Below are 115,343 nucleotides of genomic sequence, written 5' to 3'. Positions count from 1 at the left end.
ATTGACGTACCGCCAGTCGAAGTACACAGCGCGGTGGTTTTGCAGTGAGAGACACGCGTCGTCGCCATATACGCCAGTACTAGCGTGCCTTGAGCGGCGATCACTCCGATTGGTCCGGCAATCATCCACAGCGCAAGCGAAACGATCGCTTGACGATCCAGCGTGTTGTAGGGCACGATCAGCAGCATCGCGACGAACGTGACCGCCAGGGCTCCGGCTAGTGATGACAGGGACCAGCGATCGCGCCAGGCCCACTGGGCAGCTAAGAGACTGAGCAACAGTCCGCCCGAGATGGCTGGTGCTAATTGACAAGCCAGGTAAAAGAAACCCTCGACGCGCGGTGTGACCCAACACAGCAGAGCGACACCGGTAGTGATCACCGCCAGATCCCACAGGCTCACTTGGGGCCAGCGCGTCACTTCAGCCGCTACGCGATCATCGGCGGCGGTACTGAAGGTCGTCAACTTGCCAATCAACCAGCCAGCGGCTACCAGTGAGCACACTACCAGCCATGCTTGATGATGGGCCACGGCCAGCGTGACCATCAGGCCGTGCTGTGCCAAGAACATGGCCAGGCCAGCATATGCGACCCAGCCCAGGCGATGGCTGGCCCAAGTGGCGATCATCCCAGTCAGCACCAAAGCGCCCCAAGCGCAGCCAACCCAAGTAGGCATGCACCACGGCGGCACCACGGCGATGCTTGGCCAGGCCAGCATCACGAGCAGACAAACTTGAAAAGCGCGACGCAAAGACATGGGGGAAGTTTGAAGTTTGAAGTTTGAAACTTGTAGAGGCCGCAGCTTTTAGCCTAGTCACTGGTGTGACTGGCCGGCGCCAGCTGGTCAGTGAAAAGTGCGATACAAAGCGTGAATCCAGCGTCGTATTCGCTACAGCCCCTCGAATATGCGGCCCGAGGTTGTTAACTTGTTGGTATGGAAAATCGAATTCAACCTATTCTTTGTTGTGTCGGAGCCGAGGTGGCGGGCGAGCCGACTCAGTTTTTGATGGAGCGGGCCGCGGCGGCCGCCCATTGGGACTGGCATGTCATCACGGTTGAAGTGGCGCCCGAAGCACTGGCGAAAGCTTGGGAAGGCATGGTGGTCATGCGTTTTACGGCGGTCCGATTTTTTCCGCCTCACCAGGCGGCTGCCATGCACCTGGTCGCCGTCCCTAACGCTGAAGAGTTGTTTGTGGGCGGTATCACCTCGGCGCTGCGAACCGGCGACAGTTGGAGCATGTGGCACAACGGTGGACCGGCCCTGTATGAGTTATTGCAGTCGCGAGTGCCCTGGAAAGAAACAATTTGTTGGTTGCACGGCAACACCGAGCGCACGCGAAGTTTGCTAGTAGCCTGTGCCGAGAATCCACCCCGTCAAATCTTATGGACCGGCAGTCGCATGACGGACTCGGCCTTGCCCGCAGCAGCAGGCGAAGTTCTTCCCGCAGACATCGCCGCCAAACTCCCGCTGGAGATTGTGTCAACCGAGCGCGAAGCGGAAATCAGCGCTTGGTTCACGGCGCAGTTCGACAAACAGTCCCAGCCTCAAGCAATTGTACATGCCGGCGATGTCGAAGCCCGACATTTTGATACCCTGGCCAATTGTCAGCCAGAGAGTAATTGTTCACTGCTGGTCATTTCCGGTACGCCCGGCACGCGCCGCAAGTTGAGCGATCTATGGCACGCCGGTGAAGTCACCATTGTGACACCTGCCGATTTGATCGTGGCGGAAGAAGCGTACGATCAAGCCCGTTGGACGGCGCAGAGCGTCAATATCGAAGTGCTGAAAGAAGCGTACGACGAGTATGCGGACTTCTAAGGCATCCGGACTAGACCGAATTTTTCACGCAAAGGCGCGAAGACGCAAAGATTACTTGCGTCAACTGCTTTGCGCCTTGGCGCCTTTGCGTGAGGTAGTCTTTTGAAAGTCCATAGCATCGGTTGAGCAACCAGCATGCGTTGCTGCTTAGGTCGGAAGAAGCGTACGAGACTGCGGACTTCTAAGGCATCCGGACTTGACCGAATTTTTCACGCAAGGGCGCAAAGACGCAAAGATTACTTGCGTCAACTGCTTTGCGCCTTGGCGCCTTTGCGTGAGGTAGTCTTTTGAAAGTCTATGGCATCGGTTGAGCAACCAGCATGCGTTGCTGCTTAGGTCGGAAGAAGCGTACGAGACTGCGGACTTCTAAGGCATCCGGACTTGACCGAATTTTTCACGCAAAGGCGCGAAGACGCAAAGATTCTCGCGTCAAACTCGTTGGGTTTTTGCGACTTTGCGTGAGGCAGTCTTTTGGAAGTCTATGGCATCGGTTCGGCAACCGGCATGCGTTGCTGCAGAACTACAGCTCTTGAATGGCAATTTCCAGCCTGCGGACTTGCACGCGCACTGGTTCCAAATCGGGATAGGTGTCCAGAGCGCAGCGGAACCAGAACAACGATTCCAGCAGATCGCCCAATTCCAAATTGCAGTGTCCCAGTCCGATCATGGCTGCATAGTGAAACTGGTTCAGTTGCAGCACGCGCCGACAATCTTCGATCGAATCAGCAATTTCATCCAGATGAAATAGTGCTAACGAGCGTTGATGGTAAGCTTCGGCAAACTGGTGGTGGCTGTCGATTAGTTCGCTGGCCAGCTTGACCGCTTGCGAATGTTCGCCGCATTCATTCAGGCGCATGACGCGGTCGAGCAGATGGCGTTGTTCTTGAGATCCATCGCGTGCCCAGATGGAGCGCAGCGAGTCATCGACAACCAGGCGCAGCTTGCGATCGCCATCGCACAGCAGCGGTCCCATTGTATCGTTGCAGCTGATATCGCCGATAAAACCCAGGGCGAGCGCGGCAGCTCGCCGTCGATAGGTATCGCCTTCGCAGATCACACGCAAGAGTGTGGGCACTGCGTAGCGCGAAGCGACCGATTGAATGAAACGAGCTGTATCACTGTCTTGTAAGTATTGTTGATACGACTTCAACAAGACCGCTCGATGTGTTGCGCGTTCTTCCACTGTCTGTTACCCTGGAATGCAGTCTCAAAGGTGTGCCGGCCACACAGTCAGTTCTTTCCCCCGCGCACATCATTGCTCGCGCTGTCGACGACTCGACCGGTCCAGTATAATCAGACAAGAATCGTCGACAATGTTTTCACGCGCCGCTAGTATTGCCCCCAGCGGCTTTCGCGTAGCGGCTGCAGGTACCAACACGAAATCACTAATCTGCAAACTCGGTCTATCTTGCGCATGCTCAAGCGCGCAGATCCCCGATTTTCTCCGGATTAAGCTCGAATGAGGATCCAGTTCGCTATGCGAGCCCTCCGACAAGTTCTCGGGACGCTAATAATTTTTTGGCTTTTTTCTGCGGACATTTGCGCCGCCGAGCCCGAAATCAAGTTCAACCTGCTGATACTCCCCGGTGCGCGGGCTGCAGATGTGCGACTTGCAATGCCAGCTCAACTGAATTATGAGCACGCCCCGCTGCGCCAGTGTGTGGCTCAATTGTCAGAACGCTTTCAATTTGCCTATTGGATCGACCGTCGAGTTGATGCGGATCAACCCATCAACGTCGCCTGCGATGGCAGTCTGCGTGATTGTCTAGCCAAATTGGCTGCCGCCTGCCAAGCCGAAGTCGGGCTGGTCGAAAACGTAGTGACGATTGCTAAAGCAGATCATTTGGCCAATATGCAGTACACCGCCGTGCGCTTGCATGACCAGTTGATGCAGAGTGCGGCCACATCCAAAAATAACAGCCCCCAAACACGGAGCGCCGATGCGTCGCTGAAACCACTAGCCTGGACCATGCTGACCACGCCCAATCAATTGATCGAGTTACTCAATCAGCAATGGAAGACAGCCTTGCCGACCGAGTTGCCACACGACTTGATGAACGCGGGTCAGTTGCAGGCTTGCACGCTATCGACGCAGGCGACCTTGCTCTTTGGTGGCTTTGACAAATGTGTCGCTGGCAAGCGCCCAACGGAACTGCGCATGCTCCAACTGCCTACCGCAACTGCCTGGCAAGCCAGCTACGGCAACAACCTGGTAAACCCCAAGCAAGCCGAGACGCTGGCCCAACTCTTTCCCGAGGCACGGCTGAAGAAAGTGGATCGTCAATGGCAACTGACCGGCTCGACTGCCGCTCATCTCCATTTACTCCAGCGAGCTGCGGCGAGCGCTCCCCAGCCTAAAGAGCCCCGCGATGCGCTGGGTAGCGGTCGCTATACGATTGCCAAACAAGCCAACGTGCCCTTAGGTGCGGTTCTGAACAATCTGGGGCAGCAACTGGGTTTAAAGATTACTTGGGATGCCAAGCTGCCACCATCGGCCACACAGACGCCGGTGACGATCGAAGCGAACAATGCCAAGCTGGATGAAATCTTGCGCGGCTTAGGTGCGCAGGCCAAGTTGGCAATCGTCCGGCAGGAACAAAACGTGACTGTGTCGGCCAAGTGATCATTGCTGCCGATTCAGTACTGCAATCGTTTATTGCAAATTACAAATTGCGCAAGAACTGCACTGCATAGGTGAGTGATTGCACGATATCTTCCGAGTAGTCGCGTTCGATTACGTACCAACCGCGATAGCGTCGTTCTTCGAGACTGGCAATGATTTGCGGAAACTCTGCCATGCCTCGTCCGAGAGGCACTTCCACGCCGCGGCCTCTGGCCAAATCTCGCACGGCGTCTTTGGCATGTACCAGCATCGTGTGCGTGGCACATCGAGCCAAGGCGTCTTCTACTGAAAAGTTGTTGACGATCAAGTTGCCCGGATTGAACGTAATCCCCAACGCGGTCTCGCTGATGTTATCCAGCAGCATGCCCAACCGCTCGCCGGGCTCGGACCCGGTCTCCGCGGCCAGCATGGCGCCGACGTGCTGACCATAGCGGGCCAGGTCGGTCAAACATTGCACCAGCATGTTGTAGGTATCGCCGGTGGGTTCTTCTGGAACTTGACCGATTTGGTTGACCACGATGGAAGCACCTAGCGAGTAGGCAAACCGCATGGCCTGCTTGGTTCCATCGACTCGTCGCTCGAGATTCTCGGCTACGTCGAAACCGCGCGCGGTATGAAAGCGGACTGCTGCAACCCGCAAATTCAGATCATCCAGCAATTTCCTTAGCTGTCGCCGACCGGTATCGGAAAGTTCGTCTGGGCGAAGATCGTTTCTGGCGTCGATTTCTATACCCGTAGCGCCCAAACGAGCTGCCGTCAGCAAAGCTTTCTTAAGCGGCATCCGCAGACTTTGCAGTTGGATTCCTATATTCACTTCAGCCACAATGCATCTCCCATCACTTTTGTCGACTCTCGCACCAGCGAAACGCTCACCCGTAGTTCGCGCCGTTGGGCTCTGGGCACTGGTTTGGGGCTGTCTGAGCGCCTGCCTGGGCGGCGAGCCCCGGGCCACTGCCGACGATCTACACGCGGAGAAAGTCTTCGCTTGGGAATTCCAGCGTAACGAAGATCGCAATCTCGACCAGTGGCCAGACGGCTGGCGCAGGCGCTCGGGGCGCGATTTCCCCGCCTATATCCCCATTCGGATCATTCCCCGCGATCCACAAGCCGCCAGCATCGCCCGCGAAGCCGAACCGGCCCTCAGTCGACTGTGGATGAAATACCAGAGCGGTCGCTATTGGAAGGACTTTATTCCCGAGAGCACGCCTGAACCAATCGCCAACTTCATCGACAAGTTCATGGTCAACAATTGTCTGTCGATCGATATGGACGGCGCCGCGGTGCAGCTAGAGAGCGCTGCTTTCAAGCTCGATCCACGCTTTACTTATACGCTCGATGCGTCGATTGCTACGCGCGGACTGGATGGCCACCAGGTTTGGGTGGAACTGCTGTTACTAGATGAAAAGAGTCGCGAGATCGACGCGGCCAAGACCGCCATGTCCAGCGGCACCACCGATTGGCATCACATAACCACCGGTACCTTGAGCAGTGAAGCGATGGCCATGGGACAGGTGGTCATCCACATCCAACCACTGCGTGCCAAGCGCTTGACCGGTAACGTGCGCTTGGACGAAATTCGTCTGTATCGTTTGCCGAAACTGGAATTGAGCGTTGATGTGCCATTTCATGTGGCCGCGCCCAATCAACCTGTCAATGTTAAGTGTTTGGTGCTGGGCATCAGCGATGCGTGTTCCTCGGTGAACTTTAAACTGATCGACCACTTGGGACAATTGTGCGATCAAACAGTTGCGACGTTGGTGCCGTCGGCTCCGGCGGCTGAATCTCCGCTGGCCTCAGATACACCAGTCGATGATGCGAAGTCACCGGCAAACAAACTACCACCGCGCGGCAAACAACTACCGGCCGGCAAATTGGTTCGCATGAAGAGCAGCGATGCATCTGCTCCTGCGCCAACATCGCCAGCACCGGAGGCATCTTCGCAGCGTCGCGATGGTTTGGCACAGTGGCCCTTGAAAGTTCCTCAACCAGGTTATTACCGCATCGTGGTTGACTTGGGACGCACGATGCAAAACGGTCAGCTGCGTACCATCCAGCGCGAGACTTCATTGGCGATCAGCGATGGGTCGCGGGCGGGAGTGGGTGGTCCGTTCGGTTGGTCTTTGCCAGACTTTGATAAAACGATCACGCCTGAGATCGTGCCGGAATTGGTCAAGCTGGGTGGAGTTGGCTGGCTAAAATTGCCAGTCTGGTTTGATTCGCGCGACGTGCAGACCGCAGATCGATTGTCAGTGCTCTTGGAACGCTTGGACCTGCGCAAAGTGAACTGCGTGGGACTGTTAGAACGGCCTATCGACAAGAGTGCGGCGCGGCCAGTACGACAGCCAGCTGCAGCGACCTTTAGTACGGCCACCGATTGGGAACCGGAACTGGAACCCGCTTTGACACGCATGTCGATGAAGCTGAACTGGTTCCAATTGGGCCGCGATCACGATCGCAGCTTTATCGGCAATCCCAACTTGATTCCGCTGGTTACCGATATTCGCAATCGGATGCAGAACTACAGCCAAGAGCTGCAGCTGGCGCTGGCTTGGGATTTTCAAGATCCCATACCTCAAGACAAGAACTTGCCGTGGCGCGCCAGCCAGATGTCTTGCGAACCACAGCTAACAGCCGCGGAACTGCGCAGTCACCTTAGCACGACTATCTCGCCCGAGCACAAGCGATGGATATCGATCAATCCACTACCTGCCAATCGCTATCGCACGCTTGATCGCGTGCGTGACCTGACCGAACGCATGATCGCTGTGAAGGAGTACAAGACCGAGGCGGCATTCTTGACCACTCCCATGGATCGGGAGACCGGCATCTTTAACCCAGATGGTTCGGTCAGCGAGTTATTCTTGCCATGGCGCGTGCTTAATCAAAACCTGGCCGGTGCAACCTACCTGGGCTCCTTCACCATGCCGGGCGGCAGTACCAACTTTGTCTTCGGTGAAGGGCAAACCGGTTTCATGATTGTGTGGAACGACAAGCCGACGGTAGAGCAGTTGTATCTGGGCGAAGAGGTTGTCGCCACCGACCTGTGGGGCCGACCGCTACCTATTGAACAAGCGGTCTCTGACAACCAGAGCGCCGAACAGAAAGTCACGGTGACCAGTTGGCCTATACTTCTGAAAGGCATTGACGCAGCCGTTGCCCAATGGCGTATGCGTTTTGAATTGGAAAGCCATCGGCTACCCAGCACCTTAGCCCTGCGGACTGAGTTGCCCATTGGCATGGAGAATACTTTAGGCAATAGCGTCCACGGCACGATTGGTTTGCATTCACCGACGTTGCTGCAGTCCCTGGCAGCCAAGACCAGTTTTCAAATCTCTGAAGGCAGCCATCAACGCATTACGATGTCCATTCCCGTACGCACCGATGCTTCGGCCGGCAAGCATCTGTTGCGTTTTGACATTCAAGCCACAGCGGATCGCGAGTTAAACTTCAGCGTATATGATTCGCTGACCTTGGGCACTAGCGATGTTGAATTGGAATGGGAGACGCTCGACATCAATCCGCAGCGAGCTGTGCTGCGCGTGGAAATTACCAATACCAATAACTTGCCCGTTAGTTTTGAATGCCGATTGGTTTTGCCTGAGCGTCCCTATCGACTCTTCCCGATCATGAACGCGCCCACAGGCACCACGCAGCGAGATTTGGTACTGCCGCTGGACGGTGTGAAAGAAGGTTCCAGCTTGCTGATTCGCTGCGAAGAAATCGGCACCAACCGTATCTTGAACTACCGCATACCACTGAAGGTCGGTAGCTAGGGTGCGTCGACATGCAATTCGCGCGGGAGTTGAGATCTGTTTGGGTCGCCACTGGATGCGTATTGTTCGACCAACTTGGTTGGCCTTGGAAAATCCGTAAATGCTGGGAGGAACGCCAAGCTCTCTTCAAACGATTCGTTGCCAATCGTCTCGCACACTATAACTTCAACGGTCGAGTCTACTTCAAAGAAAGACAACGGGCACCAAAGCCACCGTCCGCATTGAACCGCGGCGATGGTCCAGTATCCGCTCGTTGTCGGCTAAGACACTAGCGACGCGATCAGCGTCGGGTTCCATATCAACTCGCACACCAGGGCGACCAGTTTGCGATACTCGGACCAATGGTTAAGATAGCCTCCGATGACTTATCATAGGGCAGGAGATCTTTGGCAACAATTGAAGGTTTTACAAATGACCAATTTCGCTCCAGGAATGCGAAGGGTAAGCGCCTGATGGGCACCTTCAGCATTGATCTAACCGAAGAATTTGCTTCTCTGGCTAACGCACCAATTGTCGAGGCCGTGCTGCAGTTCAATGCGCCTCCCTCAATTGCGTTTCAGCAAGCGGAACTCAAGGATCTGCTAGCAAAGGAATTCGCGGGCTACAAGATTCACGAGCAAATGCAACATGAGACTGGTTTTCAAAGTTCAGTTGACGGTAATGTCGCAATGCACCACCGATCCCAGTGGGACGGCTTTCGTCTGCATTCCGCGGATGGAAAGTACATCTGTCAATGGAAACGCCACTGCCTCGTCTTTAGTCGATTGCAGCCTTACGATACTTGGCCGAAGCTCTTAGACGCTGCCAGGCCCTTCTGGTCGGCGTACCTAAAGGTCGGCAAACCAGCTATAACTGAAGGAATTAGCGTTCGCTTCATCTCGCAAATTCCGCTCAAAGAGAACGAAAGGCCTTCGAAATACGTACAGAAAGTACCTCCGCCGCTCAAGGGGCTGGGCTTGCGTTCCGATGCCTTTTTTCATCAAGACACGATTCCATTGAAAGGGTATCCTTATGAGGTCCGCCTAATTCGAGCGATGCAGCCTGCTGCGGAAAAAACGGGAAGCAAACGGGTGTTGATAGTGGACATTGACGTTTCGACTACAGAAGCGGTGACTTTCGAGAACTTGGATCGAACTTTGAATGAGCTAAGGTTTATCAAGAACAAGGTGTTTTTCACGTACATGAAAGACGCGGATAAGAACTTCCAATAGAAGTCATTTGAGATATGGCAACAGTACATTCCGGCGAATGCGATGCGGCACTTATGATTGAGCAAGTGCAGAGCCAGATTTTAGATCGATTCAATTCATCGGTCACGTTATCTCGGCGAGGTGCTATGGAATCGATCTTTGAGGCATGGCAATCGACGGACGACAGCTGGAAGCTCATTGGTGGCGATGTTGCAATATCGGAAGAAGTCAAGGACGCAGCGATTCGCTTTGTCCAGAATTTGCCGCTTGGTTTCCCGCAGCCTGCGGTATGTGGTGAACCTGATGGGCATATCAACTTTGAATGGTATCGCTCACCACGACGTGTGCTATCGGTAAGTATCGGTCCCGACAATCGGCTTTACTGGGCCGCGCTCATCGGCACCGAGTCGCCTCGGGGTAGTGCAAGGTACATTGAACGAATACCGGAAATCATTCTTGATCAGATCGCACGGGTATTCGAAGGTGATTGATCCCGAGAACATTCCACCCATTGCTGATAACGAATTGCTCGCGCGATTCATCCTCAATAGCAATGAAAAGAGAGACGATGGAAACGTCAACCATAAACTCTTCATGCCCTACAAGTGGACCGAGTTGTCTGTAAATCGGCATCGTGAAGCATCGGTAGATGAAACATGGACCATTGGTTTCGACATTGCTTCCCAACGTAGCAAAGTGCTCTATGGGCTGGCAAACATTCGAGCCCGTCGTTGCTGTCACAATACCTTGAGAGTGGTTCCAGATCCGATTCTTCCTAACAATCCGAATCATGCCAACATAGTTGGCTATCCATCAAGTAAAGAGGACCAAATGGCGCTCGCCAAGGTGCTGGCAGCATCAATAGAAGGTAAGTGGCAACCTCCACCTATAACAACCTAAATGCCACGCGAGCCAGCGGGTGTGTGTCCCGCCGGGAAAACATCCATGACGCAAACGGTTTAAGTGATCCGCATTTACTTTCGATCGTTATAGCTTAAAGTGATCTACCGGTGACGGCAAGTCAGACGGTACTTAGCGCCTGCGGACGACTCATGCGAATAGTTAGCTTATTACCCGGTGCGACTGAGATGGTCTGCGCTCTAGGCCTGCAAGAGCATTTGGTAGGCGTGTCGCATGAATGTGACTATCCACTGGGAGTGCAGGAGTTGCCCAAGCTGACTGCCAGTCGTTTAGCGCTCAATCTCTCGAGCGATGCCATCGACGGGCAAGTGCGACAGTTGGCTGGTCAAGATCAAGCTCTGTTTGATTTGAACGAAGATCTGTTGGTCGAGCTGAAACCCGATTTGATCGTCAGTCAGTCGCTGTGCGATGTGTGCGCGGTTTCTGACCACCAAGTCACTAGGGCTACGCAGCGCATGGAGGTTCAACCGACGATGCTGCGTCTGGGACCCTTGAGCTTGGAGGATGTGCTGGGTGACATGCTGCAGATTGGCCGAGCAGCTGGCATTACTACGCACGCCGAATCCATCGTCGCTGAACTTCGGGCTCGCGTCGCGTTGGTGCATCAGCGAGCGGAAAGGAGCGTGGCGGCCACTGGCCACCGGTCGTCGGTGCTCTTGTTGGAATGGACTGATCCCTTGTTTAGCGCTGGCCACTGGAATCCAGAATTAATTCAAATCGCAGGCGCCCAGCCGCTTCTGGGAACTGCCGGAGAAAAGTCTCGTCAGGTAGACTGGGAGGAGGTTTTGGGCGAAGATCCGGAGTTCCTGGTGATTGCATGCTGCGGACTTTCGATCGATCGCACATTGGAAGACTTGCCGCGTTTGGTTAGCTATCGCAGCTTTGGCAAGTTAAAATGCATCGATCGAGGGCAAGTGTTCCTGGTCGATGGCTCGCAGTACTTTAACCGTCCGGGGCCACGCCTGGTCGACAGTCTGGAGATCTTGGCTCACGCCCTTGATAGCCAAATGCATCCACTGGCCGCCCATTTGGAACCGGCAGTGCGGATCAAGCGGGCTTAGTTTTCAGTTCTCGGTGTCGTAGACTTTTAGGCTCTCTAGAATTTTGGCTGCCGGGGAAAACCGGCGTGACAATCTTTTCTCCTTTCGGCCAATGGTGATACCAGCGAGGTCCAGCTTGAGCCCCGACAAGAGCCAAATGATTCAGCGAGTCCTGCAGCAGGCAAAAGGAGGTGATGCAGCATGTGTCGGCGAATTGTTGGCCGTGTACCGCGATTATTTGCTGGGAATTGCGGTGGCCAAGCTTGATCCACGCGTCCGCGCCCGTTGCAATCCGTCGGATGTGGTCCAGGAAACTATGCTCGAGGCTTACCGGGATTTTCATCAATTTCGCGGCGGCCTGGAACGCGAGTTTATGGCCTGGCTAAGGCAGATTCTGGCCAATAATCTGGCCCGCATCGTCGAACAACACCTGCTGACCGACAAACGCGACATGCGTCGCGAGCGGCGGATCGAGCAGGCGGTGGTGGGCGAATCGAAACTAGAACGCCGCGATTACTGGCTGACCGCCGATACGATCTCGCCCAGTAGCGCGCTGCACAAGAAAGAGCAATTGGCCACGATGTTGGAACGGATCAATAAACTGCCGGCCCACTATCGCGATGTTCTGTTGCTGAGGCATATCGAAGAATTACCGTTTGACGAAGTGGCCCGGCGACTAGGCAAGTCGGCCGGCGCAGTTCGCATGATTTGGCTTCGCGCCTTGGAGCAACTGCGCGAAGTCGCCTTGTAGGCCAGTGTCTCCTTTCGCTCCGCGAAAGGCTTGCACGCCCGTCGCACGTCCCCAAAGGTTGGATATGAGCACTTCTGCAGTTGAAGCACTCTCGGTAGACAATCAGTCGCGCATGGCTGCCATTCTCGAGTCGTGCCTCTTCGCGCTGGAACATGGTGAATCGTTCGAGCCCGATGCTCTGTTGGCGCAGAACCCTGACTTGGCCGAGCCATTGGGCAAGTGCCTGACGACCTTGATGAGTCTGCATGCGGCTGTGCATGGCGACGAAACTTTGCCCGGTAATGAACTGCCCGATGTCGGTGGCAAGCTGGGCGAGTTTATTATCGAAGAGTTGATCGGCCGCGGCGGCATGGGCTCGGTATATCGCGCCAGCCAACCGTCGTTGGGTCGCCAGGTTGCGCTTAAACTGCTTGCCAATAATCGCCTGTTGGCACCCACGCAGCTCAAGCGATTTCAGCTGGAAGCCCGAGCGGTCGCGCAGTTGCATCACCCTCACATCGTGCCAGTCTATTCGGTTGGACAAGAAGGGGATGTGCACTACTACGCGATGCAACTGATCAATGGTCAGTCGCTGGAGAAAGTGGGGCCTGAAGTATGGAACCAACCCGGGTACCGCCGTCTGCTGGACTGCGCTATCGACTTGTGTGATGCTCTGAACCATACGCATGCCGTGGGTATCATTCACCGCGACATCAAACCGAGTAATCTGCTGTTGGACAGTAGCGGTGATATCTGGATCACCGATTTTGGTTTAGCCCAGTCGCGTCACGATACTCGCCTGACCATAACAGGTGATTTAGTGGGCACCATGAATTACATGAGCCCCGAGCAAGCCCTGGGCAAACCGATCGACGAACGCACCGATGTTTATAGTTTGGGCGTAACGCTGTATGAAATGCTGACCGGCCAACAAGCGTTTCCAGGGCAGGTGCGCGCCGTCGTGCTTCGATCCATCGAAGAGCGTGAGCCAACCGCTCCACGCAAACTCAAGCCCGATATACCGTACGACTTGGAGACGGTCCTGCTAAAGGCCATGTCAAAGGATCGCGAACAGCGATACTCGAGCGCTCAGGATATGGGTGCCGACTTGATGCGCGTGCGCGAGGGCGTGCCCATTCTTGGAAAACGTCCGACGTTTATGGTCTCCAGCCTGCGATGGATCAAGCGTCATCGTTTGCCAGTGGCGATCGCGGCCGCCGGATTGGTCACGACCAGCCTGGCCGTTGTCGCCGGCGCAGCTACTGTTTTATTGACGCGGGAAGAGCTGGTTACCACACGTCAGCAATCGCAACAGCATCTGCGGGCCGCCGAATCGAACTATTGGCAAGGTCGCAATCTGGTCGAGCACTGGAACCGGGACATCATTTCGCAGCTGGCCGAGATCCCTGGCGCTGACCAACTCCGAGCTCAGATGTTGGCTGATACCGTGGAGTACTACCGCGCGTACATTCAGGACCACTTGGAAAGTTCGCCCAACGATCCGCGATTGACGGCTGATCTATTAGAAGCGCGGCGTGGCCTGGCTGTGGCACTCGACCAAACGGGACAATTGCCCGCAGCCATCGAGGCCTATCGACAAGTCCTGGATGGCTGGACCCATCAGGCCAGCACCGATAGCCAGCGCGAAAAGTTGGCGACCATCGAAAATGATTTGGCGGTGGCGCTCCTGCGCGACAATCAAGTGAGTGAATCATTGCGACATCTCAAGTCTGCTCTGCAGCGGATTGAGAGCTCCGATATTCAGCGTGACGATAGTTCGCTGGCGGGACTACAAGCTGCCGTGTTGGTTAACTTGGCGCGGGCGCATCAGTTGGCTGGCGATGCTGCCGAAGAAGCTCGTGCCCTGGACCAAGCCGAGGCGGTCTACCGTCAGCTATTGGCGAGCGATGAAAAAACGCGTAATACTTCGGCCAATTGGTGGCATTACCATTCGGAGTTAGCGACCGTCCTGGACGAGCAGGCTCTGTTGTTGGGTAGTACTGATGTAGCGGCAGCTCTGACGTTGAGCGAAGAAGCGGTCGGGCTGCATCGAGCCTGTTGCCAGTCGCCTGAGCCCGCGGCCAGTTGGCTGGTGCGTATGGCAGCCAGTCAGCACAATCAAGCCGTGCTGCTATTGCAGGCTGGTAACCGAGAGGCGGCTGAAGCGACACTTTTGCAAGCAATTGCCACCAAACAACAATTAGTTCAAAAGCAGGGGCCACGCGCCAGTCTAAATGTAGATTTAGCACGTTCGTACAACGCTTTAGGACAAATGGCCCGGCAAAAAACGGATTGGGATTTAGCTGCGGAGGCCTTCAGCCAGGCTCGAAAATCGCTTTTGGCGGCTTCCGGACTGGGCCAAAATAGCGAAAATCACATGATGCTCATAGAAACGCTGGTGAACCTTGGCGAGGTTCAGAATAATCTAGGAGTTAATTCCACTAGTGAAGTTCGAACGGAGTTAGCGCAGACACTCGCGCAACTGGCCAGTATCCCACTTCACTCCGACGCACAAGCGAACTTAACTAAGCTGCAGCGGCGCATTGCCAACCTGCAAGCGGGCCGAGAATCACGCACTGAATCTACCGATGCTACAGCCAGTGTCGATTCAGCGAGCACACCAACGGAGGCAGGACAATGACACGCCGAAAAACTCGAAACTCGCGCTGGAGTTGCCGACCTGCTTCGCGTCAAAAGATGGCAGCCAAAGTCTTTCGCCTCGAGGCCCTTGAGAACCGCACTTGCTACTCGGTCGATTTGGGAATGGGGATCGTCGATGAAAAGCCGGCCGTCTTTTCCAATAACGACGACGCGCCGATTACGTGGTACTTTGCACAAGGTGCCGATCTAGGATCGCTCTTCCACGGGAATGGCTCTATTGGCCTATCCCGGACTCTTAGTAGCGCTGCCCCACTTCCCATCAACGATACTGCAGATGTTGATTGTGATGTCGAGCCTCTGATTCAATCGCAAGGCATGGAGGTCTGTGACGATCAATCGGAAATCCAGACGCGACCATTGATCAATACGGTCTTAGGTAATTTTGTGGATGCCAATCAGGTAGCGTTCCGCATCGGCATCAAGAATTTGACTCCCGATAATTGGACGGCCAACGACAATTGGCTTCGCCTCGTAGAGTCTCCGGCGTTAGGGCAACCTGCTCAAGACGGCTTTGACACAAAAGATTTTTACGCGATTGGCAACAACGACCTTAGCGTGGCAGAAACAACTCAGCCATTTGGTCAGAGTCAGTCAACTCAGCTAGACCAGTCGTCAACTCGGTCATCAACTGCCGAATCGACCTCACAGGCGGAGCGGGCCACCATTGCGCCCTTGAGACAACTTTCAATTCCTGAAGGCGAGGCTTCGACAGCGGTGGAAGCCGCGGCGCGGCGTGGCAGTACATCAGCAGCCAGCCCATCGACGAAGCTTACTTCCCTCGACGAGCAAGCACAGGAACTCATGGTAGTGGATTATCTTCGCGACGTCGCAGTTGAATATTCCTCGGTCGCGTGGGTACTGCCTGGAGCGAATGCCACCGCTAATCAATTGCAGAATATGGTGCGAGCCGCGGCCAGAAGCAATCAGTTGCCACAATCGGGCGATCGCTTTGGCTGGACAGGTTTGCTAGGCTACCAGGTCCCGCCACAAGCTCGCGCTAGCCAAGTCGAACTGGACGCTCGGCCTCAGTTGGCACCGATACCTAAACTCGAATCACGCTCTGCGCATGAGACCACTGTTTTCAAACCACTGAACGCGGATCGATTAAGCGACGACTGGCAAGCTGCACCGCCACTGGTACGACTGCCTCAGAGGTTACCGTCGCTAACACTGGACGCCGCGATTTATCCTCTGCCAGACCTCGACCTGATGAAGATGCAACTGGCGAGCACTGCCGATGGCGATCAGCCAACCAGACACTTGGGTGCCGAAGAGTCTGTGGGCATGACGGTTCAGCAGTGGTTTCTGGCCGCCATCCCAGCTCTGCTGTTCATTCCCCGGCGTTTGCGAGATCGACTGTGGCACTTTACAAGCCCAGCTTTACCGCGACGCCGCAGATCAACACCACCAGTCCAGCCATGGCATGACTGAAGCGATGGCAATCGGGCCAGCGCACCAGGTGCAAACTGCAACGTCCCAGGACGACCACCGTTAACATAGTGAGAATGGTGGCCGCGGCAAACGCGATCACGATACCGGCGATCGCCCACCAGTGTGAATGAGCTGCCGGTACCATCATCAAAGGAATCAACGCTTCGCACGGACCAAAGGCGAAGATCAAGAACAGGCACCAAGGACTCCAACGTGGCAGGTCCTGTTTGTGGTTGGCATTAGCTAGTTGTGGGGCGCCATCACGCTCAAATGCAAGGCCGGATTGGTTGGCAGGCTGATGATCTGGCGCATGACAGTGATCGATGTCATGTGGATGAGTGTGTTGACGCTGGAAGAGACCATGAAACAGGCCCCACGTCGCGTAAGCCAATCCAAAGCCGATCAACAACCACGCGGCGGCCTCACCGCGGAGCGATTCGAAGGCTTCTAGTTGCATCAGCAGGGTACCCAGTCCTACACCCAAGATGCCAATGATGACCGAGCTACCAATGTGGGCCAAGCCGCATGCCGTGGTCACAGCTAGCATTCGACGGTAGCTCCATCGATTGGCGTGCGACATGGCAATAAACGGCACGTAATGATCGGGGCCCAGTAGCGTATGCAAGCAGCCGACCGTGGCGGCTGTCACCATTAAAATTTCGGGCAAGATATCGCCTTGATTCATCCCGCGGCTCCTGCGGTGCAGAATACGACATAGGCCACTGAACGCAGATTGTGAGCTGGCCATTAGCGATTTGAAATAGCATGTTCGCGCCATTGCTGGGCAAGAAGGCTTTTGGGAAGGTGAACCGATTGTCCAGTGGAGAATTTCAGTTGTGCATGCAGGTAGATCATGGCCGAAACTACGCTCTCTCATTCCAAAGATGCTGGCGACCACGCGGGCCTCAGCAACCAGTTGCAAGATCGACTGAACGACCCGGCGGTCGCCGATTCGCTCAATCGCTTGCTGGATCGTCTCGATTCGGTGGCCTTCTTTGTCGAATCGATGGATGGATTTGTGCGACGTGGTGAAACGATCATCGATTCGATTACAACCACGGTGGATGAACTGCGGCACGCGCAAACTGGCGACGCGCAAGAAATGCTCGGTCAGGCGCCGCAGATGCTGAAGACCGGTTCGCAGTTGGCACAAGCTGCCGGTCATATGGATTTGGCGCAATTGAACCAGTCACGCGTGCTTGAGCGCCTGACGGACAAGACCACGCTGGAGGCCATGAATCGATTGCTGGATCAATTGCCGCTGATCGCGTTCTTGATGGACGCGCTAAAGGACTTTCTCGAGCGTGGGGAGACGGTGGCCGATAACTTGGCCGGCGTCGTCCAGGAATTGCATCTCAAGGAAATGGACCCAGCCAAAGTTGTTCGCATGCTGGAGTCGTTGCCCAAACTGCAAGAAGCCGGTGAGAAGTTGCTGCAGTCTGATCTGCTGGGCGACAACTTGCACAAGCTGGTGGACGCTGGCAACGGAGTGTTGGCCTCGGGTATGCTGGACAAGCAAGTTGTCAGCCTGCTGGGGCAATTGGGTAAGCAAGCCACTCATGCTTACAGCGAGGCCATCGAGCAACCGATTCAACCGGTGGTCGGTTTCTTTGGTATGCTCAGGATGATGAAAGACCCCGACGTTCAGAAAATGCTGGGCTTTGCGCAGAATTTCTCACGAGCGTTTGCCAAAAACTTGAAGTGAAGCCTATGGCGCATCATGCATGAACTTTCCATCGCGCAGAGTATTGTTAGCACAGTTGAAGAGCAAGCTCAATCTCAAGGGGCGGCCAAGGTGGTCAGCATCACGCTCGAGATAGGTGCCCTGTCGAATGTGCATGAAGATTCGCTGCGATTTGGATTTGATTTAGTAACGGAAGGAACCATGCTTGGCGGAGCTACGTTACTAATCCAGCGAGTACCGGTTACGGTCTATTGTCACAATTGTCAGGACCTGGTCGAACTGCCAGGCATCCAACAGTTTCGCTGCCCGCAATGCCACCAACCCAGCGCGGATATCCGCCGCGGCCAAGAGCTGGATATTGTGGCTATTGCTATTGAGGATGAATGATCGATCATGGCAGAACCGCGAATTCTACAAGTGCGTACGCAGATTCTCAAAAAGAATGACGAACTGGCCAGAGCTATGCGCGCCCAGTTCTTAGAAGCTGGTGTCTTAGTCGTCAACATGGTTTCTAGCCCAGGGACCGGCAAGACACGCTTGTTGCAAGAGACACTGACACAACTCGTTGAGGCAGGTCACTCGGTAGCGGCCGTCGTCGGTGATTTGGAAACCGACAACGATGCTCAGCGCTTGGCGCGAAGCGGGGCACCGGTGCGCCAGATCATGACCCACGGCTGTTGCCACTTGGAAGCCGACATGGTCCAAAAGCATTTGGAAGGCTGGGCCCTGGAAAACCTCGAGTTCTTGTTCATCGAGAATATTGGCAATCTGGTTTGTCCGACCAGCTGGGATTTGGGAGAATCATTGCGCGTGGCCTTGCTGTCGGTCACCGAGGGCGAAGATAAACCGCTAAAATATCCGGGACTCTTCAATACCTCTGATGTAGCTCTCATTACCAAAATCGATCTGGCCGATGCTTGTGAGTTCGATCACCAGTTAGCTCTGGAGAATATTCACCAGGTGCGGCCCAATATGCCCGTCTTCGAGACATCAGCTAAGACAGGCTGGGGAATGGCGACATGGATCGACTACCTGAACCAGGCACGATCGAACTTGCTGATCACAGCCGTATAGCCCGTACGCACGAACTGCTGGAAAGCCAGGCTACGCAGTTGCAGTCTGGCAGCCTGAGTCACGGGCTGCTTGAAAGTCACTCGTTTCTTGATTGTCACGGTCGGGTTGAATCTCCAAGTTCAGCTGGTGGACTAAACCATTTGCAGCGTCGGCAGTTGGAACAGATCTCGTCGGCTGCCGGCCTATTTTCTCTGCAGCTCGATCACGATCAACTGACTGCGGAGATAGCGCGGCAAGCGGTTGAGATCTTGCGAGCCGATCATTGCACTTTCTACTTGCCCGGTGATCAAGGCATGACTCCGGGCGCAATCTATCCTGCCGATCAATCGCTCTGCAACGCAGATCCGATCGAAGATGTGCAGTGGGTTGCCCGTTACTTGCATCCCAAGCTCTGCACTAGCCACACATCCGAAGGTGGCTGGTGCAATTCTATTTGTGTGCCACTGATCGCTACACAGAATCGAGTGCTGGGTGTGTTGGCTATTGTCAACAAACGCAACGGAGGCTTGTTCCATGATGCCGATCTGCGGCTGGCGCAGTGTCTGTCGCGGGTGGCCACCACGGCTGTCGATCGATCATTGATGTTTGATCGCATTGAACAGTGGACGCGATCGATGGAGACCTTGTTATCGTTCAATGCCACGGTCAATCAACATTTGGAACCGCGCGACATGGTGCGGCAGTTGGTAGCCAATGTGACCGGATTTCTGGATGCCGATGGCGGTGCGGCTGGGATTGTATTTAATGTCGATGGTGCGCCCGTGGTGGAATGCGATAGCGTGTACTTCGACGGCCAATGGCATCCGTTTGAGCGCAAGTGGACGCGGAAAGAAGGTATTCCAGGCATGATCCTGGAAACAGAGTTTCCATTTTTAGTCAATGATTATGCGACGCATCCGCTTGCCGATGCGGAGCTTCTGCAAAAGTTTCATGTGCGTTCCTGTATCTGTGTGCCTATCAAGAATGCAGCCGAAAAAGTGCTGGGCTTTTTCAAGTTGCATCGCCTGGCTGGCAAGGCGCAATTCACTTGGCAAGATGCAGCCTTTCTGGAATCGCTGGGCAATACGGCGGCGGTGGCGATCGAGAACGCACGCTTGGTTCAATCGCTCGATCGTACCAATCGCCAGATCAAGACGCTTTCGGCCGCCCATGTGCGACGACTGGAAGAAGAACGCAAGCATATTGCCCGCGAGCTGCATGATGAAACTGGGCAAGTGCTCATCGGTTTGAAACTGCGCTTGCAAGTTTTGTCGGGCTTGCTGTCGCAAGATCAAGAACCGGTGCGGCGCGAACTGGATCAATTGCGCTGGCAAGTCAACGATGCGGCCGGTCGATTGAAGGACCTGGCCAAACGCTTGCGTCCACCGACCTTGGATGAACTGGGTTTCGAAGCCACCTTGGATCAACTCTTGGCCGAATATCGACGTCAGGTCGGTTCGCAGATGAGTTTCGAAGTCGATTTTCAATCCTCACCCCAGCTATCGTCTGAAGGTCTCACCGCCCTCTATCGGATTACGCAAGAGAGCCTGACCAATATCGTCAAACATTCGGCCGCTACGTGTGTAACTATTCGCCTGATCGATCGACCCGATGGCCAGTTGTATACGATTCGCGATAACGGTCGCGGCTTTTCTAGCGAGCGACTTTCCTCCAGCGGTGGACCGGCCAGTGATGCCGCTTGTGATTCAACCAGCGGTCTGGGGCTAATTGGAATCAGTGAACGCGTAAAAATGTTTGGTGGCCATTTGTCGATTCGCTCGCGGCCTGGCCACGGCACACTCATAGAAGTTGGGATCCCTCATCATGCTGGTAACAGCCAAGAATAAGATTCGCACCCTACTGGCCGACGATCACAAACTGGTGCGGAGTGGATTGGCTGCGCTGCTATCCCAAACCGGACGCTTTGAGATCGTGGCCGAAGCCGATAATGGGCTCCAAGCAGTTGAGCTATCCGAAGCGATCGAATGCGACTTGATCTTGATGGATCTAGCGATGGCCGCCTTGGGTGGCATCGAAGCCATTGGCCGCATTCGTGAAACGAACAAGAAAGTTCGCATCCTCGTACTTTCCATGTACGACGATGCCCAGTTTGTGGCCCGCGCCTTGAAGGCAGGGGCTAACGGATACTTGCTGAAGCATGCGATGGATGAAGATCTGTTCCATGCCGTCGATGCCGTCTTCGATGGTCAGATGTTTATTAGCGAAGCCATTGACCAAGATGCGCTGCGGGAGTTTTCATTCGATGATGGCGAATTAACATCGCGCGAAATCGAAGTGCTGCATTTGATCGCCGACGGCCTCACCAACTCGGAGATCGCAGATACACTGTTCATCAGTCCGCATACGGTCACGCGGCATCGGGCTAACGTCATGAAAAAGTTGGGAGCACACAATCGCGTCGAATTGATCAACGTCGCCAGTGGTCGCGGCTTGATTACGCTGCCGCGATAACGCGCATGGGCCGCGCCACAGCCACACTCGAGAAGGTTCCTTACATTAAGCCAGCATACTTTACGCACAAAGTAATCGGCCAACCGCAGGGGCCCCCCTTCTCCCTCAATGTACTCATTGGGGGAGAAGGGGATGGGGGATGAGGGGCCGCGTTTGAGCTTGTAGCACCCTACCGCTCGATGTCACCGCTATGTGCTGCGCGAGCGGCCAGGCCAGTTTGGACGAAGTCCCCGATTCGCGAGTGAGCGGTGCCATCGTCGCGAGTTACTTCATATCCAAGCAGTCCACGCAAATTCATTGGCGCCCTTGCGTTGATTTCTGGCAAACTCCGTCGCTTCTTTCGATCGTGCCTTTCGCCGAGTCATACCCGAATTCTTTTGCTTCCGACTAACGCGGTCGCATCGTGCCGGTACTGTTGCTGCACACCGCCGCGCGCCCCTCATCCCCCGACCCCTTCTCCCCCAATGAGTACATTGGGGGAGAAGGGGAGACCCTTCGATTAGATCCACCAATTATGCAGAATATAAGAAAGTCACCATATCACCATAAAACACTCTTCATCCCCGAATGGCTTGCAAATTGAATCGCATCCATGCAAGGTTCTATCAACCGCTTCGTTTTGAGCACTGGCTATGCTGCGCATTGCCAGTGCCACCCACCATAATGTACTCTTCGTCCATCAAAGCAAACGCCAAGAGCAGCGCCACGATCAATCGGCCTCAGAGCGTTACTCTGAATCGCGCGCTACGTCGAAGGGGCGCGAGACCATTTGGCATTATCTTCTGATGGTCTCCGACCGTCTGCTGGCGATATAAACTGCCAAGTTGGCGATCTGGTCTGGTGGCAGCGAGAGAGCCGGATGGGGTGTTCCAGGTATGCCGAGCAAGAGCCGTTTATAGATGGAAGCCGGTTGATCTCCGCCATGAAATGGATCGAGCTTCAGATTTGGAGCCGAGATGCGGCGACCCAGGCTATCGAACAGTTGAGGACGTAACATATTGTCATCGCGACCAAGAGCGTGGCAACCAGCGCAGCCGGCGCGCGTCCACAACTGTTCCCCACGTTCCTGACTGATTGGGTTCGCCAACACGCCTGGCAATTCAATGCTTGACTCGGGTTGGGTTCGCGCATCGATCCAAGATTGACGCTCGCTTAATTTACCTTCGATGACACTCAGGTGATCGTACTGTTGACTCACTCCATCATGGATGAACTGGCGAATCACCGCAGTCAGTTCCTTGAGTTGCGCTGCCGTGAACTGAGGGAAGGCAGGCATGGCGGTCCCTGGCTCTCCGTGGCGGATCGTATGTTGCAAGTCTTCATCGGTGGCCAAGCGATTGCGAGCGCTGACCAGCCGCAGGGGTTCGGAGCGAAAGACTCGGGCCGGCGGATGTAGATTGGCCGCAGCCCGACCGCGGCCGTCACCCTCGGCGCCATGGCAATGTTGGCAATGCAGCGCATACAAACGCCTGCCTGATGATAGGTCGTCGCTGGCACCTTTCACACTTTTGGTCGTCGGTAGCTCCAGGACTGGCAATTCGAGCCTGCGAACTTGTTCGAGTTCTTGGTCAATCGTGGTTGCGTGGGGTCGAAAGAGTGATTCGTTCGACAGGTCTTGCAGGCGGCGCAAACGAGCCACACGATTGGCTGCCAGGTCGAACGCGCCCAGATTTGAGTGGATTCCGCCTAAGATCTGTGTAGTGAGGGCGAGACTGACGCGTTGATTGAGTTGATCGGCTGCGTCGGCCTGGCCTTGCAGGGCCAACTGAAACGCGCGATCGATCTGGATCTGAAAGTCACTGCCATCCTGAACACCCCAGTCCGCCCACAACTGGGCCGCCCGCTGGTAGTTGCCTAAATCAAACTCGGTTGTAGCCATCTCAATCAACGCCGCTGGCGTTGACGCTTGGTTATTGGAACTGAGCTTGGCATCGGGGTGGCCCATGCGTCGGCGGATGCTGGCCAAGCGCAACGCCGCATCGCCGTTTTCCGGAAACGCCTCAGTTGCATGTTGCAAGATCAGTTGGCTCTGTTCAAAGCGCACCTGCGGAGGCCGCGCGTACAGTTCCGCTAGTGCCAGCCACGACAATTCATGGCGTGGATGTTTTATGGTGCAACTCAGTAGTGCTGCTTCGGCAGCCTCCAGTTCGCCACTGACATTCAGATAGACCGCTTGCAGATAATCTCGCTGCGCGGAATCTTGAACGCTGGCTGTTTGCCACAGTTGCAGCAGTCGCTGGGCCTGATCGAGCCGGTTCTGTGCCAACAGACCTTGGATGACAACGCTGTAGGCATCACTGGTAAGCGTTCCACCGCTTTCGAGCGTGGCCACCAGTTTTTCAGGTGCCTCATCGGGTATCGAACCTGCCCCAGCATGTTGAATGTTGTAAAGGGCCAGGGCTAACTGCAGAGCATCGTTTAAGTCTTGGTGGCCAGCTATGTTCTTCAATAAGTTTCGGAATTCATCGTTGCGTCCCAACTGCCTCAAACAGTTAGCTCGAATAATGAATGCTTCTACGCTTGAGGGGACCTCCTCGTTTGAGATGCTAGCCAAGGCACGCGAGAGTTGGCCGCTGGCATATAGCGCAGCCGGATCAGTGGCCTGGTTTGAACTAGAGTCCAACCAGGCTATGCCCAATACAGTCAGGCAGCCAGCAATAGCGATGACCCAGACGAATTGTTTCATAAGCGGCGTGGATGCACCCGATTTGGGCGTCAGCGAAGGTTGCAACTGCGAGACAAGCCAGATAGCATGAATCAACTCTTCATCCCATACCCACAGCCTACCACAGCCACCGGCAGTTGCCATGCAGACGAATTATTCTCTTGCGCAATTCTGGACTGCGGTGATCAGCCGGTCGTGTCGCCGGCATCTGAGATGGCTCGCGCTTCTGGCGCTTGCCTGGTTGTCGGGATGTACGGATCGATCGCCGATGGCCACTGACTTGCATCGCCAGTTGGAAGAACTGAATCGCGCGACAACCGACATGGCTGCGCCAGCGGAGTTCAAAGCGCCGCCCGAAATACAGGACTTTTGCGGCCATTGCCATCGCTTGCCTCAGCCGACGAGTTTCACGCGCGAAGCGTGGTACGACGAAATTCATAAAGGCTATGAATTTTACGCACGTTCGGGTCGCAACGATCTGGTGCCCCCGGCTTTCGAAAAGGTGCTCAAACTCTATCGCCCGGCTGCGCCCCCGGCCATGCAGTTTCAACGCCCACCGGAAATTGATGCGCCGTGGCTGAACCGTTTTGACATAGAACCCATTACCTGGCGTGATGGTGTTTCGGTCTCGCCAGCGATCTCATCTGTCCGCTGGATATCGGCTGCTGGTGACCAGCCAGCTTATCTGCTGGTCACTGATATGCGCGACGGCAGTATCAATCAGATTGTACCGGTGCGCATGCAGAGCACCCGTAAGTTGATTGGCCGCGCCAAACATCCAGCGCGGGCGACCATTAGTGACTTCGACGAAGACGGTCGCCATGAAATCGTGGTGGCCGAACTGGGCAGTTTCAGTCCCTATGATCACGCCCTGGGTAAGGTCTTGCTGTTTCAAGCCGGTGAAGATCCATCCGCGGAACCGCGTGTATTGATTGAAGGTCTGGGGCGCGTCGCCGATGTGGTCGTGGCCGACTTTACAGGCGATCGCCAGGCTGACATGTTGGTAGCCGAGTTTGGCCATCGTCTGACTGGCGGTATTCACCTGTATCGCCACCTGGGCACCGGTAGCTCGTTGAAGTTCAGCGGCGAGACATTGGATATGCGGCCAGGAACCGTGGAGTTACTGCCACACGACTGGAACAGAGACGGCATGCTCGACTTTGCAGGTCTGATTAGCCAGGAATTTGAAAGCTTGGAGATCTTCGTTCATCGCGACCGCAAGTTTGATCGCTATGTGGGTGCCAGTGGGACGGACCTGACCTTTGGATCAGTCGGGTTGGAAAGTGGCGATTTCGATCGCGATGGTGATTTAGATATTTTATATGTCAATGGCGATTGCTTTGATAATAACTTTGCCAATCCGGCACATGGCATTCAGTTGCTCGAGAACACGGGAGATTTAAAATTTCGTTCACATCGACTGCTGGAATTGCCTGGCGCTTACCGGGCCGTGACCGCAGATATCGATGGCGATGGTGACTTGGATATCGTCGCTGTGGCTAATCTGCCTACGATCGTCTATCCTGAAACGCTGGCGGAACTCAAGCCTGTGTCGGTTGTGATTTTAGAGCAGACCTCGACGTTGCACTTTATGCCCCATGTATTAGCCCGAGGCGATGCGCGTTATCCTGCATTGGCAGTGGCGGATTTTAATCAAGACGGCAAGCCAGACCTGGCGATCGGAACGCAGTTGTTTGATACCGACGCGCCAGGTAGTCCAGCGGCCAAGCTACCGCATCTGACAATCTGGTGGCAGAAATAGTTGAAAGCAAAGCGTTATGAATGGCGCATGGCGAAAATCGTTGTTTATTCTGGCCGTCACGTGCCTGGTAGGGACGCTGGCCTACCAAAGTCGGTTGCAAAAACCAACGCCTCTGCCACAGCCATCGGTCGATCGCAAGCAGCCAGACAAACTTAAACCCGAAGCCATTACGCAGGCCCAGGCGCTACCACGGGTCGCCGAGCGTGATGGGTTCGTGACCTCGGACCAATGTCGACGATGCCACGAAGGCGAATATGCCAGTTGGCATGACTCTTACCATCGCACGATGACTCAGGTTGCCTCACCCGCATCTGTCTTGGCACCGTTTGACAATGTGCGCTTGGCCTCGCGCGGACGTGAATACTACTTGACGCGTGACGAGGATAAGTTCTTTGTGACGATGGCCGATGCGGATTGGGAGGCCGGCGCTCAGGCCAATGGACTCGATTTGTCGAAGGTCGATCCACCGATTGTTAAACGCCAAGTGGTAATGACCACCGGTTCGCATCATACGCAAGGTTATTGGATTCCCAGCAGCGTGCCCAACATGCTGCGTGAAATTCCCTTTGCGTATCTGATCAATGATAAACGTTGGGTGCCTCGCGAAGATTTGTTTATTGCACCGCCCGACGCGCCGCGTCATTTGGCTGTATGGAACGACAACTGCCTCGTATGCCATGCGGTTGCCGGCAATCCCAATTTCGATTTACACAACATCAAGGTCGCTTCGGAAGTGGCTGAACTGGGGATCTCGTGCGAAGCCTGTCATGGGCCCGGCAAGTCTCACATTGCTTTTCACGATCAGAAGTTAGCCTCTGTGGGCCAGAAAGACCCAGTGATCAATCCCGCCACATGTGAGCCGCGCATATCGGCCGAGATTTGTGGTCAATGCCACAGTTATTTTGAACCGCATGATATGCAAGCTTTTGCCAAAACCGGGTATACCTATCGGGCTGGTGGCGATCTGAATGCATCGCATAAACTCGTTTCCTACGCAGACGCCAAAGCTCAAAATAACCTGACGGCTATGGCCAGTTACTGGAGCGATGGCACAGGCAGGATGGCCGGGCGCGAGTTCTCGGCGATGCGCGAATCAGCTTGTTACCAGCGCGGCCCGATGTCCTGTATCTCCTGTCACTCGTCGCATTCCAGTGATCCCGACGATCAATTGGCTAAGGACATGCTGTCCAACCAAGCCTGTCTGCAGTGCCATTCCAAATACGAAGCCGACCTGCCGGCTCACACGCATCATGCGGCTGATTCGGCAGGCAGTCAGTGCTACAACTGCCATATGCCGCACACATCGTTTGGATTGCGAAAAGCGATTCGCAGTCATCGTGTCTTATCACCACGCGTGGTGCATAAATCGGAAAGCGATCGACCGAATGCTTGTAACCTGTGCCACCTGGATCAATCGGTCGCTTGGGCGGCAGACAAACTGAATCAATGGTATGGACAACCGGTTGCTTCGCTGGACGAAGACGAGAAATCGATCGCGGCGGGCGTCTTGTGGATGACCAAGGGGGACGCGGTGCAGCGCGCCGTGGCCACCTGGCATGCGGGTTGGCAGCCAGCACGCGAGGCCGCCGGTGATCAGTGGCAGGAACCCATTTTGGCTCAACAGCTGGTCGATGATTATGCCGTCGTGCGCTATGTGGCTGGTAAGGTTCTGACCGAGCAAGCTGTGCTCGCCGAGAAGCAGTTCGACTATGTGGGACCGCTCGAAGATCGAGCCAAATTGCAATCGCAAGTGCAGCGGGCTTGGGCAGAAAAAGCCAAGAGTACAGTTGATAGCGATGACGCTCGCTCGCGCAGGTTGCGACTGCTGCAAGATCCACAGACCGGACAACTCGATCGTGGCAAGCTGGAACAACTTTTAAAGGCTCAAGATCGACGCCCTGTGTTTCTACCTGAGTGATGGAGCCATGCAAGACATTGAACTTAGTCTGTTTCTGCTGGTAGCCATGCTGACCACTGGTGTGTTGTGGTTGGTCACTGCCCAATTGGGCAAACTGCGCTGGTGGTTGCTGACGATTCCACTGTTGAGCTTGGGCGCGTCAGTGGTGTGGATGCCTCCGGATACCAGTTTGCAAGAGCTCAAGCAAGAGGTGCCGACGGTTGGTCGCGATCAGTTCACAGGTTCGGCCGAGTGTCGCAGTTGTCACATTCCACATTACGATTCCTGGCACCAGTCGTACCATCGTACGATGACGCAATTGGCCTCTGACCAATCCGTTCTGGCTCCCTTTGATGGGCGAGAGCTATCGTCGAAAGACGGCAGCTACAAAGTCGAGCGACAGGGCCAGTGGTTTGTGGCTGAGCTGCCTGATCCCGATTGGGAAGCCAGCCAATACAAAGATGGCATCGCCCAGGGCCAGTCTGCCGAAGCACCACGGGTACGCTTGCCTATTGTGATGACCACCGGTTCGCACCATTTGCAAGCGTACTGGGTTCCCAGCGAACATGGTAACAAGGTGCGTATTTTTCCCTGGGTCTACCACATTGATTCGCAGCGTTGGATACCCAATGGCGATTCGTTTATTCTGCCACCACACTCCAAACGTTATGGGCAAGTTTGGAATAACAGCTGCATTCTGTGTCACAGTGTGGCGGGCGACGTGGGCTATGATCCGGGCAACTGGCAAAGTCAGGTAGCTGAGTTGGGCATCTCATGCGAAGCGTGCCATGGTCCGGGCAAGCAGCATGTCGAGCGACATCGCAATCCGCTCACGCGTTACGCACAGCATCTCAGTCAACAGTCCGATCCGACGATCGTCAATCCCGCGCGGCTCAGTCATGCCAAGGCTTCGGAAATTTGCGGCCAGTGCCACTGCGGTTTTGATGATGAAGCCTCGACACCCTACAACCAATATCGCGCTGGCGGTGATTTTCAAAGCGTGTTTCACCTGGCAGATCCACACAACCAGTCAGATGTCCGCTTCTGGTCCGATGGCACGATTCGCGTAGGTGGTCGCGAATACAATGGCCTGATTGAATCCGCTTGTTTTCTCAAGGGCGAGATGAGTTGTTTATCTTGCCACTCGATGCATAACAGCTCGCCTGATAAACAGCTAGCTCCTAAGATGCAGGGCAATCAGGCGTGTTTGCAATGTCACCCATCGATGGCTGAGGACATTCCTGCTCACACGCACCATGCGGCTGATTCCAGTGGTAGCTTGTGCTACAACTGCCACATGCCACACACCAGTTACGCGCTTTTTAATGCGATTCGTAGTCATCGCATCGATTCGCCCAATCTGACTTCGAGCGTTGCCAGTGGTCGCCCCAATGCGTGTAACCAATGCCATCTGGACAAGAGCCTGGCATGGACCAATGAACACTTGCAGTCCTGGTACGGCCAGGCACCGGCGAAACTGGGTGAAGATGAACAAAAGTACGCAGCCAGTGTGCTGTGGTTGCTCAAAGGCAATGCGCTGCAGCGAGTTCTGGCGGCCTGGAGTTGCGGTTGGGATGCGGCTGGACAAGCTTCTGGACGCAAATGGCAGGCAAATTTCTTGACACTTCTGCTGGATGATCCGTACTCGATGGTGCGTTACAATGCGTGGCGTTCGCTGCAGAAAGTGGGAATCGATGTGGCAGATTTCGATTATTTGGTCTCGCCAGATGACCGGCCACCGCAGGCTCGTGAAGTGGTTGTTGGAACTCAAGACGAACTGCGCCAGCGCGATGCGCTAAAGGAGTTTTTGAACGACAACAATCAGTTGAAGGTCGAACTGGTCGAACACCTGCTCAAGCAACGTGACCATCAACCCATTACGTTGTATGAATAAGTCTCCTTTCGCTCCGCGAAAGGCAAGCCACTTATTCCTCCCATTTTTAGCCTCTACTTACCTGTTGCGCCTTTGACATGCGGTTCCTTTTGCGGAGCAAAAGGAACCGCTGGAAAACTAATCGAGATCAAGTCTTGTGAATGAGAAAAATGCTCGCCCGAAGTTGCTGGATGCTGACCAGTTGTGCATGAGGCACTTGCGGATCGGCTGGTGGTCGCTACTTGTGTTCTTGACGCTGGGGATTGTGCTGGAGAGCTTGCACGGGTTCAAGATTCAGTGGTACTTAAGCGTAAGCAACGATACGCGGCGCTTGATGTGGACTTTGGCCCATAGTCACGGAACGTTGCTCAGCCTGGTGCATTTGGCCTATGCGTTCACTCTCAGCAAACTCGATCTTCCCAGTAGTGCGAAACGCGCGTGGGGATCGGTATGTTTAATTGGTGCGGGTATCCTCATGCCCCTAGGATTTTTAATGGGGGGTGCGATCCATTATTCAGGCGATCCGGGACTGGGCATACTGCTCTTGCCGCCGGGAGCCTGCATGCTGCTAATCGCTGTGTTACTCATAGCCAGCGATGTGTCGAGTACTCAGCGTCTGAGATGATTGGGAGGGTTGCCTTGGTTGACATGTCAGCCTATCTGGCTGATTGATATCGGGCAGAAAGTTGTATAAGCGCGATTGAAAATTTGTTTACATGGCTGGGCAATTCTGTCAGAATGCGTCCGATTTGTGCCGTAGCTAGTTTTTGCGGCGCTTTCAAATCCCTCATATTTATTGAAGCTTAAAACCTCAGAGGAGATTGCCATGGCAACTGAAAACTCGCCGAATTCTACAGAGCCTCAATTGCCGGTTACTTCCCCAGGGTTAAGTGCGTGGATTCTAGCGGTAGGTGTGGCCTGTATTGTGGGTTGGTTGGGATACAACTATCCGCCCATTGTGTGGCGCATTCCCGACGACATGATTCACATTGGCGCACTCAGTCCGCCAGAGGATCAAGCCAAGTTGCACGCAGTTGAGGTAGCCAATAAGTGGAAGAATACGCTGTTGAAGTTTTCGTTGGCAGGTTTAGGCATTGGCCTCTCGGGCGCATTGCTCTATGCAGGCAGTCTCGGCAGGCATTTGTCAACAGCCGGGGTAACGTTGGGGGTTGGCGTGGTGGCCGGTGCCATTTCAGGTGTCATCAGTTTGGTGCTGCGTCAGTATCTTGACTTGGAATATCCTCTTCCGCTGATCAGCGATCAGATGCGACCACTATTTTGCGACGCCGTGGTCTTCGGCGTCGGTAGCGCCATTCTGCTGTTGCCTGTATCGGCCTTGTTGTGGATGCGCAAGCTGCCTGAAGATCGCCAGAAGGCGCTTGCTGTACCGCTGGCAGGCTTGTTGACAGGCGTCTTGGTGCCCACAGTGGCGGCCGTCATTTCCCCCAAGACCAACACAACCTACTTTCCTCCGATGGGTTTGGATTTAACCTTCATTTGGTTTGCAGTCTTGGCCGTGATTACTGTAGTGTTGCTGATGATGGTAGGCAAGAAACCAGTTGCGACCAACGAAGCGATCGCTTGATCCAGCGCGCACATACTAACTTGACTGATCATTTCCATGGGTATGCGTGCGCGTCTAGCGAATGCCAACCGCCCCTGCTGGTATGGGTACCGGCATGGGCAGCGGGCCATCTGGCTCATATCTTTTTGCATGGTCACTTTCTGTATGGTTACGTTGGGGTGCACCCAGAGGTCGGCACCTGATCCGAAGCCGAGCGCAAGTTTATCTCCGTCGACTAGTAATCAGCCTGGCCAACCGCCGCCTCCCGCTCTCTCAGTAGCAGAGCCGGCGGCAGGTTCACAAGCGTTTCGCGATGTAACTGCTCAAACGAGCATCGCCTTTCGATACAGCAATGGACGTGCAGCGGGCGAATACGCCATTCTCGAGTCGCTCGGGGGTGGCGTGGGCATGGTGGATTACGACGCGGATGGTCGCTTGGATCTGTTCTTTCCCGGTGGTGGCGATCTAAGAAATAAAACAGTTACCGCGCTGCCAAGTGGCTTGTTTCGCAATGTCAGTGATTGGCGCTTCGCTGCAGTGACCAATGCGGCTCATGCTTTGGCCGCACGGTTCTTTACGCATGGCGTCGCAGCCGGCGACTTCGATGCTGACGGTTTCAGCGACATGGCGGTCAGTGGCTATGGTGGAGTACAGTTGCTGAAGAACCAAGGAGATGGCACCTTTATCGAACAGGGGCCGTTGGTGGCCGACGTTCCGATCAATTGGAGTTCTAGCCTGGCTTGGGCCGACTTGGATGGCAACGGCTACCTCGATCTCTATGTAGCGCATTACGTTGATTGGAGCTGGCTGAATCATCCGCAGTGTGCGGGTCAAGGCGATGTAAAACGCGAAGTCTGCACACCTAAAGACTTCACCGGTATCCAAGATGTGATCTACTTCAACGATGGCCAAATGCCGCTGCGGGCCGACACCTCCGCCATCGGTATCGAGAAGAATGGCAAAGGACTGGGTGTCATCGTTTGTGACTTGAATGCTGACCACCACGTAGACATTTATGTGTCCAACGATACGACGGACAATTTTTTGTACCTCAATGATGGTCAGGGCAAGTTCAGTGATGCCGCGGTGCTGGCCGGTGTTTCGGGCGATGATAAAGGTATCAGTACCGGTAGCATGGGGCTGGTAGTTCTGGACGCCAATGCCGATCGCTTGCCTGATGTGCTCGTGACCAACTTTGAACGCGAACTGACGGCTTTGTATCGTAATGATGGTCAAGGACTGTTTACGTTTGCCAGTCGTCAGGTGGGGCTAGCAGCTTACGAGGCCACTTTCGTGGGCTTCGGAGCGGTGAGTCTGGATTACAACTTTGACGGCCGATTGGATTTAGCGATTGCCAATGGCCATGTTTCGTATGCTTCGCCCTTTGCGCCTTATCGGCAAGTGCCACTGTTATTGCAGAATGAACGCGGGGCCACCTTTCGGCGTCAGATCAACGTCGACTGCTTTACCAAAGCTAGGACTGGCCGCGGTTTGGCTGCGGGCGATTTAAATAACGATGGAGCTGCGGACCTGGTCTTCTCTAACTTGGAGGACCCAGTCGAAGTGATAGCTGCGCCCAGTCCTGCTGAGATGAACTGGGCTAGCGTGCAGTTGGTGGGTGTCCAGAGCAATCGAGACGGCATCGGAGCCAGCGTGCTTTTGCAGCAACACGAACCTGTGCAATGCAAATTCGTATGTGGTGGCGGCAGTTATCTATCGCAAAGCGATCTGCGGCCACTGTTTTATTGGCCCCGCGGCAGCGCAAATGCAGCAGCTGACGCCAGCGTCGAAGTCGTTTGGCCCACCGGTCAAAACGAACAGTTCGTGATCCAGCCCAATCAAGTCAACCTCTTGCGAGAGGGCAGTGGACAGAAAAGACAATCCCATGAATAGCCTTATAAATTGTGCATGCGCCTGGCGGAACCTCAGCGCGCTGGGTGTGCTACTGCTGGTTGGATGCCCTGCTCGGCAAACGCCCCCAGCCCAAGTGGACCAAAAGACCAAAGACCAGATCGCGGCAATTGCGGCGGGCAAAACTGCGACCGTTCCGCCGGACTCGTTACCTGGCGCTGGCCCAGACGCTTCACCTTTCACTCATGAAATCGATCGCTTACCGGAAGGCTTGAAATTTCGTGAAGCTACTCAAGCGCTGGATCGTGGCGACGCCAAGACGGTCGAAGTCATTCAAAAAGAGTTGGCAGCCAGTCCCAAGTACAGTGCTTTGGCACAAGCCATCCAAGGACTTGTCCTGATTCGCGAGGGCAAGTTCGATGAAGCCATTCGCATCGCTGAAGATATCTCCGCGATACCTGTCATGCAGGCCGAATCCTACGTTATCGCCGGTGAAGTCTTTCAGCGGCAGAATCGATTGAGCGAAGCGCTCGCTGCCTTTCAAAATGCAGTGGCGATCAATCCTCAACACGTGCGCGCTCAGCGCTGGTTAGGCGTCGTCTATTACGACACCGGATCGATGCGTTTGGCGACCAGGCATTTGCGCATTGTGGGCGAACTCGACCCGCGTGATGTGAACTCATTGCTGCTGTCAGCCAAGATCAATCAAGAGTATGAACAGTACGAAGAGGCCCTGCGCGATTATCGCGAGGTATCGAATCGCAAGCTTGATGAGAACTTGAAGATATTTGTGGCTGTTAAGCAAGCCGAATGTTTATGCGTGCTTCGCAAGCTCGATGAAGCGCGTCAAGTCTTGTCTGCTTGTCCAACTACTCCTGCCGTCGTGGCTACACAGGCTACGATTGCGGAAAGCGAAGGACAATTTGATCGCGCAGTGGAACTGGCCAAAGATGCGTTGGCCCATTCAACCAATCAGCGCACCGCTGTATTGGTTTTGGGTCGTGTGTATGTAACGGAGCGCCAATGGTTGCCTGCCGTGGAAGTGCTAGAACCGCTGGTCAAGTCGGCTCCTTTTGATCATGAGCCACGACTGTTGTATGGTCGTGCTCTGATGGGAAAAGGCGACAACGAACATGGGCAACAAGAGATCAAGCGGGCAACGGAATTGAAGGATGACGTGCTGAAATTTGCAAAATTGCACGAGAGTGCCATGGCTCAGCCTGAGGACGCCCAGCTGCGATTTGAGCTGGGGCAGATGGCTGAAAAACTCGGCAAGACGCAGTTAGCACGGAGCTGGTATACCGCCGCACTGGGATTGTCCCCAGACCTCGCTGGAGCGAAAACTGCCCTTAACAGGCTAAATTCGCAGCCATAGGGTAGGTTAATGAACAACGCGTTAATTTGAGCATTTATGGCTGTGACGTTTCACCATATTTACAAAATAAAGTTGTTTACTTCCCCATTGGCGAGTTGTACAATCGCATCCGCCTTCTTTTTTCTCTGACCTTTTGGTTTTCATTTGCCCCAGTCGAGGGCAGGAGGATGTGATGAAGCGAGGTTCTGATCGGAGATCAGCTTTTACGCTGGTCGAATTGCTGGTGGTCATTGCCATCATCGGCATTCTGGTGGGTTTACTCCTACCAGCAGTCCAAGCAGCCCGTGAAGCTGCGCGACGCATGCAGTGTTCCAACAACCTGAAGCAAATTGGTCTGGCGATTCACAACTACGAAAGCGCTTACAAGCGTTATCCAAACGGCACAGTTGACGACGACCCCAAAGAAGTCGCTCCACGTCGTTTGTGGGAGGCAGGTAACCACCGCAAAGGAACGACACTGGTCAAGTTGCTACCTTACATTGAGCAAAACGCACTCTTCAATTCGATCGATTTCAAGTACGACGTCGAAGCTCAGTTGAACGGTGGTGTTGGTCCTGGACAGCCTGTGCCCACGACACCTCGCGTTGACATGCGCAATGTTCCCATGTCGGTGTACCGCTGCCCCAGCGACGGTACCTCAGGCCGCGTGTTGTCGCAACAGAATCACCTGTACAACTACTCGCTGTCCATTGGAAACAACAACATGGATGCCAACGGTGGTTGGTGCGCTGTTCACCCCAGCAATACCTATCTCACGCGATCTGCGGGTATCATAGGTGGTAATCTGTTCAACAACGGTGCCAATGGTCACGGTTGGTCCGGACCTTATGCTCAGAGCGCCAACATCAGTGGTGTTATCAGTCGTTGCGATTGGTCGGCCAAGTTCAGCGATTTGGTTGACGGCACTTCCAACACGATCGCTGGTGGAGAAATTCTGCCCAGCTGTCATGATCACCATCGCGGTGGTGGCGGTTGGTACAACTCCAACGGTCAGTGGACTGCCACGACGCCTAAGATCAACTTCAATACCTGCCGCAAGCAAGGCATTGACGACAACTCGAACAATTGCAACTCGTTCAACGTTTGGATGACCTCGGGCGGGTACAAGTCCGATCATACTGGCGGTGCACAGTTCGTGTTGGGTGATGGATCGGTCACATTCCTATCGGAATCGATCGACTACACCACCTATCAACGTTTGGGATCGCGTAACGACGGTGAGCCTACGGGCGACTACCAGTAAGTTTTGTCGAGGGGATTGTTTATCAACCAATTTGCCGGCGACGCGTTTGGCGCGCGCCGGCGATCTTATAGAGGAGATGTTTACGTGCGGTTTTTGATGCTTTTGATTCCCGTGATCGCATTCTGTGTAACAGGTTGTGGTGGCGGTGCGAATCCACCGGTTCCTGCATCAGGTAAAGTGCTTCTGAGCGGGAAGCCAGTTGACGGGGCCGTGGTAACGTTTTTGAGTAAGAGCGGTGGTCGGTCAGCGAGTGCAAAAACCGAGGCGGACGGTACTTTTAAGCTCACCACGGTCAATACTGGAGATGGCGCCCCTCCTGGTGACTACGTGGTCACGATTGCCAAGCAACAAAGCAAGATTTCAACGTCTGAAATCGATGTCAGTAAAGGGCAATATGGCGAAGCGTACGGCCAAATGATGGGCGCTGCAGGCAAGAACCAAATGGCCAAAGTGATGAAGGACTTGCTGCCGGACAAATATGGCAAGCCGGGCGAAAGCGGACTCGTGCGCACGGTTGTCAAAGGTGAAGCCAACGATTTTACCTTTGAGTTGTAAACCAACATTTCAACTCAATTAATGGCGAGGCTCCTGATGAAGGGGCCTCGCTTTTTTTATATACTTAAGAAAGCGTAAGCTTCGATGGTTCCAGGCGCGGTAAGTTCGAGTCTCTCGTGAAATCGCTTGCATCTCAAAATGTAACTCGGCTGTCGCGTGGCCGACTGCTGTTGATTGCCTTGTGCCTGTTAGTTGCGGTCGCCTGGATCGTTGATACTCCCGCCCAAATCTGCTGTTCACTAGCGAACTCGGCGTTACACGATAATCAACCGCATGCCGCCTTGCGCTGGGTTTCTAGAGCTCGAGCCCTTTCCTCTCGACAGGGACCGGCGTTACTGTTGGCTGTGCGTGCACACCTGCAACTCAACAAAACGCAGGCCGCCGGCCAATTGCTGGACCTGGCTCGGCGCTATGCTCTACCACCAGATAGCCTGCAAGCGTTTGCGGACACAGTAGCGGCTCAAGCTGGCGATGGCGCCGCGGTTGAAAAGCTGATGGCTAACGAGTCGCAAGTGGAATTGCCCAGCGAGGCCTATGAAGCGATCGTGCGTGGCTCTTTTCAACAGAACAATTTCCAGCGCGCTCAATTGGTGCTCGATGAACTGCAACGGGTGGGCACTGCGCCGGCACTGGTTCACTACTTGAAGGGCCGCTTGTGCGAGATCCTGGACGATTATCCAGGCGCGGTGGAAAACTATCGCGCGGCACTGAAGGACAATCCGCACAGCGCTCGCGCCGCCTTTCGGGCTGGCAAATGCCTGCATCATCAACGCATTTTCGATCAGGCGGCTGAGAACTTCAGCCAGCTGCACAGCGGCACATACCAGGCGATTGGACAGATCGAATTGGCCGACTGCCTGGTAGAACTTGGCCAGCCGGAACAAGCGGCCGAGCTAATCGCCGCGCCGCTGGCTGTGCGCCCACGCCAACTGCAATCGCTCTATCTCGAACTGGACGAGTACATCGATAACGATCGGGCGGCAATCACGGCAGCGCGAGTTGAAGATGCTCGCGACCAAAGCGAGCGGACGGTACAGTTGCTGGAACGGGTCCTGGCGTTTAATCATCGCGATTTCGAAGCCCGAGCGTTGTTGATCAAACACTTGCAGCTCCTCAAACGTAATGCAGAAGCAGACAAAGTAGCGGCCATTCAAAATCAGATGGTGCTCAATCGCCAACGATGCCGCGAGATTCGCCAGCAACTTGACAATGACTCAACAAATATGGCCCTGCGATGTCAACTGGCAGAATTGTATTGGCAAACCGAATCGGAAGCCGAAGCACGGTTAATGATCAAGGAAACGCTGCAGTTGGATCCACAATATGTGCCAGCTCAACAGCTGCTCGCCAAGTTCGAAGCAGCGGCGAAGAAACCAACTCAATCAGAATCCCAGCCGTGAGATCGACTGTCCGCTTCCGCTTCATGTTGCTGCTGTCACTAACGCTCTGGGCTGCGCATGTGGGATGCAAGCCAACGGCACCAGTCACTAGTGATGGTCAAAGCCTTGGCAAAGCTGCATCCAACTCCGCCTCCGCCGCCCGAGTTGTGTCCCAGCCAGCCAGGTTCGCCATGCGGACCAGCCATGTATTGAAGGATTGCGATTTCAGCAATGGTCGTGAGGCCGGACTGAATACGATCCTCGAAATTGTGGGTGGAGGCGTCGGCTGTTTCGATTACGACTGCGATGGCATTTGCGATTTTTTGTTCGCGCGCGGTGGGCATATCGACTCTGCCGCGCGTCAAGTAACTGGCTTGAACGTGCATTTGGTGCGTGGGCTGGGCAACTGGCAATTCACCTCGGCCAGCCAGGCGGCCGGCTTCGATACCTCGCGGATTCATTCACACGGAGTATCGATGGCTGATTTCGATCAAGACGGTTTTGATGATGTCTTAGTTTATGGATACGGAGGTGTCGAACTGCTGCACAACTTGGGTGATGGCACGTTTGAGCAGGTGGCTGCCCAATCAGGCTTGACCCAGCGCGCGTGGACGACCGCCGTAGCCTGGCTGGATATCAACGGTGATCAGTCCCTTGATCTTTTTCTAGGTTCGTACGTCGACTGGAACTTTGATACACACACGGTCTGCCAGAGTAAGTCAGGCCAGAACGATGTTTGTTCGCCCAATGTTTTTGCAGGACAGAAGAACACAGTTTATTTAAATAACGGCGATGGCACATTTGCCTCAGCGCCCGAATACTTGCCGGCAACTCAAGCCGCGAAATCCTTAGGCGCCGTAGCAGCGGAATTCACCCCTGGCAACGGCGTCAGCCTGTACGTGGCCAACGATCTGATTGCCAATTTTCTGTTTACCCGCACCAACGGAAAGCTACAAGAACAAGCGTTCGCGTTGGGAGTGGCGGTAGACGACGCGGGCGTAGCCAACGGCAGTATGGGCATAGCTCTGCTGGACTTCAATCTCGACCAAAAAATGGACCTGTTTGTGACCAACTTCGAACACGAGAAGATGGCTTTGTATCTCAATCGGGGCAGCGATGGATTTCATCATTACTCGCGCCAGGCAGGGCTCAATCGCAGCGATTTACAGTTGGTGGGTTTTGGCGTCGTCGCCGCGGACTTTGATGGAGATGCTGACGAAGACATTATCTTCAATAGTGGGCATGTGCACTATCAACCAGATGTCGGAACCATGGCGCAATTGCCCGCCTATTTGTCGAACGAAGCCAGTCGCAAGTTTGCTAAGCTGGTTCCGGAGTGCGAATTTTTTACTACGCCTAGCGTCGGCCGCGGACTAGCCACTGCAGATATCGATAGCGATGGCGATCTCGATTTGGTGGCCACCTCCTTGTTTGGACCACCCAAACTGATCGAAAATGTAACTCCGACTACCCAGTGGTTGACCATTCAGCCCATCGGCCTGCAGAGCCCACGCAGTGCCCATGGAACCACCGTCGAGGTCAGCGTAGGCAAATACAAACTTACCCGGCAGGTGTATGGTGGTGGCAGCTACTTGTCGCAGAATCAATCGCTGGTCCACTTTTCGTGGCCTCGCGATGATCATGATGCCTCCGAAGTTCATGTGAGCATTCGCTGGCCCTCGGGAACGATCAGCCAGTTCGATGCTAAACCATGTCAACATAGAATTGTCTTAGAACGATGAGACCCGCGCAAATACGATCGAGCGTTTGGATCTTGACAGGCCTCGCACTGTGCGGTCTCGTGTTCAGCTTGTCTGCTTGCACACGCCAGCCACCGAGTAAGACATCTAGCCAGCCATCAAGTAAACCAACGCCCGCCAATCCTTCGCAACCTGCGTCTAGCCCTCGACCGGCTCAGCAAGTCAACTCGGCGCGTTATGAAGTAACGACCTTCGAGATGCCGCGCGTCAAGAATCCTGGTTACGTGGGCTATCAAAAGTGCGCTGCTTGTCATGACAAACGCGTCCAAGAGTGTGTTGATAGCAGTCACTTTCAAACTTGTCGACAACCCCAACTGGATCGTATGCCCGAGGTTTTCAGAAGCTCAGATCCCGAAAAACGCACGCTGCGCCTACCAGGCTCGGATATTTCTTTTTTAATGTCGGTTACCGATGATGGCAAGTTTTTGCAGTCTGCCCGGCGTGGGGCAACTGACACGCCCCATCACTCAACCATCGATTTGGTTTATGGAGCTAAGACTACTTCGGACGAAGTTTATCTTTCCTGGCATGCTGATGATTCGATGTGGGAGTTACCGGCAGCTTGGATCTATGCCGATGATTGCTGGGGGGCGGCTGGATTTGACCGTAGCCACGGGACTGATTTTGCCAGAGAGTTGACTCTGCGTTGTTTTGAGTGCCACAACACCTGGTTTGAACATGTGCCTGGAACGCTGAGCACTTATCGTCGCGAGGGGTTGTTGCTGGGCGTAACCTGCGAACGGTGCCACGGACCCGGCCAGGAACATGTGGCTTATCACGAAGCGCATCCGCATGAAACAGAGTCGCGCGCCATCGTGTACCCAGGTGGACTTGAGCGTGAACGACTGATTGATGTGTGCACACAGTGCCATGCCAATTCGATTCGGCATCGCGGACCGGCCCTCAGTTATCGACCAGGACAAGTGCTGGCCGATCACTATCGCAGCGTGGCTCCCAAGTACAGTGAAGACGACCACGTCGCTGATCAGATAACCGCTTTGCGCCAAAGCAAGTGTTTTCAGAAAAGCCAAATGACTTGCATTACTTGTCACGATCCACACCTGACGGCCTCGGCCGCCCATGGCGCGGACTTTCAGCAATCATGCCTGCAGTGCCATCAACCGCATGCGTGTACAGAACGCCCGCGTCTACCGGTTCAAGTGGCCGATAGCTGTGTGCAGTGTCATATGCGGAAGTACGCCAAGGTGAATGTCAATTTCGATACTGCCGATGACGCGTACCTGCCACCTGTGCGCCGCTCGCAGCATAACATCGCGGTGGATCGGGTGGCCACGCAAGAGGTTTTGTTGACCTGGTTTCAGTCCCAGGTCGATGACCAATCCCAGTCGCGGGCGGCGGAACTACAAAGCTCATTGATTGATCATTGGCAAAAGACAGCTGCAGGATTGGCTGCCGCTGGCCGCTTCACCGCGGCTTCGGCGGCAGTGCGTGAACTCTTGCGTATAGCGCCAGAGGTCGACGGCGGTAAGCAACTGCTTGTTCAATTCACACAAAAGCAGCGCGAGTTCGACGATCTTTTTAATCTTGCCGAACACAATCGACGCGAAGGCCACGATCGTGAATCGCTTGAACTGTTCGAAAAGGTATTGGCTATTCGTCCCGACAATGCCAAAGCCGTAGGACGCATGGGAGCCATCTATGCCAAACTGGGCAACCGCGTTTTAGCCGAGACGTATTTGAAACGCGTGGTTGAAATGGACCCAGACGACCAGTACGGACTGTCGATGTTGGCGTGGATCGCGTTGGGGGCTGGGCAATTCGAACAGGCGGCAGAGTATTATCGACAAGCCGATGCCATTGAACCGTTCAATAGCAAACTGAATGGATTGTGGGGATCGGCTTTGATTCGCGCGGGCAAAATGCCCGCAGGCATCGAACGTCTGCAAGTCGCTCTGCAGAGCGATCCCAAGAATTTGCAAGCACTACGCGAACTGGCTCAGACTTACATGGCCACTTCTGAATTCCCAGCAGCTGAGCCGTGGGCCAAGCGAGTTGCCCAGTTGACCGGTCATCAGAGTGTGGCAGACCTAATGAACCTGGCCGAGTGTTATCTAGGCATGGGTAACAAAGGTTTCGCAGCGGATGTGGCTGGACTGGCTATGGTACAGGCTCAGCAACATGGCCCAACCTATGTCGCCAAAATTCAAGAGTGGGCCACAGCCAATCAAGTACCGTTGCCTTGACGTGTTTATTCCCGGACTCACAGTGCTCCGGGAACGTGGATACTATAGACATTCAAAGGACTTCGGGGTGCACTGGCAATGCGCAGCATAGCCAGTGCATGGAACGAAGTGATGCCGTTGGCGAATGAGTGCCCTAATCCCGAAAGGGACGCGTCTACGTGCTTAGAAATAATAGCCGCGGATGCCGCCGTAATGGGCGTTCAAGAAGAAACCCAAGCCGGCGATAATGCCGCCCAAGATCAAGCCAAAGATACCCGATTTGTTATCGGCCCAGGTCGTGATGCCATAGTACATGTTGAACAGTGGAACCAGCAGCACTGCAAAACCTTTGCCCACACTCGACTTGAAGGCGAACACCGCGATGCTCAAATGAGCGAAGAAAGTGATCAAGCAGCCCACTGCCGCCAAAGTCACTCCGGCCACGACTCCAAAATGTTCGCGCTGTAATTTGCCCATGAACGTGCTTTCGGGTTCCGGTTCATTTAAGGTGGCATCGACCACGATGATACCGGCCATCCCCAGGCACAGACTGCCAAAGAGAAACGAGACGAGCATCCACCACGGAAACCCGGCCTTGGCATGACGTTCTTCCGACACGTTTTCCCGCAGCATGTTCGATGCAGCTTCTTTGAGAAACATGTTGTCGAACTCTTCTTCTTCGGCGTTGAATTTCACGCCGATCGCCTGTTCGCCCGTTTGCAAGTTGAATCCGCAACCGGTGCATAAGACAACACCACGCGCGATACCGGCGCCACACTTGGGGCAGGTTGGACCTTTCTTTTGTACCAGGCCAACTTCGTCGAACAGTTCATCCATTTTCGGTGTAGCTACTGCCACTGGCGCAGCGGTTCGGGCTGCAGGTGCGGTTGGTTTGGCAGGGCTGGTCGCCGGTTTGGATGCCGGTTTCGCAGTGCCCGGTTTCGCAGTGCCCGGTTTCGCCGCGGCCGGTTTGGCGGTATTAGGTTTGGCGTTGTCGGACTTGGCAGCACTAGGTTTGGCTGCAGCCGGCGAGCCTGACGCGGGTATGCGAACTAGCGCCTGGCATTTGGGGCACTTGCCTGTCTTACCTGCTAGCGAGTCAGGAACCGTCAGCGATTGTCCACAAGTACATTTCAGCTGGATAGGCATTGCCAATACGAACCCGTCAGAGGAACCAATTAGGGAAACCCGTATTATAGTCGCCGCAACTCCCGGGCGAAGCCGGCGCGGAGTCAAACATCGCAATCAATCGTCGACAGGACTCTGTAGCGGAATGCGTCAAGCATTTCGGGCTCCGCCATCATCCACGAGCCGATTCATTCAATTTCGAAAGCCTTGACGGCTTCCGCTACGACAGAGATCAAAACCGCTTCGCTATTCAGAGTGCAAAGCCATGCGCGCGGTGCATGATGTCGCGGACTGTTTCCGTAAGCGTGCGCAGGGCAAAGGGTTTTTCTAGCACGGGGCTATCAGCCAGTTCCAGGGCTTGCTTGACTATGGCTGCGTTCAATTCGGCCGTCATCAAGATACACGGCAAATTGGGCAGCTTCAGTCTGCGGATCTCTTCTAGAGTCTCCAACCCACTGAGCCGAGGCATATGCACGTCCAGAATCGCCAGGTGCAAGGTGATCCGCGACTGCACGACCTCCAATGCCTCTTGACCGTCCCCGGCCAGAGTCGTGCGATAGCCACGCCGCTGAAAGGCTTCAGCCAACGCACTGCGCAGGGCAGCGTCGTCGTCAGCGATCAGAATTTGTGGTTCGTTGAATTGCACAGCGCACTCCCGCGTGTGACCCATTGAGGCTTACTGCCGTTATTGCAGTCTCAGGCATCGTCAAATCGTTTGACTGCATTCAGTGTACCAACCCATTTATTATGCGTTGTAGATAGGCTCCAAGCCAACGGGAAACCGGGCAAACGTTCCTTTTTCCGCCTCAATTCTTGCTCATCCTCGTCGGGCAGGGCGAAGTTCCTGAGTCGGACAACGCGCCCCGGCTGGTTCCTTTTTAAAACGCAGAGGCCACAGAGTCCGCAGAGAAAACGCTGTCTTCTCTGCGATTCTCTGCGTCTCTGCGTTAAATAAATGAACCCTCTAATCAAAGTTTCTTCCGGCCACTTGACCACTCGTTACAGGTGAACGATTTGCCGGGTGCTGAGCGGCTGGGGACAGCCGCTCTACAGAAATTGCGGAGCTATTTTGCAGCATTTCTGGCAGTACGTGAGGTACGGACAGCTTGGCTGGGTTATCATTTTTCATAGTTCATTGGAGTCTGGTCTTCTAACGTCATCCCGCCGCACATGAAGTCTCGTATTGGTCCGTTGGCCTTAGAAGCACCTCTGGGAAAGCGTACAGGCTCCGGGCAAGTCTTTCGAGCCATTCATGTCGAACAGCGCAAGCTTTTGGCTGTCCGCGTTTTTCCCATCCCACTGGGACTGACCCCGGAAAGTCGACAGGAGTTTGCGGCCCAGTTAGAAGAGCTGAAGCAACTGCGACACGCCCATATCGTGCGCTGCTACGGAGGCGGATTCGATTCACGCACCGCCTACTTGGTTTACGAACTGGTCGATGGCCAGTCGCTGGATGTTGTCTTAGCTCGCCGTCATCGCCTGCCCTGGGATACCGCCTTGGATTATGGCAAGCAACTCGCAGATGCTCTGCAGTACGCCCATCTGATGGGTTGGATTCATGGTCGTATCCGTCCGGAAAAGTTGATCATCGCCAATCCAGATGCCAGCAACGCTAGCCCGCTGGAAGTTCCGCAGACAGCTCCTGTAAAGCTAACCGACTTCCGTCGCGACGCGATTGCGTCCGCCATAGGGGGCGGACCGCCCACGCTCGAGGAACTCATGTTTACCGCGCCCGAATTGCTCAACATGGGCGCAGTCGCCGATGAGAAGTGCGATCTGTATTCGTTGGGTGCAGTCCTGTACATGATGCTGACGGGCCATCCACCGCTAGTGGCTGCCAATAGTGCAGAATTGATGACAGCACTGCAGAAGACTACGCCTGCCAGTGTGCAGTCGGAAGTGCTGGATTGCCCTGTGTGGCTGAGCGCCATCATTGATCAACTGTTGGCCAAAGATCCGCGGCAACGTCCGTTCGGTGCGGCGGCTTTGCTGCTAGCTTTCAAAGAAGCCGAGCGCCGCCAAAGCGCCGGAGTCGGTGTACTCCAGCACGCCACAGCTGGCTTCAGTCCGTTGCAGTTGAAGCAAGCCGATCGACAAGAAGCGGAAAAGGTCCTGGGCATCAAACCGAAGAAAGAGCGCAAGCAAAGCGAACTTTCGCTCTGGGAAAGCGCTTGGGTACTGGGCGGCGCGCTGGTGTTGTGTATCGCATTGGCGGTGTGGCTGCTGCTGCCGCTGAGTCAAAAGACGTTGCGGTATCGCGCTGAACAGATGATGGCTAGCAAAGAAGAAGACGACTGGGATTACGCGCGCGAGATCTATCTGCATGATCTGGTCGAGCGATTCCCGGATACCGAAGATGCCAAGTGGGCCCAAGAACAAATTGACTTCGTCGATTCGGTCGACGCCCAAAATCGTTTGGAACGCATGGCGCGCTTGAATCGCACACCCGATCGAGAAATCGAACGACGCTACCTGGAAGCGTGGCGCTATGAAAAGTTCGGCGACCGCGTCACAGCTCTCGAGATGTATCGCAGCATGGTAACCTTGCTGAGCGATGACAAGAGCGATTACGCGGTGGTTACTTTGGCCAAACGTCGCATCGCGGAACTCGAAGCCTTGCCGCTGGATGCCGACGAACTGCGGCAACTGCTGGTCGCCAAACTGGAGCAGGCCGAAGCGCTGTTCCAGAAGGGCAGTACATCGATGGCCCGCGAGATCTGGGAGAGCATTCTCAAGTTATACGCAGACAATCAAGAACTGGCCGAACCCGTCACCCAAGCTCGAGAGAAGCTCGAGTCGCTCAAGAAGTAACCCTTCGAAGAGCTTTCACGCACTAGCCAAAAAACAAAATCGCAGCGAAGGTTGGGCCTCCACTGCGATGGTTGTGCTTTTAGGTTTGGCGTTTGGGCCAGTGCCAGCCCGGCGGCAGGTTAGTACAGACCGCTTGGTCCAGTGTCTGGGTTGCCGCACATATGGAAGTGGTTGTGGTCGATGTAGATCACTTCCATCGCTTCCTTGTCTTCCAGTGTATAAGGCACTGGCCAGCCATTGATCGTGCGTTCGCTGAAGTAGATCGTGCACTTGTAGTGTGCATGGTGCAGGCTTGCCATACCGATCAGCGGAATGAACCGCGGTGGGTCGACGTAGTCGGCAATCTTCTCTTTGACGATGCGGACGTTGTTGCGATGCTTTTCGTGCATCAGCGGCAGTCCACCTCGAGTGGGACGGGCTTTTTCCAACGCTTGGATCACTTCGTCATCGCTCGGCGGATCGATGGCGATGGCAGGTCCACCGGAGGTCAAAGGTCCCAAGATCGGTACGCGTGCATACCGCTCGTGGATGTGGAAATCTCGTTCCTCAGTGTCCTGAAAATAAGGACTCACTGGGATGGGGATCGAGAATGGCCCAAGGCTTGGACCGTGAACACCAATGCAGCCAGTCGAAAAAACCGCACATGCGGACATCAACAGACTAGCAGTCAAAGTTGCGAATTTTCGCGACATCGATCGATCCCTCGTATCGACTAACAAGTTGCGAGACCAGGCTAACCATTGCCTTACCGGCTTGCTTGGTCTGTGCCCCGAAGGTCGCTGACCAAACAAATGTCTCATGGTAGAACCAGTTATCGTTGTTAAAGTGCGCCGAACTTGCGGATTTTTCTTTCCATTACGGAAATTCCAGCAGTTTGATAGCATTACGGATTAAGCCGAGGGTGTTAGCCCCGCTCTTTGGAATGCTGTGGCCACAGCCACAGCTTTGATGTGATAACCAAACTTCGCCGCAGCGTGTATTACGCGACAGTAGGAACCGGGGCTAACGCCCACGGCTTAGGAACCGGGGCTAATGCCCTCGGTTTAGAAAGAGGAATTGTATTTATGCTGAATGCCTCACCACTGCTGAAGTGGACCTGGCAAACTACGGTGTTCGTCTTTGCACTGGTTATGCTGCTAATCTCCAGCGGCTTCTGGCTATGGGGGATGGGGCAACATGCTTTAGGACCTTTTTCAGCCCAACAGTGGCCGCTTGTGCTAGCAGTCATTGGTGGCGGCGGTCCATTGGTTTGGGAACTGGCCAGCGAACTGATTCACGGACGTTTTGGTTCCGACTTGCTGGCCGCGATTTCAATCGTAACGTCACTGGTTCTAGGCGAATATCTGGCCGGCACCATCGTGGTCATGATGCTTTCGGGTGGTCAAGCGCTGGAGAGTTACGCTGTCCACAATGCCTCATCTGTGCTGAACGCACTGGCGCAGCGGATGCCGCGCGTGGCTAACCGACTGGAGAACAACCAGGTTCGCGAGGTTTCGCTCGATCAAGTCCAACCGGGCGATACGCTGGTCGTGGGAGCCAAAGAAATTTGTCCGGTCGATGGCATGGTGATCGAAGGTCACGGTGCCATGGACGAATCGTATCTGTCTGGCGAACCATACCGCGTTCCCAAGTCGGTTGGTTCGGAGGTCATTTCTGGTGCGATCAACGATCAGGCCATACTCAAGATCCGCGTCGTGCGCGCGGCGGCCGATTCGCGTTACGCCAAGATCATGCAGGTCATGCAGGATTCGGCTCAGCGCAAGCCCAATCTGCGGCGTTTGGGTGATCTGCTGGGAGCCTGGTACACGCCGCTGGCTCTGATCATCGCTCTGGCTGCCTGGTGGGCTAGCGGAGATGTCATCAGGTTCTTGGCAGTGCTGGTTGTCGCCACGCCCTGTCCGCTGCTGCTCGGGATTCCCATCGCGGTTATCGGCACGATCTCTCTAGCGGCCAAACGCAACATCATCATCAAGGATCCCGCCGTCTTGGAACAGATAGCGCTAGTGAAGACCGCGCTGTTCGACAAGACAGGCACTTTGACCTACGGTCGCCCTACGGCCTCAGAATTGGTCGTAGGCGATGGATTTACCAATGATCAAGTTATCTCATTGGCCGCATCGCTCGAGCAGTACTCGCGCCATCCGCTCAGCGGTGCGGTTCAAGATGCGGCTCGTCGCCAAAACATCGCCGTGCGTGAAGCGAGCGAAGTTGAGGAGTTGCCCGGCAATGGTCTGGTAGGACGTATCGATGGTCATCGCATATGGATCACTAGTCGCAAGTTGCTTGCTCAATCCGAACCAGCCCTGGTGGCTCAATTGCCAGAACGCACCGGCGGTTTGGAATGCATTATCGTTGTCGATAATCGCTTGGCTGGCGTAATGCGTTTTCGCGATCAGATCCGTCAGGATAGCGGCAATTTCATTCGTCACTTGCGCCCTAGGCATGGAATCACACGCACGCTGTTGGTATCGGGCGATCGCCAAGAGGAGGTGCGTTACTTGGCCCAGCAACTGGGTGACGTCGAGATTCACGCTAGCCAAAGTCCAGAACAAAAAGTGGAGATCATACGTCGCGAATCGGCTCGGGGCCCGACCATGTTTGTCGGTGATGGCATCAACGATGCCCCTGCCCTGGCTGCGGCCACAATCGGAGTCGCCTTTGGAACCACCAACGAAATTACATCCGAAGCGGCCGATGTCGTCGTACTCGACGGATCGCTGCGCAAGATCGATGAACTGCTGCATATCGGTCGCCGCATGCGGCGCATCGCTTTGCAGAGTGCGATAGGTGGTATGGCGCTCAGCATAGCGGGTATGTTTCTGGCGGCAGCCGGTTACTTGCCACCGGTCGCCGGTGCCATCGCACAAGAGGTCATCGACGTCGCTGCCATTCTAAACGCCCTGCGAGCCGCCTGGCCTCCGAAAATACTCAGCGACCAATAGGCAGGCTTCCACGGAACTCGCCTCGGTGAAAGCACGAATGATTGGCAAGGGGCCGTCGCCGAACTCGCTCTAGCTAGTCAGTCGAGCTTCCACTGACACAAGTCGGGCGCTTCGCTTCATCGAGTTATTGAAATGGTTTGGCAAGTCGATGAACTACCGTGGCTGGCTAGAATCGCTTCCGGCGGCACTCGGATGGGACGATCGAGTACGAGTACCTCTTTTGCCCACGATTAAAGCGAAGCGCCCTCCGCGGTCAGTGGAGGCATGAGGCTATTGCAGATACAACTTGGCGTTATGCGTGGCGCGACCGACAGCGACGATATCGTTGCGACCATCGTTGTTGAAGTCGGCCACAATTAGATCTTCGACCGCGACGCCACCAGCATCGATCAGCGTTCGCGTCCATGTCTGTCCAGACGCATCGGGATCGTACACGCGTACACCACAGCGATGAGCGTCTGTTTGATTATCACGCACGCCAATGACCAGTTCGTCAGCCGGGTCATCATCCAAGTTGGCACAGGCGACCGCATGCCCCCAAGCCAATTGTTCGTCGATGACTAAACGGGGCCATGGTGTTTGCGATTTCCAGGCCTGCGGAGCAACATAGACGACGACCTTGTCGCCATGCCACGGTTCGATCGTGGCCACGTAATGCGTACCACCGGCCAGCTGGCCATGTCGAATTTCGCTGGCACCACGTGCCGGTGGCGACTGTTGCTGACCGATGCCTATTTGTGTCAGCTGGCTAACGTGACCTTGCCGGTCCAGTTGCAGCCACGAAGCACCTTCATAGCTGGCGCATAACAATTCAACCTGGTTGTCCGCATCCAGATCGCAGGCTTGGAAATTGTGCATGACGTGCAATTGATCATTCAATACACGTGATTGCCACTTGGAGGCATCCGTGACGGAGTCGGGTGCGGGTGGAGTGTAGGCCATAAGTTTCACTCCGGTCTGGTCAAAGCCCGGCGCTTTACTGGCGGCGCCTTTTAAAGGCGCGACGACCAAACTGGGTTGACCTTTACTGAGCTCAACCCAGTTCATGCGATGGGTGGTGGGTTGACTGTCCAGTTCATAATAAGTCCATGTGCCCGCTGGATATTGTCGCAGCCAACCAATCGAACCGCCCGAGTCGGTATTGTTGGGTTGCCAATCGGCGCCCAGCGCCAGGTCCAGCCAGCCATCGCCATCGACATCGTGGGGTGCAAAACAAACGTTATCCGCTTTGGCCTCGGGCGTTGCATGAATGACGTGCTCTTGCCAACTGGGGTTTTCCAACCACAACACACGTTTGGAGTCGACGATGGCGATATCCAGCTGTTTGTCGCCATTGATATCGATAGCCCGCACGGCATAGCCGACGCTCAGCTTCACAGGCAGTTCGATTGTCTGCCACGACTGCGCGCTCACAGGCGACAGACAACATAGGACCAATAGCAGTGGTCGAACAGAGAAGATCATCATGTGCCTCGAGCAAGGTTGGTGGATACCGGCCCAAAGACACGATTATAAGCAAAGTCGGCGCGCAGAAGTGCTTGATGTTTCCTACCCGCCAGGCTTGAAAGGCAATGCACGTGGACACGTCCACGTGCTTAGAGCAACGAGTTTATTTGGCGGGACCTTCGGCTGAGGCGGTGCGAACTTCGGCTGTCTGCAAATCGGGCGCTGGTCGTTCGGCCTTCGGTGTCGCTTGAACGTACTTGCCACCCTTGGCATAGACGGAAGAGCGAGCTTTCAATTCAGGTTGAGCACCAGCGGGTGCAATCGCTACCGCGCTGCGCATCAGTTCGACTGCTTCGGTTGGATTGCCAGTAGCCGCGGTGGCTGCGGCTAGCGTATCCAAGGCGCGATAGTCTTGTTCGCCCGAGAGTTCGATGGCTTTGCGAGCCGCTGTGAGTGCGAGATTGGGATTGCGAAAGCGTCGATCGGGACAAGTGGCCAAGAGCCATGCAATGTTGCGATATGCTCGCGCATACCCTTTGTCGACCTTGACAGCTTGACGATAACGTTCCGCTGCTTCAGCCCATTTGCCGGTCGATTGCAGCGCATCGGCCAGGTCTGTGATATAGCCGGCACTGGTGCTTTCCAAAGTAGCCGCATGCGTATAATCGGCGATCGCATCGTCGGTATCGTTCAGCATAAATCGCGCATGAGCTCGACCATTAAAGTATCGTGCATCGTTATCTACCAACTCGATCGCGCGGCTGTAGTCCTTGATCGCTTGCGGAAACTGTTCTTGTTCGAAGTACAACTCGGCGCGATTGTAATACGCATTGGGATAGTCGTCCTTGAGTTGAATGACGACGCTCAACTCTTCGACCGCTTCGTCATATTTGCCTTGCATGGCATAGGCGATGGCCAGGTTATGGTGTACGCGCCAATTGTCGGGCGCATATTTGACGGCTGTCGCAAAGTCTTTGCCGGCTAATTGGTCGAGGTTTTGCGCTTCGGGCAACTTGCCGGTCTTCACCAATTCGGCGGCCGACTCGCTGCGAACTTCTCCGCGGCGATTCAGCGCCCAAGCAAAGAGTTTCGACGCGTAGGCTTTGTCGGTGGCCGAACGCTGAGCATCAGGAATGATCGCCGAACATTCTTTGGCTATTGCCGTGAACTCAGCTTCTTGCGTGGCCGTTTGCGTGCGCGCATAGATGGCTTGGAGGTCTGCTGAAACACTATCGGGCTCCGCTGCCCCAGCAGTTATCGCCCCCCAGGCTATCAGCGCCAAACAGTAAACGCTCATTGGCAGTATCGTCGCAGCCCTGCTCATAGTTTGTGTTCCCAAAGGGTTCCGTCCCTTTTCTACGCTCAACAACATTCCGACACTCCTGAGGCAACGCCTAATATGGAGTCGTATAGCAGTTATCCAGAGTGGTGGAAAGTGCGATTTTCTCGCAGCCGATCTCCTGTAGCCGATCTCGCCAGAGATTGGATCTGTCCTGTAGCCGATCTCGCCAGAGATTGGATGCGTTATATGGTGACGCTTCCAAAGTCTGGCGACTTCGGCTACGAAAGAGTCCAAAGTCTGGCGACTTCGGCTACGAATGCGAACCGGTTACACGGACATGCGATAGTAGGTTAGGTCTGGTGTCACAATAGGCACAACGGGTAACTCGCTGAGCACCTGCTGGTCTTGATAGTGCAAGGCTAATGCTAGTCTTGCACAGCGTTCCTGAAACTGTGCGGGAGTATCGCTATGTCCTTGTTGGCAGACCACCGACAACAGGTCGAGGTTATCGGCCAAGATACGTGCGGCAATTTTTGCTCGGCCGGCTTCGCTTAGCTGGCCCAAGTGGACCACGCGGTCGATGCGGCCAGGCCGAGAACCGATGGCCCCGGGCTGCGCGATGGCGGGATCAACCCGTTCGATATGGTTGGTTGTCATCACCGTCAGCAGGCCATCGGTCCGCTGCACACCATCCAGGACGTTTAACAAACAATCAAAGGTTAGGGCTGGGCCAGACGAGACGGCCACATTGGTACGGCCATGAAAGACCGAATCAATGTCTTCCATCAAAGCCATGCACGGCGTTTCTTCCAGCATCTGATTCCAAGCTTTTTGCAGTTCATCATTGCGCAGGCTGGCCAAGTCGAACACATGGATCGGCAAGTCGAGATCTTCGGCGATCGCGCGGGCAAGCGCGGTCTTACCGGTGCCTGGAGGGCCATACAGCAAGAAACCTCGTCGCCAAGGTAACTGCCGCTGGTGATGCCACCCTTCAGTCTCGTACCAGCGTCGCACTTCTTCCACCAGCTGTTCCGACTGCGAATTCAAGGCCAGGCGATCGATGGCTTGATGTCGAGAATCCGGATCGTGCCCGATTTCGCTGAAGTCAAATCCAAGCGGTCGATGAATCAGGCAGCCACGCACATCGCTACCCGATGTGGGAGTGGCGGTGGATCGCGATCGCTGCGAATTGAACTGCGCGATGCTCATGCCAGCTGAACCATTGACGTACTTGATCGAATGTCGTCGACCACCGGTGGCATCAAAACGCAGCGTCTGCGCGTTGTAATAAGTCGTAGCTGCCAGGATCAACTGATCAGCATCCAACGATCCACGCGCATACGTAACGGTTATGCTGCTGGTCGGTTCGTCACTGCTGCCAGCGCCACCGCTTGTTTGTGCAGCCGCCACTTGATCGGCCACCCAAATTGGCCGCCAGCCTAACCAGTACAGCCTACCACTGGGCGCGTTGACCTCCATGGCCATCAACTGCACTCGACGCTGAGGTCGATAATACAACTTCCAACCCACGTAAGCTCGCGTTCCGAAACGCGACGGCTTGAAATGCTCGCGAGCGTACAACAACACGGCATCGGCTTGATGACCACTGATCGTTAGATTGACGACGATTCGGCTAATGAGTTGCTTGTACAGGTTGCGCAATTGCGTAAAACAACTTATTGCTAGCGTTATTGCGGCAATGCTGCCTAAACACATCCAACCACTGAAGAACGATGACATACAGGTCTCCAACCGCTCCGGCCTAAGCGTGATTTAAATAGGAGGGGCCTACGGACTAGAGGAAACATCCTGAAACAGCGTCGATCCACTCAATCAGAGCTTTTACAGTAGCCAGGAAATTTACAACAGCCGAGTAGCGGAATTAATCTCTGCAGCGGGGGGGCCGAGTAGTCCCCCAGAATCAGCGCCCTAAGCCGACGGCGTTAGTGTTTAGGATTTTGGGTGACACTGGCAATGCGCAGCATAGCCAGTGCTCAAAACGAAGCGGTTGATATTAGGGCTGCAGTTGACCTGAGCTAATGAAACCGAAGTTTCAAAGCACCCTGAGATGGATCATTGGCCAACGAACCAGGGTGTGTGGCATAGGCTTCCAACCTGTGTCATTTAGAATGCCACAGGCTGGAAGCCATGCCACATACACACAGGCTGGAAGCCTATGCCACAGGTTGCATTTCACCGGTGACGGGTTCGAACACGAAGTTGTCGTTCACAAAATCAATTCGAACTTTACCGCCTTCGACGATGTTGCCTTTGAGCAGTTCGGTAGCCAGTGGGTTTTGAATACGTCGTTGGATCACGCGCTTTAGCGGTCGAGCACCGTAGGCTGGATCGTAGCCTTCATGCGCTACGGCTCTGATCGCGCTGTCGGTGATTTCCATCTCGATATGGTTGGCTGCCAATTGCTGTTCCAAGCGTTTGAGTTGCAAGCCCACAATTTCATGGATCTGGTCGCGACCGAGGGGTTCGAACAGAATCATGTCGTCGATGCGATTGAGGAACTCGGGTAAGAATCGTGATTGCAACGATTCTTTGACGGCCTGCTGAACCTCTTCTTCATCGGCGCCCTCTTCGGTTAGCTTCTGAATGATTTGACTGCCAATGTTGCTGGTCATGACGATGACCGTGTTCGTAAAGTCTACAGTGCGCCCATGACCATCGGTTAGACGGCCGTCGTCCAGGACTTGTAGCAAGACGTTGAATACGTCTTGATGAGCCTTTTCGATCTCGTCTAAGAGGATCACGCTGTAAGGACGTCTGCGCACAGCTTCGGTCAGTTTGCCACCTTCTTCGTAGCCGACATAGCCCGGAGGGGCACCGATCATGCGGCTGACCGAATGGCGTTCCATGAATTCGCTCATGTCCAGTCGGACCATGGCATGTTCGTCATCGAACATGACTTCTGCCAAAGCTTTACAGAGTTCCGTTTTGCCGACGCCCGTGGGACCCAAAAACAGGAACGAACCGATGGGGCGATTGGAATCTTGCAATCCGCTACGACTGCGGCGGACGGCATTGGCTACTGCTTCGACGGCTTTGTCCTGGCCAACCACGCGTTGATGCAAACGTTCCTCCAGCACGATCAGTTTGGCGCGTTCGGTTTCCAGCATGCGGCTAACGGGAATGCCAGTCCAGTTGCTGACCACGGCTGCGATTTCGTCAGCGTTGACTTCTGTACGCAGCAGCTTGCGTTCGCTGGCCTGAGTCGGCGTTGCACGTTCTTCATTTTCAATTTGAGTTCGCAGTTGACTACGCAGCTTGTCCATTTCAAACAACTGCTGATAGTCGAGTTCTGGTACAGGCAGACCGCTCGATTGTTTTTCTTTGATAGCGTTATCGAGCTTCCGAAAATCTGCTTCGGTTTGATCCAGTCGATTGCGCACCGATTGAACATCGCTGAGTCCCAGCTTTTCCGCGTCCCATTGTTCGCGCAAGCTGGCCAGTTCGCGTTGCAACTTCTCCATTTCTTCTTCGATGTCGTCGAGCTGTGCGTCGGTGGCTTCATCGCCCTCCTCGGTCAATTGACGCTGAGCTAATTCGAGTTGACGCAGTCGGCGCTGTACCACGTCGATCTCGCCTGGTACGCTTTCGCGTTCCATGGCCAGGCGACTGGCAGCTTCGTCGACCAGGTCGATGGCTTTGTCTGGTAGAAAACGATCCGTGATGTAGCGGTTGGAGAGGTTGGCTGCGGCCACCAGCGCCGAGTCGCGAATCTTGACGCCATGATGAGCTTCGTAGCGGGACTTGAGTCCGCGCAAGATGGTGACGGTATCATCGACCGATGGTTCGCCAACGTACACGGGTTGGAAACGACGTTCCAGAGCCGCATCTTTTTCCACGTGTTTGCGATATTCATCAAGGGTCGTCGCGCCGATGCAACGCAATTGACCGCGTGCTAGTTCAGGCTTGAGCAAATTAGCGGCATCGCTGGCACCTTCGGCAGCGCCGGCACCCACGACCGTATGCAGCTCGTCGATGAATAGGATTACGTTACCGCCTGCATCTTTGACTTCGCGCAGGACTGCTTTCAAACGCTCTTCGAACTCGCCGCGAAACTTAGTGCCGGCGATCAATGCGCCCATGTCCAGCGCGATGACTTTCTTGTTCTTGAGACTCTGCGGCACATCGCCTTCTACAATCCGCAGCGCCAAGCCTTCGACGATCGCGGTTTTGCCGACGCCAGGTTCACCGATCAGTACCGGATTGTTCTTGGTGCGTCGCGACAGTACTTGAATGACGCGACGAATTTCGTTGTCGCGACCAATCACTGGATCCAGTTTGTTGGCTGTCGCTTGCTTGATCAAGTCGATGCCATACTTTTCGAGCGCATTGAATTTGCCTTCGGGCGTTTGATCGGTCACGCGTGCGGATCCTCGAATCGTTTGCAGAGTTTGGAGTATGTCTTTTTCGTTGAGGCCGTTGAGTTTCAATAGACTTGCGGCTTTGCAACCACTGGTGCGAACGATGCCCAGCAGCAGATGCTCGGTGCTGATGAATTCATCCTGCATACTTTCAGCGGCTTTGGCGGCCGCTTCCAGGACGGAATTGAGTAGCGGATTCACACCTGGAGTCCGACCCCCTGAGACTTTGGGTAGTCGTCCGAGTTCGCTTCCACACAACGAACGCAACTGCTCGAGATTTGCGCCCATCTTTTTCAGTAGCGGTACAACCACACCTTCTTCATCTTGCAGCAAAGCTGCCAAAAGGTGCAGTGAATCAATTTCAGCATGGCCCTCTGTTTGAGCGGCACTTTGTGCCGCAGCCACGGCTTCTTGCGATTTGACTGTCAGTTTTTCGAAGCGAAATGCCATAGTGACGCACTCCTGGTGATCGGCTACACGTTTCGACGCATCGCGCGACCCAGCCATGCATCGAGCTCAGCCAATGAGTGCCATTTTTGCACATCGCAGTTGAGCAGTGGTCCTATAAGAAAATCGAGTGCCAAAGTGTAGCCACCGCTGCCAAGCGGTGGACAATTGGAGGCGCGACCACCGTCTGGCGACGGTGGCTACGGGCACAAAAAAACACCAGCGTTTTGGGGAACGCTGGTGTTTGAGTGTGATCGAAGATTGGATATGGTTGCCTTTCGCGGAGCGAAAGGAGACATACTAGTTCTTGACTTCGAACTCGGCGTCGATGGCATCGTCGTCGGCGCCGCTGCCGGCTGGTTTGTTGGGACCAGCTTCACTGCCACCGGAGGCGGCGGTCTTTTCGTATAACACCTTACCGAAGGCTTGAGCTGCTTGCTCCAGTTCGGTAGTCGCACTGCGAATGGTCGCCGTGTCCGTTCCGCCGGAGGCAGTCTTCACTTTCTCGATGGCCTTGTTCAGAGGATCGCGATCGCTATCGGTGAGCTTCTCGGCATTTTCAGTCATCTGCTTTTCGAGCTGATAAATCAAATGCTGAGCTTTGTTGCGGGCTTCGGCCAGTTCGAATTGACGTTTGTCTTCTTCGGCATGCTCTTCGGCATCGCGACGCATGCGTTCGATTTCGTCTTTGGATAGACCAGAGCTCTGCTCGATCTTAACCGAGGCTTGCTTGCCAGTGCTGACATCGCGAGCCGACACATTCAAAATACCGTTTTGATCGATGTCGAATTTAACTTCGATTTGCGGTACTCCACGAGGAGCCGGTGCGATGCCTTCCAGGTTGAATTCACCCAGCAAGCGATTCTGCGTCGCCATCTTGCGTTCGCCTTGGAACACGCGCACCGTAACGGCAGTTTGACTATCTGCAGCGGTCGAGAACGTATTCTTGCGTTCGGCAGGGATCGTCGTGTTGCGTTCGATCAGCCCCGTCATCACACCGCCTTCGGTTTCAATACCCAGCGTCAGCGGCGTCACGTCCAGCAGCAGCACATCCTTGCGATCGCCAGCCAGCACGGCACCTTGAATAGCCGCACCAACAGCGACGACTTCGTCAGGGTTCACACCTTGGTGCGGTTCCTTGCCGAAGATGTCCTTGACCAGTTGGCGTACCTTGGGCACACGTGTCGATCCACCGACCAGCACAACTTCGTCGATTTCGCTGGGCTTCAGCTTGGCATCTTCGAGTGCTCGCAAGACTGGACCGCGACAGCGATCGATCAACGAGTCGACCAGTTCTTCGAACTTGGCACGCGTAATGTTGACCTGCAAGTGCTTCGGGCCCGACGCATCTTGCGTAATGAACGGCAGGTTAATGTCGGTTTGCGGCAGCGAGCTCAGTTCCTTCTTGGCCTTTTCGCAAGCTTCTTGTAAGCGTTGCAGGGACATCGGCTCTTTGCGGAGATCGATGCCATTGTCCTTCTGGAACTGCTCAGCCACGTAGTTGACGAGCGTATCATCGAAGTCGTCACCACCCAGGTGTGTATCACCATTGGTTGAGATCACTTCGAACACTTTGCTCGACTTGTCTCCGTCACCGCCGCCGGTGGAAGCGACTTCCAGAACTGAAACGTCGAACGTACCACCACCCAAGTCGAACACGACGATCTTATGATCGTGTTCCTTGTCGAGGCCATAAGCCAGGGCAGCGGCAGTGGGTTCGTTGATGATACGAGCTACTTCCAGGCCGGCGATTTGGCCCGCGTCTTTGGTGGCTTGACGCTGTGCATCATTGAAATACGCGGGCACGGTGATGACCGCTTTGCTGACGCGATGGCCCAAATAACTCTCAGCCGCTTCCTTCAATTTGCGTAGAACCTTGGCGGAGACTTCTTGAGGCGTGTACTGTTTGTCGCCGATTTGAATCTTGACGTATTCGTTGCTGCCGCCGACGACTTCGTAGGGCACAATTTTTTCTTCGGATTGAACTTCCGAATGGCGACGTCCCACGAAACGCTTGGCGGAGTAAATGGTGCGCTTGGGATTGGTAACCGCCTGGCGACGCGCAGGTTCGCCGACGATGACATCGTTTTTGTCTGTGAAAGCGACCACGCTAGGCGTCAGGCGATTACCTTCCGCGTTGGGGATGACCTTTACTTCCGAGCCTTCCATGATGGCTACGACCGAGTTCGTGGTCCCCAGGTCGATGCCAATGATCTTTTCGCCTTGAGCCATGATGAGTTTCCTTCGATTTTGTGCAAATTAAGGGTGACGTGTCGCCCACCTATGCAAGCTCTGTACCAATGTCAAAATTGCGGCCGTTTTTCCGACGCCATCCCGAATGAGCTAAGTTACTTTAGATAATGAAATCATTAGCTGTTTGAACGAGCCGCAAATTTCTGCAGATTTTTTGGCAGCCAGCTTGCGAAGTGCCAAATTGGCATAGCCGACTACGCTGCGTGGCTGGTCGGTTGTGGCAGTATGATAGGGCTGTCATCACACTCAGGAATTTTGCCTTTTCCTCGTCCGACTTTCCAATTGAATTTTCGCCAGCGGTTACATTGAGTAGCACCTGACTCATGCCAACTGGAGAATTGTGCTTTGAAACGTTCCGCGAAGTCTGTCAAGCCAACTAAAGGCTCTTCTAAGCCTGGATCGGGAGCCTCGAAAGTTCCGTCCAAGGCGTCGCCGATGCCTGCTGCCAAGGTGTCCACGACCGACCAGCTCGATCGCCAGTTGCTGGAACTGTTGAGCCAGCGTGTCGAAGCGACGCGACGCGAATTGCAGGCTATTCAGGCTGCGGGCCAGCCCGTCGAATTGTCGCAAATGCATCAAGCAGCTGTCGAACGGGCGACCGCGTTAGCTGCCAGGCTGAATCTGCCGCCTGAGCGAGCCGTCGAATGGATCAAGCATGTTGTTAGCTTGAGCTATGAAGCCTCACACGTTTCCGAGCCGGTTGCCTATCTGGGGCCTATCTACAGCTACAGTTATCTAGCAGCGGCCAAACACTTTGGACTAGCCAGTCAGCTGGTGCCGGTGGCTACAATCGCAGCCGTTTTTGATGAACTGATTCGAGGTCAGGCGACCTATGGCGTGGTACCCATCGAAAACAGTACGGACGGCCGCGTCGTCGATACGCTGGGCATGTTTGCGCGGTTGCCAGTGAAAATCTGCGGCGAAGTCATGTTGCCGATTCATCACTGTTTGTTAGGCCGAACACCGCGGGCAGAGATCGTCGAAATCTATAGTAAACCCCAAGCCATGTCGCAGTGCCGCGGATGGCTGAGCAAGCACGTGCCCGACGCGCGGCTGATAGAAATCGCGAGCACAGCTGCCGCAGCTCGACTGGCCGCAGAAAAACATGGTGCGGCCGCGGTTGCCAGTCGCGAAGCCGGCATTCATCACGGGCTGCAAATCATCGATGAGAATATCGAAGACAATCAGAATAACGTTACGCGATTCGCCATTATCGGAAACAAAGACAGCCAGCCAACTGGCCACGACAAAACATCTCTCATGTTCCAACTGCCTCACCGCCCCTGTGCCTTGGCTGAAGCCATGGATGCCTTTCGCAGCGCCAAGCTGAACCTGACCTGGATCGAGTCATTCCCGCTGGCCGACTCACCGCGCGAGTACTTGTTCTTTGTCGAGCTGGAAGGACATGTCAACGGCAAGAACGTCTCATCAGCTCTGGCTGACCTGCGCAAACAAACCCTGCGACTGGAAGTGCTGGGTTCGTATCCCAAAGCAGAAAGGTAATCGGTCGCGACTCGGAAGGGGGGCGCCAAGACGGTCGGTTTGCTGCGCCAGTGTTTCATTGCCAAGCACGTTAACGTTTGCGGTTCGAAGTCTATCGATAGCCACAGCATGCATTCTGTGCCCCAGGACGGCTCGTCATTAAGCACCAAGCGAACTACTCCCAGGACACAGAGACGCACCACCAGATGGGATCCATCGGGCGAGACCGTGAGCGTCAGAGAAACTGAGCGAGGTGAATTGATGTAAAATGTCGCAGCCATCTGCCGGATAGAAAGTGATGACAGTAGTGATGTGAAATCACAAAGACTCAAAGTACACGAGTTGGTTAAAAGAGTTCCTGTAAACTCTGGACTCGCTTGCGAGTTGTTTGCAGCGTTGGGGTTTGGCACCCTCAAGATTGAGTTGTCTCTGCTAGTGTACGACAACGAGACCTTGGTTGCGGAAGTAAGCCACGGGGGGCTACGAATTCCGAGGGGACCAAATTACACCCGAGAAACGACGGACGAGCAAAACGAAGCGTATTTCCGAATCGATCGCCCTCGTCTGGCTTTGCACGAAGCTGGGCATGTATATGCAGCTCTAAAACTCCACTTGCCTTTCCAGAGAGTTGATCTGCCACATGGAAAGAATGCCGGCTCGTGCAAGATAGACTTCAAGCCTTCCAATGCTGAAAGTTATAAGAATCGGCAATTGTGCTCCGCGGCTGGCGCTGCGGCAGAGACGTTGGAATTCGGATCATATCAAGCGTGGGGCTGCAGTTCCGATCGAAGTGAAGTTTGTGATGACGAAGTCATGCGTCTTCAAGACTTGGGAGTCCACGTATGCGCAGATGGTTTCGAAACGCCCGATGTATTCGACGAGCGAGTCGAACAAGCGAAAAGAATCTTGCGCATGAACAAAGTCAAGGCAATAGCGCATGCACTTAATCAAAGCGAAGGCCTGAGTCTTAGTGATGTAAATACGGTGATTCCAGATGTTTGCTAACTGGTGGGCACCGTCACCAAACTCTTAGGCATGGCGAAATGCTAAACCTCGTCGGCGGACGGACCCTAAAGACCGGGAACTGGGATGTCGTTCACACGGAGGTACACGCAAAGGTGGGCGTGACCTGTGCAGTTTGTGCGGTTGGCTGACTCGCTCCGGTCACCCTCCACGGGTGCACCTTTGCATCCAGCTAGGTCGCTAGGTTGATCGCCAATCCAGGCGAGCGGAAGCAACATAGCTGTCGCAAGTACTATGGCTCGAGACAACGGTCTCCAAATACTACCGTCACTCGCGACGGCATTCGCAAATTGAATCGCGGCTATCATCGACGGCATGATCAAGCTTCGGAAAGCGATCGGCTCACTGGCAAAGCCAGAGAGAATTTTCAGCGTTGATAGAACTTTCGGCTTATCGCGGACTTTGGTGGATGCGTTGCGAGGGCGAAGCCACCGCTCCTCCATGCGGTGGAGACACCGCTTGGCAGCTTGGCAGCGGTGGCTACGGCAAGTACGCGGCGCGGGTGCTATTGGGCCTTCTCTTGCAGCAGCACTGTACCGAACTGGGAGGTGCTCAGGTAGGAGTCGTTTTCGTTGTGATTCCACTTGGTGACGGCGCCTCTGGCTGCGATATCTGGATCATCGTTGACTTGCAGCTCGAGTCCCATTTTGGTGCCAGCTTCACGCTTGGCATGTGAAAGCTTGACGGACATTTCGACCAGATATCCGCCTTCCACCTTCTTGGCGACGGCTTTGATATTCTTTTCGGAGTATGCTGGACCTGCGCCAGAGAGCTTTCCTTCGTAGTTGACTCGATACTGAACATCATCTTGCTGGTACTCACCAGCCTTCTGATTGAGTTCATCGACAAACAGCTCAATCGAATCCTGCGCGTGATCCTCACCAGCTTTGGCAGACAGCTTGGCATCCTTGACTTGAAACAACGCGTACAAGTTATCGGCGTCCCACATCAGCTTCACTTTGGCGGTGGCAGCCTCCGACTCGCGAATGGACGTTTCCGATTTCACGATCTTTTTGACGTCAACTTCTGGCGCATCCTTCCAGGCATCGTCGATATCGCCGTCAATCTTTGGGGTCCCGTGAACCGCAGTTACCACAGGAGCTTCGGGCTTCTTGGCAGCCTCTTGTGCACGAGCGCTGGAGGTCAAAGCGACGGCAAGGGCGGAAAGACCGAAGACAGTACGGAGATTCTTGGAGAAAGACATAGGGGTTGCATTAGCTCCTGAAAAGATAAGGGGTTCACGCGAATAGGGTTCGTCACAGATTATAGCAAAGGTCGTATTCCAGGTTGTCTCAAGTTTTTTGCCGTTCCTCACCTGGCACAGGGGCACCGCGCGACACAGGGTTACTGCGAAACTGACACGGAACGGTTCGTCCTGCGGGGCACCAGCCGTGGATAACACGTCGACGATTCGAATTCGAATCCCAATCCAGCAGCAGTTTTCTCAAACGCAACTGAAAGACATTAAGACATCGATCATGAACGAAATACCTATGGTTGCGAATTCGTGTCCCGCTTGATATGCATGGACAATTCCAATCTCGCAGCCATCATCCGCTAACAGTTTTCAGCGCAAGTTTTCGCCGAAGCAACGAGAATTTTGCGGTGCTACTGATTTGCCACTGATTGAGAAAACTGGAGTGGCAGGCTACCAAAAAGAAACACGGACTTGAGCAACATTGTCACTGCAAGTCCTTGTGTTCATTGATCTTAAGAACAGTGCGGATGAGAGGAGTTGAACCTCCACGACCTTTCGGCCACTAGAACCTGAATCTAGCGCGTCTGCCAATTCCGCCACATCCGCGGCAGTGCAGCATATTGTCAAAACCGAGCCCCGGCTGTCAATGGGTGTCGTAGATTGTTTCAGGCGATGCGCCAGGTTTTGTTGTTGGAACGTCGCTGCGTCGTTGAATTCAATATCGGCTAACAGAAAAAAGGCACTAGCAGAGCTGCGGCTCGGCCAGTGCCCAATGTGTCCAGAGTTTAACCCGACCTGAGCTGGTTCAAGGACCACCGGAACCGGCACCGCCAGCCATGGCTGGCAAGCGAGGTTCGGGCACGGTGGAGACCATGGCGCGGTAGACGGCTGTTTGGTAAGTGCCTGACGAACCCTTGGATTCGACATCGGTCAGGTAAATCGGTGGCAGAGTGCCACTGGGTACCATTTCCGAAATGGCTAGCTGGGTCGATTCAACGCGATAGGCTGTCTGTGCAGCATCGTCACCCTTGAGTACGAATATGACGCGACGACTCTGCGGCGCGTAGGTCATGATCCATTTGATGTGAGCTTTGCCCGCATCGGTCAAGCGGTTGGTTTGTGGGTCAAACATGGGCGTGCCCAATGTGTTGAACAGTCGCCAGCCATTGTTGCGTTGGATGTCGAACACTTGAGTCACAGCCACTGTGTCTTCCGCGCGAAACGGAAGTGGCCAGAAAGTGTTACGCCAACGATCGACCTTGGCTGTTTGAAGATGACTTGGCTCCTGAGCCTGAACATAGTCGCAGGCGACAGCAAGTGTAGCCACAGAGAGTATGATGTGGGGCAACGCTTTCATTGCCGGCAATCCTTTGCGAAAGTCGAAGGGCATCAATGCCGCTTTGGGGGATAGCGACCTATCGCTAAAGCATCGACTGGCCAAGCGTTGAATCTTGCCAAGTTTGATTCCTCCATGCACAGATTACCCAATTCGTCTGGTTTCCAGTAGCCACCGCTGCCAAGCGGTGGATAGAGTACGTTTGCGACCATCCACCTTCTGGCGACGGTGGCTACGCTTGCATTCTCAACATTTCTTCCACATTCATTCAAGAACGATCAAAGCTAGCTAAGCCCTTGTCTGCGCAACACCAAGTGCATGTCACGAGGGCTTTTGCTTTGCAGTGGTCAGAAAGTCACTAGGCTAATGCTCGTCACTGGCTCACCCGCAAGACACAATGGAGAACCAACGAGCATGGGAAACAAGCAGATCCGATCGATCGACGCCGTTGCCGAAGATCAGTCCACCGCTCACTTTGACGCCGACACCGAGGTGGTTGATACAGCTTCTATAACCGACACTGACACCGCTACTGTTTCATCTTCTGCAACTGACATTACTCAACTAGACGATCCGCGCAGCGTTGAATTATCGGAACCGTTTGTTGAACGTTGGACGGTGCTAATCAGCACGACCAATTGGGAGAAGGGTGCGATCATCTGCGCATGGCGCGGCGAGTTGGAGACTCAAGGCGCACCGGTTTCTGCATACAGCGATGAAGCCTGGAGCCGTCGAGTTGGTGGAGTGACCAGCCAGCATGTCGGACGCTTGCGACGTGTATTCCAGCGCTTTGGAGCCAGCCATCAGACCTATACTAAGCTCTACTGGACGCACTTTCTGGCGGCGCTCGATTGGGACGATGCTGAGATGTGGCTGGAAGGTGCTGCGCACAGCGGCTGGAGCGTTTCGCAGATGCGTCAAACCCGGTGGCAAGCCAGTGGTGGCGACCCAGCCAACGCGCCGGCCAGCGACGACATCGTCGCCGGTTCCATCGATGAAGACTATTCACCCAGCTCCGAACCTCTGAACCTGGCTGGCGAAGAATCCAAACGCGATAGCCAGGACATATCCGAGGGTCCACGCTACGATGGTCCCGACTTCGGTGACGAAGAAGGTGGGAGCGGTGCAGTCGGTACAGTCGACTCGGATAGCGATGAAGAAGTGTTGGAAGACATAGTCGCCAGCGAACCCGGCATAAGTCCTTTCGCTTCATTGCCTACCTTGCCGGTAGACGTGGCCGATGCCCTCGAACAATATAAACTGGCCATCATTCGGCACCGCGCCGGCCAGTGGAGCGAGATTAGCCGCGAAGACATGCTCCGCACCATCGAGGCGCTCAAGATTTTCGCCTTGAACTAAACCGCTGGCGTTAGCCTCGGTTGCTACGCCACGCTTGAAATCACGCCAAAAGAATAGGACGGGCCTGGAGACCCGTCCTACTTTGCACTCGGCTTACACTTCTGATTCACTTGGTAGCAGGTAGGGGGCGCGGTATTCACGCGTCAACATGGCGTTGGCTTCGGCCGATGCCTTGAAGATTTCGGCTTTGCCGTCCAGCTCCAACTTTGGTCCCAACGAGAACAGGGTTGTTTGTGGATCAACCTCATTGGCCTTCAAGTGGTCAGCCGTGCGTTGAAACGTAGCGACCATGTCTTCGTGGCCTTTGTGCTCTTTGAGGGCCGCTGGCACGTCCGCTCCTGCAACTTGTTTGCCCAATCGCAGGGAGATGTTGCCCAGATGGCATAAAGCGCTGGACAGGTGACCCTCTTCGATATCGGCGTTCAGCTTTTTGTAATCGCGCGATTGGACCGCTTCCATAAAGTTATTGTAGTGGTGCTTGTCACCACCTCCGCTGAACTTCTGAAGCTCGTTGCCGTCGGCATCGAACGCTACGCCGCTTTCGTATGACCCCATAACCAAGTAACCTTTAGTGCCTTCGACAATGATACCGACATTGGCACCCTTGTACGGCTCGGTCTCCAGGCCGCGAACTTCGAAAATCAATTGCTGATCGCCAAAGTCGAACTGCACAATTTGTGTGTTGGCGGTTTCGCCAGCATCTTCATAGCCGAAGCGTCCGCCGTAGCTGATCACACTGTCGGCCAGTTGATTCTTGTTCAATGCCCAGCGGCATAGGTCCATTTGATGGATACCTTGATTGCCCAAGTCACCGTTACCATAGTCCCATTGCCAGTGCCAATCATAGTGGAAGTTGGGACGTGTCAGGGGTTTCTTGGGCGCTGGGCCCAGCCACAGATCGTAGTCGATGCCCGGTGGTACCGGATACTCACCGCGCGGGCCAATCGACTTGCGGCGCTTGTAACACAAACCGCGAGCGATCTTGACCTCGCCGATGCCGCCGGAGTGAATAAACGCCATGGCTTCGCGCATGCCGGGATTCGATCGACTTTGCGTTCCCGTCTGCACGATCTTGTTGTGCTTGCGCGCAAACTGTACCAGCCGGCGACCTTCCTGCACGTTATGGCTGACCGGTTTTTCGACATAGACATCTTTGCCAGATTGAACTGCATAGATGGCTGCCAGTGCATGCCAATGATTCGGCGTAGCGATGGTTACAAAGTTGATCGTCTTGTCGTCGAGCAACTTGCGCATATCGGGTACCAAGGTCGGCGTGATGCCTTGCGCCTTGCCGATCTCCTGGCAACGTTGACCGCCTTTCTTTTCGTCGACGTCACAGATATGACTAATTATGACATCGGTTCGACCCAGCATCGCACTGATATGGCTGCCACCACGACCACCAGCACCGATCACCGCGCAACGCATGGCATCGCCCGACTTTTCTTGAGCAACGGCGGTCAGTTCGGTACGCAGTGCAACTTGGGATGCGGCGTAGGCCGAAGCAGTTGCCATCATCGAACGTCTGAGAAAACTACGACGGGATTCTTGGCTCATAGGTCGCCTCAAATAACAGAGTGGTGGGAATTGAGGAAAGGGTTGTTAGAACAGAGGAAATAGTATACTACGATGCCAGCGGCAATGTTGGCAATTCCTTGAACCAAACCCCGCCCCAGTAGGACAGTGGTTGATGAACAAGAAAGAGCGCGCCGCCGCGATCCTACAGCGGCTGAATGAACTCTACCCGGATCCACCAATTCCGCTGGAACATCGCGACTCCTATACGCTGCTAATCGCTGTGCTGCTAAGCGCCCAATGCACCGACAAGATGGTCAACCGGGTGACGCCCGCGTTATGGCAACTGGCTGATAATCCCCATGCGATGAGCCTTAAGAGCGAGGCGGAGATTCTGGCTATCATCAAGCCGCTGGGCCTGGCTCCGAGAAAGGCCAAAGCTATTCGCGGACTATCGGAAATTTTGGTGCAGCAGTATGGCGGCCAGGTCCCGGCGGATATCGAAAAATTAGAAGAATTGCCAGGTGTGGGCCACAAGACGGCCAGCGTCGTCATGTGCCAGGCCTTCGGCCAACCCGCCTTCCCCGTCGACACCCACATCCATCGCCTGGCCCAACGTTGGGGACTGACCAACGGCAAGAACGTAGAGCAAACTGAACGTGATCTGAAGCGCCTGTTTCCCGAAAGCAGTTGGAATCGACTGCACTTGCAAATCATCTACTACGGCCGTGAACACTGCACCGCACGCGCTTGCAATGGTACCGTCTGCCCATTGTGCCAGACGCTCTATCCTAAACGTCGCAAAGCAGTTGAAACGCGCAAATGACCCGTAGCGGAATGCGTCAAGCATTTCGGTCAACGTAGCGGAATGCGTCAAGCATTTCGGTCTGCAGTATGTAACGTGTCGAAAGCCTTGACGGCTTCCGCTACAACTCACCACAACGCCCAGGCTTGCAAACTGGTTTCGGCCCGCAGATACAGCACGTCGCCGACCAAGGCCGGGTGGGCCAGCAAGTAGCGTGCATCGTCGCCAAACTTGTGGCGCGCAATGATCGAGCCACCAGCAGCCTGGACCTGGACCAGCAACAGTTCACCGCCTTGAGTGATGATCAATACCTGATCGCCGCCGACAATCAAACTATTATGTCCGCGCAAAGCACGATCTTTGACGCGCCAAGCAATGGCCAATTGTTTGTCGAGATCCATCGCCACTAGTTCTCGATCAGCTGAAATCACCAACCGCTCTACTACAACCGGTGTATGCGAATCGGGAGTTACTTGATTGACTTGGGCAACTGGTTCTGGATTGGGCAATCCCGACGTTTGATCGATCGCATACTGACGCAGACCATTGTTTTCTGTTACGACCAGCAACGAGTCTGGTAAGACGATCGGGGTGGGCACGTTGAAGTCGTTGGGTTTAGGCGGACGGATACTCCACAAACGCCGCCCGGTAGTCAAATCCCATCCACCCAGCGTGGCTTTGTCGTAGGTGACGATCTGACGTTGCCCGTTCCAGTTGCCCATGACCGGCGAAGAGTAGGCAGTTGGCTGACCGGGCGAATTCCAGATGACTTCGCCGGAGTCTGGATTGAGAGCCGCAATCGAAGCAGTCGGACCACCGGGCATGACAATCAATTTGTCGTCGGTCAGCAGTGGCGACCAGCCGTAACCCCAAGTCGGCAATGCTCCACCAAGATCATTCACTAGATGTTTGTGCCATCTGATTTCGCCGCTATCAATGTCCGCGCAAGCCAGGTCGCCCATGGCACCCAGCAGATAAACATGCGGATCGGCGATCAGGGGCGTGGCGCGAGGCGAGTTGCCGTAGTCGAGTGCTCCGGGAGCTGGATATGCAATGCGCCATAGCTCGCCGCCTGAGGTCGGTTCCAGGCACACAAAGACATCCTGCTTGTCATCTTCGCTGCGGCTGGAAACGATGACAAAATCATCGGTGGCCGCCACGCCTCCAACACCTTGAGTTGGTAACGGTACTTGCCACAACATGCGCGGCGTGAGCGGCTTGTCGGGGAAAGCAGCTACATGGCCATCGGACTGCTCGCCACGAAACCGCGGCCAGGTCGATTGCGCATGGGCTGAACTGCAGACCAAAGTGGCTAAGAGGCTGACGAGAATAAACCGAAGGTTTTGTTGGAGCATATTGGAGCGGAGCGGCTTGCCTTGATCATTGACCTAAGCCGACGGCATTAGCCGCGGTTGCGTTACTAAGCCGACGGCGTTAGCCGCGGTTGCGTTACATGTTACAGGAACCGGGGCTAACGCCCGCGGTTTAGTTGGCGACGAAGCCGCTCTTGGATTCAAGCGCCTTTAGCAATTCAGGCTGCTTCGTATCCAGCAGAGCATCGCGAATCGCCGCTTGTTCGCCTTCGGGTAGCAGTCGACTGACAAAGCAGGTGATGAAGGGGACTTCATCCGTCTGGCCAATCACGCGCAAGGCTCCTTTCTTAATCGTGCCACAGCCCTCTAGTAGCGGAATGGCATAACTGGAGATAACGGCCACAGTCTGCGTATCAGTCGGTAGCGCATCGAGTTCCTTGGCAGCGATCGAACAGGTATCACACGACTTGGACGAGTCGTCAGTCGGGATCTCCAATTTCTTGAGCGTAGCTTTGGGGGCGGCCCACTTCTCGTCGCAGGCTTCTGGTCCGAAGAAGACGCGATAACCGTCGACATCTAACAGACTGGCCGCCTGGCTTTGTCCTTTAACCACGAACAACCCGGTCATGGTCGTCTTGCCTTTGGAATCGGTAAGCGATGCGACCGGTTCCAAATGCGGCAACTTGAGAGCTTTGGCGTGGTAACGAATGACGGAGTCTTTGCCGATGACGATGTCTACGCGACCGGCAGTTTTTTCTTTCAAGGCAACCGGAAATGATTCCGCATAAACGGCTTCCACTTTGCGGCCGACTGCTTTCTGCAAGTGATTGGCCAGTTGTTCATAATCGCGCTGTGCATAACCCGAAACGCAGTCGCATGCATTTCGAGCAGAAAGCGGATCGGTAACCACCATTATCAGGGGTGACTCATCTGCTTTGACAGTTAAACAACCAGACAAAACGAGCAGCAGGGCGCACAATTGGCGATGCATGATGGCCTCACAGTTAATAAGTTACTGCTTGCACTTTTCACATTCGGCCCCGTCTGCACAGCATTGGCCGGCGACGCGCTTGTAGGTTAGCGGGCCACCGTAGGGTGATTCGGGCGAATCATAAAACCACTGTATGGTGATCGTCTCTGCATCCACAAAACTAACCGTACCACCAAAGCCACGCACACCGGCTGACAAGGCCACAAACTGTAGTTGGCCCTTGTCCTGGCGAATGGCTTCCCAGGTGGCATTCTGCTCGCCTGATATCACGGTGGCAGGACTAGATACGGCTTGAACAACGCTCTCTAGCAGTCCACCGATGGCGTTGCTGGATGAATCTGCCTTAGGTTTTTGAACTCGAGTCGTTGACAATTCGCCATTGGAGTGAAAGTGAAGATAGCGATACTGCTGGGTAATGTACGACTCGAGCGATTGAGTATTGGGATCTGCGCCGGCTGACTGGTCGCTGGTCGTGTACTCCCATGCTCCCAGCAGTTTCTTGCCTAACCCATCGCGAGCTTCGCGCGAGAGGCGTTCTTCATCGGTTTCGCCGGTGATTTCTTCCTTGGGAACCAACACGGCGATGTTGTTGCTATTTTGGTTCATCATAAAGTACCAATTGCGTTTGGCATCAACCGCCAAAGCCACATGCTTGCAGCCACCGCCGATGCGAGCGGTTCCGACCAAGCCCAAATACTGGCCATCTTTCGTATAACGCTTCAGGTGGCCGATGCTCGATTCGCCGACTAAGACTTCTTCACCAACCAGGCGAATGTTCATTGGATTGCAGCAACTACCCCAACCGCTGCCGGAGTCACCGCTACCGCGCTGGCCAAAATACGACAGCTCTTTGCCGTCACGATCGATGCGCGTTACACGAAAGGCAGTGTTGTCAGCGATCAGGATATCAGTGCCATCGGTTTGAATATCCAACTGACCACAACAACCACTTAGATTTTCTTTTACACAGCAGGCATCCTCAAGCTGGAAGTTCATACGCCATAGTGCGTAACCAAAGCCTTCGAGGCTGGGCAGCGTGACGAATACATCTTCTTTGGTTACGGCCACTGCCGTTGCTCGCTTGACACGATCGAGCAAGTTTTCACCACCCAATGACTGACCAATGGAATCAGAGACCTGCTTGGAAGCTTCTTTCATCGATTCAAGTTGTTGCTCCGCTACTTTGACGCGAGCCTGGGCACGTTTGAGCGCTCGCTCGTCATCCTTCTTTTGGGCAGCTTTGATTTGTTCGTTCAGTTTGTCTAGTTGCTTGGTCAAGCGTTCAATCTGTTCATCGTAGACTTCGGTGAATTGCTTGAGCTGTTTCTCTTGAGCGGCTTGCAACTTCTGCTTGAGCTCTTCTTCGTCGAGCAGATTGGGCGCTTTTATGGCTTTGATCACTTCGCCTTTGGCGTTCAGCTTGGCCACCATCCCCGAGCCGGCCACAAAAGCGGTCGAACCATCCTGAGTGAAGTTGATGGCCTGCGGTACGAAGTCGAGATCCAACTGGCGTACAAACTCCCCAGAGGGTTGCAGAATGAGTATGCAGCCCTTACCTGGTGCCGTGGGAAGACCGCTGCAGCATAGCCACAAATTTTCATCCGGCCCCATGCAGAAGGTATTTAGTTGCAGCTTGTGTCCGTCGAGCACGGGAACTAAGGAGCGTGCTTGTTTGTGTGTAAATGCAGTTGAATCAGCATAGGCAACCGACGATGCTAGCAACACAAAAGCACAGAACGATGCGCGCATCAGCCACAGCATGGTGCACTCCATCAAGTTAGAGAGTGAGCGAAAAGAAAACCCCGCGATCCTACCCGCCGTAACGCAGTGTAGCAAATTGGGAAAAGCAAAGCAAAGTCAGTGTCTAGCCTCCAACTCCCGACCCACTGACGATTCAGTACATACAAGCGACTTGCCGGGGGCGGACGCACAGAACCTTTTTTAAACGCAGAGTCCGCGGAGTACGCAGAGAAAATCCTGTCTTCTCTGCGATCCTCTGCGTCTCAGCGTTTTAAATACGGAACGCACTAGCCAAAGTAGCTTCCGACCAACGGCCCACTCCTTACAGACAAGCAACTTGCCGGGTGCAGAGCGGACAGATCTCTTTTTTAAACGCAGAGTCCGCGGAGTACGCAAAGAAAATCCTGTCTTCTCTGCGATCCTCTGCGTCTCAGCGTTTTAAATACGGAACCCTCTATCCAAAGTAGCTTCCGACCAACTGAACATACGCGGTACACCACGCACCAATACGACGTGGGTTATAATTGCCCGTGGCGGCTGCCAGATCAAGTTGACGAAATCGAGTTATACCTCGGTAAAACTCTGATCGAGTCTCGTTTGGGTTACCCAAACGCATTGCATTGCCAGCATTTCCATGATGAGCGGTGGTGCGCCGCTGCGCACAGATGCTCATCGCCAACCAGTTCCGTTGATCTGGTGGCCGCTTTCCTTTGGCTGACTTGTTTGTTGACTTCGTAGAAACCTCGATTGACGTGCCAAACACCAATCGCCTGAAATTGTTGGCCGAAGCGCTACTGGACATCGAGTGGACAGAAGCGACGCACGCAAAATTCATTCAACGATTCGCCAAACGTGACACGGCTGCGCACCAACAGCTGGCGGCCGCGATCCATCGTCAGTTGCCACGCGTGCCGTCGCGCACGTGCTTGATCGAGTTCCTGAGTGCCGCGCGTCATGCAAGGAAAGGTATCTCGTGGAAGCGACTGGCGCGGCTGCGCGAAAAGTACATGCTGCAAACGACAACCATGCGCGATGCTTGCGTTCCCAGGCTGGCAGCGGTTGTACCCGAACTGCCGACCTACGCGCACGCTTCTCAACTGTTTGGTTTGCCCTATTCGGTTATCGACTGGCTAGCAGCATCGCGGGCCGAGCATTACGTAGTCCAAGTGATCGCCAAACGTAATCGACAATCTAAAGGTGTGCGGATTTTGGAGCAGCCCAAGCGGCGACTCAAACTGGCCCAGCGAGATATCCTGCGCGAGATTCTACGCGCTGTCCCGGCCCATCCGGCGGCTCATGGATTCGTACGCGGTCGCTCGGTGGTCAGCTTCGCACAGCCTCATGTAGGCCAGACCACTGTCTTGCGCATGGACCTGGCCAACTTCTTTACCAGCATCACCGCTGCGCGCGTCTCAGCGGTGTTTCGTAGCTTGGGATATCCCTACGCTGTGATTAAACTGCTTACCGATCTGTGTACCACATCGACCGTACTAAATGCGCTCCCAAACTTGGAGCAGTTGAATCCAGTCGATCGCATCGCCTTGCAGAATCTTTACCGCGTGCCTCATCTTCCTCAAGGTGCACCGACTTCACCGGCGCTGGCGAACCTGATTGCCTGGCGCCTGGACGCGCGTTTGAGCGGCCTGGCTTGCTCGGTTGGCTACAGTTACACGCGCTACGCGGATGATCTGCTGTTCTCCGGCGGCCGCGCTCTGGCGCGCAGTTCCAATTCATTTGTTGCCAACGTCATGGCGATCGCGATGGATGAAGGTTTCCGAGTGCAGCCGCGCAAAACCAGGCTCATGCCTCAAGCAGTGCGTCAGTCCGCGGCTGGAGTCGTGCTCAATCAGCGTCCGAACACTCGGCGTCGAGAGTACGACAACTTGAAAGCTACATTAACCAACTGCGTATCTCTGGGCCCCGCTTCGCAGAACCGCCAGCAGCATACAGACTTTCGGGCTCATCTCTTGGGACTGATCGGTTGGCACGCACAAATCAATTCAGCTCGCGGCGCAAAATTGCGAGCTATCTTCTCGCGCATCGTATGGTAAGCATGCGGCATGTTGCCGCCTTTGGGGCTGGTGCGACAATACGACTCTTTTTTGTGTAACCAGAGTGCTTGTAATGGATCGATAGTAGTTGGTCGGATTCTGGCTGGAAGGCTACGCTACACAGGCTGGAAGCCTATGCCACACACAGGCTGGAAGGCTGTGCTACACAGGCTGGAAGCCTATGCCACATTTACAACTCTGATTGTCTGAAAAATTCATGGATACGCCAGTCTTCCACTTGGATGGCATGGGCAATCGCCTGTTGATTGCGATTATTGCCATCGTGCATGTGGTGATCAATCATCCGATGGCCGTCGGCGCTTACCCGCTGATCTGCGCTTTGGAATGGAAGGGTATGCGCACCCAAGATCGGCGCTGGGATCAACTGGCCAAGCGCATCACTTTTGTGACCTTCTTGATAACGTCGAGTTTCGGGGCGCTCTCGGGCGTCGGCATTTGGCTCTCGAGCGCACTGGTCTCGCCATTTGGTATTGGTAGTCTACTGCGAGTCTTCTTCTGGAACTGGCTCTTCGAGTGGACGATCTTTGTCGTCGAAGTAGCCCTGATTCTGGCTTATTATTTAACTTGGGATCGTTGGCGAGGGCGGTACAAGACTCGGCATTTTGTACTAGGGCTGACTTTGAGTCTGTTTTCATGGATCACGATGGCCGTAATTGTGGCCATTTTAGGATTCATGATGTCCCCGGGGGCTTGGTCCACGGATAGCTCGTGGCTGAGCGCGACCATGAATCCACTCTATGTGCCGCAGTTGGCATTCCGTACCTGCTTCTCCTTGGCAACCGCGGGTTTGTATGTTTGGTTCTTGATCGCGCTGCTGGTACGCCGAGATGACGAAGTCCGTGCGCCAGCCGTGCGCTTTACAGCTGGCTGGACGCTAGCCTTTACGCCGCTCTGTATGTTGGCGGCATACTGGTATTGGACGCGAGTGCCTGGAGAAGTGGCCGCCAATCTATCTGTTGGATTGTTGACTCAGCAGTTCGCAGCCTGGCAATCGCAGTTCTTGATTGTCGCGGCTAGTGTGTTGGCGATCATGGTAGCGATTGCCTGGCTGGGTAGGGTCAAACCTCAAGCCATCCCGAGTTGGGGACTGGTTATTACCTTCCTGCTTGCTATTGGTTTGTTGGGACACTTTGAACGCGTGCGCGAGTTCATTCGCAAACCATACATCATCGCTGGCTACATGTACTCCAACGGTGTACGCGTTGATCAACTGGCCCTATTTCAGCACGAGGGCATCCTCACGCACTCCGCCTATAACAATATTGGCCCCATCAACGATTCCAATCGAATCCAAGCTGGTCAGCATGTCTTTCTGCTGACCTGCACGCGTTGTCATACGACTAACGGTATCAGCGGCGTGATCGGCAAGTTTGAAAAACTGTATGGTCGTGATCCCTGGGATGTAAAGCAGATCGATAACTTTCTCAGCAGCATGCACATGACGCGTCCTTACATGCCACCATTCCCAGGCAACGAAGTTGAACGTCAGGCGCTGACGGCTTACCTGTGCCAGTTGCAACAGAGTCGCCAGTCACTGCCCGGTGCGCAGTCTACGGGTGTTGCCCCCAACCAGTCCTACCAGCCCCAGCCCACCAGAGAGCCCACCAGTCCCATCATGGCTGCGGCGGAGAGCAAATATGTTGTTCCTCAACCAGTTAGCCAATAGTTGGCACTGCCTGGCGCAGGCCGCGGTGCCTCGCGATCTGCCGCTGCCTTTGCCGCTGAGCGAAGTCACTCTTAAGACGCTCTTGGTGCCGCTGTTTTTGTTGCACATCGTGTTCGTCAACCTGATGGTCGGCGGTTCAGTGCTAAGCCTGATTTACGAATGGATCGGACTGCGCGATCGCAAGTATGATTACCTGGCGCAGCGCATCGCCGATACCGTGACGGTCAATAAGAGCATGGCGGTGGTGTTAGGCGTAGGGCCGTTGTTAGTGATCAGCCTGGCCTACACCTTACAGTTCTATACTTCCAATGCGCTAACCGGTCATGCTTGGATTCTGATCATTCCGCTGGTTACCTTGGCCTTCGTTACCACCTATATCCACAAGTACACCTGGTCGAAGTGGAATGAGGGGGCTAAGAAACAATTGCATTTGGGAGTTGGATTGGTTTCGACGCTGCTGTTCTTGGCAATACCATGGATCTTTCTGGCCAACGTCAACTTGATGCAGTTTCCAGAGCATTGGTACGACGTTCAAGGATTCTGGTCGTCGTTAAAGGTCGGCAATGGCAATGTGTATTTTCGCTATCTGCACTTTATGGCTGCGTGCCTGGCGGTGACCTCGCTGTTCCTGTGCATTTGGTTAACGCGTAGCGCACGAGTGATTCGCAAGCTACCGCCCGGATTCAGTAAAGGTCAGCTGCGTCGGCATTTCTATCGCATTGCCCTGTATGTCACGCTCGCGCAATTTCTGGTTGGACCGTTAACGCTCTTGGTCATGCCGCGAATTGGCTTGGACATTACCGTCGTGACCATCTTTATGGTAGGTACATGTTTGGCCGTCATCCTCGTGGCAGCTTTATGGAAAGAAACGGTTGCAAGCGACGAGCAAGTTGGCAAACTGTGGGTGCCGATCTTTTTTGTGTTCCAGTTGATTGCTTATTCGATGGGTACCGGGCGACAAATGTATCGCGAAGTGGCTTTGGCTGATCACATCGAGCAGGTGAAGATCAAGACCGATGAGTTCGAAGCCAAGGTGTACCTGGCCAATCTGCGCCGTCAGTCAGGCTTGGGCGCCGAGGCTGATGGCAAGGAGTTGTTTCGAACTGTCTGCGCCAGTTGCCACCTGCCGGACAAAGCAACCTCTGCCCCAACTTCGACGGAGATTCTGGCTCTGTATGCCAACAAGCCAGAGGAAATTGTGAGCTGGGCGATGAAGCCAGGCAGAAAGCGCACGCAGTTTTCGGCCATGCCGCCCATGGCTGGGTTGGGCGAAAAGCGTCTGCGCATGATCGCCGAGTTTATGGCCAGTGCCTCAACTGCCGATGCAGCGTCGTTGGCCGCCCCGATTCCGGCCAATGCCTATCAGAATTTGAAACCAGAGGAAGCCATGGCGCAAGTCTTTGCGGCCACTGGCAACGCTGCAGCCGGTAAGGAGTTATTTGCCAGCAAGACTTGCATTACATGCCATGCCCAAGGCGAAACACCGCTGCGACGTGCACCCAGCCTGGCCGGGTTGGCTGGGCAGCAAGATCGCCAGGCCATCTTCGAGAGCATCATCAATCCCTCGGCTAAGTTTGCCAAGGGCTACGAACCCACCTCGGTCCTGACTGTAGACGGTCAATCGCTCAGCGGTTTTGTCGTCGAAGAGAACGATGAACACCTCATCCTGCGTCAACAAGATGGCCAAGTGATCCAGCTGAGCAGCGACGATGTCGAAGCCACCAAGCAACTCGACCAATCGCCGATGCCCAAAGGTTTAATCGACACGCTCACCCCTCAGCAGATCGCCGACTTAATTGTGTATCTGCAAACGCTGTGAGTTAGTGGTCAACAACTTTTAGCCGTCGATCTCATAGCGTAGCGACATACTGCCCAGCATGATGCCCAGGTTTAGTTTGCCTTCTACTAGTCGTACCGGGACATCTCGGCCAGCGCCCACACCGCGCGTGGCAGTTGTCAGGTCTTTGAATTGACTACTGACCAAGGGAGCTTCCAAGTCGGTCCAGGCCGCGTAGTACAACACTTGGATCGTTCCCAGACCATTGGATTGTCCAAGTCGATGGGCGACGCTATCTTCATCTGGCACCGCCTGAAATGGACAAACTGTGTTCAAGTTCTTGTACCAGCCTGGAATCAGCACCCGTTTGTGCTTGGGAACAGCCCAATGAGTGTAGCGAGTGCGTAGTTTGCCATCCTGCTTGAGCAATTCATCATCCAGGGCAAAGGACGATACGCCGTCTACGAAAACTTCGGTCAGCAGGTGAACATCTTGACGTTGATGCTGCAGTTCGATTGCAAAGTGTTGCGATTGACCGAGACGATAGAGGGGCACTCCGCCATCGATGGGTTTGGACGGAACAATGGTGGAGATCACAAAGTTTTCATCATGGGGGTCTTGCTCCGGATCAACCGCGACCAGCTTCAATCGCAGTCCGCCACCATTTAGAAAAACGCTATCCCGATCAAACTGCAAGGGTGCAATATCAGGCTGGACGGCTTCGATCTGCTTGACTTTCTGCACTTCTTGTACGACCTTCTGGAAGCCTTCATTGAGTGCGACTGGCATCGAAGGCGATGCGACCAGGACAAATTCTTTGGGGCTCTCGACTTGAGTTTCCGTGTGCAATAGGCGTTTGACGGAAATGCTCTTCAGCTCTTGGCCCGTCTTTAATGTTACGGATAGATCGATCGTAATTATGCCTGTGTTCAGATCGACATCAAATTGTCCAAAGACGCGCAGGGCGGCGCGGCTTTTGATCGTATAGCCACTGCTCTTAAGTTCCGTTCTTACTTGTTCCCCAATTCTCCGACCGTAAGCGGCTAGCTCAACTTCGTTCTCACGCGGTGTAAACATGCCCAACTCAATCTCTTTTTTCAATCGATCTTGGGCGAAGACCTTGTCGACCTGCAATCGCAGCGACTGCACAGCGTCGATCAACTCTTGCGATGCCTTGTCGGTGTCGGCCATCGCTCGCAGCGGGTCCAGCAGGCCTGCCGCGACAGTGGACATCAGAGCTGCTTTCAGAAATTCACGTTTGCTAACTTTGTTCATTTTTGTCTCTACCTATCTTCCATTACTCGATAACAATTAAGGGTGTACCCAGGCCCAGTCGTCGAGCCACCAACTGGAATTTGCTACTTCCCTCAGAAGTGTTCTCCCAGTCATCGCGTTTGATGGGCCGATTTTGAATCAACGGCAGGAGCCCCAGACGTTGCAACTCTGGATCGTTTTGTATTCGCAGTTGGAGTTGTTGGCTGGAGAGCGACAATTCAGCCGCGACATCAGCCAGATGCAAATTTGAGTTCAGATGATGACTGGCAATCAGCCGGACAGGTTCTGGAAACGTCTGAACGTCAAAACTGGATTGATCTTGATGGCTCAAGAAGGGTTCAATTGCCTTGTGCATGGCGGTGCTGAATCTTTTGCGATCGTCCAGTTGTGCTGCGGCCTGGGCAGCATCATCCAGGTGCAGGGATTTCACAAAATCAAGGACCTGGCCAGCCACAGGTGTTTGTCGTTGAACGTCGTCCGGCGGGAGGGGATAGATGCCTTGAGCATGGCAAGCGATGCAAGATAGTCCGTTGACTATCAGAGGCGAACCCGAGGCGCGCGAATCATCACTGACCAACTCCGCGGGCCCCGCATCGATTCGAGTTCCAACTGCATTGGTTAGAAAGTAACCTTGCATTCCATTGGGCAACGAGAAAATGCATTCTCCGCCATCGTGCTTGAAGGCCGTCGCGTTGAAGGGATTCGCTGTGAATTCTGGTCCCGTCGGATACTCGACAATATTGCCGCGATTATTGCCTGAGAGAAAATCGTATGACCTCCAGTAATACCCGAAGCGAGAATTATGACGTTCTGCCAAGCGGTTCGCACGCTTGCTGACACCACTCTTGATAAAACCTATTCTCAGTGCCTGGCCTGTCAGTATATTGCTCTCAACTTTCACATCTAAGAACTCTTCCAACTCAACTACATTTTCCGGTAGTTGCAGCAACTGGTGATAAAGTGGCGGACGCAATGCATTGGCCAAGAACCAATCACCGCGGATGATCGGTATGGACGAGCCGGTCATCCGCACGATTTCCAAATGGTCACGATTGTCAGACAACTTTAGAGCGTAGGGATAATCGCTGGTGATCAAGTCCCACTGAGTGTTGGACCAGGAGTGGTCCTGGCGATCTCGCAGTTGATTGAGCGGAATAGCCAGTACTGCATGGCTCTGGTCGACCCGCATCAAGTGCACGATTCCTGGCGACCAGTGCAAACTATTAATGGCCTTGGCAGCGGCAGCTTCAATGATACTGGTCGGTGAAGAACGCAATTGATTCGCAAACATCGAATCGCTGGATCGCAATTCAACGATGTTGGCAAAGCTCAAGAATCGAAAGTTGCGTTGAGCCGCTGCCGGTTGTTGATTCAGAAAGGCCCGAATCGACTTTTGTAGGTCCGCTTCACGTGACCGCGGAGAACCAGGCGAGTTATCCGTTCGTTCAACATCTGTAGATGTCAGTTCTTCTTTCGTTTGACGGCTGAGTTCCACTAGCCACTCGGTAACTACCTGGATGTCGGCTACTGACGGTCGGCGTACCTGATCTCGGGGTGCGTCGACCGGGGGCATTGGGTTAGCGGCATCTTTCATACGCACGAGTACACGTGACTTCAGTGGTTCATTCAAGTCGACCAAGCCGGCGTCTCGCAGGTAGGTGACGCTTAAAATGTTTTCCACGTCGCCGTGCATTTCCTGACCGGCGGAATGGCAATGACCGCAACTGGCTTGGAGCACCCGGAGTGCCCGCTGCTCGAGCTCGTCTGCCATCGCGATGCCACCTACCAAAACTGCTGCTAACAAAGTTTGCCAGGTCCTATTCAACGCAATCATGTTGGATGCTCTGTAATGGGTAGTTTCGCCCGGCTACTGTTCGGCCAGGCACTCGCGTGCATGTTGAGAATCCCGTCTGCCGCGAAGTGGGACAAAGTTTCTTTGAAGTTCTGTGGCGACTACCACAGTTCAATATCCATAACGCCCGCCACTGCCGCTTCTTCCGCTTTGCCGTTTCCAAACTCGCTACCTGACTGGGCAAGACGTTAGTTTTCCCACTCCCACTCCTACTCCTACTCGAAATGCTTGCGGGTAGGAGTAGGAGTAGGAGTAGGAGTAGGAGTAGGAGTAGGAGTAGGAGTAGGAGTAGGAGTAGGAACAGGAGCAGGAGCAGGAGCAGGAGCAGGAGTAGGAGTAGGAACTTAACTTTTTTTAGGCGTTGCATGTCTCAGCGAGCGAGATCTGGGATTAGCACTTTATCCATCAAGTGTTTATGTGGAGACGGTAAGAATCTCACGGCCCAGACGTTACTCTGGCGGTCGAACAGATACGGTCGAGCTATCGCCTGTATCCAACGGGAAGGGGAGAAAATTGGATTACGAAACAATGATTTCTGGGGCCTGCTCAGGTGAGCGTTGTGCAATTGAGCATAACGACCATCGGAATCGACGCTGGATGACTCTGCTGGCGTGTCGATTCCTACGAGCCATGCCTGATGCCGAAGACGTTGTACAAGACGTCTTAATCAAACTGCACGAGGATCGAGCGGCCTGCAAATTTGTCGACCTGCCCGAATCAAAATGGCGAAGTTACCTGCGTATAGCTGTCAAGAACAAATGCTTGGACATGCTTCGCAAACGTAAACGCCGTCGCGAAGTAGCCTGGTTGGACAATACACCCGAACCAGAGTCACATTACATCCCAACTGCTGATGATGAGGCCGAACCCGCCTGCGATATGAAGCAGATAGACCAATGGGCCGAAGAGCTTTCGCCGAGGCACCGGGAAGTTTTCGAACTACGCTCACAAGGGATGAGCAGCTTGCATGTGGCCGAGACTCTCGGGATTTCAGTCAATAAGGTTTACGTATATTACAGCGAAGCCAAAAAAGCGATTCGTTTGATCGGTGAAGGGAGAGTGGCATGACGATAATCGACGCACTACCTGTTCAATCTGAACTATGGTGGAGATGGTTGGAGCAACAAATCGTCAGTCCGCACCTGGCTGAACTGGTTGACGAATTGGATCCGCACCCAGACGCATTGGACGAGCAGCCATCAGTGGAGACTATCTGCGGACCGCAATTAGCCGACCTTTGGCAATACGGATTACGCGTGCTATCACCAGCACAAATTGCTCTGTTACTGGATCACCCTGAATTGCTGTTTGACTTGCAAGACCGTGCGTTTGAGGCCTGCAGTCCTTACTGGGATGCCTTGGTCTCGCGGGGGCAGGGGAACCTGGTGAGTACACCGCTAGTAATTGAGTCAAAGTCAGAGAATCTTACGTGGCTGCGCAATCAGGCGCTGACGCTAGCGGCGCTGGCGGCTACCGTGCTGATTGCGGCGGTTCTGTCGCAAGGGCAAAAATCGCCAACAAACACCGTAGGCTGGGGGTTGGCTAGAGTATCTTCTCTCAGTTCCGACCTCCATCCGTCAGAATTCCTGTCTCAACTCGCCGCTCTCTCGGCCCAATGGTCGCGTAAACAGCCAGCCAACTCGACTGAGTTACTTTCAAGGTTGCAACAGTTTCGGGCCGGTTGTCAAACTCTCATCAATCATCCCAAACCGCAACTGAGCTCTCTGGACAAAGAGTGGTTAACTACAAAGTGCCAGAAGTGGTCGAACGAACTCGACGAGCTGATCGCCAGTCTCAAGCAGGATAGACTGACACCGGAGGTGGCTGCCGCCCAGGCAAGTGATATTGCCAGGCGAATGACCAAGGTACTCAGCGAGCAAGCCGAAGCCAGACGCAGAGGCACAGTGGGGTAAGATTCAAAAATGAATTAGGAGCCGCATTCCCACTGATGCGATTAGGCCGGACATTTGTTCTTTCGGGTTCTCTAGTTACTTTTTGTGGTTTCTGCGTTATCAATTGTGTGGATCGTTCGAGCAATTCGAAAGCCCATGACGGAACTGTTGTAGGTTGGTACTTGGAAGTTGCGATAGCCACTGCGGACGTTCGTCGCGGGGCTGAAGAAGGAGCCACCCCGGGCGACCATCCCGGTTGTGCTGGTAACTTCGAATTGGCTGGGAAGGTCGGTCCCATAACCTAGCCGATAGGCGTATTCTTTATGCGGTTCCATACACCATTCCAAGACATTTCCATGCATATCGAACAAACCGAAGTCATTGGGCATGAAACTTCCACGCGGATACAATTGTCTCATCCGGCTATTCTCTGCGTAGCCAGCATATTCTTTCAGTAAGCTGACAGAGTCGCCGTAGGATCGAGACGTTGTCGCCCTTGCGCGACAGGCATACTCCCATTCCGCTTCCGTAGGTAAGCGATACCCAGTCAACTGTAGATAGTTGGCTCGCGGGCGCATGCCATGTTCGAACGGCTGGTCGGGCTCGTAACACCATTGCTCGCGGGCGATGCCCTCCATTTCACTCAACCAATTGCAGTAACGGGCAGCGTCGAAGTAACGAATTCGGTGAGCCGGTACATCCTCGACATTTTTGGTGTAGCTTGTGTTAGGTTCGGGAATAACTGCCAGATTTAAACTCCTCTTCATGGCGAGCATCTGAGGCATCGACACCTCATGATTTGAGATGGCATAGACTCGCGGGATCGTACAGCTGAGTCGATGCTCTTCAGGAAATTCTCTTCCGCCTAAGCGTTCCATGTCAAAGAGTGGACTGCCCATGATGAATGGCTCGGGACTTACGACGCTGAGCGTGTGGCCCTCGGTTTTGGTGGTATACCAGTTGGGCAGCGAATCCTCGGGTTTCTCTTCCAGCTCGCGCGATGCGGCGGCAGGTTCGGCATCGAGTTGTTGAAGTGTCCAGCGGCAGGAACTATGAATGCCTGCATGCCCGTGATTGGTGTACAGCGTCTGCAACTGCGCGGTCCATGCGGCCTTGATGGAGTCAGTCAGGTTGGACTGTCGTGCATACTGCCCCATTAACAAGACTTGGGCAATACGAATATCAGGCTCTGTAGAGGAGGCCAGGTCGAGCAAAGGAGCGACCAGCGCGGGGTCGGGTTGATATTGGGGAATAAGTGTGATCAGTAAGCTTCGTACTTGGGGATCAGCCTGGGATTTAAGCAGTGGCCAAACATGTTCGTAAGCCTGGAGTTGCAAGAGCGCGATGCCAGCCAGCGCTTGTTGTCGCTGCAATTGCTCTTTGCGTTCGACTGGCAATACCGTTCTGTGCAACAAAACTGCGTAATGAAGCTTAGCGGGATTATTGGTGTTCTTGCTCGACTCGGTAACAGGTGTGACGCAAATTGAGGCCGCTCGGTAACCTTGCTTGACTAACTCGTCGACGCGCGGACTATCGGAGAACATTTGAGTGTTTTGGGAAGTGTTGAATTCAGATTGACCCAGGAGCAGGCGACTATCGAGCGAATCATCCAATCTCAGAATTCGCGACACGGGGCAGACCGGTTCGGCGTCTTGCTCGATTGCCAAGAATTGCGAATAGGTTTCGCCCAAACGGGACTGTTCGTCTGCCGACAGTTCGAAGAGTGGCCGAAACTCCCATTGCGATCGGACCTTAAGTCCCGTTTTCAATTCGTGGCGACGCTGCCAGCACTGATCCAACAGTTCAATGCTAATGCGAGCGAATAAGTCGGCATAGCCCGGGTTATTGGCGTGCTTGGCTGCGGCCAAACACTGTGCTGAAGAGCGTGAAAACAGATAAAGCTGCGCGCAGGAACGGCCAATTTGGTTTTGCGCAGTCTCCAAGATGTTTTGAGCATCCGCAAACTTGTTGCTCCAAGCGGCCAGCTGCGCGCGAAGATCAATCGATTCCGCTGTACTCGCATTCCAAAGCTCTGAGTGAGCTGCGCTGTCGCCTCTCTGTTTTTCCAGGGCACCTTCATCCAGTTCGCTGCCTGCGACTTGTTGGTTCACTTCGGCAATCGCCAGCCGTACTTTGGTTAATGCCTGGATGCGAGTTAATGCGGGAGTGAGCTTTTCTTTGTAAACCTCCAGCAGTTCCAAGCATTCATCGAATGCACCTTGGTCATATCCGGATTCGACTCGTTCCAGCAGAGCATTGGGACTGAGGCTACTAACGAAATCGGGGTCAGAGTTCTTTCGCAATCGGTAGCCGTCCCAAAGTCGCTTGGTCCGACTGCTGGGCGCCAATAGACTTGCAGGCACCAGGCTAACGTCAACTTGAGGTTGATAGAAAACTTCACGATTACCATCGTTCGATACAAATTCGGTTTCTGGACCCTTACTCGTCAGAATCGAGGTGAAACGCGGCTTGCCTTCGGCGTCTTGCCGCACGTAAATGGAGTGCAGTGACGGATACTCTTGGGCTAGCGTCTTCAGTTCGGTGCGCCACGTTGGCTGGAGTGTATCAAAGATGAACGTGCGACTCTCCATTTCGTTCCGTTTGGCTCTCCAGACCGTAATGCGCAAGTCTCGGTTGGTTGACATGGGACCTTGAGCGACGGCGGACATATCCTCTAGCAAACACTGATCGGTTGACAATTCGTGCCATTGCCGCGACTGCTCGGCTTCCTCGTTAAAATCGACTTTCCAATCGATTGCATCGCGAGTCCAAACGGCGCTGATCAGAATTGTCGAATTGCGACTGAGGTCTGCCGCTTGTTGTTCAACCTTGAAGGGACGAACGCGGATAGGTCGGTACTGGGCGATCCCGAGATCCTTGATCGCCTCTCGGAATGTGGGTAGCGGCATGGCCAGGCAAAATGCTGAATCGGAGTGAATCATCCCCTGCGAGGATTGGATGGCACTACGGGACTTTTCAGAGGGCTCCGCTCTATAATTCGCAGACTGGGCTATATCGGGACGAGGCTTGGTCTCGCTTAGTTGAACTAGCGCGGAAATAGCTTCAGGTCGGGCGGCGGCTAGATTCCCCATGAGCCTTTGAAAATTTCGTGGGTCGGCTTGAGCGATGCATTCGGCCGTCAAGGCGACGTCTTCTTGGGCATAGTCGGTTACCAATTCAAAAGCATGTTCACGCCAGATTTGCTGCGTCGTGGGTTGCTTCAGCAGTTCCGCCAGAGATGGGCACAGGAACTGGCTGACCGGTCGCAGGGCTACTCGCCAATTCGTGATATCCGCAGAGCTTTCATCCAACACGAGTTGGCAGACACCAGTTCTGAACTCGCTGTCATTCCATCTGGGATCGCCCGCCGCCCACTGGGCCAGTGTGCAGGCCGCGCGCAACCGCTGGGAGGCAGACTTTTGCGGGTCCTCAACTACATTCCAAAATCTGGGCAGCAGTTGTTCGCTGAAGGGTTCGAGCAATTTACAAACGGATATGAACTCTGCGGAGCTCAATTCGAGCAGACGATCTTGAAGGAATGTTGTGTACTGAGGAAGGGCCGAAGCGTCTTGATAGATCAGACCCAAACATGCATTCAACTTGGCGCGCGCACTGGAGTCTCTTGAGCTAAAGGTTGCAGACAAGTCGTGATTGGTCCAAAAGTTCCAGCCGCGCAGGGCTTGAATCTTGCTGGCAATCAAGTTGGGCTCTTCGGCCAGGAGGCTCACGACTAGTTGTTTGGAAACCACTTGCTGACGGCCAAACCAACTCGAGATACCTAGACCAACAAAGAGCAGTGACCAAATCAAGCATCGCTGCAGATACAACCAAGTGCAGCGACGCATCAGCTTGCGTTGAGCATTGGTCCACTTCATTCTTGAAGTGTACATCAGAATTCTCAGCCATTCTGTCCAGGTGGGTAGTTCGCGATTTTCGGGTCGCAGCATCCAAGCCGAAGTACACTCTGCCAGCTTTAATTCAGCCCGACCCTGAGGTGTTTCGCGTTGTTTGCGGTTCAGCCAAGATCGTAACGCGGGCACCAAATAGTCATGCGTCAACTGAAAATAGCGCACCTCACCTACGCTCTTGCCCGAACCGCTCAGGCTGTCACCTTCGAAATCGACCGGACTGATTAGCCTCAAGTCGCCATCGAGCATGCGCAGTAGCGCGGCAAAACCGTCTCCCGTTAGACTATCGCCCACGTGGGCTTGCAAATCTGCCTGCGATCGAGCGGCGCCTTTGAGGTCCGAGCCGGCTTGAGGCAAGAGTGCACGCAGTACGTGCTGCGCAGCCAAACTAAAATACCGATGGACTGGATTGGCGGTAGTTGCACCGAATGTGTCATCTAGAAAACTGATCGCAATTCCCTGTGAGCCACCAATCTGCGACAGCGTGGCAGGTTGCCATTCTTTTTGCTTTAACATTTCTGCCAAGATAGCCAGTCGCACTGGTACAACTTTGCCTTGCTCTGCCAGGCTGTTGACCGATTCAGCAATGAATTGCAATTGGGAATCACTGAGCGCCGCAGCTGATTCTGGCAGTTTGCCATAGGCCTGGCCGAACTTGGTCAGCACCCGCTGGGCGTGGGCCAAATCAAACAAATCGACGGTAGCAAAGTTGTGCCCCTGGACTATCGCGACTTCCAGTTCGTTCATGAACCGGGCCGCCGCCATAGCAAAATCATCACGGACCATCAGCACAGCCTGAAGTCTCGTACCATCGCATTGGCGGAGTGCTTTAACCAGGTCTGACTGCAATCGATCTGGAGGGCTGATGTGCAACCACTGCTCGAACTGGTCGATAAAAAATACGACTTTGCCATCCGACTTCAATCGCAGTTTATGCATCGCTTGCGATAACGATTCGCTGCCACCCAGGAATGGCAGTTGCCGGACAAGTGTGCTCAGCAGGCGATTTTCCGTCTCGATACCATCGGCTTCGACAAATATCGGGATGACATGATCTGCCAGTCGCGGAATCAATCCGGCTTTTACCAACGATGATTTTCCACAACCGCTAGGACCGTAAACCAACCCCACCGTAAACGTCAGTTCGGGCGAGCTCTGATTGATTTGACGCTGCCAGAATGCGATCGACTCAGGCAGTCCGTCGCGATTGCGAACCCCGGGCAAGAGGCCAATAAAGAAATCGGCGTCAGAACGATCAAAGGAACGCAAGCCACGTGGCACGATCGGCGAATCCAGGGGTACTTCAATGGTGTCTTCGTCGGTGGTGTCGAGCCAATGCTCCAAATCCTCGATCAATTCCTGTGCGTTTGCATAGCGTTGATTGGCTCGTTTGGAGAGCATCTTCATACAAATTCGCTGCAACTCTTCGGGTATGTCAGAGCGAATCTCCGTCGGCAGACGCGGTTCAACTGCGATTGTTTTGTGCAACAGTTCATTGACTGTCTGACCATCGAATGGTCTTCGGCCAGACAGCATTTCATAAAACACTACGCCCAGCGAATAGATGTCGGTTCTACCATCAAGACGGTGGCCTTCACCCAGCGCCTGTTCGGGACTCATGTAGCAGGGCGTTCCAGCGACATCGCTGTTAATATGATCCAAATCTCGAACTGCCAGCCCGAAGTCAACCAAGTAGGGCACCCCGGTTGACTCTTCCAACAGAATATTGGCAGGCTTGATGTCACGATGAATCAAGTGCCGACTATGCGCGTGGTCGAGTGCCAAGGCGACCTTCTGAACAATGCGAACAGCTTCTACAAATTGAAACGAAGATGCCTTGATTTGTTGGGCCAGCGTCGTGCCGTGAATGTACTTCGAAACAACATAGATCGAGCCGTCTCGCGTCCGACCGACATCATAGACCGGTACGATATAGGGGTGGTCAAGACTGGCAATCGCTTGGGCCTCGGCCAGATACGAATCGACTTCTGGTTGACTGCGAAAATTCGTCTGACTAGGTACCTTGATGGCCACTTGCCGTTTGAGTTCTTCGTCAACCGCTGCGTACACGCGCCCAAAATTGCCGGCACCGATTTCACGCAACAGTCGGTACCGGCCCTTTGCAGTATCACCAATTTTGCGCAGCGTAATGAAGGTGCCGCTGAGTAGCGCCGCCACCGGCTCACTGGGCCCCTGCCCAAACGTATCAATAGAAGATTGAAATGACTGCGTGTCATGCGGAGATAACTCTAGTCGCAACTCTTCGAAAAATTCAGGCGTCGGTAGATAACGCGCGGGGATGTCACCAGCAAACTCTTGCCAGTTGGGTACTGCGCCTTGTCGCTGACGTCGCCAACAGGTTTGCCGTATGAGACGTTTCGCTATCTCGCCCCTCAACGCGTGAGCATTCTCGATCAGCAATTGACTAATCACTGGCTGACGCCCCAATGCCAGCTGATGATTGAAGCCATCTTCGATACTTATCAACAGTGCCGGGTCTTGCCTGGCCGGCATGCTCTGGCTGATGGCACGCAGTTTTCCCGGTAGCCGATCTGCCAATGCAGGATAGCGAGAGATGAACTCATGTTCGTCGAGCGACTGGCCGTCTAATAGACGACATAGAAATTCGGAGGCCACTAATCGCGCAGCATACTTGGGTGATACAGCCAAGAGTGGCAGTTTGGCCAGATACTCGTGAGTCTCACGCGGTAGCCCATGCAACCAGCGATACTGCTGATCGATGACCGCGATCTCCAGGATGTCGGCAGGCGCAACCAGCGAGTTGGCCTCAACAAAATCCCACAACTCGGGCCGGTGAGCCGTGTTCCACAACTGCTTGAATTTTTCGCGAGCGTCCATTACGGCTGAAAATCGCCCAGGTCTAACACATCATCGGAGGGGAAGCTACGGCAGAATTGCCGTTTGATTGTAACTGAAGTGCTACCGAATCGTTATCGCGACTGCCTTTAGCCCACGCTGCTCTTCCTGCAAAAAATGGCCGCCAGTTTTGTGTCCCACCTGTTGAGATTTGGGAATCTCATTGTGCGGCAACGAGTCTCGCTTTGAGACATTCAACACTACAGCAATGGACATTTACACCCCGTGTTAGCGGAGCTCGCTGTGACTTATTGCAGACTTTGGTCGAGCCTTCTCTTGTTAGCCGCCATGCAATTGCGGGGTTTGGCCCAAGAAAGTCCGCTGAGCATAAAGTTGCGACAGCGAATTGATGAAGCTCAACAACTGGAACTGCGTGGAGAATGGCCCCAGTGCGAGTTGCTCTATCGCGAGCTATTGCCTCGAATCGGTCCTGGAATGGGCCCTAATAGCCCTGAAGAGGCGGAGGTCTCGCGACGTTTAGCATACGTCTGCAGGATTTCCAATCAATGGCAGGAGGCTCTGCAGTATTATCAGCACGCGATCGACATCTATCTCGGTATGGCTGGTCCGACGCCTACTCAGGAACTGAGCCATACATATAACGCCCTGGCGGAAACCTACATCGACCGATGCAGGCTGGATGAGGCACAAGAGGCGTACGATCAAAGTCTGAAGAACATTCAGCAATGTCGAGAGTGCCCGAGCATCGAAGAGGCTCGCCTTGAAAGACTTTGCGGTCAAGCAAATCTTTACACGCACTTGGGTAGTTTGTCCCGTGCAACCGAGAGTTTCGAGGCTGCTTTGCCCATGATACTCGGTGCGTTTGGCAGGCATGATATACGGACGGCTCGATGCTTGTCCAACTATGGACTGCTGCTGATCGAGAATAGCCAATACGCGATGGCCGAAAGCTATCTGGATGACGCGATTTCCATATTCGCTGACCTAGGCGTACAAAACTCACCTGATGTCGCTGCAGCCTATGCACACCTCGGCAGGCTCTATCAACTGCAGGGCAACTTTACGAAAAGTGCTGAATTCTTGCGAAGAAGTTTACGGACATTCACCAAGATTTCGCCGACAGGCTCATTGGCGATGACACAAGTTTCGCGATTGTATGCGAGCGTATTGAGTGCAGCCAAATATTATGAAGAGGCCAAACGCACCTTGTTGGAGGTGCGAGACCAGCAGCAGAATCTATTAGGGACTACGCATCCAGAAGTTGCTCAGACTTTGGCGGAACTGGCGTTTGTGCATACGAACCTGAGTGACTTCGAGGCGGCCCAGGAAACGCTCAAGCGTGCGGTCCGTATTGCAAACGATACCACCGTAAAGATGACCTCACGCAACCAGATCGCTCCATTGCAGTCTCTGGCACTGGTATATCAACGCCAGGGAGCATATGCCGAGGCGCAATACTTTCAGGAGGTATGTTTTCAACAATTGAACCGACTGTTGCCCAAGTCTCACCCCGCATTGGCCGAGTCGGCCAGCAGTCTGGCAGCGATCCATCAAATGCAGGGGAACCTGGCGGAATCCGTCGCGATCTTCGACAAGGCTCGGCGCTCTAGCCTCGAGCATATCACTCAGACGTTGCCACTCATGCCCGAGGTCGAACAACTAAACTACTTGAGCCTGGCGGATCGAATTCAATTGCATGGGGCACTGCAGTGGGCGCTGCGAAATCCCAACGACCCTGTGGTTCGCGAAAAGACGTTCGAGTGGGCGATGAATGCTAAGGCCGCTTCGGAATGGGCGCAAGGACAGTTTCAAAGGTTAGCTCGCAATTCGTCCAATCCCGAAACAGCATCGATACATCGTGACCTGGTCGAGACCTCACGTAAATTGGCCAGAATGTCGCTGGAGGAACGATTTAGCGACGACCCAACCGAGCAAGTTGCGATCCACCAGCAACTGAACGAATTGCTGCATAGCAAACATCAGTTGACCATTCGGCTGGCCAAAACCTCCAATCAATTTAGCTTAGGAAGAACCTGGGTCACCCATCAGAATTTTGTACAGCAACTGTCTCCGGACACTGCTTACATCGAGCTGCTGAAACTAGATGACAATGACCCGCTGAAAAGAGACCACGCGCGCAGTCAGTACCTGGCATGGGTTGTAACGGTCGATCGCATCGAGATCTTGAAACTGGGAACGGCCGACGAAATCGATAGCGCGATTGAACAACTTCGCAGCGTGCTCGGGGATGCGCTGCACGAGATAAAACGCAAAGGCGACGTTCAGGCAGAGCAGAACTATTTGCGTCTGCAATCCGCTCTGGCCGAAAAGTTGGCCGCGCCACTTAAACGCAGCGTGGGCGATAAACCGAGATGGATCATCGCACCTGATAGCAATTTATGGCTGGTGCCCTGGCAGTCATTGTCACTTACCAACCAGAGCTATCTGGTCGAAGAACATGCCATCGAGTTAGTTACCTCGGGCACAAAGTTGCTCGCCAGAGAACACCTTGACCCCATAGAGTTGAGTGCTCCAGTAATTCTGGCCAATCCCGACTTTCTGGCGACAAGCACAGAGGATACTACTCGATCGCTAGGCGATGATCTCAAGCTGCAGGATCTGCCACCCTTGCCCGGCACGGCGGTGGAAGCCGAGATGATTTTGCGCACCTTTTCCAAGCTGCATAAGGATCCACCCGTTTATTTGACGGGCAAGGCTGCAACGGCCGAGAGCCTTTTGAGTGTACGTCGTCCAGTGGCTCTGTCTATTGGCACCCATGGTTTCTATTTGCCAGCCAAGCCTGATTCGAAAACCGGTACACCTGGGTACGCAGTACGCGCGGTAACCCAGGACCCACTGTTGCGATGTGGCGTGTGCCTGAGTGGCTGCAGCTTACCTGGCAAAGCTGGACTGGGTGGGGTCGTCACAGGTCGGGATATCATGAACCTGGACCTGACAGGTTGCCAATTGGTCATCTTGAGCTGCTGTGAAACGGCGATTGGCGACATTTACGATGGAGATGGAATCGCCAGTTTGCGTCGAGCATTTCAATTAGCTGGCGCACACTCGGTGGTTGCGTCGCTTTCGAAAATCTCTGATGAAGCAACCGTCGAAGTGATGGGAGCTTTCTCTGAACAATTGCAGATTCACACGAGAAAGTTTGAGGCTCTCTCGGCCGCTCAACGGGCGCTGATTGCCAAACTTCGCAGTGAGCGCCAATCTGCCCATCCCTACTATTGGGCCGCATTTGTGATCACGGGTGATGAACCTTGACTCTGTTTGTGCCCTCATCCCGAATTGGACGCGTCGAGCTGCTTAGATACAATTTGGAGGGTCCTAAGCACGTGGACGCGTCGACGTGCCTAACTTCGTTGCCATTGAGACATGGAAACAACCTGTATGGCTGCCCAAGAATCGCAAATGCCGTCGACCAGCGCGGCCAAGTCCGAGACGCAGATCTTGCAGTCGTACATCCCGAACTTGATGGCGTTGGTGCACAAACACATGTCGCAGCAACTACGGGCCAAGGTTATTTCTGAAGATATGGTCAACAGCATTCTGGCTTCCATCATTCGTCTAGCGCGAGGTGGCAAGATCAACATCGAAGCCAGCGACAGCTTTATGCGCTTGCTGGTGACAATCGCCCTGAATAAGGTTCGCAAAAAAGCGCGTTTCTTCCGCGCCCAAAAGCGTAGCGCCAACCGCGAGTGGAACCCTATCGAAGATGGCATCACACTGGAAGAGTTGATCAAGGACGCGGGAGACCCTTCGGATGAAGAAGGAGAGACTGTCGCCAATCTGCTAGAAGCTGTCTACGAGAAACTGACCGAAGAAGAGCGACAAGTGTTAGCCGGCAGAATGGATGGAAAAACGAATGCTGAAATTGCCGCGACGCTGGGTACCGAAGGAAAGTCGACCAAGACCGTAACTCGAATTGCCAATCGCATTGAAGACATGCTTTTCAAACTTGCGGAAGAACGCGACTTGATCTGATATGGATTGTTCGTAACTACCGGAGGAAAGATTGACTACGTTATCGGATAGCCGAATCGATGAGTTGACCGAAGAGTACGAAGCTACCTGGACTAATCTGACTTGTGGTCCAGATTCGATACGAACTTTTCTCGGTCGACGCAGCGACCTCCCGACCTGCGATTGGGCGCTTTTGTCCTCGCTAATTCAAGTTGATATCGAGCGATGCTGGCTGAGCTGGAGCTTTTTTGTCGCCCGCCATGCCGACCGCGTGGATAGCGAAGGCATCCTGAATAAGCGGGCTCAACTACCTCAGCTCGAGCAATATGCGGAGCTGTTTTCGCAGCGCTCACAGTTCCGCGACGTGCTCCCAGATCTGGCCACGGTGGAGTGTCGCGCGCGAAATCACTGGGGTGATGCAATTGGGCCACTGTATTACAAGGAACAGTTCGATATCTGTATCGAATTCACCGATGCCGCCTCAGGACGCATGGTGACCTGCATCTACGACGAGGCGCTTCAGCAAGCCAAGCAGCATTGGCCATTGCGTGGTACATGTACCTTTGGTCGTTGTCGGAGCTCTGACCCAAAATGGAACATGGCGATGGCTGTGCCAGCAGGCAACCGTTTCCTGATCGCCGACAAAACCGATGCCAGTATCAGTCGTCAACAACTGGAAATTCAGTTGCTCACACAATCTCATTTGCTGATGATCAATACCAGCCAGGTTGCGAATGTGACGGTAGGCGGTAAGACAATGTTGCCACCAAATTCGTCGAAAGTGATTGCCTTTCCATTCTCCGTGCGACTGCCGGGACGTTCGTTGATTTTTGACTGAGTCGCTCGGTCGTTAAATGTCGTAGCATAGCGTTATTTGATCTGCTTAGGAGAAGTTGTTACAGGGCCAGGCAACCGGAAGGGCGTAGAGCGAAACTGCAGTCAATCATCGATTGATCGCACGTAGCCAGTGTTCGACTCTCGCCCTTCAAAATTGGTGTGACAAAAGCCTCAAAGGGGTTCTACTACGGATTAAAAGTGCTGAGCGCAGATTGTAGCTCTGCCAGGTCAAATTCACTGGAGTCGTTATTCAGTTTGGCCACATCGCTTGAGGCATCACTCGAGGTCAGCTCGTGCAGTTTTTGCTGAGTCAACAACTTCTTCTCCAAACGGTGCTTCAAGTCGTAAACCTTGCTGGAGGTGCTACCCAAGAGCGCTGGTTCGTGCAGCTGACCTTTGACCTTCATTGACGTATACTCGGCGCGTAATCGCTCGACCTCTGCCTTCATCAATCCGCGTTCGTGCTTTTGTTGTTCGAACCCTGCTCTCAATTTAATCAGGTTTTCTTGTTTGCGGGCGACTAGTTCGCGCTGGGCCATCAAGGTTTGCGATCGAATCTTGAAGTGTTCTGTACCGCGACTGAGCGTGTGGCTGATTTTCTCGCGGTGTGGGCCCTCCAGCACGGTAACGTACTTCTGCCCTAGAGCTTCCAGGCCATCGGCCAAATCATTTTGCGTAGCTTCGCCTTTCCGTAGGCTGCGCTGTTCTTGCTCGAGTTCGACTTCGTAGCTGGCAACGAGTTTCGCGTTCGATTCAATCTCAGCGTCGAGCTTCTTGACGTTCAATTCGAGCACCGCCAATTCATCTTCGAGCGGAATGTTTTCTTGCATCCAACTCGTGACGCGTTGCCAGCCTACTGTTCCATAGTCCACCAGTGTCGAAAGCGTGCCGCTGGTGATACCTACAACCGCCAGCCCGGAAGCCACCACCAAGTAGAACAAAGATCGCATGACATTCTCCCTCTAAAGAGTCCACAAACATGTGAGAAACTAAGTGCGGCACAGTGCGCGCATCTTTAGATAGAACGGAATCAATTGCGATTCCTTACCAGACACAGTCTGTGCCCTAATCCCGAATTGGACGTGTCCACGTGCTTTCGCCGACGGGAAGAATTGTTTGTGAAAGACGTTCTAGATGGTGAAGGCAGGACATGAGACCCTGCCAAGTGTTTCAACCATCTCTTTTCGGAGTACGTTCCATGCGATGTGTATTTTCAGTTGCGATGATTGTGGGCAGCATATTGGCAAACCTGACCAGTGCGGGTGACAACTGCTCGGCGCAAATTGTTCCGCAGTCAGTCGCGCAGCCCGTACCGCAATCGGTCGTTGTCCAACGCTCTACGATCACGGTGCAAGCGGTGTCGACACCGGTTAGCCCGCAACCACAAAAGCTTGACTCGCTCAAGCAGCAGGTTGATGCATTTACCGAGAACTGTACCAGCGAACGCAAGCTGGCAGAGCAAGTTCTGGCCGGCGCCAAGGAGCAAGTCAGCAAGTCGGAGCAAGCTCAAACTTTGCTGTTCAAACGCATCAGCTTTGTTCGAGACTTGATGAACTCGCCCTGCTTGGAAATCTGCCTCAATGGCCAGATGTACAGCAAAGAGACGATCGCCACTGTTCTAGGCGAGATGGTCGACAACTATGAGAAAGGCGACAAAGGCCACAAGGCACTAACCGAGGCTCTGGTAACGGCACAAACTGGCCTGGAGAAAGCGGTCGAAAAAGAAGGTCGCTGGTTGGCTAATCAGAAAGCCTTATCGGCCAAGGTAGCTGCCATCGCAGACGCGATTAAGCAACGAGATCAGCAGGCTGCTAATGTCAAACGCACAGAAGAGGCCCGCAAAGCCTTAGACGAAGCTTTCAAGCTCGCTGACAAGCTGACCAAAGAGGCCGAAGGCGTTGCCGCGAGCACAACACCAGCACGCGAGATCCCAACCAGCACGGCGCTCAATCCAGCCACCAACGTTGGCAACCAAGTTCAAAGTCTAATTGACCATGTTGAGAGCAACATTCACGAGTAGTCGAAACTTGTGAATTGGCGAACGCCTCGCACGCTACTCGGAAGGGATGGTTCAAACACCATCCCTTCTGCGATTTTTGCCAGAGCGCATTGATAGCAGGAACTGGGTGATTGGCTATCGAGCGGGAACAGCTTCAATGGCAGGCTCAGGTGCGGGTGCCTTGGGCGCTGGTGGTTTGGGTGCGGGCTTGGCCGGCATGGGTTCCATGGGTTGCACGGGGCCTTCTGGATAGTCGCGGCCGTACATTCTGGCTCGACGTGCTGCCGCTTCTTGCTGTTTGTGGATGGCGTACCACTGATTGTTGGCCCAGAACTCGGCGTACAGCCGATGGTAGAACTCGGCGTGGTTCGCACACAGACCGGACCCGGACCCGCAACCGCCACCACAAGAATTACACGCGTTGTAACTCGGCTGAATGATCGGGGCTGAAATAACCGGCGCGGGCGCTGCATGGACATGTCCACAGGGGCAGGTCGCACCCACATGCCCATGTCTGACAACAGCCCCCAGAGGTTGCTGAGCCCAGGTGAGTAGCGGTGTCGAAACCAAACCCAACCACGCGACAATCATGACAGAACGCATTTCAAAAACCCTCAAAAGCAGGCGCAGCAGTACATCAAGTGGTAAACCAAGTGCTCCGGTGGCATCATAGTTACTAGGAATTACAAGTCAAATCTCAGCCAAAGCTGGGCGATCACAGAGACGGAAGTTACGTCCAAAGTCTGGCGACTTCGGCTACGGAATACAGAATGTCCAAAGTCTGGCGACTTCGGCTACAAAGAGTGAAAAGTCCAAAGTCTGGCGACTTCGGCTACAGGAATTGGGGGTTGGCTGGCAAGTTGGGTGGTCGATAGGATTGGTCACGCTGCAATTTTTCTTGAACCGATGGATGAAAGATTGCATCCTGGGGGATCGTTCGGCGTCGGTAGAGATTGGGACCAAACCAGCGCATGCGCGGTGGGGTGCTGTCGTGATCAAATTGTTTGCGAGGTACATACTCCAAGAGGTGCCAAGCGCCGATGGTTGAGTTGTGCGCAGTGGCCATGACATCTGGCCGCGAGATATCCGAGTCGGTCTGGCCTAAGAAGTAGTCGCACTGACGATTAATGAGTTTGCAGCCCTGCTCGGCAGCCTCGTCGTACATCCATTTTAAGGCAATTTTGGCCAGCCCATTATCCAGCTCCGGATAGCCACCGCCGACATCGGCGTGAGCTCCCGCAAACCAGCGCTCTTTGAAGCTGGCGTGTTGCGCAAGTGGGTCGGGCCGGAATATATTAGCGCCGAAACAGGCGCGGTGTTCATCAATCGAAACAGCATGTCGCACATGCACAATCGATGGGTTGTTGGCCGAGTGGGGAACGGTTCTCAAGTTCCAAATGAAACCAAACGAACTGACTGTATCCCATACGCCCACAAAGTGAATTTTGATTTCCTGTTCGAGCCCAAAACTATACTTGAAGCGATTGGCCGAGCGAAAGCGTTTGCCGACCAATAAACTGCGATCATCATCGGCAAAGATGGCCCAGCCCATGCGATCGAGCTCGTCTAATTCCGGACGTGCTAAGCTTAGGAAGTGTATCATGCCCGCCAGCGCCCGCACGGTGTAAGCCCCGCGACTGAAGCCAAAGAGGTAGATTTTGTCGCCCGGTCGATAATGCCGGCACAGAAAACGATAAGCCTTGCAGACATTCTCGCGGACACTGTGTCCGATGCCCATATCCAGCTTGCGGCTGAGTCGTTTACCGAACCAAGTTAACTTGGTCGGATCGGCTATCGTACCGACGCCCGAATCATAAAAGGTCAGTTGCTCGTCGGATCGCTCCAGCGATCGATAAAGTCGCAGTACATTGGTCGAGTCGCAGGTGACATCGTTACTGGTGCCATCGCAACAGATCACGATGTTCTTAGTTCTAGTGTACTCGGGCATGGTTATCTCGCCGGTCGTGTCGGTCCCTACTTGGTTTGTGACAAACCACTGTAACGACCTGAGACCATCGGAGCCACCGCTGCCAAGCGGTGGACGATCAAACCTTATGCAACCACCGTCTGGCGACGGTGGCTACGGCGACGGTGGCTACGGCGACACTTGGCTACGGCGTAAAAGGCGTGGAGCCCTTGACGAACACTATTACACGATATAGTGTATTGCCACGGGAGAGTTGGGAAATGGCAGTCAAGCGGAAGAAGTCAAGTTGCAGTGGCGGCGAGAGCCGATTGAAAAGCCGGCCGTTGCTGTCGCCTGTACAAGCGGCCGGGTTGCAAGCGGTTTTCAAAGTGCTCGGTAACGATACGCGTTTGCGACTTCTGCACGCTTTGGTGCGAGCCGAAGAAATGTGCGTCACTGAATTGGCCAAGTCTTTGGGCATGCGACCTCAAGCGGTTTCGAACCAATTGCAGCGTTTGCTAGACCTTGGAATCTTGGTCGCTCGACGCAGCGGCAACAATATCTATTACCGGATCCACAACGGCTGTGTCGAACCACTCCTAGAACTGGCCTTGTGTTTAACCGAGGCTGATTGCCAGCCCGCGACCAGTCGAGCGATCGCGAACGAATGTAATTCCAAATAACGAGGAGACAAAATGTTGCAGCTCATCGCCCTGGCCTTATTAACCTGGCCAGACTCCGCTCTGTGTGCCGACGGGGTCGACCCTGTCGACAAGAATGCACAAAAAAGTGAAGGCACTTTTGTACAAGCTCTGTGGCTCGTGCAAGCAGTTGGCAGCTGGTCGGATGCTAACGCTAAAGACTTGGCGATCAAAACGCAGTTGTTCCAAGCCCTGAAAGATGGAGCGATTCAGTCCTCCGAAGCAGAGCTGCTGATACCCCAACCGCGATTTGCGACGTTAGCAGGCATCGACAAACAACTTAGTGTAGATGAAATTAAACAAGCAGTTGAGACTATGATTCCAGCTTCCCGTAAAAAACTTGCGCCTGAGACGCTTAAGCATCTAGACCTGCTGACGACCTCTTTTGATATGATCGATCCGTCCCACCACGCGTCGATCGAATCGCTGGCCGGCTGGATTGCTAAAAACTATCAGTCAGGTCATGGATTACATGTCGTGATTGTGTGTACCGGTAATTCGCGTCGCAGCATGATGGGAGCCTGTATGGGGAATTTGGCCGCCGCCTATTACGGTTTCGATGACCTGCATTTTCATTCCGGTGGGACCGAGCCTTCGGCGTTTAACTCGCGAACCGTCGCTACGCTGAAAGCGATTGGCGTCGACATTGAGTCGACCGGGAAAGAAGCGCCGCGTGGGCAGCCACAAACGGCCAACCCTGTTTATCTAGTGAAGTGGGGTGAAAGCTTGCAGGCTGAAGAGTTTTCAAAACACTACGCTGATCCCGTCAACCCTCAATCCAACTTCGCAGCCATCATGGTCTGCAGCGAAGCGGACTCGGAGTGCCCGACCGTCCAAGGTGCCTCGCTCAGGCTGTCGCTGCCCTTTCTGGATCCGAAAATCTACGATGGCAGCAACCTGGAGTCAGCCAAATACGATGAACGCCGCGATGACATCGGTCGCCATGTTCTCAGCGCACTGAGCAAAGCCCGTAACCTCTTGAACCAGCGGTAATCGGTCCACAAAATTTCCTTTTTCCAGGTAAGAGATTCACACCAGCCTGCGTCTCAAGATTGTCTCGGGCTGTTCCGCAGGATTGTCTCCTTTTGCTCCGCAAAAGGAACTGTCCTTTCGCGGAGCGAAAGGAGACAATCTTGTGTTAATCTTTGCGGAAAAGGATGTGTGTCATGCAGGTTGCGAGTCGGATGGTAGTTTTGGGGCTGGCGCAGTTCAGTTTGCAGTTCAGTTTGCAGTTCAGTTTGCTGTTCAGTCTGATGCTCAGTTCAACCTCTAGTCTGACGGGCAGGCTTCGAGCGGCCGAGCCGAAAGCGAATCTTGTTCGCAGCGAATACCGGCCATTGGTGCCTCATCGTTTGATGTCACTGCTGCATGCGCCTGAAGTCCACGAAGAATTGGGATTGAGCACCAAGCAGGTGGCTGATCTCGAAGCTCGGTTTGCGGAAACCGATGGCCAGTGGTTTCGATCGAGAATTCTCAAACCCCAAGAACAATTCGCCGAACTCGATCGACTAGAAGCGGATACTCGGCAATGGCTGGCCAAGAACTTTCAACCATCGCAGGTCTCCCGACTGAATCAACTGGAGTGGCAATCGCTGGGGACGCGAATGCTACTGCGCGACGATTTGGCAGCGAAGCTCAAGCTGACCTCGCAGCAACAACAAAAGTTTGCTGACATCGCCAAGCAGTCCAAGGATGGCCGTGAAGCCAATGAACGCGAGAACAAGAGCTTGCGCACTCTTCTAACCGAAGAACAGCACCGCAAGCTTCCCGATATTGTCGGCCAGGTATTTGATACTCAAAACCTTCGTCGCATCTATCCCTTGGCCCCCGAGTTTGTGTCGGTGGAACAATGGGTGAACTCGGAACCATTGACGCTTAAGTCCTTGCGCGGCAAAGTGGTGCTGGTCCACTTCTATGCCTTTCAATGTCATAATTGCCAAGCCAACTTCGACATCTATCGTCGCTGGCACGACTCTCTCGCTGAAAAGGGAGTCGTCTTGATCGGCATTCAGTCGCCCGAAACGAATACCGAACGCGACCCCAAGGCGGTTTGCAAAGCTGCCCTGGACGAGAAGCTCGAGTTTCCCATTATGCTGGATCTTAAGATGGATAACTGGAACGAGTGGGCCAATACGATGTGGCCTACGGTTTACGTCATCGACAAAAAAGGATATTTGCGTCACTGGTGGCAAGGCGAATTGAATTGGAAAGGTGCCACTGCAGACAAGACAATCGAAGAGGTCGTCAATGCTGCGCTGGCAGAGTGATTTAGACTCCACTCGATTGTGTCAACGGTGCGTGAAGCAGTGAGTGAGCCAGACATGTGGGTGCAGCGCCTCACTGCCCCCGAACCAGAAAGAGGCGAAGCTCTCGAAGAGTTGCGAACGGTCTTGCAGCGTGGCCTGTCACGCTCGCTGAGCAATCGATATGGACGACCGTTTCAAGCCGATGACATTCTTCAAGAAGCCTTGATACGCATTTTGAATTCACTGGATCAGTTTGAGGGGCGTAGTCATTTTCTGGTGTGGGCCATGACGATTGCGACTCGCGTCGGCATCTCTGCGCTACGTCGCAGCTACAGCCGCGAAGTTTCGCTTGAGGCCCTCGATACTCATGATTGCTTGCACATTGATCTTGTCGATCAAGGGAGAACGGATCCGACCAGCCTGGCAGAACGGCGCGAAGTTTTGAGTTTCTTAAACGAGCTGATCGAAGAAAAGCTCACCGCGCGGCAGCGACTGGCGATACGGGCCATGCTGGAAAACGTGGCCATCGATGAACTGGCTCGCAAATTGAACAGTCAACGCAACGCGGTCTATAAACTGGTGCACGATGCTCGGTCGAAGCTGAAACACGGACTTGAGCAACGTGGCTACACAGCCGAACAAATCAGTCGCATTTTTCAAGAAGGTTCGCGCCAATGGCACTGACCAACCAGCAAACAACTAATTTGGTCCACATGATCCTCACCGTCGCCCCTGATGCGATTGACTGCGAAGAGTGTTTTGGACGAGTCGCAGAATACGCTCAGTGGCAGCTATCGCATCAACCGTTGCCTGAGGGGCTAACGGCTATCGAGCGACATTTGCAACAGTGCCCGTGTTGCCGGGACGAATACTTGGCGTTGCTCGAAGGGCTGCGGGCAATCGGGTTTTAAGCAAGGTAGCCACCGTCGCCAGACGGTGGACACGATTCGCGACAACCCGACAAAATAAGCCGTAGGCGTTAGCCTCGGTTTCCGAACGTCACGATGATGGTTGCATTAACCGGGGCTAAACGCCCACGGTTTAGTCGTCCACGATGATGGTTGTAAAAAACCGGGGCTAACGCCCACGGTTTAGTTGAACCGGGGCTAAACGCCCACGGTTTAACCAGCTATTGGGCAGGTTCGCTTTGAGCGCCTTCGGCGATGGCGTAGATTCGATTGCGGTTGGCGATAAACAGCGTGTCATTGGCGGCCACGGGTGTGGTGAAGACAGCGCTATCCATGTTGAACTCGTTAATCTTTTCCATCTTATCCGACAGTTTGAAGATCGCGACTTCACCTTCGTCATCGGTGATGTACACGCGATCTTCGACGATCAAGGGTGAGGCCCAGGAGGCGGCGAACATGTCGTAGGTCCAGTGAGGCTTGCCCGACTTGGCATCCAAACAATGGAACATACCGCTGAAGTCGGCGATGAACAGCAAGTTATTCTTGATGGCCACGGTACCGCAGGTGCGGTGCATGGTCTTGGGGAAATCTTCGGGGTCTTCACCGACGTAATGCCATACTGCCGCCGAGTTGGGATTGTCGCGTTGGAAGTCACCGTCTTTTGCGACCATGGCTTGCAAACGTTTGTGGCCAATCGGCGTTTCGGGTGATTTCGAATTAAAGACTTGGGTGGGGCTCACGTCGCCGCGCTTGGTGGGATCGATACACCACAGGTGACCGTTGCCTTCACCATGTTCTGGATCCTCACCAACGGCGACATACACCAAACCATCATAGATAACTGGCGTAGCAATAACGTGATTGCGAGTGGCGGAGCCGCCCAGCACGTAGAGTGAATCTTTGGGATTGCAGTCAAACTTCCACAGCAGTTTGCTTTTGCCGTTTTCGCCAGCTGGATCGAAGCTGTATAGCCAGCCATCGCCACTACCGAAGATCACTTGTGCCTGGCCGCCCAGTGTGCCATAGGTTGGCGAAGACCATTGTCCGTGTAGGACATTGGGGCCCGGCGAATTGTCGGTCCACAAGACTTTGCCAGTTTCGCGGCTCATAGCTATAAAACTTGGTGCGTTACTGGCCGGCAGATTAACGTGTCCTTCGTCCACACCGTTGGAAGTGTTAACAAACAGCATGTCGCCAGCGCAAGTGACTGAGCAGCTGCACATGTTGTGCTGCGATACGCCCAGTTGCTTCATCATGTTGACTTTCCAAATCACATCAGCTTCATCTTTGTTCTCGTTGGGTTCTTCTTTGAATGGCCCATCGTTTTCGCCGTCGTGGAAGCCCTGAGTATCCAGGCACACCACTTCACCGCGATTGGTGACGTACCATAGCTTTTCTCCATCGACCAGCGGAGCGGCGCATACGCCTTGATCGGGCCAGTCATGCACGCGGCCGGTGGGCAGTTTTTCGTTGGAGTGTTGCCACAGGAACTTGCCATCTTTCTCTGAAAAGCAGACCAGGCAACCCAAATCGACGGTCGCTGGGTAACGTTTCAGATATCCATGGCCGTTGTTGGTACCCACATAAACTTGTCCATTGGCAACCACTGGGTTGCCATAAGTTTCTGAGCCGAGGGCAGCGGACCACTTAACGTTCTTGCCCGATTCGACATCCCATTCGGTGGGAATGTTCGTCGCATCAGGTGTGTTGTTACGTAGGGACGAACCCATGAATTGAGGCCAATCCTTGGGACCGACCTGCAGTTCCTTGATGAGCTTCAAAGATTCTGCAGTCGGATCGTACTGAGCATGCACGCCCGCACTGGTGGCTAGTTGAGCCGCCAGTCCGAGGCACAGGGAAAGCCAAAGTCTTCGCATGATGGTTAACCTAATTTCAAATTCAAATTTTAGATATCAACTATTGGGCGTTACAGTTACGTTGTCGATGTAATATTCAGCCACACTGGCGTTGCCGAACATTCCAGGGCTGCCTTGCAAGTTGGGCGTCTCGTCAGTGGCTTCAATGCTCCAAGCTTCTGGTTCGCTTTCGCCCCGCGGCCAGATTTTGCCTTTGAGCGTCACACCGCCAGCACCGGTTTCAGCTCGGAATTTCATGGTGTACCACTTGTCGTTTTGCCATTCGAATGGGATGCGTTTAGCGAATCGCAACTGCAAACGCGAGGTCCAGGAGCGAATCTCTAGTTCATTGTTGCCCATCAAGTCCAGGGTGTAACGCTGGTTGATAAGGCCCATGTCGGGTCGTCGTTCGCCATCTTTGGGAGCATAGAAATCTGCTTGCACGGTGTAATCGTGGAAGCGTGTCCAACCCATCCAGCTCTGACTGCGGGTTCCCTTGGGGATCGTCTTTACTTTAACTAGTACGGACTCACCTTCAAAATCGATCGGTTTGTGCCGGTAAGCAACTCCGATCCAGGTGGGGGGAACCTGTTTGTCATTGAAGTCGAATTTCCATGGCAGCACTGGAATAATTCGAACTCGGGCCGCGCTAGTCAACTCGCCGCTTTTGGCTGTGACCTTGGCGACCTGGTGGGCCGCATCGGCATTGGCCTTGAAAGAGCCGCTCTCAACTGCCGCAGGGCCTTCAACCGCGAACTGGGCATCGTCGATGACTTTGATGAACTGACCAATCTTGTTGTAGCCCCGCACCTGGTACTTAAACTCTTGACCGGGTTTGACGGTGGCTTCAACCGGTGCGATTTGAATGTGAGCGATCTGCAAGTCTTGATCGCGCGGTGTTTCGGCCGGCGGAGGCGGTATGGGATCGGCTTGAGGCTGGCTGCCTTCCTTGCCGATGCAGTAGAGTGCCTTGGTCGTGGCCACATAAATGCGACCGTGCGAAATAACGGGCGACGCAAAGATCTCTTCGCCATTGAGACGCACGCGGGCAACTTCTTCTAAGCCATTTTCCGTTGGCTTCAGTACCCAGTAATTGCCGGTTTGTTCGGTGACATAGATCTTGCCATCGGCCGTGACAGGTGAACTGAAGACGATGCGTCCCAGTTTCTTTTCACCTACCAGCTTGCCGCTGGAGCGGTCGACGATCAGCATTTGTCCGCCGTCTTCCATGAAGTAGACACGGTCGCCGATCACGGCCGCTCCGGAACGGCTGACAGTTTTCTTGGGGATCTTCCACAGTAATTTGTCTTCGCCGATCTCACCTTCAGCTCGGCCATCAAAAGCCAGCACCGCACCCAGCACATCAGTGTTGCTGACATTGCGTTCGCCGTGGCCGATATAGACAATGTTGTCGACGACTACTGGTGGTGAATTAAGTCCGCGGGTCGAAGCGTGATAGCTCCAGATCGTTTTGCCGGTGCGAGGTTGGAAGGCATAGACTGAACCATCGCCGGCACCCACGACCATCGCGGCTTGACCATTGAAAGTTGTAAAGATCGGCGTACTGTAGGTGGTATCTTCGGGCCGCAATCGCGTGCTCATGAACCACACTGCCGCGCCGGTGCGTTTATCAAACGCTACGAAACGGTGAGCTGGAATGGCATTTTCGCCGTATTGCGTCATCACACCGCTGATGATCACCAAGTCATCGAAGACGACTGGAAAGTTCGTACGACCGCCGTAGGTGCTCAGCATGCCGTACTCTTCGCTCATCGAGTGTTCCCAAATGAGCTTGCCGGTGTTGCCATCCAGGCATTGGAATTGGCAACCCAGTCCGAGCACAAATACGTTGCCGGTGGTCGGATCGCCTACGACACTCGACCAACCCACGCGTTCGGCTGGGGCATCGGAGAGGTACACATTGTGAACGCTTTCCCAAACGAGCTCGCCCGTAGCTGCATCCAAGCAGACGGTGCTTTCACCTTCCTTGGTCGTTTCAGCTTCGTGGCGGCAGACGAGATAGATCTTGCCATTCATCACGATCGGCGTCGATCGCGAAGGATACTCGGTCTTAGACCACAGCAAGTTCTCACCCTTGGGAGACCATTTATCCACCAAGTCCTTTTCGCGCGAGACACCATTCATTTCTGGCCCGCGCCACATGGGCCAGTCCAGCGGATCGGCCGCCACGGTGAAGCCGGCGGCCACCTGCACCAAGGCGATAACCAATAATCCGAAACCATATTGCCAACGACTGTTAGCGACACTGGTTAGATGTCGCCACAGAGTATCCAGACGCGTCATCTCGATCCCACCCTTACTCGATTGAATTCAATGGAACGATCTCCTGCAGACCCCTAGTATCTTCAAAAGTCCGTACAACCTGCAAGGTGGGGCAAAAGAGGAGGCTGGCTCAACAACTCCAACCGCACTGGTCAAATCCCGTCATCGAGCGTAGTCAAACTAAATCGAATTCCAGTTAAACGGCATTAACAATGTCGAGATTCCACGATTTCATTTGACAATCATCTCACACAACCTACGGTTTCTATAAGAAGTTGCTTTTCTAACCCGTTCCCTGCCCTAGAGTACGCCAAAATGCAGAATCTGAACCGCAAACTCGTCCGTTTCTTCACCAGCGAAGATGGCCCAACTGCAGTGGAATACGCTGTAATGCTGGCCCTGATCGTGGTTGTTTGCTTGGGTGCCATTACATCCATCGGCAGCCGAGCCCGCACGACGTTTACGAACGTCGCCAACCAATTGGGTGGCTAATCGCCCAGGATTTCAAATTTGAACTCTGACAATTGGAGAGCTGTTACAATATCGGAGGCCGCCTGTCACCTCTATCTGACCTGAGCTCCTCCGATGTTTCACCTCCCGCCTCAGCCATGCCTTCTAGGCATTACTACAATCGCGATTTTTTTGCTCGCTGCTGGTGCAGTTTATGGCCAGCAAGAATGGAGTCGCTTTCGCGGCGAAAACGGTTCGGGAGTGGTCGCCCAGTGCGCCGCTCCGCTGCCGTGGAAAGATACGGATATCGCCTGGCGCGTTAGCTTGCCTGGTAAAGGCAACGGCTCTCCCATCATTCATGGCGAAGCTGTCTACGTGATGAGCGCCGACCCAGATACGGCTGAGCGCTATCTTCTCAGCTACGACTTGAAAAGCGGCGTCGAGCGCTGGCGAGCCAGCTTTCCATCCAGTCCCCATCCGCTGCATGCCCGCAGCAGTTATGCCTCCTCGACACCCTGCGCTGATGAGAGCGCAGTGTATGCTGCGTGGGGTGCGCCAGACGGTGTCGTGCTGAAAGCCTTCACGCATGATGGCAAGGAACTTTGGTCGCGCACTATGGAGCGTTACCTCAGCCAACATGGCTTTGGTAACTCTCCGATGCTGGCCGATGAAAAACTGATTCTTGTTAACAGTCAAGATGCTGAAGAGCTGCCCGCTGGTGTCGATCCCGGTCAGTCTCGCATCACCGCGTTTAATCCCAAGTCCGGCGAAACGATTTGGGAAACACCGCTGCGCACGACGCGTGTCTGTTATGGCGTGCCGGTAGTGATCGAAGATGAAGCGGGCCGTAAGCAACTACTCATGAACGAAACGGGTGAAGGTCTCTTTGCTCTGAATCTTCGAACCGGCGAGCGCGTCTGGAATCGCAAGACCTTTACCAAACGCTGCGTCTCCAGCCCAGTGGTCATCGGTGGCTTGGCTATAGGTACAGAAGGTTCCGGTGGTGGAGGGAACGTATTGTTTGCGGTCGATACCAATCGCAGCCATGAATTGGTTTTTGAGATGCGCAAAGCCGCCCCCTATGTGCCCACGCCGGTGGGCATAGGTCAGTTCATGTTCACTTGGGACGACAAAGGCATCGTCTCTTGCGTACTGCTACCCAGAGGCGAAGTGCTGTGGAGCGAGCGTATCGGTGGCAATGTCTCCTCCTCTCCCGTTATCGCCGGCGATAAACTAATCGGTGTCAGCGAAGAGGGCATCGTCACCATCCTGGCCGCGGATAGCCAGTTCCATAACTTCGGCAAAGTGGCTCTAGGTGAAACGACCCGCGCTACGCCCGCACTCCACGCTGATTGTGCTTTGTTTCGCAGCGATTCCACTCTTATTCGTGTTGGCAAATGACCGCCTCGCTCAATCGACAGGTATTGCTGCCGCTGGTAGGAGCCTGTTTGATTGCGGCTATTGGACTGGCCACACTCAGTTTTTCATGGGCCGATCGACAATCGGCCTCCGAGAGTCGAGCCCGACTGGCGACCGTTTCCAAGACGCTGGCCGATACGTCATTTCCCATCGATGCGCGAGTGCTCGAGATACTGCGGAACATCAGTGGACTAGAGTTCGTCGTCTGTGACAGCAATGCGAACTTGCGCGCACACAGCGCGGGTATCGACCAGGCAAACGCCACGCAAGTATTGGCACAACTCAGCCTGCACGACGCAGCCCAACGGACTTTTACCAATCTATCGCTCAGTCAACCACTGCAACTGGGCGAGCAGTTTTACCGAGTAGCGACACTACTGCGACCATCGAGCCCAGATCGGTTGATGATCTTGTTGGAACCGCAAGCCAAACGACAGGAACAGCTCACGCAATTGGCGCTGATGCCGCTGCTGACCGGCCTGGCTACATTGATGCTGGTTGGCGCGGTGGCCCTGGCTGTCTCCCAGCGGTTAGTGCATCGCATCGGAGATGTTGAGCGGCAGGTGCAACGGATCGCTCAGAATCAATTGCAAGAAGTAACGATCGCCGGACCCGATGACGAAGTGGCCAGCTTGGCTCGATCGGTTAATAGCATGGCTAGCGAATTGCGCAGCATGTGGCGCACGATTCGCGAAACCGAACGCTCGCGACTGCTCAGCCAAGTCGCCAGCGGACTGGCACATCAACTTCGCAACGCCATCACCGGCATTCACCTGGCGGTACAACTCCATCGCCGCGATTGTCCGCTCAGCAATCAAGAGAGCCTGGCAGTGGCTGAAAGCGAACTGGCCCGCACGGCAGCCTACATCCAGCAACTCTTGCACTCCGCCGCCGGTAGAAAGCAAACAATCGAAGCAGCGCCGCTCTGGGCAGTCATCGATCAATCGCAATCGTTGCTCGAGACGATCGCTCAGCATCGTCGCATTTCCCTCAAGTGGCAGCGCGATGCGCAAGCTGAGTCGATCACCATTAAGGATTCACAGCTCCTTCGCTCGGCGGTCATGAACCTGGTGCTCAATGCACTCGATGCGGCTGGTGCTAGTGGCGATGTGACGGTGCAGACTGAACGTTTGTCGGCAACCAATAAGACGCGCATCACTGTCAGCGATTCAGGGCCAGGACCAACACCAGAGATGAGCGAACATATATTTGATCCGTTCGTATCCAGCAAACCCGAAGGACTGGGCGTGGGACTGGCCGTCGTCCGCTCCGCTGCTGAAGTACTAGGTGGCACTGTTCGGTGGCAACGAATCAATCAACGCACTGTCTTCGAATTTGAAATCTGATGTCTGAGCTCGGAAGCTTTAAGCAGGAGGCGGTGGTGGCGGAGTGGCGAACTTCGGAATGGCTGGTTCGGGCAGCTCTTTGACCAGCCGCTGAATAATCTTCTCGTTGGTCAGACCGTCGGCTTGAGCTTGGAAGTTAGTGCTGATGCGATGTCGCAAGACGGGCACTGCGATCCTACGCACGTCGCCGAAGTCGATGCTGAATCGACCATCCAGAGCTGCCATCGCTTTGGCCCCGTTGATCAAGAACTGTCCTGCCCGCGGACCGGCACCCCAATCGACCATGTCTTTGATAAAGCCGGGCGCCCGCTCGTCAGCTGGCCGCGTGGCGCGTACCAGGTGAGCCACATATTTCACCACGTGCGGACTGACGGCCACGCTGTGAACAAGTTTCTGAATGTTCAAAATTGCCCGGGCCGTGAGAATCTTGTTGACTTCGGGTTTTTCATTGCGAGTGGTGGCCAGCAGAATCTTCTCTTCCTCATCGGCGGTGGGATAACCGACTTGGATATTGAACATAAAGCGATCCAACTGGGCTTCCGGCAGCGGATAGGTGCCTTCTTGTTCGATCGGGTTCTGGGTAGCGATGGTAAAGAAGGGATCGGGCAGGGTGTAGGTTGAGCGACCAACGGTGACTTCGCGCTCCTGCATGGCTTGCAACAGAGCAGCTTGAGTCTTGGGCGGCGTGCGGTTGATTTCGTCGGCCAGCAGAATGTTGGTGAAGATCGGCCCTTCAACAAAGCGAAATTCGCGCTTGCCCGCTGCATCTTCGTCCAGCACATTGGTGCCCGTGATGTCCGAGGGCATCAGGTCAGGCGTGAACTGAATGCGCTTGAAGCCGACATCCAAAATGCGGGCCAGCGAACTGACCATTAACGTCTTAGCCAGACCCGGCACACCTTCCAGCAAACAGTGACCGCGGGTAAAAATGGCTGCTAGCAATTGTTCGATGACTTCTTCTTGGCCAATCACGACCTTGGCCAGCTCTTGGCGCATGACCGAGCTGTGTTCACGGAACTCGCGAAGCAGATCACCGATGTTCTTGGGCTTGGTCGACACGCAATAGACCTTGTCGAGGCACTATAATAAGTATGTAGTCACCGAGCGGGCTTCTCTTTTTTGACGCAGGGACTGCTCGCACCGCAGACGACCACGCGCAGAAAAGCATCGCTCATGACACATTGTTACCGAAATTTGCTTCGCTGGGGACCAGCCATGCATCGAACGTCGTTCACCTTTGTGCTGGCGCTCCTGGCGTGGGTGGGCGGTGCGATTCAATTGCCCTGGCTTACCCAAAGTGTGCAAGCTCAAGGGGTTTTGCCTGCTGGGGCCGGCGGTGCCAAGCAACTGGATAGCGCCAAGGTGGAAGCGGCGATCCGGCGGGGCGTGACCTATCTCTGGAATGTTCAAGCCGATAATGCCGATGGCGGTTGGCCGGAATATGGAGGCTACAACTACGGAGCCAGCTCACTGGTGGTGTTGGCCTTGCTCAACTGCGGAGAAAAAGCCGATTCGGTCAAAATGCGCAAAGCCCTCAACTACTTGCGTCGAGCCGAGCCGCAAATGACGTATACGGTCTCGTTGCATACGATGGTCTTCTGTGCGCTGGGTTCTAAAGCTGCCGAGGATCTGCCGATCATCGAAAGGAATTGTCGATGGCTGGTCAAGATGCAACAAGAAGACGGCGGCTGGGGCTATCCCGAGGGTAACACCGATCCATCCAATAGTCAGTTCGCGCTGTTGGCGTTGCATGAAGGTCAGCGCGTCGGTGTGCGACTGGCCGACGATCCGGTACAGAGCCAACGCGTCTGGAACGAGTGTTACGCCAATGCCGAGAAGTACTGGCATAGTATCCAAGCTGACGACGGTGGTTTTCCCTATCGCAATGAACCGGGGAGTCGAGGCAGCATGACCTGCGCGGGCATTGCCTCGTTGATCATCACGGCCAGTCAGTTGAGCAGTCTAGAGGCCCAGATCGACAATGGGCAGATCGCTTGTTGCGGAGGTGGCGACGACCGTAAAAATCGATTGCAGGCGGCCATGCGTTGGCTTTCCGCTAACTTTGCGGTCAACACCAATCCCATGCACAGCAATTGGCACTTTTATTATCTGTATGCGCTCGAGCGCGCCGGCCGAATGACGGGCACCCGGTTTATTGGCAACGCCGATTGGTATCGCGAGGGCGCGGCCGAATTGCTTGGTCATCAACAGCCGGGAGGCTTGTTCAATTCGCATTCCACCGCAGAGCGCGATCCACAAGTCAACACTGCTTTGGCCCTGCTGTTTCTCGCCAAAGGCAAACGACAGGTGGTCATTAGCCGAATGGAGCATAGCCCTCGCAATCGCGAGGACTGGAACATTCATCGTCAGGCGTTGCAACATTTGACCATGGCCACCGAAAGTGTCTGGAAGCGCGAGCTGGCTTGGCAAACGGTCGATATCGCCGATGCCAGTGTGGCTGATTTGCTCGAGACGCCGGTGCTTTTCATCAGTGGTCGTAAAGCGCTAGAACTCAACGAGGCGCAGCGCGACAAGTTGCGTGAGTATGTTGAACAAGGTGGATTCATCTTTGCTGAGGCATGCGATCAAGACGGTTGTATGGGGGCAGCCTTCGAAGAGTCCTTCAAAAAATTTGTGGTGGAAACCTTTGATAAACCGCTAGAAAAGCTGTCACCCGATCATCCAATCTGGAGCGTGGAAGCGCGAGTTGATCCCAAGAACTTGCCGCACGATTTCTGGTTGTACGGAGTGCAATCGTGCTGTCGCTTGGGTTTGGTTTATAGCCCGATCAGTCTTTCATGCCGCTGGGAATTGAATGCGCCGTATGGTCTCAAGCTAACTCACACACCTAAGACGCAAGCCGAACTGGATAATGCTACCAAGATTGGTATCAATGTCCTGTCCTTTGCCACGGGCAAGCAGTTGAAAGAAAAACTCGATGCAGTGTCGGTGCTGGAAGGTGATTTGCCTTCGCCGCCCGGTGATCGCAATACGCTGTTGATTCCCAAGCTGGAACACGGTGCCGGTGCTGACGATGCGCCGCGATCACTATCAAACTTGATGCTCTGGCTAGACCGCGAGAACCCGTTCCAGATCAGCAACGAACACCGCATGATTTCCATCTCGGAACCCGAACTGGAAAAATATCCAATCGTATTCATGCATGGTCGCGGTACGTTTAAGTTGAGCGAAAAACAACGAGCTGCCTTGAGGCGTTACTTTGAAAACGGTGGATTCTTGTTCGCCGATGCCATTTGCGCGAACGAAGATTTCGCCGTCAGTTTCCGGCGCGAAATGGATTTGATCTTGCCTGGTAAACCGCTGGAGCCATTATCGGGCAATCATCCAATGTTAACCGCCGAATATCGAGGTTACGATGTGCGGCAAGTCACCATACTCGATCCTACTCCGGGTCAGAACAAATTGATCACGGGCGAGCGGAAAACAGTCCCCAAGTTAGAAGTGATTCGTAATGGAGATTTGATTTCAGTTGTGTTTTCACCCCTAGACATGAGCTGTGCGCTGGAGAGTCGACACTCACTGCAATGCCGAGGCTATGTGCGCGATGACGCCGCTCGACTTGGCATCAACATCATCCTGTTTGCGCTACAACAATAACCGCAGGCATTGGTCGCCCACCCTTCTCGATACACCACCACACGACGCTCGCGTCGCAAAAGCACTGAGGCTAAAAAGGACAATCGGTGATGCAGGAAAATACGGTCCCAGATCCGCGGCTAGCGTCTGCGGCTGATGGAAAGAGCCAACAGAATGTGTGGCGTTCAGTCGGTGGTCCGGCGCTGGCTAGTTGCGTGGCGCTGTGGGCTGCGCAGCCGCCACTAGGCTGGAGCGTGCTGGCATGGTTGGCCCCGCTGGGGCTGATCAGTCTGATCGATCGGCCAGCCAGCCCAGGCAGGCAGGGGTATTTCATACTGTGGCTGGCAGGTTGCGTTTACTGGTTGGCAATTCTGCAAGGCATTCGTTTAGCCTTCTGGCCTTTGTACTTTGGTTGGCTAGCGCTCAGTTTGTATTTGGCTATTTATGTGCCGCTCTTTGTGGCCATCGCGCGAAACTTGACGACTTACTGGAAGGTGCCTTTGGTTTGGGCTGCGCCTATCGCTTGGACTGGATTGGAACTGTGGCGCAGCTATTTGTTGACAGGCTATGCTGCTTCGACGCTAGCGCATTCGCAGTATCTGAATCCACTGGTGCTGCAACTGGCCGATCAGTTGGGTGGATATGGAGTCAGCTTCATCATGCTGGCTACCTCGGTCGCTATCTATCGTTTGGTTCAAGGTTCGGTAGCCCGTGCGCAGCCGCGACCGCTGTCGGACCTGGTAGTCGCTGGATGCTGGCTGACGCTGCTGCTGGGATATGGTGCTTATCGCACGAGCGAAGGCGATCGATTGGAAGAGTCTGGCCAGCCCCTGCTGAACGCCGCGCTCATTCAAGAGAATACGCCATCGATGTTCGATGCTGACCCCGATCGCTTACTGAAGGCTTGGACGCGGTACGCAGGCAAGAGTGCCGAAGCTTGGAAGTCGCATCCGCAAATTGATGTCATCATTTGGCCCGAGTCGACTTATACGGCCATGATTCCTTGGACCGAGGATCACACCGTTCGCGACATTCCCAAAGAGCTGAAGGATCTCAACTACGATCGTTACGCGCTGCGCGATAAAGTGGCCGACCTGCAACAGCAGTTTCAACGGAAGACACGCGAACTGCAAGATAATTTACGCCAGGTTCAAACAGCAGTCGCGCTGGCTGACCCACCGGGTGCTGCCAGCGCAGGGCAAGTTGTGCCTGCTGCCGCGATTGGATCCGATGCCAGTATTGCCGCGCTACCGCATTTGCTGGTCGGCAACGATGTGATGGACATGCACGATACTAAGGTCAATCGCTTCAACGCCGCCCTGTTGATTGATCCCGCTGGCCAGATTGTCAATCGTTATGAGAAGATGCACCTGGTCATGTTTGGAGAATACATTCCGCTGGGATGGGCACTCAAATTCTTAGGCGATGCCTTCGGACTAGCGCCGACGGATGCGGGCACGACGGCTCGCGCCTTTGAGATCGGCCAGGTTGTGCTCGCCCCGAGCATATGTTTTGAAAGCATGATGCCGCAAACCATGGCCTGGCAGTTGCGATCGTTGAAAGCCATCGACAAGGATCCCGATGTGCTCGTCAATGTGACTAACGATAGTTGGTTCCGCGGTTCATCCATGCTCGATCATCACTTGGCTTGTGAGGTCCTCTCTGCCATCGAACTGCGTCGGCCGTTTATCATCGCGGCCAACACTGGCATCACCGCTTGGATAGCCGGTTCGGGGCGTATCATCGAGCGGCTCGAGCGTTTACAGCCTGGTTACATTATCGCTCAACCCAAACGCGACAGCCGCTGGGGCTTAACGCAACTATGGGGCGATTTGCCTGCGTGGTGCCTGGCGATAATTTGTTTCGTGTCACCTCTGGTGACTTTTGGTTGGGAGAGATCGAAGCGCGCACATTAACTAACCAATTGCAAAGAAGGGCCCGGGCGTGCAAGGTTGTTCGTACTTCTACTCGTAAATACTGCGAGTAGGAGTAGGAGTAGGAGTAGGAGTAGGAGTAGGAGTAGGAGTAGGAGTAGGAGAGAACCCCTTTGAGCATTGTGTAATCATGGATTACATCCTGACCCAAACGTTACCTGGCATTGATGCCGGGTTACTTCGCACCTGGCTGGGCGAGCGCTGGATGCTGGTCCATCGGGCACACTACGATAGGTCTAGTCGTTGGTCCAGTATCGTTAGTTCGCGCATCAGTCAAACGCAGAGTGAGTTTCGTGATTGGCCCAATGGGCTGACGCGCGCTCTGCAATTGCTCGAGCGACAACAACGAACGTGCCTGATTGTACCTAGTACCACAACAGCGACCTGGATCCAGGCTGGAACGATGCTCAGTCATCTATCCACACTCCATGTTGAGGTGGATCAGTCAACGAGCGTGTATCAGTGGTTCATCAAGGTTCAGCGTCAACTCGATGCTAACAGTGATTCACTGCGGAATTGGCTGTGCATCTCGCCGGGATTGACACCCGCTGAAACAGGGATGGAAGAGTTTCCGATCCAAGACCGAGTGGCCATGGTTCTTGGGCATAGCGTAATCGCCTTGAACGTGCGCACCCGAGGAACGCTCGATCAATTAATGCAACGGCGTTTGCAAGATTCGCGGTTCCCTGTGGGCACTGTTTCGGTGCGTCTGAATCGCACATCAACAACACCGACATCCAAGACTTGTTCGCAGCGGAGGTTCGACCCGCAAGCGGTTGGTTGGTTTGTACCTGCTTCATCCCAACCCGATTGCACGGGCCGCGAACATCCGCTGAAATGTCGCCGGCCCCATACCGCTGTCCAGCCGTTATCGCAGTTGATTGCTCCGATTGAAATGATGCACAATTGGGCTGAGTACTTGGCTCACTGTGTCCGCGGTGATCCAGGACGCAGCGACCGAGCCCACAGCGATCAGGGTATCGCCGAACGTTGGTTCGACCATCGAGCGCTTCTGGATACGTTGCTCAGCGGCCGCTTTCACCAGCCCAGTGCCTTTCAAACTCTGTTGAAGATTCTCAGTGAAGGCCGACTGCGAGCCAGCCACAAGTTACTGCGTGGCGATCGGCCACTCCTGAGTTTCTCCGCTGTGCCTCTGCCCCAGTTGCTGGCGCGTCGAAATTTTCAATCGCATCTGGGGCGTTGGGATTGGGAGCCTTTCGGGCTCTTGATTCGTCGCGACTATTTGCAGCAGGTTGGCGCCAAGCCGGTTATTTATGGCGACGACCGCTTGTATCAGCAATTGTCGGAAGCCGATCGAGCGTTCTACCAGCCGGCCCAGCGCCGATCGGCCAAGTCGTCGGAGCAGGATTGGCAGAGCGAATGCGAATGGCGGCTACCCAACGACTTACGGCTGGTCGATGTACCAACTGAAAGCTTGGTGTTGTTCGTTGAAAGCGAGCATCAGGCACAATCGCTGGCCCACGAGAGTCGCTGGCCCGTTATTTGGCTGCGACGCTGTCAAACTCCGCCGCTGCTAACTGCTTCAGGGCCTCGACGACGTAACTCTGTTCGAACAAGCAGAAACTGAATTCGCGCGAGAAGGCCATCTTCAACTGACGCTGACGAGCGGCCAGTTCTTGCAGTCGCGATTGGGATT

Annotated in this window: 85 protein-coding genes and 1 tRNA gene (3 of these 86 cut by a window edge); 54 read left to right on the top strand and 32 right to left on the bottom strand. The window is 54.4% G+C overall.

The genetic code is table 11. The annotated features are described in order from the left end of the window. Positions 1 to 48, top strand: the final stretch of a protein-coding gene (locus SH573x_RS25780; RefSeq protein WP_479350927.1) for a ThuA domain-containing protein. 2,166 nt of this gene lie to the left of the window's left edge; 48 of the gene's 2,214 nt are visible here — the last part of the coding sequence; the start codon falls outside the window, past its left edge; it ends in the stop codon at positions 46 to 48. Here the strand turns inward: SH573x_RS25780 and SH573x_RS25775 are convergent. Further along, positions 1 to 755 carry the 5' portion of a hypothetical protein gene (locus tag SH573x_RS25775; RefSeq protein WP_479350926.1) on the bottom strand. 22 nt of this gene lie to the left of the window's left edge, so only the first 755 of its 777 coding nucleotides appear in the window; its start codon is at positions 753 to 755; its stop codon lies beyond the left edge, outside the window. The two genes, SH573x_RS25780 and SH573x_RS25775, sit on opposite strands and share 70 nt — an antisense overlap. Before the next feature lie 177 nt (positions 756 to 932). On the opposite strand from SH573x_RS25775, the gene SH573x_RS25770 reads away from it, so the two are divergent. Continuing rightward, positions 933 to 1,817 (top strand): hypothetical protein, encoded by an 885-nt coding sequence (locus tag SH573x_RS25770; protein WP_479350925.1) that lies wholly within the window; start codon positions 933 to 935, stop codon positions 1,815 to 1,817. A 520-nt stretch (positions 1,818 to 2,337) separates the two neighbouring features. Here the strand turns inward: SH573x_RS25770 and SH573x_RS25765 are convergent. Next, positions 2,338 to 3,000 (bottom strand): tetratricopeptide repeat protein, encoded by a 663-nt coding sequence (locus SH573x_RS25765; RefSeq protein WP_479350924.1) that lies wholly within the window; start codon positions 2,998 to 3,000, stop codon positions 2,338 to 2,340. A 432-nt stretch (positions 3,001 to 3,432) separates the two neighbouring features. Here SH573x_RS25765 and SH573x_RS25760 point away from each other — a divergent pair, with 432 nt between their 5' ends. Beyond that, the gene (locus SH573x_RS25760; protein WP_479350923.1) at positions 3,433 to 4,440 is read left to right on the top strand and encodes a hypothetical protein; all 1,008 of its coding nucleotides are present in this window, start codon (positions 3,433 to 3,435) and stop codon (positions 4,438 to 4,440) included. A gap of 40 nt (positions 4,441 to 4,480) precedes the next feature. Here the strand turns inward: SH573x_RS25760 and SH573x_RS25755 are convergent, their stop codons facing one another. Beyond that, positions 4,481 to 5,263, bottom strand: coding sequence for a sugar phosphate isomerase/epimerase family protein (locus SH573x_RS25755; RefSeq protein WP_479350922.1), 783 nt, complete (start codon positions 5,261 to 5,263; stop codon positions 4,481 to 4,483). A 1-nt stretch (position 5,264) separates the two neighbouring features. Here SH573x_RS25755 and SH573x_RS25750 point away from each other — a divergent pair, with 1 nt between their 5' ends. The 8 genes from SH573x_RS25750 (at position 5,265) to SH573x_RS25715 (ending at position 16,186) form a co-directional block, all read left to right on the top strand. Continuing rightward, positions 5,265 to 8,213, top strand: coding sequence for a hypothetical protein (locus SH573x_RS25750; protein ID WP_479350921.1), 2,949 nt, complete (start codon positions 5,265 to 5,267; stop codon positions 8,211 to 8,213). A 386-nt stretch (positions 8,214 to 8,599) separates the two neighbouring features. Beyond that, complete coding sequence (locus SH573x_RS25745; protein ID WP_479350920.1) at positions 8,600 to 9,424, top strand: TIGR04255 family protein; 825 nt, start codon at positions 8,600 to 8,602, stop codon at positions 9,422 to 9,424. A 14-nt stretch (positions 9,425 to 9,438) separates the two neighbouring features. Continuing rightward, positions 9,439 to 9,894: a hypothetical protein gene (locus tag SH573x_RS25740; RefSeq protein ID WP_479350919.1), complete on the top strand. Its 456-nt coding sequence runs from the start codon at positions 9,439 to 9,441 to the stop codon at positions 9,892 to 9,894. After that, on the top strand, positions 9,887 to 10,303 hold the full coding sequence (locus tag SH573x_RS25735; protein WP_479350918.1) for a hypothetical protein: 417 nt from the start codon (positions 9,887 to 9,889) through the stop codon (positions 10,301 to 10,303). Before SH573x_RS25740 ends, SH573x_RS25735 begins: the two co-directional genes overlap by 8 nt. A gap of 152 nt (positions 10,304 to 10,455) precedes the next feature. Next, positions 10,456 to 11,385 (top strand): cobalamin-binding protein, encoded by a 930-nt coding sequence (locus SH573x_RS25730; RefSeq protein ID WP_479350917.1) that lies wholly within the window; start codon positions 10,456 to 10,458, stop codon positions 11,383 to 11,385. A 136-nt stretch (positions 11,386 to 11,521) separates the two neighbouring features. Then, the gene (locus tag SH573x_RS25725) at positions 11,522 to 12,115 is read left to right on the top strand and encodes a sigma-70 family RNA polymerase sigma factor (protein WP_479350916.1); all 594 of its coding nucleotides are present in this window, start codon (positions 11,522 to 11,524) and stop codon (positions 12,113 to 12,115) included. A gap of 64 nt (positions 12,116 to 12,179) precedes the next feature. Next, positions 12,180 to 14,735, top strand: coding sequence for a serine/threonine-protein kinase (locus SH573x_RS25720; protein ID WP_479350915.1), 2,556 nt, complete (start codon positions 12,180 to 12,182; stop codon positions 14,733 to 14,735). After that, positions 14,732 to 16,186 carry a hypothetical protein gene (locus tag SH573x_RS25715; RefSeq protein ID WP_479350914.1) on the top strand — a complete coding sequence of 485 codons (1,455 nt, stop codon included), beginning with the start codon at positions 14,732 to 14,734 and terminating at the stop codon, positions 16,184 to 16,186. The genes SH573x_RS25720 and SH573x_RS25715 overlap by 4 nt, the downstream gene beginning before the upstream one ends. On the opposite strand, the gene SH573x_RS25710 is transcribed toward SH573x_RS25715, so the two are convergent. Continuing rightward, entirely contained in the window at positions 16,122 to 16,871 is a 750-nt protein-coding gene (locus tag SH573x_RS25710; protein ID WP_479350913.1) for a hypothetical protein, read from the bottom strand. The genes SH573x_RS25715 and SH573x_RS25710 overlap by 65 nt on opposite strands. A 168-nt stretch (positions 16,872 to 17,039) precedes the next feature. On the opposite strand from SH573x_RS25710, the gene SH573x_RS25705 reads away from it, so the two are divergent. The 5 genes from SH573x_RS25705 to SH573x_RS25685 are packed head-to-tail and all read left to right on the top strand — an operon-like array spanning position 17,040 to position 21,395. Then, positions 17,040 to 17,891 carry a DUF1641 domain-containing protein gene (locus SH573x_RS25705; protein WP_479350912.1) on the top strand — a complete coding sequence of 284 codons (852 nt, stop codon included), beginning with the start codon at positions 17,040 to 17,042 and terminating at the stop codon, positions 17,889 to 17,891. A 15-nt stretch (positions 17,892 to 17,906) separates the two neighbouring features. Beyond that, a complete protein-coding gene (gene hypA / locus SH573x_RS25700; RefSeq protein ID WP_479350911.1) occupies positions 17,907 to 18,257 on the top strand; it encodes a hydrogenase maturation nickel metallochaperone HypA in 351 nt (116 codons plus the stop codon). A gap of 6 nt (positions 18,258 to 18,263) precedes the next feature. Next, positions 18,264 to 18,944 carry a hydrogenase nickel incorporation protein HypB gene (hypB, locus tag SH573x_RS25695; RefSeq protein ID WP_479350910.1) on the top strand — a complete coding sequence of 227 codons (681 nt, stop codon included), beginning with the start codon at positions 18,264 to 18,266 and terminating at the stop codon, positions 18,942 to 18,944. Then, positions 18,890 to 20,770, top strand: coding sequence for a GAF domain-containing sensor histidine kinase (locus SH573x_RS25690; RefSeq protein ID WP_479350909.1), 1,881 nt, complete (start codon positions 18,890 to 18,892; stop codon positions 20,768 to 20,770). The genes hypB and SH573x_RS25690 overlap by 55 nt, the downstream gene beginning before the upstream one ends. Next, positions 20,748 to 21,395, top strand: a complete 648-nt coding sequence (locus tag SH573x_RS25685; protein WP_479350908.1) for a response regulator — start codon at positions 20,748 to 20,750, stop codon at positions 21,393 to 21,395. The genes SH573x_RS25690 and SH573x_RS25685 overlap by 23 nt, the downstream gene beginning before the upstream one ends. Positions 21,396 to 21,564: 169 nt before the next feature. On the opposite strand, the gene SH573x_RS25680 is transcribed toward SH573x_RS25685, so the two are convergent. Together SH573x_RS25680 and SH573x_RS25675 are read right to left on the bottom strand one after the other, a co-directional pair. Further along, a complete protein-coding gene (locus SH573x_RS25680; protein WP_479350907.1) occupies positions 21,565 to 21,693 on the bottom strand; it encodes a hypothetical protein in 129 nt (42 codons plus the stop codon). A gap of 477 nt (positions 21,694 to 22,170) precedes the next feature. Next, positions 22,171 to 24,204, bottom strand: coding sequence for a c-type cytochrome (locus tag SH573x_RS25675; RefSeq protein ID WP_479350906.1), 2,034 nt, complete (start codon positions 24,202 to 24,204; stop codon positions 22,171 to 22,173). 124 nt (positions 24,205 to 24,328) lie between these two features. Between SH573x_RS25675 and SH573x_RS25670 the strand changes: the two genes are divergently transcribed. The 12 genes from SH573x_RS25670 (at position 24,329) to SH573x_RS25615 (ending at position 41,523) form a co-directional block, all read left to right on the top strand. After that, entirely contained in the window at positions 24,329 to 25,822 is a 1,494-nt protein-coding gene (locus SH573x_RS25670) for an FG-GAP and VCBS repeat-containing protein (protein ID WP_479350905.1), read from the top strand. A 16-nt stretch (positions 25,823 to 25,838) separates the two neighbouring features. Next, complete coding sequence (locus SH573x_RS25665; RefSeq protein ID WP_479350904.1) at positions 25,839 to 27,740, top strand: cytochrome c3 family protein; 1,902 nt, start codon at positions 25,839 to 25,841, stop codon at positions 27,738 to 27,740. Between the two features lie 7 nt (positions 27,741 to 27,747). Further along, positions 27,748 to 29,613: a cytochrome c3 family protein gene (locus tag SH573x_RS25660; RefSeq protein WP_479350903.1), complete on the top strand. Its 1,866-nt coding sequence runs from the start codon at positions 27,748 to 27,750 to the stop codon at positions 29,611 to 29,613. Between the two features lie 136 nt (positions 29,614 to 29,749). Next, positions 29,750 to 30,217 carry a hypothetical protein gene (locus SH573x_RS25655; RefSeq protein WP_479350902.1) on the top strand — a complete coding sequence of 156 codons (468 nt, stop codon included), beginning with the start codon at positions 29,750 to 29,752 and terminating at the stop codon, positions 30,215 to 30,217. Positions 30,218 to 30,418: 201 nt separating this feature from the next. Next, on the top strand, positions 30,419 to 31,177 hold the full coding sequence (locus SH573x_RS25650) for a hypothetical protein (protein ID WP_479350901.1): 759 nt from the start codon (positions 30,419 to 30,421) through the stop codon (positions 31,175 to 31,177). A 129-nt stretch (positions 31,178 to 31,306) separates the two neighbouring features. Continuing rightward, positions 31,307 to 33,049 (top strand): CRTAC1 family protein, encoded by a 1,743-nt coding sequence (locus SH573x_RS25645; protein WP_479350900.1) that lies wholly within the window; start codon positions 31,307 to 31,309, stop codon positions 33,047 to 33,049. Continuing rightward, entirely contained in the window at positions 33,042 to 34,382 is a 1,341-nt protein-coding gene (locus tag SH573x_RS25640) for a tetratricopeptide repeat protein (RefSeq protein WP_479350899.1), read from the top strand. The genes SH573x_RS25645 and SH573x_RS25640 overlap by 8 nt, the downstream gene beginning before the upstream one ends. 172 nt (positions 34,383 to 34,554) lie before the next feature. Next, positions 34,555 to 35,625, top strand: a complete 1,071-nt coding sequence (locus tag SH573x_RS25635) for a DUF1559 family PulG-like putative transporter (protein WP_479350898.1) — start codon at positions 34,555 to 34,557, stop codon at positions 35,623 to 35,625. Positions 35,626 to 35,709: 84 nt separating this feature from the next. After that, complete coding sequence (locus SH573x_RS25630; protein WP_479350897.1) at positions 35,710 to 36,180, top strand: carboxypeptidase-like regulatory domain-containing protein; 471 nt, start codon at positions 35,710 to 35,712, stop codon at positions 36,178 to 36,180. Between the two features lie 116 nt (positions 36,181 to 36,296). Then, positions 36,297 to 37,580, top strand: a complete 1,284-nt coding sequence (locus tag SH573x_RS25625) for a tetratricopeptide repeat protein (RefSeq protein ID WP_479350896.1) — start codon at positions 36,297 to 36,299, stop codon at positions 37,578 to 37,580. Beyond that, positions 37,577 to 39,301: a CRTAC1 family protein gene (locus SH573x_RS25620; RefSeq protein ID WP_479350895.1), complete on the top strand. Its 1,725-nt coding sequence runs from the start codon at positions 37,577 to 37,579 to the stop codon at positions 39,299 to 39,301. Before SH573x_RS25625 ends, SH573x_RS25620 begins: the two co-directional genes overlap by 4 nt. 68 nt (positions 39,302 to 39,369) lie before the next feature. After that, complete coding sequence (locus tag SH573x_RS25615; RefSeq protein WP_479350894.1) at positions 39,370 to 41,523, top strand: tetratricopeptide repeat protein; 2,154 nt, start codon at positions 39,370 to 39,372, stop codon at positions 41,521 to 41,523. 162 nt (positions 41,524 to 41,685) lie between these two features. Here the strand turns inward: SH573x_RS25615 and SH573x_RS25610 are convergent, their stop codons facing one another. Together SH573x_RS25610 and SH573x_RS25605 are read right to left on the bottom strand one after the other, a co-directional pair. After that, positions 41,686 to 42,651 carry a hypothetical protein gene (locus SH573x_RS25610; protein WP_479350893.1) on the bottom strand — a complete coding sequence of 322 codons (966 nt, stop codon included), beginning with the start codon at positions 42,649 to 42,651 and terminating at the stop codon, positions 41,686 to 41,688. Between the two features lie 229 nt (positions 42,652 to 42,880). Next, positions 42,881 to 43,276 carry a response regulator gene (locus SH573x_RS25605; RefSeq protein WP_479350892.1) on the bottom strand — a complete coding sequence of 132 codons (396 nt, stop codon included), beginning with the start codon at positions 43,274 to 43,276 and terminating at the stop codon, positions 42,881 to 42,883. Between the two features lie 524 nt (positions 43,277 to 43,800). Between SH573x_RS25605 and SH573x_RS25600 the strand changes: the two genes are divergently transcribed. Then, a complete protein-coding gene (locus tag SH573x_RS25600; protein WP_479350891.1) occupies positions 43,801 to 45,441 on the top strand; it encodes a serine/threonine-protein kinase in 1,641 nt (546 codons plus the stop codon). 119 nt (positions 45,442 to 45,560) lie between these two features. On the opposite strand, the gene SH573x_RS25595 is transcribed toward SH573x_RS25600, so the two are convergent. Further along, complete coding sequence (locus SH573x_RS25595) at positions 45,561 to 46,133, bottom strand: hypothetical protein (RefSeq protein WP_479350890.1); 573 nt, start codon at positions 46,131 to 46,133, stop codon at positions 45,561 to 45,563. A 372-nt stretch (positions 46,134 to 46,505) separates the two neighbouring features. Between SH573x_RS25595 and SH573x_RS25590 the strand changes: the two genes are divergently transcribed. After that, the gene (locus tag SH573x_RS25590) at positions 46,506 to 48,383 is read left to right on the top strand and encodes a heavy metal translocating P-type ATPase (protein ID WP_479350889.1); all 1,878 of its coding nucleotides are present in this window, start codon (positions 46,506 to 46,508) and stop codon (positions 48,381 to 48,383) included. 270 nt (positions 48,384 to 48,653) lie between these two features. Here SH573x_RS25590 and SH573x_RS25585 read toward each other — a convergent pair whose 3' ends face one another. The 5 genes from SH573x_RS25585 to dnaK form a co-directional block, all read right to left on the bottom strand. Then, positions 48,654 to 49,850 (bottom strand): FG-GAP repeat domain-containing protein, encoded by a 1,197-nt coding sequence (locus SH573x_RS25585; protein WP_479350888.1) that lies wholly within the window; start codon positions 49,848 to 49,850, stop codon positions 48,654 to 48,656. Positions 49,851 to 49,992: 142 nt separating this feature from the next. After that, positions 49,993 to 51,126, bottom strand: a complete 1,134-nt coding sequence (locus SH573x_RS25580) for a tetratricopeptide repeat protein (protein ID WP_479350887.1) — start codon at positions 51,124 to 51,126, stop codon at positions 49,993 to 49,995. A 312-nt stretch (positions 51,127 to 51,438) separates the two neighbouring features. After that, entirely contained in the window at positions 51,439 to 52,851 is a 1,413-nt protein-coding gene (locus tag SH573x_RS25575; protein WP_479350886.1) for an AAA family ATPase, read from the bottom strand. A gap of 434 nt (positions 52,852 to 53,285) precedes the next feature. Beyond that, the gene (gene clpB, locus SH573x_RS25570) at positions 53,286 to 55,940 is read right to left on the bottom strand and encodes an ATP-dependent chaperone ClpB (RefSeq protein ID WP_479350885.1); all 2,655 of its coding nucleotides are present in this window, start codon (positions 55,938 to 55,940) and stop codon (positions 53,286 to 53,288) included. A gap of 297 nt (positions 55,941 to 56,237) precedes the next feature. After that, positions 56,238 to 58,169 (bottom strand): molecular chaperone DnaK, encoded by a 1,932-nt coding sequence (gene dnaK / locus SH573x_RS25565; protein WP_479350884.1) that lies wholly within the window; start codon positions 58,167 to 58,169, stop codon positions 56,238 to 56,240. A 456-nt stretch (positions 58,170 to 58,625) separates the two neighbouring features. Between dnaK and pheA the strand changes: the two genes are divergently transcribed. Continuing rightward, complete coding sequence (pheA, locus tag SH573x_RS25560) at positions 58,626 to 59,693, top strand: prephenate dehydratase (RefSeq protein ID WP_479350883.1); 1,068 nt, start codon at positions 58,626 to 58,628, stop codon at positions 59,691 to 59,693. Between the two features lie 792 nt (positions 59,694 to 60,485). After that, positions 60,486 to 60,677, top strand: coding sequence for a hypothetical protein (locus SH573x_RS25555; protein WP_479350882.1), 192 nt, complete (start codon positions 60,486 to 60,488; stop codon positions 60,675 to 60,677). Between the two features lie 523 nt (positions 60,678 to 61,200). Here SH573x_RS25555 and SH573x_RS25550 read toward each other — a convergent pair. The 3 genes from SH573x_RS25550 to SH573x_RS25540 all read right to left on the bottom strand — a co-directional run bounded on the left by SH573x_RS25550 (position 61,201) and on the right by SH573x_RS25540 (position 63,250). Next, entirely contained in the window at positions 61,201 to 61,899 is a 699-nt protein-coding gene (locus tag SH573x_RS25550) for a sugar-binding protein (RefSeq protein WP_479350881.1), read from the bottom strand. Between the two features lie 516 nt (positions 61,900 to 62,415). Beyond that, a tRNA-Leu gene (locus SH573x_RS25545) sits at positions 62,416 to 62,499 on the bottom strand. 199 nt (positions 62,500 to 62,698) lie between these two features. Then, complete coding sequence (locus SH573x_RS25540; protein ID WP_479350880.1) at positions 62,699 to 63,250, bottom strand: hypothetical protein; 552 nt, start codon at positions 63,248 to 63,250, stop codon at positions 62,699 to 62,701. A gap of 393 nt (positions 63,251 to 63,643) precedes the next feature. Here SH573x_RS25540 and SH573x_RS25535 point away from each other — a divergent pair, with 393 nt between their 5' ends. Next, the gene (locus SH573x_RS25535) at positions 63,644 to 64,588 is read left to right on the top strand and encodes a hypothetical protein (protein WP_479350879.1); all 945 of its coding nucleotides are present in this window, start codon (positions 63,644 to 63,646) and stop codon (positions 64,586 to 64,588) included. 93 nt (positions 64,589 to 64,681) lie between these two features. Here SH573x_RS25535 and SH573x_RS25530 read toward each other — a convergent pair whose 3' ends face one another. After that, positions 64,682 to 66,145, bottom strand: coding sequence for a Gfo/Idh/MocA family protein (locus SH573x_RS25530; protein ID WP_479350878.1), 1,464 nt, complete (start codon positions 66,143 to 66,145; stop codon positions 64,682 to 64,684). A gap of 133 nt (positions 66,146 to 66,278) precedes the next feature. Here SH573x_RS25530 and nth point away from each other — a divergent pair, with 133 nt between their 5' ends. Next, positions 66,279 to 66,929: an endonuclease III gene (nth, locus tag SH573x_RS25525; protein WP_479350877.1), complete on the top strand. Its 651-nt coding sequence runs from the start codon at positions 66,279 to 66,281 to the stop codon at positions 66,927 to 66,929. 107 nt (positions 66,930 to 67,036) lie between these two features. Here the strand turns inward: nth and SH573x_RS25520 are convergent, their stop codons facing one another. From SH573x_RS25520 to SH573x_RS25505, 4 genes are all read right to left on the bottom strand, one after another. Continuing rightward, complete coding sequence (locus SH573x_RS25520; protein ID WP_479350876.1) at positions 67,037 to 68,263, bottom strand: PQQ-binding-like beta-propeller repeat protein; 1,227 nt, start codon at positions 68,261 to 68,263, stop codon at positions 67,037 to 67,039. A 130-nt stretch (positions 68,264 to 68,393) separates the two neighbouring features. Further along, positions 68,394 to 69,212, bottom strand: coding sequence for a PhnD/SsuA/transferrin family substrate-binding protein (locus SH573x_RS25515; RefSeq protein WP_479350875.1), 819 nt, complete (start codon positions 69,210 to 69,212; stop codon positions 68,394 to 68,396). A 21-nt stretch (positions 69,213 to 69,233) separates the two neighbouring features. Then, the gene (locus SH573x_RS25510; protein ID WP_479350874.1) at positions 69,234 to 70,973 is read right to left on the bottom strand and encodes a PspA/IM30 family protein; all 1,740 of its coding nucleotides are present in this window, start codon (positions 70,971 to 70,973) and stop codon (positions 69,234 to 69,236) included. Between the two features lie 433 nt (positions 70,974 to 71,406). Further along, positions 71,407 to 71,625 carry a hypothetical protein gene (locus tag SH573x_RS25505; protein WP_479350873.1) on the bottom strand — a complete coding sequence of 73 codons (219 nt, stop codon included), beginning with the start codon at positions 71,623 to 71,625 and terminating at the stop codon, positions 71,407 to 71,409. A gap of 37 nt (positions 71,626 to 71,662) precedes the next feature. On the opposite strand from SH573x_RS25505, the gene SH573x_RS25500 reads away from it, so the two are divergent. From SH573x_RS25500 to SH573x_RS25490, 3 genes are all read left to right on the top strand, one after another. Then, the gene (locus tag SH573x_RS25500; protein ID WP_479350872.1) at positions 71,663 to 73,003 is read left to right on the top strand and encodes a reverse transcriptase family protein; all 1,341 of its coding nucleotides are present in this window, start codon (positions 71,663 to 71,665) and stop codon (positions 73,001 to 73,003) included. Between the two features lie 217 nt (positions 73,004 to 73,220). Further along, positions 73,221 to 74,690: a c-type cytochrome gene (locus SH573x_RS25495; protein WP_479350871.1), complete on the top strand. Its 1,470-nt coding sequence runs from the start codon at positions 73,221 to 73,223 to the stop codon at positions 74,688 to 74,690. Beyond that, on the top strand, positions 74,662 to 76,509 hold the full coding sequence (locus SH573x_RS25490) for a c-type cytochrome (RefSeq protein WP_479350870.1): 1,848 nt from the start codon (positions 74,662 to 74,664) through the stop codon (positions 76,507 to 76,509). Before SH573x_RS25495 ends, SH573x_RS25490 begins: the two co-directional genes overlap by 29 nt. Before the next feature lie 18 nt (positions 76,510 to 76,527). Here SH573x_RS25490 and SH573x_RS25485 read toward each other — a convergent pair whose 3' ends face one another. Both SH573x_RS25485 and SH573x_RS25480 read right to left on the bottom strand, forming a co-directional pair. Then, on the bottom strand, positions 76,528 to 77,742 hold the full coding sequence (locus SH573x_RS25485; RefSeq protein WP_479350869.1) for a hypothetical protein: 1,215 nt from the start codon (positions 77,740 to 77,742) through the stop codon (positions 76,528 to 76,530). Positions 77,743 to 77,764: 22 nt separating this feature from the next. Then, positions 77,765 to 79,576, bottom strand: a complete 1,812-nt coding sequence (locus SH573x_RS25480) for a hypothetical protein (protein ID WP_479350868.1) — start codon at positions 79,574 to 79,576, stop codon at positions 77,765 to 77,767. Positions 79,577 to 80,122: 546 nt separating this feature from the next. Between SH573x_RS25480 and SH573x_RS25475 the strand changes: the two genes are divergently transcribed. Both SH573x_RS25475 and SH573x_RS25470 read left to right on the top strand, forming a co-directional pair. Beyond that, complete coding sequence (locus tag SH573x_RS25475; protein ID WP_479350867.1) at positions 80,123 to 80,662, top strand: RNA polymerase sigma factor; 540 nt, start codon at positions 80,123 to 80,125, stop codon at positions 80,660 to 80,662. Further along, complete coding sequence (locus SH573x_RS25470) at positions 80,659 to 81,507, top strand: hypothetical protein (protein WP_479350866.1); 849 nt, start codon at positions 80,659 to 80,661, stop codon at positions 81,505 to 81,507. The genes SH573x_RS25475 and SH573x_RS25470 overlap by 4 nt, the downstream gene beginning before the upstream one ends. Before the next feature lie 71 nt (positions 81,508 to 81,578). Here SH573x_RS25470 and SH573x_RS25465 read toward each other — a convergent pair whose 3' ends face one another. Continuing rightward, entirely contained in the window at positions 81,579 to 88,253 is a 6,675-nt protein-coding gene (locus tag SH573x_RS25465; RefSeq protein WP_479350865.1) for a bifunctional serine/threonine-protein kinase/formylglycine-generating enzyme family protein, read from the bottom strand. 306 nt (positions 88,254 to 88,559) lie between these two features. Here SH573x_RS25465 and SH573x_RS25460 point away from each other — a divergent pair, with 306 nt between their 5' ends. The 3 genes from SH573x_RS25460 to SH573x_RS25450 all read left to right on the top strand — a co-directional run bounded on the left by SH573x_RS25460 (position 88,560) and on the right by SH573x_RS25450 (position 93,042). Further along, positions 88,560 to 91,505, top strand: a complete 2,946-nt coding sequence (locus SH573x_RS25460) for a CHAT domain-containing protein (protein ID WP_479350864.1) — start codon at positions 88,560 to 88,562, stop codon at positions 91,503 to 91,505. Positions 91,506 to 91,616: 111 nt separating this feature from the next. Then, positions 91,617 to 92,225 (top strand): ECF-type sigma factor, encoded by a 609-nt coding sequence (locus tag SH573x_RS25455; protein ID WP_479350863.1) that lies wholly within the window; start codon positions 91,617 to 91,619, stop codon positions 92,223 to 92,225. Between the two features lie 31 nt (positions 92,226 to 92,256). After that, complete coding sequence (locus SH573x_RS25450; RefSeq protein WP_479350862.1) at positions 92,257 to 93,042, top strand: hypothetical protein; 786 nt, start codon at positions 92,257 to 92,259, stop codon at positions 93,040 to 93,042. Between the two features lie 184 nt (positions 93,043 to 93,226). On the opposite strand, the gene SH573x_RS25445 is transcribed toward SH573x_RS25450, so the two are convergent. Next, positions 93,227 to 93,991, bottom strand: coding sequence for a hypothetical protein (locus tag SH573x_RS25445; RefSeq protein ID WP_479350861.1), 765 nt, complete (start codon positions 93,989 to 93,991; stop codon positions 93,227 to 93,229). A 248-nt stretch (positions 93,992 to 94,239) separates the two neighbouring features. Here SH573x_RS25445 and SH573x_RS25440 point away from each other — a divergent pair, with 248 nt between their 5' ends. Further along, positions 94,240 to 95,061 carry a hypothetical protein gene (locus tag SH573x_RS25440; RefSeq protein ID WP_479350860.1) on the top strand — a complete coding sequence of 274 codons (822 nt, stop codon included), beginning with the start codon at positions 94,240 to 94,242 and terminating at the stop codon, positions 95,059 to 95,061. Between the two features lie 114 nt (positions 95,062 to 95,175). Here the strand turns inward: SH573x_RS25440 and SH573x_RS25435 are convergent, their stop codons facing one another. Next, the gene (locus tag SH573x_RS25435; RefSeq protein WP_479350859.1) at positions 95,176 to 95,643 is read right to left on the bottom strand and encodes a hypothetical protein; all 468 of its coding nucleotides are present in this window, start codon (positions 95,641 to 95,643) and stop codon (positions 95,176 to 95,178) included. 229 nt (positions 95,644 to 95,872) lie between these two features. Beyond that, on the bottom strand, positions 95,873 to 96,988 hold the full coding sequence (locus SH573x_RS25430; protein WP_479350858.1) for a T6SS phospholipase effector Tle1-like catalytic domain-containing protein: 1,116 nt from the start codon (positions 96,986 to 96,988) through the stop codon (positions 95,873 to 95,875). A 239-nt stretch (positions 96,989 to 97,227) separates the two neighbouring features. Here SH573x_RS25430 and SH573x_RS25425 point away from each other — a divergent pair, with 239 nt between their 5' ends. The 5 genes from SH573x_RS25425 (at position 97,228) to SH573x_RS25405 (ending at position 100,804) form a co-directional block, all read left to right on the top strand. Then, complete coding sequence (locus SH573x_RS25425; RefSeq protein WP_479350857.1) at positions 97,228 to 97,629, top strand: ArsR/SmtB family transcription factor; 402 nt, start codon at positions 97,228 to 97,230, stop codon at positions 97,627 to 97,629. A 12-nt stretch (positions 97,630 to 97,641) separates the two neighbouring features. Next, the gene (locus tag SH573x_RS25420; protein ID WP_479350856.1) at positions 97,642 to 98,640 is read left to right on the top strand and encodes a low molecular weight phosphatase family protein; all 999 of its coding nucleotides are present in this window, start codon (positions 97,642 to 97,644) and stop codon (positions 98,638 to 98,640) included. 173 nt (positions 98,641 to 98,813) lie between these two features. Then, positions 98,814 to 99,914: a redoxin domain-containing protein gene (locus tag SH573x_RS25415; protein WP_479350855.1), complete on the top strand. Its 1,101-nt coding sequence runs from the start codon at positions 98,814 to 98,816 to the stop codon at positions 99,912 to 99,914. Positions 99,915 to 99,953: 39 nt separating this feature from the next. Beyond that, positions 99,954 to 100,577: an RNA polymerase sigma factor gene (locus SH573x_RS25410; protein ID WP_479350854.1), complete on the top strand. Its 624-nt coding sequence runs from the start codon at positions 99,954 to 99,956 to the stop codon at positions 100,575 to 100,577. Next, a complete protein-coding gene (locus SH573x_RS25405) occupies positions 100,568 to 100,804 on the top strand; it encodes a hypothetical protein (RefSeq protein WP_479350853.1) in 237 nt (78 codons plus the stop codon). Before SH573x_RS25410 ends, SH573x_RS25405 begins: the two co-directional genes overlap by 10 nt. Before the next feature lie 218 nt (positions 100,805 to 101,022). Here the strand turns inward: SH573x_RS25405 and SH573x_RS25400 are convergent, their stop codons facing one another. Continuing rightward, positions 101,023 to 102,678 (bottom strand): outer membrane protein assembly factor BamB family protein, encoded by a 1,656-nt coding sequence (locus SH573x_RS25400; RefSeq protein WP_479350852.1) that lies wholly within the window; start codon positions 102,676 to 102,678, stop codon positions 101,023 to 101,025. A gap of 36 nt (positions 102,679 to 102,714) precedes the next feature. Then, on the bottom strand, positions 102,715 to 104,961 hold the full coding sequence (locus tag SH573x_RS25395; RefSeq protein ID WP_479350851.1) for an outer membrane protein assembly factor BamB family protein: 2,247 nt from the start codon (positions 104,959 to 104,961) through the stop codon (positions 102,715 to 102,717). Between the two features lie 294 nt (positions 104,962 to 105,255). Between SH573x_RS25395 and SH573x_RS25390 the strand changes: the two genes are divergently transcribed. From SH573x_RS25390 to SH573x_RS25380, 3 genes are all read left to right on the top strand, one after another. Next, positions 105,256 to 105,432, top strand: a complete 177-nt coding sequence (locus SH573x_RS25390) for a Flp family type IVb pilin (protein ID WP_479350850.1) — start codon at positions 105,256 to 105,258, stop codon at positions 105,430 to 105,432. Between the two features lie 150 nt (positions 105,433 to 105,582). After that, positions 105,583 to 106,791, top strand: a complete 1,209-nt coding sequence (locus SH573x_RS25385) for an outer membrane protein assembly factor BamB family protein (protein WP_479350849.1) — start codon at positions 105,583 to 105,585, stop codon at positions 106,789 to 106,791. Further along, positions 106,788 to 108,155, top strand: coding sequence for a sensor histidine kinase (locus SH573x_RS25380; RefSeq protein WP_479350848.1), 1,368 nt, complete (start codon positions 106,788 to 106,790; stop codon positions 108,153 to 108,155). The genes SH573x_RS25385 and SH573x_RS25380 overlap by 4 nt, the downstream gene beginning before the upstream one ends. 18 nt (positions 108,156 to 108,173) lie before the next feature. Here SH573x_RS25380 and SH573x_RS25375 read toward each other — a convergent pair whose 3' ends face one another. Further along, positions 108,174 to 109,184 (bottom strand): AAA family ATPase, encoded by a 1,011-nt coding sequence (locus SH573x_RS25375; RefSeq protein ID WP_479356807.1) that lies wholly within the window; start codon positions 109,182 to 109,184, stop codon positions 108,174 to 108,176. Positions 109,185 to 109,370: 186 nt separating this feature from the next. On the opposite strand from SH573x_RS25375, the gene SH573x_RS25370 reads away from it, so the two are divergent. The 3 genes from SH573x_RS25370 to SH573x_RS25360 all read left to right on the top strand — a co-directional run bounded on the left by SH573x_RS25370 (position 109,371) and on the right by SH573x_RS25360 (position 115,274). Beyond that, positions 109,371 to 111,773: a DUF4159 domain-containing protein gene (locus SH573x_RS25370; protein ID WP_479350847.1), complete on the top strand. Its 2,403-nt coding sequence runs from the start codon at positions 109,371 to 109,373 to the stop codon at positions 111,771 to 111,773. Between the two features lie 89 nt (positions 111,774 to 111,862). Beyond that, positions 111,863 to 113,668 carry an apolipoprotein N-acyltransferase gene (locus tag SH573x_RS25365; protein WP_479350846.1) on the top strand — a complete coding sequence of 602 codons (1,806 nt, stop codon included), beginning with the start codon at positions 111,863 to 111,865 and terminating at the stop codon, positions 113,666 to 113,668. 148 nt (positions 113,669 to 113,816) lie between these two features. Beyond that, complete coding sequence (locus tag SH573x_RS25360; RefSeq protein ID WP_479350845.1) at positions 113,817 to 115,274, top strand: hypothetical protein; 1,458 nt, start codon at positions 113,817 to 113,819, stop codon at positions 115,272 to 115,274. On the opposite strand, the gene SH573x_RS25355 is transcribed toward SH573x_RS25360, so the two are convergent. Then, positions 115,186 to 115,343 carry the 3' end of a hypothetical protein gene (locus SH573x_RS25355; RefSeq protein ID WP_479350844.1) on the bottom strand. It continues 1,558 nt past the right edge of the window, so only the last 158 of its 1,716 coding nucleotides appear in the window; its start codon lies beyond the right edge, outside the window; its stop codon occupies positions 115,186 to 115,188. The genes SH573x_RS25360 and SH573x_RS25355 overlap by 89 nt on opposite strands.

This window comes from Rania fehmarnensis, from assembly GCF_056494185.1.
Note: the sequence above shows the minus strand (reverse complement) of the source record. Positions and strands in the feature narration are given on the sequence as shown.

Excerpts from the sequence above, each read along its gene's own strand:
- SH573x_RS25770 (WP_479350925.1), top strand. The coding sequence starts at position 933 with ATGGAAAATCGAATTCAACCTATTCTTTGTTGTGTCGGAGCCGAGGTG.
- SH573x_RS25760 (WP_479350923.1), top strand. The coding sequence starts at position 3,433 with ATGCCAGCTCAACTGAATTATGAGCACGCCCCGCTGCGCCAGTGTGTG.
- SH573x_RS25750 (WP_479350921.1), top strand. The coding sequence starts at position 5,265 with ATGCATCTCCCATCACTTTTGTCGACTCTCGCACCAGCGAAACGCTCA.
- SH573x_RS25740 (WP_479350919.1), top strand. The coding sequence starts at position 9,439 with ATGGCAACAGTACATTCCGGCGAATGCGATGCGGCACTTATGATTGAG.
- SH573x_RS25730 (WP_479350917.1), top strand. The coding sequence starts at position 10,456 with ATGCGAATAGTTAGCTTATTACCCGGTGCGACTGAGATGGTCTGCGCT.
- SH573x_RS25725 (WP_479350916.1), top strand. The coding sequence starts at position 11,522 with ATGATTCAGCGAGTCCTGCAGCAGGCAAAAGGAGGTGATGCAGCATGT.
- SH573x_RS25720 (WP_479350915.1), top strand. The coding sequence starts at position 12,180 with ATGAGCACTTCTGCAGTTGAAGCACTCTCGGTAGACAATCAGTCGCGC.
- SH573x_RS25715 (WP_479350914.1), top strand. The coding sequence starts at position 14,732 with ATGACACGCCGAAAAACTCGAAACTCGCGCTGGAGTTGCCGACCTGCT.
- SH573x_RS25710 (WP_479350913.1), bottom strand. The coding sequence starts at position 16,871 with ATGAATCAAGGCGATATCTTGCCCGAAATTTTAATGGTGACAGCCGCC.
- SH573x_RS25705 (WP_479350912.1), top strand. The coding sequence starts at position 17,040 with ATGGCCGAAACTACGCTCTCTCATTCCAAAGATGCTGGCGACCACGCG.
- hypA (WP_479350911.1), top strand. The coding sequence starts at position 17,907 with ATGCATGAACTTTCCATCGCGCAGAGTATTGTTAGCACAGTTGAAGAG.
- hypB (WP_479350910.1), top strand. The coding sequence starts at position 18,264 with ATGGCAGAACCGCGAATTCTACAAGTGCGTACGCAGATTCTCAAAAAG.
- SH573x_RS25690 (WP_479350909.1), top strand. The coding sequence starts at position 18,890 with ATGGATCGACTACCTGAACCAGGCACGATCGAACTTGCTGATCACAGC.
- SH573x_RS25685 (WP_479350908.1), top strand. The coding sequence starts at position 20,748 with ATGCTGGTAACAGCCAAGAATAAGATTCGCACCCTACTGGCCGACGAT.
- SH573x_RS25680 (WP_479350907.1), bottom strand. The coding sequence starts at position 21,693 with ATGAATTTGCGTGGACTGCTTGGATATGAAGTAACTCGCGACGATGGC.
- SH573x_RS25675 (WP_479350906.1), bottom strand. The coding sequence starts at position 24,204 with ATGGCAACTGCCGGTGGCTGTGGTAGGCTGTGGGTATGGGATGAAGAG.
- SH573x_RS25670 (WP_479350905.1), top strand. The coding sequence starts at position 24,329 with ATGGCCACTGACTTGCATCGCCAGTTGGAAGAACTGAATCGCGCGACA.
- SH573x_RS25665 (WP_479350904.1), top strand. The coding sequence starts at position 25,839 with ATGAATGGCGCATGGCGAAAATCGTTGTTTATTCTGGCCGTCACGTGC.
- SH573x_RS25660 (WP_479350903.1), top strand. The coding sequence starts at position 27,748 with ATGCAAGACATTGAACTTAGTCTGTTTCTGCTGGTAGCCATGCTGACC.
- SH573x_RS25650 (WP_479350901.1), top strand. The coding sequence starts at position 30,419 with ATGGCAACTGAAAACTCGCCGAATTCTACAGAGCCTCAATTGCCGGTT.
- SH573x_RS25645 (WP_479350900.1), top strand. The coding sequence starts at position 31,307 with ATGGTCACTTTCTGTATGGTTACGTTGGGGTGCACCCAGAGGTCGGCA.
- SH573x_RS25640 (WP_479350899.1), top strand. The coding sequence starts at position 33,042 with ATGAATAGCCTTATAAATTGTGCATGCGCCTGGCGGAACCTCAGCGCG.
- SH573x_RS25635 (WP_479350898.1), top strand. The coding sequence starts at position 34,555 with ATGAAGCGAGGTTCTGATCGGAGATCAGCTTTTACGCTGGTCGAATTG.
- SH573x_RS25610 (WP_479350893.1), bottom strand. The coding sequence starts at position 42,651 with ATGCCTATCCAGCTGAAATGTACTTGTGGACAATCGCTGACGGTTCCT.
- SH573x_RS25600 (WP_479350891.1), top strand. The coding sequence starts at position 43,801 with ATGAAGTCTCGTATTGGTCCGTTGGCCTTAGAAGCACCTCTGGGAAAG.
- SH573x_RS25595 (WP_479350890.1), bottom strand. The coding sequence starts at position 46,133 with ATGTCGCGAAAATTCGCAACTTTGACTGCTAGTCTGTTGATGTCCGCA.
- SH573x_RS25590 (WP_479350889.1), top strand. The coding sequence starts at position 46,506 with ATGCTGAATGCCTCACCACTGCTGAAGTGGACCTGGCAAACTACGGTG.
- SH573x_RS25585 (WP_479350888.1), bottom strand. The coding sequence starts at position 49,850 with ATGATGATCTTCTCTGTTCGACCACTGCTATTGGTCCTATGTTGTCTG.
- SH573x_RS25580 (WP_479350887.1), bottom strand. The coding sequence starts at position 51,126 with ATGAGCGTTTACTGTTTGGCGCTGATAGCCTGGGGGGCGATAACTGCT.
- SH573x_RS25575 (WP_479350886.1), bottom strand. The coding sequence starts at position 52,851 with ATGTCATCGTTCTTCAGTGGTTGGATGTGTTTAGGCAGCATTGCCGCA.
- clpB (WP_479350885.1), bottom strand. The coding sequence starts at position 55,940 with ATGGCATTTCGCTTCGAAAAACTGACAGTCAAATCGCAAGAAGCCGTG.
- dnaK (WP_479350884.1), bottom strand. The coding sequence starts at position 58,169 with ATGGCTCAAGGCGAAAAGATCATTGGCATCGACCTGGGGACCACGAAC.
- pheA (WP_479350883.1), top strand. The coding sequence starts at position 58,626 with ATGCCTGCTGCCAAGGTGTCCACGACCGACCAGCTCGATCGCCAGTTG.
- SH573x_RS25555 (WP_479350882.1), top strand. The coding sequence starts at position 60,486 with ATGCGTCTTCAAGACTTGGGAGTCCACGTATGCGCAGATGGTTTCGAA.
- SH573x_RS25550 (WP_479350881.1), bottom strand. The coding sequence starts at position 61,899 with ATGTCTTTCTCCAAGAATCTCCGTACTGTCTTCGGTCTTTCCGCCCTT.
- SH573x_RS25540 (WP_479350880.1), bottom strand. The coding sequence starts at position 63,250 with ATGAAAGCGTTGCCCCACATCATACTCTCTGTGGCTACACTTGCTGTC.
- SH573x_RS25535 (WP_479350879.1), top strand. The coding sequence starts at position 63,644 with ATGGGAAACAAGCAGATCCGATCGATCGACGCCGTTGCCGAAGATCAG.
- SH573x_RS25530 (WP_479350878.1), bottom strand. The coding sequence starts at position 66,145 with ATGAGCCAAGAATCCCGTCGTAGTTTTCTCAGACGTTCGATGATGGCA.
- nth (WP_479350877.1), top strand. The coding sequence starts at position 66,279 with ATGAACAAGAAAGAGCGCGCCGCCGCGATCCTACAGCGGCTGAATGAA.
- SH573x_RS25520 (WP_479350876.1), bottom strand. The coding sequence starts at position 68,263 with ATGCTCCAACAAAACCTTCGGTTTATTCTCGTCAGCCTCTTAGCCACT.
- SH573x_RS25515 (WP_479350875.1), bottom strand. The coding sequence starts at position 69,212 with ATGCATCGCCAATTGTGCGCCCTGCTGCTCGTTTTGTCTGGTTGTTTA.
- SH573x_RS25510 (WP_479350874.1), bottom strand. The coding sequence starts at position 70,973 with ATGCTGTGGCTGATGCGCGCATCGTTCTGTGCTTTTGTGTTGCTAGCA.
- SH573x_RS25505 (WP_479350873.1), bottom strand. The coding sequence starts at position 71,625 with ATGAGCATCTGTGCGCAGCGGCGCACCACCGCTCATCATGGAAATGCT.
- SH573x_RS25495 (WP_479350871.1), top strand. The coding sequence starts at position 73,221 with ATGGATACGCCAGTCTTCCACTTGGATGGCATGGGCAATCGCCTGTTG.
- SH573x_RS25490 (WP_479350870.1), top strand. The coding sequence starts at position 74,662 with ATGTTGTTCCTCAACCAGTTAGCCAATAGTTGGCACTGCCTGGCGCAG.
- SH573x_RS25485 (WP_479350869.1), bottom strand. The coding sequence starts at position 77,742 with ATGAACAAAGTTAGCAAACGTGAATTTCTGAAAGCAGCTCTGATGTCC.
- SH573x_RS25480 (WP_479350868.1), bottom strand. The coding sequence starts at position 79,576 with ATGATTGCGTTGAATAGGACCTGGCAAACTTTGTTAGCAGCAGTTTTG.
- SH573x_RS25475 (WP_479350867.1), top strand. The coding sequence starts at position 80,123 with ATGATTTCTGGGGCCTGCTCAGGTGAGCGTTGTGCAATTGAGCATAAC.
- SH573x_RS25470 (WP_479350866.1), top strand. The coding sequence starts at position 80,659 with ATGACGATAATCGACGCACTACCTGTTCAATCTGAACTATGGTGGAGA.
- SH573x_RS25465 (WP_479350865.1), bottom strand. The coding sequence starts at position 88,253 with ATGGACGCTCGCGAAAAATTCAAGCAGTTGTGGAACACGGCTCACCGG.
- SH573x_RS25460 (WP_479350864.1), top strand. The coding sequence starts at position 88,560 with ATGCAATTGCGGGGTTTGGCCCAAGAAAGTCCGCTGAGCATAAAGTTG.
- SH573x_RS25455 (WP_479350863.1), top strand. The coding sequence starts at position 91,617 with ATGGAAACAACCTGTATGGCTGCCCAAGAATCGCAAATGCCGTCGACC.
- SH573x_RS25445 (WP_479350861.1), bottom strand. The coding sequence starts at position 93,991 with ATGCGATCTTTGTTCTACTTGGTGGTGGCTTCCGGGCTGGCGGTTGTA.
- SH573x_RS25440 (WP_479350860.1), top strand. The coding sequence starts at position 94,240 with ATGCGATGTGTATTTTCAGTTGCGATGATTGTGGGCAGCATATTGGCA.
- SH573x_RS25435 (WP_479350859.1), bottom strand. The coding sequence starts at position 95,643 with ATGCGTTCTGTCATGATTGTCGCGTGGTTGGGTTTGGTTTCGACACCG.
- SH573x_RS25430 (WP_479350858.1), bottom strand. The coding sequence starts at position 96,988 with ATGCCCGAGTACACTAGAACTAAGAACATCGTGATCTGTTGCGATGGC.
- SH573x_RS25425 (WP_479350857.1), top strand. The coding sequence starts at position 97,228 with ATGGCAGTCAAGCGGAAGAAGTCAAGTTGCAGTGGCGGCGAGAGCCGA.
- SH573x_RS25420 (WP_479350856.1), top strand. The coding sequence starts at position 97,642 with ATGTTGCAGCTCATCGCCCTGGCCTTATTAACCTGGCCAGACTCCGCT.
- SH573x_RS25415 (WP_479350855.1), top strand. The coding sequence starts at position 98,814 with ATGCAGGTTGCGAGTCGGATGGTAGTTTTGGGGCTGGCGCAGTTCAGT.
- SH573x_RS25405 (WP_479350853.1), top strand. The coding sequence starts at position 100,568 with ATGGCACTGACCAACCAGCAAACAACTAATTTGGTCCACATGATCCTC.
- SH573x_RS25400 (WP_479350852.1), bottom strand. The coding sequence starts at position 102,678 with ATGCGAAGACTTTGGCTTTCCCTGTGCCTCGGACTGGCGGCTCAACTA.
- SH573x_RS25395 (WP_479350851.1), bottom strand. The coding sequence starts at position 104,961 with ATGACGCGTCTGGATACTCTGTGGCGACATCTAACCAGTGTCGCTAAC.
- SH573x_RS25390 (WP_479350850.1), top strand. The coding sequence starts at position 105,256 with ATGCAGAATCTGAACCGCAAACTCGTCCGTTTCTTCACCAGCGAAGAT.
- SH573x_RS25380 (WP_479350848.1), top strand. The coding sequence starts at position 106,788 with ATGACCGCCTCGCTCAATCGACAGGTATTGCTGCCGCTGGTAGGAGCC.
- SH573x_RS25370 (WP_479350847.1), top strand. The coding sequence starts at position 109,371 with ATGCATCGAACGTCGTTCACCTTTGTGCTGGCGCTCCTGGCGTGGGTG.
- SH573x_RS25365 (WP_479350846.1), top strand. The coding sequence starts at position 111,863 with ATGCAGGAAAATACGGTCCCAGATCCGCGGCTAGCGTCTGCGGCTGAT.
- SH573x_RS25360 (WP_479350845.1), top strand. The coding sequence starts at position 113,817 with ATGGATTACATCCTGACCCAAACGTTACCTGGCATTGATGCCGGGTTA.